The organism is Bacillus kalamii, assembly GCF_047238185.1.
In the GTDB taxonomy this organism is placed as follows: Bacteria; Bacillota; Bacilli; order Bacillales; family DSM-1321; genus Bacillus_AD.
Window position 1 is genome coordinate 2,132,357 of the sequence record NZ_JBDFMI010000001.1, and the last position, 115,343, is coordinate 2,247,699.

A 115,343-nucleotide genomic window follows, 5' to 3' on the forward strand; every position below is an offset into this window, starting at 1 on the left:
TCACCCCGCTGTCTTCTATGTAAATATAGATATGGTCGGGTTCATCCTTAAAAACAACTGCCGCTTCATATGGGCCTAAGCCTTTTCCTCTGTTCACTATTTGTATTTCTTCTATTTCTTCTTTCTTATACGATTTTAATAAATGCGACATTGTTTCACGCTTCAATTCCATCCTTTCAAGCCATAAACCCGTTTTCAAAAAGAAGATGTATCCTATCGCACCTATTATGCACAGCCCAAGAATAGCGAATAAACCAATTGCAGCTTTTACTTTGTAATCAACCTTAGGAGCGCCGGCCACAGTCCTCCCTCCTTCATTTTTAAACATGCACATTCGGAAATTTTATATAATTAAGAAAAACTTAAGGATACTCATTTATAATAAGAACTTGGTTAAATTTGTTGTTTATATTACTTAACATGCATGAAAAGCCAGTTTATACAGCTGGCTTTTTATGTTTTTATCTAAAGAATCCGCAAAGAATGATGATTCGTATTTTTTTAAAGGAAACACTTTTATGCAGTTTTTGAAGGTATTTCAACATTCTGCAAGCCTTTTCATCAAATTGCTGACATTAGCATAATCATAAAGCTGCAAATTGCTTACTCCACACAATTCCTTCATATGTTTCTTTTCTAGAATCCCCATAAATAATTCACTTTTTCCACAGAAGGGCAATACACTATATGGATCAACTCTTAAGGAGGTTTCCAAAATGTATTATCCTTACCATATTCCTTACTATCTATCTAACCCAAATTACATGCCTGCATACTATTCTACTCAGCATCAGGCCCATACACCTGCATCTCCATCAACTGTTTATGATAGAATCCTACCGCCAACTCAACCAGAAAGGCTTATGAAATCTGCTGAGAATACAAAGCTTCTTCTGGCTGATGCAGCTGTCGTAAACGAAAAACTAAGGACCTCACCGGACTTTGTAAAACAATTAGCTACCGCTGCCTCACAATCCGACCATCAAACGGTCCATTATTTAATCAATAATTTGGCCATTCAAAACAGAGCCTTGATATCCTATTCCCCAGGTGGCATTTCCATTACATTAATACCGCAAGATGAAGCGAATAGTTGCTGTTATATCGTCATGTTTTTAAACTGGAAAGATTATTTTTAAATGCAGCAGGCAGAATTCTCCCATTCTTTAGAATGGGTTTTTTATACATTTACATCTGTTGATTACAAAGAATTCTGTCAAACATCTAGGGTTATTTCTGTTTAATAAAAGGAGCTTTCTATGTTATAATTCCCACATAATGGTTATTTAAGGGGGCATCCATTTTGTTTACTGTTGAATCCATATTTATATTTATCTTTTTCTCTCTTGTCGTTTTAGGAGCTATTTCCTTTATGTTATTTGTCAGGCGATTACTGCTGCATAGTTACCAACAGAAGCAAACTTACAGAATAATGGATGACAAATTGAATCGGATATTATCCATTTTAGAAAAGAATTAATATCAGTTATTATTGCAATCATACCCTTCCCACTTGATTCCTGTAGCATTCATTTATTGAACATATAGTAAGTCAACGATAACTAATTTCCATCTTATACCACTTTTGTTGGCCGCTCCATGATTTTTATTTGCATTATCCAACACAAGGTCTTATGGACATATGATTGACTGTTTCACTTTTTAACCTCCAACATGTCTATCAAATGATTTTACAGGTTTCATTTGTTTTTTTCACATTTAAATAATGCTTGACCGCTCCGATCAAATTAGCATCATTTTTAAACTGGCACAAAGCCACATCTGGAATAAATGGAGCAATCTTCACTTTTGCAACAATCTTTTCCAAGCTTGCATTCAAGTTCTCTAATAAGCTTTCCATTGATGAAACACCGCCGCCAATGATGATTTTCTCCGGATCAAAACTATATTGAAGATTGTATATTCCTAAGGCGAGGTAATGATAAAATCGTTCAGCTTCTTCTGCTGCTATCTGATCCCCTGCCTCCGCCAATTCAAATACTTCTTTACCCGTTATCGATTTAAGAGGTATATTTTTCCTTTTTTCGTATCGTTTTGCCAAGCCGACTGCCGTACCCAAATCGCTGAATGTTTGGTCCTCAGTCAGCATCATATATCCGAATTCCCCTCCAAACAGATTGTTTCCCCGCCATAATTCACCATCAGTAATAATGGCTCCCCCTATACCCGAACCTATGACGATGAACAGAATATGCTTCATCCCTTTTCCGGCGCCCATCCATACTTCAGCCAAAGCTGCACAATTGGCATCATTTTCGATCGTTACTGGGCACTTTAACAGCTCCCTCAACTCTTCAAAAATAGAGTATTGATGAATGTATGGAACAGCACTGCTTCCTTCAATCCATTCTTTTTCTTGATTGACAGCACCTGGAGAACTAATGGCCACTCCATCAATGCTGATTTGATTTTCAAATTTACATTTTACATCGAGGATTTGCTTTTTCATATCTTCCCATTTTCCTGGCGTTTGGAAAAAACCATTTTGTGATAATCCGTCCTTTTCCCAAATAGCATATTTAACCGATGTTCCCCCAATATCAAAAACTAAAATAGCCATAGAATCCCCATCCTTTTTTAGCTTTGTGGCAAAGTCATGCCACCATTCGCCTACTTAAAGCTTACACTATCCTATGAGAAAAACGCGTCTTCATAACAGATTTACGTTTACCAAAGAAAATATGTCACTGCCATTCACCTATCCTTGCCGTACCTTTAGCGGTCTCATTTGCAGGTAAACAATCAAGCAATCTCATTTTCCGAATACAACAAAGCGTTGCATGAAAAATAGTGAACACACTCCCCAATGAAAAACAAACTAATCCCAATAACTGCTGCAATAAGCTTTTGGCACCCTTTATATCCATTTATCACATTCATTTTTCAACTTCCAGCTTATTTATCCGCAAAAACAATTTCCTTTATTGTATAATTATGGATGAAAATAACCTGTTTATAAATACATTTTTTTAAAAAGGAGACTTAATATAAATAGAACAGTCCTTTCAAACATATCCTATTGGTTATTTTGGTGCTGTATCCTTTCTTCATTTAATTATATTGGCTGGGCTGTACTTGCATTCCTTAGGACTCCGCCATTACCGGAAATATTCCCCAAATTACTTTTGCAACTCTCTTTAGGATTAGCTATTACAGTCCAATGTTAGGGCTTATTTTCGCTTTTCTAGGCAGCGAAGGAATGCCAAATTGGCGGAATATCATTGCCAATGGAGCTGCTTTTATTTATTTTTCAGGATCTTGGCTATGTATCGAAACATAGCTTACGGATCTTTTCATTTTTTCTTATAAATGAACTGTCCCATGATGAGGTATAGCCAAAGAGCTGTCAGGAATATGCCCATCATATTGGTTAGGAATGAAGTACATATTGATTGAATAAAACCTATTAATTATTTAGAGCATATTTAAATTTAGAATAATAAACATGTTCAAAAGAAACGGTAAGTGATTGAATTATTTTCGAAGGAGTTTTCAAAAATGGATATCAACGAAGAAAAAAATGTCATTTATAAAGAAACGGAACTTGGGCCATTAAAAGCAAATGTATACTACCCTTTATCGAAAGGAAAATATCCTGGCATTATTCTAATCCATGGCGGCGCCTGGTTGACTGGAGATAAAGAGATGTATAGAGAATGGGGGCCTTTTCTGGCAAAACAAGGATATCCTACAATTGCTTTCGACTATCGATTATCGACTGAAGAAAACGCATCATTTCCCGAAGTCACATATGATGTCCAAGATGCTATAGCGTTTGTTGTGAAACATGCAGATAAATGGCAGATTGACGTGGACAGAATCATTTTAATCGGCGATTCAGCCGGAGCCCACCTTGCTGCTTATGCCGCTCTGGAAAGCATCAAAGACCATTCTTGCAAAATCAGATCGGCCATTGGTATATACGGAGTGTATAATTTGCCTGAATGGCAGCAATACACCTATTCACAGAGAGAAAATGACCCAGTAGGACAATTAATGGGCACCCCCCATTCTATTAAACAATTGAAAGACGCTTCGCCGTATTACCTTTTTCAATCACTTGAAAAACCATTGGAAACTGATTTTTACATTATATGGGGAGATAATGATGATGTAGTGCCAGCAAACCAATCGGAATCCTTTTCACTTTTGCTCGAAAGCAAAGGGTTCTCCGTCCAAACACTTGTTATTCCAGATAAAGGGCACTTTTGGTTCAATCTTTTTGAAGAAATAGAAGGCGGTTCATTAGTGGATGAACCAAATCCATTAGTCATTAAAAATATCCTCCATTACTTAAAAAGGAAGGCGCCTATTTAACCATATCTCCCCAGTTCGTCGAGATGGAAAAGTGGATAGATGGTCTGGCATCATCTATCTATCTCCAAAAATCGCAATCGGGATTGGCAACTATTTATCCGCTACTAGCTGAAGAATCAATAAGCTGGTTAGGCCACCAAAGCTAAGCGGTCAGGGATTAGCAAAATAGACGTTAAGTATCCATCAAAATTTCCAAATAGTCGGTATCTGTTAATAAAGATATCCTTTTTTTATCTTTTGTATAGACAGTAATTCCGCCTTCTTGAAATACTTTTTTCCAACCATAATGATTAATGGCTTTTTTATAGCTAATCGGAATTCCGCTGTCAAAGGACGCTTTTTTCCATTCAAACCCTTTGGAAAGGTCTGTTTCTCGGACTAGGCGAGCATCCTTAGGGACAGGGAAACCATAAAATTCAGTTGCTGTTTGATAGGAAGCTAGAGAATACCCATTATAAAGAATTCCAAAGGACAAAAAAACGAACAACAAGGCAGAACTTTTTATAAGTACCTTTTTACTCACAATCAGAACCTCCTTCGAATAATAGATCCGTTCATTATTCTACTTTTTTCTTTATACTCCTCTATCTATTAAACTCCCTAAGGATATTTCCCACAGGCAATACTAATTTTCAACTAGCGCACATAATGGCCCGCTTCAAGCCATTAGGGGTGCAACTACCATATCATTTAAAACGGCCGATGAAAATATCATCTTTTCCGATTCACCGGCATTCCATTCTTTCTTATTTGATATAGTTCCTCATCGATTCTTTTCCTAGAACAAAAAACACCACTCTTATTGTAGAAACAAACAAGAGTGGTGCATCAATTGGTTATGTTCTTCGCATATAAGCGCGAACGGTTACGGGCGCAAAAATGGCTACGATCACCATTGCACCGATAAGTGAGAACACCAAATCCGAACCTACGATACCTGCATTGACCAGGTTTCTGACGGCAGTGACCAAATGGGAAATCGGATTGATTTTCACTAACCATTGCATCCAGTCCGGCATTGTATCTGCCGGCACAAAGGCATTCGATAAAAAGGTTAATGGAAACAACACAATCATTGATATTCCTTGGACACTCGATGCTGTTCTGGCAATGACTCCGAGGAAAGCAAATATCCAGCTAATTGCCCATGAACACAAAATGACAAGAAGTGCAGCAAGAACTACATAGCCGATGCCTGCTTCTGGACGGTATCCCATGATGTAACCCATTGTAAAGGTCAGAACGGTAGCAATTGTATAACGTATTGTATCTGCCAGCAGCGCCCCTGCAAGTGGAGCGATCCTCGCGATAGGCAATGATTTGAATCGATCGAAAACACCTTTGTCCATATCCTCGCGAAGTTGTACACCCGTTACAACAGAAGTTGTTATAACTGTTTGTACAAGGATTCCTGGTATGATGATCGGCAAATAGCTTTTTACGTCCCCTGAAATGGCTCCTCCAAAAATATAAGTGAACATAAGGGTAAAAATGATTGGCTGCAATGTCACATCAAACAATTGCTCCGGTGTTCGCCGGATTTTGAGAATGCCTCGGTAAGCCATGGTCAATGAATTCCGGACTGCCTGGCGAAAGCTTGTCTTCCTGGATGGCTGCATGCCTGCTGTCTGATTCATAGGTGAATTATTCATCATTCATCCTCCTCTTCTATCGGTTCCTGTTTGTTGCCCTCTCCTGTAATCGTGAGGAATACCTCATCCAATGACGGCTTTTGTACGCTCAATTCGGAAAGTTTGATTCCAGAATCCCTTAGGGCGATCAGGAGATCGGCCACTCTGTCTGCGTCCTTCATAGGAGCTGTTATTCTCCCCTCTTCCAAGGAAACAACAGCTTTTACCTTCAAAATCTGTTCAACAGTCTTCCGCGCTTTTTGCATTTCATTAGATTGTTGAATGCTTACTTGCAGTGATGAAGTCCCTACTGAAGCCTTTAATTCATTGACCGTTCCTTCAGCTACAACCCGCCCGCGATCGATCACCGCAATCCGATCTGCCAATTCATCTGCTTCCTGAAGGTATTGCGTAGTCAGCAAAACAGTGGAACCTGAATTGACCAATTGACGGATCGTCTTCCACATTTGATTGCGGGTGCGGGGATCAAGACCTGTTGTCGGCTCATCCAGAAAAATCAAAGGCGGCTGGGCAATAAGGCTTGCAGCCAAATCTAATCTGCGTCGCATCCCACCGGAAAAATTCTTTAAAGGGCGCTTTGCTGCTTCAGTCAAACTGAACTCTTCAAGCAATTCTTCCGCTTTCCGTTTTGCCTCTTTGCGCCCCAGCCCGAGCAACCGGGAAAAGATGATTAAATTTTCCGTTGCGCTGAGTGACTCATCGACCGAGGCGTACTGTCCGGTCACTCCGATCAGCTGCTTGACCATCTGCGGGTCCTTTTCCACATCATAGCCAAAAATACGTGTAGTTCCGGCATCTGCCCGCAAAAGCGTTGCAAGCATCCTGATTGTCGTTGTTTTCCCTGCCCCATTCGGGCCTAGCACTCCATAAATAGTACCTGCACGCACATTCAGATCTACACCGTCCACAGCGCGATTATCACCGAATGTTTTGACTAGCCCTCTTGCTTCAACTGCCCACTCACTTCCGGCTTTTATTTTTTCTTTTAAAGACTCGCTATTCATCGTTGTTCCTCCCACTTGTTCATACTTTTTATAGCTTATGAAAGGATCGTACATAACAAGTATGAACTAATTATGAACTGGAGAAATGAAGATTTAACGCAAGCCTTATTGATTAACCCATACACACCAAAAAAGCGATTCTCTAAGAGAAACGCTCTTCTTTATGGGAGAGGCTACGACAATCTGCCCTTCATTCTACTATAGATTGCTGTCCGTATATGTATATGCATTTTTTTTATTATTTTACAGGGCTAATAGGGGAAGCCAACTCCTCAAGGCTTTTTTCATCCTTGATAATGAAACTCCTGCCGTCCTTCTCCAAATACCCCTTCTCGCAGAAATGGGAAAGAACATGGAGTAAATGCCGATATGACACGCCAAGGTACTCACAAACCTCTGTATGCTTTTCTTGATATAAATGGCCGTTGGAGGATAAAAGAATAAAGTCCGCCAGCCGATTTTCCAAAGGATAAGCCAGGCTTTGTGTATATTTCGCTGCTATTACTGTTGCTTTATTGCTGAGAAATGTGCATAGATGCCTCAAAAATGTTGCATCTTGAAGAAGTGCCTCTTTACAGGCATAAACAGGAATGGCAAAGCAAACTACATCGTTCGCTGTTTGGATTCCTTTAGAATAGTACGATTCCTGCAAAAGTTCCACTTCCCCGATAAAGGTGCCTGGCAGGATAAAATTGATGAGGGAAACTTTGCCGTTATGATGTGTATAATATATTTTTCCCTTGCCTTCAATAAGGTAAAATAGGTATTCAGGAAACGATCCTTCACGGATGATAAACTCTCCCCGTTTGTATGCATGCACTTGTATCAAATCATCTATTGCGATTGAAAAGAAAGACTGGATGGGATAAGCCTTCAAATATGAGCTGCGCATCGGTTCAGCTAAAATCTGCATTTTTGCCTCCAAATAACAAAAAGTATGAGATATCTCATATTATTGTAGAATACCTCATGCTACTATTCAATGACTACGGAGGGATTGACATGAAAAATCAGCGATGGATGTCGCAAAACTTTTTTGCTTTTTTTATTACATGGGGGATATTCCTGCCCTATTGGACAGGATGGCTTGTAGACGCTAAAGGACTAAGCGTCGGCGAAGCGAGCCTAATTATGAGTTTCGGTTTGATTGCCCGAGGGGCTTCAACCTTATTTGCCTTTCCATGGGCATCGAATCGCTGGAGCAATAAAATGGTCATGGTCATATTGACGGCCGGGTCCCTAATTGCTGCGCTTCTATATATTCCGGCATATTCTTTCCCAACTTTATTTGCCATTACAATCGTGTTCAGTCTGTTTTACCCTGCCTTAATGCCGGCACTGGATAGTACCGCTGGCGTATTGGTTCAGCATGGGAATTTACACTACGGGAAAAGCCGCTCATATGGATCAATCGGATTTATCGTTTCGGTTCTCATTATCAGCATTTTTACTGGCTACATAGGAGATGAAGCTATTCTATGGCTAATGCTCGCAGGGCTTGCGGCTTTGCTTGCTTTACTCCTGCTAAATCCGGCACCGTCTGTTTTATTGATAAAACCTGATGCAAGCGAGAAAAAAGGAAACGCAAACAAAACGCTGTACAGTCTTTTAAAAATAAAAGGGTTTCCACTAGTACTGGTAATCGTTATCCTTCTTCAAGGAGCGCATGCATCCTATTATAACTATGGATACATTTACCTCCAAGAGCTCGGCGTGTCCAAATATTTTATTGGAATGATTATCAATATCGGTGTCCTTTTTGAGATTTTATATTTTTCCAAAGCAGACAGCGTTTTCGGAAAATGGAAACCGGCATCGTTGTTCATGCTTTCAGCGATAGGATCGACACTGCGGTGGCTGCTCGTCTTTTTTAGCCCAAATGTTTGGATTTTCATTCTTTCACAAAGCCTACACGCCCTCTCATTCGGTGTTGCTCATTATGCCTTTATCCTTTATATCACACAAAAGCTGCCGAAATCTCAGATTGCCAACGCCCAAGGAGTATATTCTGCATTAGCGTTGAGCTGGAGCACTGCAGTCCTTACTTTACTGGGAGGCGCCTTATACGGGATCGCTCCAAAATACGCCTTTCTTGGGATGATTATCTGCACGGTCCCTGCCTTTCTTTTATCCTGGAGGTTTAAAAATAAATACGCAGAGTAAAAACAAACCGCAAAGAGCCTTTTCGAAAAGGCTCTTTCTTATATGCAAAAACTCGAATTAGATGATAAGAATCTTCATGTCAAAATTGAATCATTTTCTTTCGGCATGCTCCTGAGCCAAACAACACTCGACGTCTCTTTGCGAACCGAAAAAAGTGCCTAACATAAAAAATAGCCGATCACTCAATGTACAAAACTTCTCATTTAGTGTAAAATTACACTATACTATACATTTAATTGCCCTTATTTCTATTATAAAGGAGAGTTTCTATGTATAAATGGTCCTATCTATTTATCGTTTCTGCTCTGATTTTAAGAGGAGCGGACAGTGTGCTGTATATGGAAGATTGGTATTACCCAATGGGAGTAATTATTGTGGAATGGATAGTAGTTTTTTTAACAGGGATAGGGCTTATTTTAAGTTTTACCGGAAAATTAACGGGAAATAAAATAACTGCCATATCATTAAATCTCCTCCATGTATTTTTTACACTTATCCTTTTCGCCAATGTAGCTATATTAACCTTTGGCTGTTAAGGAAACCTGTTCCTTGCTTTACATAATGTATTAAAATACGGATAAGCATCTACACATGGCTTAATCGGTTAAAAAACCATAATTTTTAAATGATAACAGCATTTAAAGGGAGTAATGCAAAGAATAATTTGAAAAATACGGTTCATTTCCGGTGCTTTCATAATGATCATCGACGTTTTTTTCTGTAAGTCCTCTGAAAACTACCATCCTATTAGATGGATCTCCTTATTTCTTGCACTTATTGTAATCCTCTTAATCCCCTCTATTCCATATGAACAAAAGAAACATCCTTACAGCGTTTTTCCTTTCCTTCAATGGGTATATGAAAACAAATACCTATTTATATGTTTTTGTGATAATAGCCAAATCTGTTTCATACACTAAGTCTGTATGCTACTAGTTTGCAATAAAGTGGAAGGGGATCAAAATGAAGGAAAAACTCTTGAAAGTATTGTTATCGTCTATCTTGCTCGTTGGTCTATACACACCATTCGCCACAAATAGTGTTGAAGCTAAAGCTGCTTCTGTACAAGAAGGGGTTGTAGATATCGTTAACGGACATTTGGCTGTCCGCAGCCAGCCTAGTGGAAACGCTTCTTCCATCGGAACGTTGAAAAGATCACAAAAAGTAAACGTTTATTCCCAAAAGAATGGGTGGGCACACATTCAATACGGATCAAAAAAAGGGTATATATCCTTGAAATACGTTAGATTCTATCGTACGACTTCTGCCGGAAGCGTCAAAAAGATTACCGATCGTGCCATCAGCACTCAAAGAAAAACATGGGAAAAGGCATATACAAAAAATGAATTATATACGATTATGTCCCCTGCTTTTACACAAGCATACATCGACGGCAATTTCAAAACCCATTATATGAAATCAGGCATACGAAATGGCCAGCAATTATATTCAATCATACCGACCGAAATCTGGGGATATGGAATCAGCACATTTGACTGGTATGGTAAATACGGTAAAAAGCCAACCTATTCTTTTTATGTGAAAAATAATGCCGAATATTTGATTGTTTCCCAATATCAACAAAATGAAGAAAGTGGAAATAACACGATGACACTTTCTTTAATCAAACAGCCAAAGTCAAACTGGAAAGTATTCGGAATTAATCGAATCTACCACTAATATAAACATACTATAAAAAAGCTCCTATGTTCTGCTCCCAAAAAGGTAGAGTTGAAATCCTTACGTTTTGGGCCATCTCAATAGGGGCTTCTTTTTTGCCGTCATAATGTGAAACAATCCATTGCGGCAATCATACATATTCCTGCACTATCACTAATACAATTTAATAAGATACTTATACCTGAAAAGAGGGATAGTATGATTTCAATAAATGGAATACCCTATCAACAACCTAACATATGGCCTATCGGCAGCATTGAGCATACGATTTTCCAACAATTGATTAAAGATCCCTCCATCCATCATTATCAAACAATAAATGATGCATTGTTTGAAATAGAATTGCGGAAGAACATCATTTTAAGCGCTCGCGCCATGAGCCGGAGCAATGCCGAATTCGAAACGCTCGAAAAATCGCGCGGCAACCCTGCCTATTGGCAAATGACAAATCGCGGCGGATTTCAGCTCAAACCAGGCGTATGGCCGTCAGCTGCTATAAGGGATATTTTTAGCAATAGCTCCCTTTATGCATTTGAGTGTGCAACAGCCATCATTATTATCTACTACTATGCTGTGTTGAATACCATTGGCGACGCCTTATTCAATCAACTATTCCCACATTTATATTTATACAGCTGGCATTCCTCCACCGAGCTTGGCGTGCATACGATCGATACAGATTATTTCATTGCAGGCGATGTTATTTATTTCAAAAATCCAGATTTCGATCCCAATGCTGCCGAATGGCGCGGAGAAAATACTGTACTGCTCGAGGATGGCACATTTTTTGGCCATGGTCTCGAAATTGGGCCGGCAGACCAAATCATACAGGCGTTAAATGACAAGAGAAAGCCAGGCAGCACGCGTAGTGCCTATATGAAAGACGCCGCTACAAGGCTCTCCTTTAATCAACTGGCCCATTTCTCGCCCTCTCAAAATTATCCTTTTTACCGCACAGAGCATTTAATCCTCCATCATAATAAAAGTTCTATCCCATTCAAGAAATATGTCTTTTACTTAAACCAGCTCTATGCCCAGCTGAATCAACAAAACCCATTGTGATAATTCAATGGGTTGTTTGTTTTCAAGTAAATTTTTTCAATCATTGGATTTATAATAGCTATTTTTGGGAAAAATGCCCTTTTAAAACGATCGGGTTGTTTGGGAATAGTCTATCATTCATATTGACGATCATCATCCCATTTGTGATTATTCCAATTTTCTGGAATGAACCGCAATCAAAAGCTGGCACAGAAATACGCTTAGCTATATTTTACCAAATTTCCCTTCTAATGATTCAACGATTAAACATGAGTGCCAGCTGAGAATTGGCGCACCTAAAAAAACCTCAACACCATCGGTATTGAGGTTCCCTCTAATGATTCAACGATCCATGGGAAAGGTGTATCTTTAGTTGTTCGAATGATTGTTCAACCAATTTATGGCTGTATGCGCTACGACAGCAACGCCCAAAGGAATGACCCCTTCATCCAGTATTAAATTCGGATTATGAAGTGGATAGTTTTTATCCCCTAACGCATTGGCCCCCGCCCACATGAACATCGTCGGTACAATATTGCTGATATAGGAAAAATCTTCTGTGCCGGACAACGGCTCTTCATTCACTTCCAAATTATTGTCTCCTACTACTTCTTTGACAAACGGTGCCATTTGATTGCATAACTCTAAATCATTGAATAATGAAGGAGTGGAAATCGTCTCAAGATTATAGCTGCCGCGCATCATTTTGACAGTAGCATCAATAATTTCCGGGATCCGCTTAAATAGATGATCTCTAATTTCAGGATTGAATGTGCGTAGAGTCGCTTCTAAAATGGCCGTATCGGGAATAATATTGGCTACCGTTCCCCCTCCCATTTTTCCGACGACAAGAACAGCCATTTCTCTCGGATCTATTTCCTTGCCGACCAATGCATTCAATTGATTATAGACAGCATTGATTATCATTAATGGATCAATCGCTTTTTGAGGTTCGGAACTATGTCCGCCCTTTCCTTGTACTTTAAGGAAAAAACCATCCAATGATGAAGCTGCAATACCTGGTTTATAACCAAATTTCCCCACTTCTAAGCTCGAATCGACGTGTAAAGCAAGAGCTGCATCCACTTTTGGATGTTCCAGTAAACCATTCTTCACCATATCCTTTGCCCCTGCGCCGATTTCCTCCGCTGGCTGGAACATGATCTTAACCGTGCCATTTATCATTTCTTCCTGCTGCTTTAATAGTTTAGCTGCTCCAAGCATGAATGTCGTATGTATATCATGGCCGCACGCATGCATAAATCCATTAGTGGATTTAAATGCAAGATCTGTTTCTTCTTCAATCGGCAATGCATCCATATCGCCTCTTAAGAGCAATGTTTTTCCATCACCGTTTCCGATCGTGACCACTAAGCCGGCCTTTCCGACCTTCTTGGGTTCTAAACCCATTTTTTTTAACTCTTCTTCCACATATGCAAGTGTATGCTCTAATTCAAAACCAATCTCGGGATTCTGGTGAAGATGTCTACGGTGCTTGACTAATTCCTCTTTTATTTCCTCTGCGAGTGATAAAGTATGATTCATATAAATGACACTCCTTATTCGATAAGATATTTGTCTAATAGGGTTTCTTCTAAACGGAAAGCGCAAATTATGAAGCGCTGCCATTTTAAAAAAATGGAGTTGAAGTAGCGTCCTATTCATAACGCCGATTATGCTCCATTTACAGAAGCAGAAAAGATCTATATGGGCTTTACAAAGGAATTATGTTGCAAATTTTATACCAACTCATTTCCATTAAATGGAGCGGCTGCTTCAATACATAGCATTCCTATAGATAATTATAATAAAATTTATTTAAAATTCTCCTATTTCAAGAGTAGCTGCCTCATCAAGAACATACAGAGGACTATATAATCGTAAAAATTTTTACCATTTTGAAAAAAGTTTTACTACATGAAAAGTTATGAAGCTCTTATAATATGTTATATTTTAACAAATCATATTCTTACGTAATCGTTCACAATGGAGGTGCATTTACAATGAAATTCAAACGCGTTACTTTTCTATTCATCTTTTTAGCTGTCCTGTCTTCCATAATGGTTGGCAATTGGATGAAACAAGGACTTCTAGGTTTAGGAGTGGCCGTCCTATTTTTAATGATTGCTGCTTTTACAACTAAAACCAAGGGAAATTAGCTATTTACAATGTGCTGAACACTTGAAACTGTGCAAGAAATCCAATATCGCTATGGTCAACCTCTTTACCTAAAAATTGAAGAACGCTTATTCAACTATAAGTAAAGCACAAAAAACCACCTGAATGTGCAACTATTGCCATTATAAAATCGTTATATGTATAACTTCAACAAATTTGCGAAAAGGTGGAATTACTATGAATAAATTCTTCGTTTTATCATTATTAACAGTTGTAATGAATATAGTCTTTTTTTTCGTATTTCGAGGTCCAAATGCCAGCATTCTTACGATGATCGGTGTGGCCAGCATTCTTTCTTTAGCCGGCATCATTTTTTCAACACTTTCCAAGAATATTTTTTCTATTATTGGCGGATTACTTCTTAATGGACTAGGATTAGCTTACGCTTTCCTTCTTTTAATGGCTGTCGGGATAGGTGGACTATAATATGTGACTGTTTATATAACATCTTTAAAGGGATTACAATCCGGAAATAAAAAACCATTGTTTTATCCGTCTCCAGAGTTCCCTAAATGAATTCACATGGGACGGCTACTAGATTTATCGCGAATAAAAGCCAGTTTGATAGTCAATTATCCCCTTGTAACTTTAGATCCTCTCATAAAATTTGTTAGGATGCCTATTACAGCATCCTAACACGACATTTGAAGCCTATTTCACCAACAAATATACGGCCGCTTAATCGTTCAATCTGTTATTGTATACAGGACAAGCAGACAATTAGATGTATATTGGATCAGGCACAACAGGATATCTCTTATAATGATTAGGAGTGACTATCCGTGTGGAATCAGGTTGTTAGTGTTCTCAACAAGTTTCACAATAAATAATCCAAAAACGACTAGAGGACAGCACCAACATGGAAACATTGTCACAAGAAGTAAAGTGGGAACCAATCAAATCTATTCAATCAACTATCCGAAAATCCGAAAAGGCCTTGGCAAAGATGACTCAGAAAGGCTCAAATACTACCTTACTAAAGAAACGGCATCCCTCCTAGAGACAGCGTTGCTTGATTTTATTATGAAAATTGAATGCCTCATAATTCCTACTTCCACTTGTGGGAACCCTTTTTTCTTTTAGTCTAACTGACTGTATTCTAGAGAATAAACAAAACCGTATAAGCAGCTTGTCTAGCAAGCACTGCTTACACGGTTCCTATTACACTCTCATAAATTTGCCATTTTATATTCCATTACCCCAGCACTCTCTTTAACGAGATGGGCGAGGTTCTAAACAACGGATACATTTTCTCTGATTGCTGCGTTTAAACTTAGTGAACGTTTTTTCAAATTCATTTCCACATGAACATTTAAACAACAACTTCTGCGAGTAACCTACGTATTCATTGGAAAGCAATTCACACTCTGAATTCTGCTTAACAAATTCACGGATTTCCTTATGAGTCCATTTTTTATTCAAATTAACACCTCCGATAGTAATTTTGATATAAATTACAGGGAGAAGTTCGGATAATGGTCTTTCCTATAGTCTTATGACATTCTATCTTCCTGATTAAGCTATTATACCATAAGAGAATTCTTATTAAGGAATGATCTTGCTACCGTTCATATACCCGCTTCACTTTGAACCACATCGCTTATTTGCCTATTTGGAAAACTCATTAAAAAATGTACAAAACGCTTGTATAAACATATCCATTTTTGATTTTCTCTGCCCATTGATACTCATACTGGGAAAAGAATGTGGAATTGAGTTTTCATGCACAAAAAATCCCCCATTTCAATTTGCCGTATGGGGGATTCCTTCCTCATTAATGAGCCATATGATACTCTCTCCTGAATCTTGCTGCCGCAATCCGTTTCGCTCTTTCTACACTTTTCGCTTTGCCTTTAACCTGAATTTCTTCATGATTGAGGTATACTTCAACATAATCTCCGTGCTCAAGAATTAAAAAATCAGCCAAGATGGCACCTATTGGCATTTGGCCAGCTTCTTCACTTCTCATTCCCTTTCCAATCTCTCCGCCATCCAATAACACTTCCCGTTTTGATTTCATTATGTCTACCTCCTTTATAGAAGGTATTCTTTCCTTTTGTATAAATACCTGTACCCATCATTGTTTATTTTAATAATGCCATTCCTTTGCATCGTCTCAACCCTTTTTAATGTCCATCATATGATCTATAATTAAAAACCAATGTCCCTTACTAATGAATACACTAAAAACACATACAATCTTCACAAGTTTCTGAGACAATCATTTTCATGATAACAGTTGAGGAGAATTTTGATTGAACTTTATACATGATTTAGTAAAAATTGTTATAGTAATAGTTTTATCGTCTACACTTATTCTTTTCATTGTGAAAGTACTATTAAAAATATAAAACGATATTGTCTTAAAAACCTACTAAATAGTAGGTTGTTTTTTTTCACAGTTATCCAGTATATTGAATCTTTAAAGATTGATATCATATAAGATGAATAGATGATGTACATAGGAGGCATACATGATTAGGCAAAATCTTCATTACCTAATAAGCGTATCCGCAATCATAATTCTTGGGATTGTTTTCATTTCTTTCAATAAAAATATTGCTCATATTAATAAACTCACTTCAGACTTATCAAACTCAATAACGTTTAATGAATATTTACATTCCACCGAAACTACTGTTAATCTTAATAAGGCCAGAATAATTATTAACTATGACACGAAAGAGCCTTATGATCATTTAGACACAGTAGAACAATTTAGTTTATTGGAATATTACACTAAACAATTGAAGTATTTTTTACGAAATACCAAAAACTCATTACTGCCCTATATTTCCGAAATACATTTGATTTCTGATAAAGGCAAATATCCATTCAAATTTATAAATGAAATAAAAAACCATAAGAGCGGTACAAATAGTAATAGCATCCTTTATATGAACGATCAGAAGATTTATACTTCAGGACTGCTTAAACACCAAATCAAAATGTATAGAAATAATCATCCTGAAGAAAAAAAAGACCTCGAAATATTAAACTATGCATATAATTTGTATAGAACACTTACCCAAAACGGTAAATATTATAATCCAACGTCTGATTCAAAAATAATCCTAAAAAATGTATCTCAAAAATTTAATATCACTTTTGAGGAATATGAATATATTTATAAAAAATATGCTCTTGGTTTTGCAGATATTTCTCTATAAAAAGGCTTCGGATCACCCATTGAAACAATCTTTGTTCCGTTGACATCCTGACGATTTTGGTAGAAGGTTTGTATAATACTGTTTCCCGCTAAGCAGAAGAGCGCACCCAATTATGTCTGATTCTCACTGCGTTAATTGTATTTCATACAATATTTACATATAATGGCATAGAAGGAGCTGACACTAATGGCATATATTTTGTTGTATGGAACCATTATTTTAATTCTGTTGGCAGTATATAGAATCGTCTTCAAGAAAAGAAGAAAAAAACTAGGTGTTCTTTATACACCATTCGATGACATAACAAGCGGCCGTAATACTCAAACTAGTAATAGGAACTTAGATGAGGATACTAAACATAGCCATACCTATCTGGAGAGATTATAAATAGGTCTTTTGCCCTTTCTGATGTGAAAGGGCAATCTTTTTTCCACCCTGGGTAAAATAGCATTTTTCTCATGAAATGCCCATGAGTCCATACAAAATATCACTTTTTATCAGTAAAGTAAATTTTTGCATTGATGTAGGGCATCCTCTCTTCTTGTCGCAATTTTCTTTCTTATAGATTATAGTCCAAATCTTTGTTATTATAATAATTCAACATTCAACACTACCCATGTTGTAGATTGAAGGTGAAAGAGCTTACCATTTCAGGTGAGCTCTTTTTCATTTTTCTTGAATATCCGCAACTTGAACCGATATATAAATAAGAGGTGATACAATGGATATCGCAGCATTGTCGATTGGAATGAAACAAGCTTCACTTAGTCAAAGCGTCAGCATTGCCCTAACAAAAAAAGCCATGGACTCAACAGAACAAACCAGTGCTGAATTAATGAAAATGATCGAAGCTACCCATCCGACTCTAGGTAATTCACTAGACTTAAAAGCTTAAATCAGAAATGCACTCAAGAAGGAGTGCATTTTCTGATTTGTTAACTAAACAGGCTCATAATGGATTTCTAGTCATTTCACAAACCCTACTTTATAATCAGCGAAGATAGGAAAACTATACTCAATTATTAATCTCTGGCTACGAAAATCCTAATTAACAGTGCCTACAAATCCCCCTGCCCTTTTCCATCATTTAGTCAAAAACCAAGCTCTTTCTAGCCTCCTAAAAAATAGCCAAAAATTATATGATGTTTTTTTCCAATCCTCTTGTTATTCTAATATAAATAATAAATAAGTAAGGGGCGTTACCTTGTTTAAAAAAACGATTCTCTCTTTAACGATTTTGCTCTTTTTATTGCTTGGTATTTCAACCATTTTTACGTTGCATAACGTGCATGCCACTACAAAACAATTAGAGAATTATACACATGCATTATTAGGAGAACAGCTAAGGAGCTTATTAAGTTTTGAGGATTGTGAGATTCAGGGACAGGAGATCATTATTAAAACTAAACTTCACGAGAATTTTTCTCAACTAGATGTAAAATCACGCTATGGGTATCTATCCTTTTATGCAAAGCATTTAAGATATAGTTTAAGAAATCAGTCAACGTACAATGTAACTCAATATTTCGATATCAAAATCATTGGGTCATATAATAATACTATATACGTCTTACATAATTATGTCCCCGACAAAAAAGTGAAAGTGAAGAGTAAAAGTTCGTTATTTATTAATGATGCTTTGGTTTATAATTCTACACAATATAAAAAAGACATTAATCGCTATAGATCGAACAACCGCGATTTTATTGATCACGATGAACAGATCCTAAGCTATGCAATAAACCTGTTTAACACAATAACAACAAACGGAAAATATTATAATCATAAAAAAGATGCTAAAATTATTTTAGACATGGTTACAGATAAATTTCAAATAACTCCTGAAGAATATGAAAAAATATACTTAAAGTACTTCTTTTTAACAGAATAAAATAATCCTATTCCCTCCTCTTTCATTCTATATACAGCTATGCTTTACAAAGATGCATTCCGCTGCAGTTAAATTTGAAGATGCGGGCATGCTTAGTGCCAATCCTAATGGCTTCTAAGTTTCCAGTAGATTCACGCCCATATATTATTTATGGGTACTTTTTGCATGTATGCCTAAGAATCATTTATATATGCTAATATTCCCCAAGAAAATTTCGCAGCCATTAACAGACAGACTTGCTTACCTAATTAATACCTATTATTAGAAAGTAAGCAAAATGATATCTTCTCTCCTATCAATTAATAACTTGTAGATTCATCAAAAAAGTTATTCTATAATAAGATGTATTTATTACCTAAGTATTATCTAAGGAGAGAACTATGTATTTTTGGAATATGAATAAACTCGTTACAGCATTACAAAAAGAGGCACTCACTAAGAAACAGAAAAACACTTACTATATAGCATTCTGGATACTTACAGCTTTGAATTTTCTTCTCATCCCAATAGCGTATGACCCTGCCCTATTAAACAAATATGATTAGAAAAAAACTTGGTTTTTTCCTACCCTTTGTCGCCTTACTAATCCCACTCTTTTTAAGAACAATGCTATGGACCTTCATTTCAATTGTAGTGTTATACTTCGTTTTGGGGATATTTGCCCCTGACTCCGCATACTTCATATCAGACGAAAGCAATATACTGGATTCCATTTGTATAGCTATTATTAACGTAGTCATTAATTTGTTGAACATCCGTTATTTTAAAAAAATCGTCAACTAGAAAAAGCTCTCTAAGGCTTTTTCTTTTTCCCCCTTGCAGCTTCCTTCTCTGCCTGAATCTGAATGTATCACTATGATAGCACTTCATCTCTTCCATTTTAACGCGCAGCTACAATTTCTATTCCACAATAACAGACAAAAGCCGCCTTAAATGACAGCTGATAATCTGAATTACATATCTGTAACTTTATGATCAATTTGCCCATACTCATACCAAATCAATGCTTTTAGTTCAATTTCTTTAATTAAATAGTCCTTACCCTTTATGTATGATTCAATGACATCAGGAAATTGACGCGCTAACGTTTCCTTTAACCTTCCATACAGTTCCCTCTCGTTTGGGTGTAATTTTAAATAGTCACGGAAAGCCAAGTGCCTTTTTATTTCATGACTCCCAACCTGATAGATATGAACATGATGTGAGCGATAGTCTCCACCTTTTTGAAAGTATCTGCGTTGAACGATCCCATTTTCACCTTTAGCTTCATATCCGATTTCTTGCATCATATTATTATATGTATCTACCTTATTAATATCTTTCACGACAGGCATTATGTCTATTATTGGTTTAGCTTTTAATCCTGGAACAGAGGTACTGCCGATATGGTGTATATCTATGATTTCATCCCCGAAAACAAGGTTCAGTTTTTCAGCCTCTTCTGAAAAGTGTTGAACCCATCTCGCATCGTACGATCTTACTTCCACCTTCCGCAATTGGCTCCCTCCCAATCATTGTTTTCATTTATTCATGCTTGCATTTAACCTTATTCTTACACTAACCAAAACTGTTTGCCTTATTACCAAAAGGCTTCAAACTAGCAGCCCGTATATTTTTTTCTATTTTCATCAATAGCTCCTCTATCCGAAGTATTGAAAATATAGTTGATAAAGAGCGAGACAAAACCCTAGTATACTTGCCTTCATTTTAGCTGGATGCTTCTTCTTACTGGAAAACAAGTAACAAATAATAAAGATAAATCCTAAAGGGATATATAGCCGAAAGACACCCGCTTCTGTATAGCTAGAATAAACGGGCGTAGTGTAAGCACTAATCAGAAAATAAAAGTAAAGGCTAAAGCGCCGAGTTTCTAATTGCTTACTCCACTTTATCAAAAAGAATAGACAGATTACTAAGTATATTGTAATAGGTAAAGGCGGTAAAACAATAGTAGCACCTTCTCCCACTTTAAATTCCATTCAGCATCTCCTCCTATGTAATTAATATACCATTATTATGGTAAAAAAAGGGTAACTTTGCCAACACCTGCACTTCAGCTTTAAAAAAAAATAATACAGAATAAAGCTAAGCAATAATTTAAATATTAAAATAAATGCATTATAATTAAGCAAAGGATGGTGTTACAACGGTATGATCATTAAACTAGATGATTTAACAGATAAAAAGAGTATTGATCTTATTAGCACACACCTAACAGGTATGGCTGAAAATTCCCCTCCCGCGAGTGTTCACGCCTTGAATATCTATGGGCTTAAGCGAGATGATATTGCTTTTTATAGTGCCTGGCAAAACAATGAGATTATGGGCTGTGGAGCCTTAAAAGAACTTACGGCCAAACATGGAGAGATAAAATCAATGCGCACAGCAAAAGAACATTTGAGAAAAGGCGTTGCCAGAGCCTTGTTACAGCATATTATTAATGAAGCCAAATTGCGCGGTTATACAAAAGTAAGCCTAGAAACAGGTTCTATGGAAGCCTTTCAACCAGCTCATCGACTATATGAAAGCTTTGGTTTTACATATTGCGATTCTTTTGATAACTATAAGGATGACCCAAACAGTCGGTTTATGACAATGAACCTATAATAGAATGTGAATTTCTAATTTTAAAGAATATCCTTCCGTACTCTACGATCAGAATGACCATTTACTCATTCTTCAAAGAAATAGTTTTAGCTCTTTTGATTTTTGGCATAAGTGGAAGGAATAAAGAAATAAAAAAACACTTACAATATCATATGTTCAATTAATATTCATATCATTTCCATTTCTATATAACCGATCGATTTTATCAAAGGGTGCTGATCATATGAAAAAATTCGCCATATGGGAAAAAAGAGAAGTATACAGTTCTGAACTTTTGGAAATATCAACTTCAAATGACGTCACTACAGTAAATAGCACCATTATCTCGCTAGAAAGTGGTTCTCCTTTAAAGATTAACTATCAAATAACGCTAAATCGTTGGTTTACTAAAAATCTTTATTTAAATATACCTCATCTTGATAAGAGCCTGTTTATTCAAACAAATCCTAAACGACAATGGTTTGACAAGGAACAGAACGAGCTGACTGAACTTTACGGGGCAATTGATATTGATCTATCTTGTACGCCTTTTACAAACACGTTACCAATTAATCGTTCGAACTGGATCATAAATCAACCTCAGATTTTCCATATGGTTTATATTAAAGTGCCTGAACTAACCCTTAAGAAAGTTAAACAAATATATACTCTTATCAAAGACGAAGATGATTATCAACTATTTAGTTATAGAAGCGCAACGTTTCAAACTACGATTATGATAGATAGAGATGGATTAGTAATTGATTATCCTAAACTCTTCCATCGAAAATACTAGAGCTTTGGCTCGGATGATCATCTGAGCCAAACCCTCCTTTTTTTGTGAAGTCCTTCAATCTTGCGGTTAGTTTTGTAACACTAAACATTTTGCTGCCTATGATTACATATAAAAAAGCCGCCATTATCTGCTTTCCAAATGTAAATATTCCTTGCCTAACATTTGTACACCCAAAATTGTTTCTATAAAGATACTTCATTGTTTGAATGGTTATACAATAAATTACAAACCTATTTCCCCTACTTAGCTAGTGTTAATTTGAATACTGAAGTCCCTTCCCATTCCCGATGGCAAAAAATGCACTTAACAGCATTTTTTTGTAATTATGTTTTAAAATTTGTAATGAAAAATTTATTTGTATTTCTATTAAAAATATATTAAATTTGCAATGCACCATACGAACAAGATTGGGTTCATATTCGAATAAAGGCGGGATTGCTTCATGATAATATTACAAAAGGACTTTAATTTTACAAACTATCGAACAATCAAAATTTATTTCCAAAAGTTCAAAAAAGATGGAAAATGTGTAGTTTGTATTCCATTTCTCTCATGGTCAGTAGAATATTCGAGTAAAGATGACATATCCCAAATCTATGAAGTTTTAACAAAGTCATTAGATTTTCATCTTTATCAAGGAAATACTGATAAATTAGCAAAGTTTATCATCTCTATGACTCAACAATGTACATGACTTTACTTACATAAGTTAATTGAAGATTTTCCAATTTTTAAAATTATGGATTTATAGATAAATAGTTGAGAGAGGATATTCATATTATATCTATTTTTCTAGAAATGATTATTTCTCTAAAAACATTCATAAACTTACTTTTCAGCTAATAGTCCAAACAAACTTTTTAAGTGCATCATATTGTAGAGTATGGACAAATACAAGCTAAAAATAAAGTTGAAAGGACGTTTATGATGAATTGTAATTGCTTAGATGATCTTTGCCAGGAATTTGCTAGAATACTTGGTGGAGTTGGTAGCTTAGATGATAATGGAGTTTGTTTGGTACAAAAGTTTAGAAATCTTGACTTTACTATTCTCGGACGTGAAACACGCTCTCCTTTAGTAAACCCTCAATTTTTTACTTTTGAAGACTTAGATGACAAAGGTAATGCATTAAACTTAGGAGAAACTGTCTTGTTAGAAGATGAAATAAACCCTTTATTAACAGAGCTCAGAAAAAGAAATTTAATTGTAACTGCTGTTCATAATCATTGGTTATTTGATTGTCCAAGAGCAATGTACATGCACTTTGAATCAGTTGAACCTCCATTACAATTTGCCAGAAAAGTAAGAGAAGCTTTTAAAGTTTTAAGAGATTGTTAATGAATAAAACGGTATGGAATTGAATCGGGAGATAAAGGAAGTAACGTTTAGACAGTTATTTATATATACTTGTTTTAGTCGAAATGACAACTAACCTTCCAAGGAAATAAACAGTTAGATAAGACTTATCTATTTGCAGAAAGCCCCTACTCAATGAGAAGGGGCTTTCTTAATTTACTTCATCTTCATATCCTGCACAAGTCTGCGTATTCGTTTTTTAAAGTATTTACCTTTTTGTAAGGCATCTATTATCAAGCGATCATCTTTAGCAGTTTCGTACAAACTCAGCTTTACTTCCGATTCAGCCAGTAATTGAATTGCCGAAGTTAGATGCGCTCGAAATGTAGATGCATTCAAAAAATGGACGTAACTAATGAAAAGGCAAGACCTCCATCTTCACCTAAACTTCTACTATTAAAGCATGATTATGTCACTGTTTAACATACTATAGATTCAATAACCAGTTGCTATTTAGAAATGCTAATTTAAATATGTACAGTATTGCTCGAATAAATATGTACAAATTTGATATGAATCTACATACTAATCTTGGGGGGATTAGTATGTACATAACAATGAATATTGATATCGATTTTGAGATTAAAAGTCTTTCAGACTTACCGAAATTCAAACAGATTATGGAGCATATGAAAATGAAAATCAATAAAAGTAAGCTAGCAAAGGAATTGGGTGTGGATCGGCGGACAATTGATAAATATCTAAATGGCTTTATCCCAAAAAGAAAAAGGGAAAAGCCCTCAAAGATTGATCCTTATTATGAAATAATAGCCGCATTGTTATCAGAAGATTCAAAACAGGTATTTTATTACCGTCGTATGCTTTGGCAGTACCTAAAAGACAATCATGGATTGGAATGTGGAGCTTCAACCTTCCGTGCGTATATAGCTCGTACACCTGAATTTAATGCCTACTTTGAAGAGGATAAACGTATTTCTTCACCCAAAGGGACAGTCCGATTTGAAACGCCACCAGGTAAGCAGGCCCAATTAGATTGGAAGGAAAACATTTTATTCGAAACCAAAGAGGGAGAAAAGATAGAAGTCAATGTGGCGGCTTTCATTTTATCAAATTCCAGATTCCGAACATTTCAATTAAGTCTTTCTAAGTCACAGAGTACCTTACTTTCTTTTTTAACAGATACTTTTGAAGCAATTGGCGGAGTTCCAGCTGAAATCCTTACGGATAATATGAAAACGGTAATGGATGAAGCGAGGACTGATTATCAACCTGGGAAAGTGAATGCGAAATTTGATCAGTTTGCGAGGGACTTTGATTTTAAAGTCAAACCATGTATTGCAGGACGACCGAGAACCAAGGGGAAAATTGAATCCACAATGAAACTCCTTGATGAAATTCATGCGTACCAAGGTCAACTGACAATGGAGGAACTTCATCTATTCATACAGGATTTAGGGAATAGAATGAATCACCAGATCCATCAAGGAACGGGGAAAATACCGATTATGGAATTCAAAAAAGAAAGGAACCACTTACTCCAGCTACCAACTGACAAAGTAAGAGATTCCTATCGCATCAAACATACACATGTAAAAGTCAATGCATCAAACATGATTTCCTACAAATCGAATCAATACTCTGTACCACCAGAATATCAAGGAAAAAAAGTAGGCTTACAGGTGTATGATGACTACTTGTGGATTTATTATAACATGAAACTGATCGCCCAACATCCAATTAGTAACGCTAAACTTAATTATCAAGAGGAACATTATAAGGCAAGCTTACTTGTTTCCACCCCTCATTATCCTGAAATCGACGATTTAGCAAAACGGAATTTAGCAACGATTGGAGAAGTGTATAAATAATGAATCCAACTACAAACTATCAACAATTATTATGGAATCTTGACTATCTAAAGTTAAAGCAAATGAGCTTACATTTAAATGAAATCGTAGACTTCAGCGTAAAGCATCAGATGTCATTTATCGACACATTAATCAAGTTGACTGCGTATGAAATAGACATACGGGAGAAAAACATGACGCAATCGATGGTGAAGGTCGCAGCTTTCCCTCATTTTAAGGAGGTGAAAGATTTCGATTTTACCTTTCAAACATCGATTAACCAACAGCAGATTCTAGACTTCCTTACATTGCGTTTTATCGAGGAGAATGAAAATATTGTGTTTTTAGGACCAAGTGGTGTCGGTAAAACCCATTTGGCCACAGCAATAGGGATTGCGGCAGCAAAGAAACGGACGAGTACCTATTTTATTAAGTGCCATGACTTGATTCAAAATTTGAGGAAAGCTCGATTAGAAAATCGGTTAGAGAGCCGTTTGAAGCATTACAGCAAATACAGACTGTTAATCATCGATGAAATCGGTTATTTACCGATTGATCACGAAGACGCTAAGTTGTTTTTCCAGCTGATTGATCGAAGATATGAAAAAAGAAGTACCATCTTAACAACCAATGTGAATTTCAAAGCGTGGGATGAAATATTTCAGGAACCTAAACTGGCCAATGCCATATTAGACCGCATTTTACATCATGCGACAGTTGTGCCTATGATAGGTGATTCATACCGATTAAAGGATCATTTAGCAAAAGAGAACGAGTAATTCTGTACATCCTTATCCAAGCGAAAGTGTACATATTTATGTTGACATTTACATGCTATTATTAGTTGCTTCATTTTGACTGCATACTCCCCACTTCTTACTTCCAAATTCACCTCCTATAAAAACGATTTCCTCATGCTTCCAATCGTATTATTTGCAAGATGAGGATTTAGTAAGGTATATTCAATTATCAATCAATAATCTTAACAACGGAGTATAAAACATGAAACGAGCAGAACTATCATCTATACTTAGATGATCAAAACCAAGCATCATTTCATTTCTTTTAAGTCTTTGTATAGGTATTTATATCGTAACAAAAGGAATGATTAATCTCATTGCTCATAAAGGTTGGGCGGACAGTCCACCTGACATTTTTTGGGGATGCTATTTCATGTTTAATGGTTTTTGATTTATAGAAAAGAAGCCATAGAATATAGCAAGCAATGAAAAGAAATAATTGAAGATGATGAATGATATCAACCCCTAACTATTTTCTCTGAGGTGCAAAATGTATCAGTTCGCACATGAAATTCGAAAAAAAAAGCGAAAAGAAAAAGTATATTCTATACTATTTTTACTATTTTCATTGATCGATTTAATAAGGAGTATAATTGATAAAAAATGTATTGAAGGATTAATTCTTCTATTATTAATCCCGGTTGTATATTATTTTTACAAACGAAAAAAAGTATGGGCATATTTATGGGTGAACACTTATGTTTGGATTGGATTAATAGTCATGGGTGTACTATTAATAGCATATATAGTGAATTTTGCGTCTAGCATATTATGACTATTTTAATTCTCTTCCCTTTTAAATGAAAGTACCATTTTAATGGTCTCAATCCTTGAACATTCCCTATACTTACCATAATGATATAAGTATAATGAAGCGTTGCCTCTTTCCAATTACTCACTTTAGCAAGCGTTCCCCTAAAACTTAAATCTGAGGAATGAGAACGTTGGCTATTGTATCACTGAAAGACTAAGTTTCTCTCTGGTCTTTCAATGCACACTTTTGCTACATCTATAGTGTTTCATTACCAATTTTGAAAATTGCTGCTTTTCACTGATAGTTGAACTACATCAATGATTTCACTATTCATCCTTTACAAATTTCAGACTGTCTTATGTACATCTAACTTGATATCTTAATTTTTTTCTAAGAGCTACCATTGATTCGTTAGCACACTGATTCACATACACAATACTTTTTCTATTTATCACTATTATCTTCAAAATCAACAATTGTGCTACCAAACTTAACTACGGATCCTTCTCGTCTATTATGAAACTCATATAATCGATCTCTTCTTTCTCCCGATAACGGGTTCCTTCATTATCAGTACCTCTCTTATTTTCACATATAATCTAAAAATAGTACTTTTGTCTTACAATACTAGAATTATATTAAATCCATTTCCTTATTTATATGGTTTTATTTTACATTGTTGTATATAATTATAAATACTATAAAAAAAAGGGGGGTACACTTATGAATATTGGAAATAAACTAAAAGGGATAATTATTCTTGCTTTACTCTTCGGAATGTTATCTCCGTTTGCAAGTCCGCTGAAAGCTCAAGCTGCATCGGTTCAACAAGGAGTAGTTGATATCACTTCGGGCAAGTTAATTGTTCGCAGTAGTCCAAATGCAAAGGCAAGCACTATTGGATCTCTCAGTAAGAGCCAAAAAGTCGCAGTGCTATCTCAAAAAAATGGATGGGCTCAAATTCAATATGGAAGTAAAAAGGGATATGTTTCATTACAGTATTTGAGATTCTACCTTTCTACTTCATCCAGTAGTGTAAAGAAAATAACGGATAGAGTAATTAGTATTCAAAGAGATACTTGGGATAGAACTCTATCAAAACAGCAGATATATTCTATACTGGCTCCAGCGTATACAAAGGCTTATATTGACGGCTATTTTAAAGTTCATATGAGAACAGATGGCAAACGGAACGGTGTGCAAATGTACCATATCAATGAAACAGATATATTTGGATATGCTATTTCAACATTTGACTGGGCTAAGCAGTACGATCCGATGCCAACCCATTCATACTATAAGAAGAACAACTCTGAATACCTCATCGTTTCACAATATAAAAATGATGAGATGGACGGAAATCACACACTGACCCTTTCACTAATTAAAGAACCAAAATCATCATGGAAAGTGTATGGAATAAATCGTGTGTACGATAAATAGTATGCAAAGAAGCCCTCTAAGGGCTTCTTTTTAGCATATAAAAAAACAGATTATCAAACTTCGACTGTATATGTAGTTCCTTAAGCTTCAAGTACTCTTCTTGCCAACCTTCGGGAGCGTATTTAAACCCCTTAACATCGAACAATGCCTTAAGCATAGACGGATACCCACAATGATGTTATATTCAACTACTGAGCAATTCTGTATTGATTCCATACATTGTAAAATGTTGATCGTAAATTAAAGGAGCATCTAGAGTAGTATGATTATTTTCCAAATAATGGTTACCTTTCTTGTTTTCACCCTAGGAATTACTGCTTTGTATTATTCAGTTCGGGCAAAAAAGCGAGATGTGAAAAAAATGGCCCAATCCGCTCAATGGCTCCTTTCTCGTTTAAATTATTGGTTAAATCGTTTAAAGGTGTAGCTACTCAGTACCTTGATAATTACCTTGCTTGGTTCTTATTTGTCGATAGCCACAGTAACACAAAACATACAATTCTTACTTTCGTCATTTGTATTTGAAATGAAGGATACTTATAATAGTTTGCGTTTATCTAAATTTAGTGTGTAACAGGTGGTGATCACAGGATGAAACTTCCTAATGGAGTAACTGGTTTTTATAATTCAGAAGCCAATAAACCCCCAAAAGTAGAAGAAAAACAGTTCAAGCAATTATGCTTCGATATTGTATCCCGTAACGGTGGAAAAGTAATATGAATTAATACACCCTCATTTCCAGCAAATTTTTATTATGCTCAAGTCGAGATTCAAGAGAATAGGATATATATCTTGCTGAATGGACATTATCCTTATCTTACTTTTGCATCCGCAGTTGAATTTGGAGGCATCAAATTCATCGATAATCCTTTTCTTTATGAACAATTTGCTGCATTCTATCAAATAATAGGTACAGTAGAGCTAAACAGCCCTTTTAATCAAAATATGGTAAAGAAAACAGACTTAAATAATGCTGAATTGGAACAACTGGCTTACTGGAAGCCCGAAACGGTAGGTCAAATAATCTTCAACTACTGGGATTAAACAATTAGGAACTCCAATTTTTACGGAGTTCCTACATTTCATTTAAAAAACAATATTTAAGTTTAACAGAGCCAATTTTTAAATAACGTGATACAATTATTTAATGTTCCTATTTTTAGAAAAGATGTGAAATAAATGGATTACAAATTAATCACACTCATAATCATCCCTATAACAATAATAGGTATAATACTGGCAGTCCTTTTACCAGATAAATACTTACCTTATATCTGTTTAGGTATTATTATATCTTTTTGGATCCTCCAATCATTAGTTAAGGTTATTTATAGAGAAAAAGAGATTTCAAAATCAAAAGCCCCTCCAATTAAGTAAGGGCTTTCACCTTTTTATGGACTATTAGAGTGAAAACTGCGCTCGGTAGCCAAAGCATCAGCTTTAGTCTCATGAACTGTTCCAAATGGATGTTGTTTAGGGGCGTATATAGAATAGAGCTTCAACGGTGTATTTCCTGTATTGGTTACATTATGCCATGTTCCAGCAGGTATCATAATCGCAAAATCATCATAAACGTTTTGTACATAGTTCAAATTATTTTTAGTTTTTCCCATTTGAACTACTCCTTGCCCTTGTTCAATACGCAAAAATTGATCAACATTAGGATGAATTTCTAAACCAATATCTTCCCCAATCTTAAGACTCATCAATGTTACTTGCAAATGTTCTCCAGTCCATATTGCAGTTCGGTAGGTATTGTTTTGTTTTGTTGCCTCATTGATATTAACCACATATGGTTGCTTTCCATAATCATTTAATTCCCTATAATCACTTTCAATCGGCTGATGATAAAACAATTGGTTGGCAACAGCATGATTATGCCAATGTCCCATATTATTTATTGGTTCATAAAAATAAATAGAATTTGGATATTGATATTGGTAAGTAGAGAAAAAAGGAGCATAATACATTTTCAAACCCCCTCCAATGCTTTTACATATCCTATGCAACGTTTTAAAGATATGACTAACATGATAATAAACCTTTAATTTGCAGATTTACTCGTGATAAAATGGTATAAATATCCATACCTTTTTTATAGGTAGAAGGGGCGGTAAATACTATGTTTTTTGCTGTGATTGATGTATATTTAATGCCCATTTTTTGTATCATTTTTTGTCTTAACTTAGTCGGTGTAATCAGAAGTCAATTGCAAAAGAAAGTACATCTAGAAACATATTTTGGCTAACATTTTCGTTTGTGTTCATATTTTGGAGCATCTCGGCTGTAGCTCTGTTTTAATGTTGATCTACCCTATTATCGGATTGGTTTAAAAGTACCCACTCTCATTATTAAGGATGTCGTACCTTATGAAATGTCCGAAATGTAAAAATAAAATATCCATTTATAAGAAAATCAAACTACAACAAAAAGATTCTTTTGATATTGAATGCCCATACTGTAGTTCAGTTTTAACAGCAACCCTTTTTTCAAAGATTCTTATATCAATACTTTTTGCAGCATTTATTTTTTCCATTCCAATGCTTGTTGACCTTAAGGCTTATCTCATTCTTCAGGTACTCATAATTATTTGCTTTTCGTTCATTTTAGTAAGAATTATTGGGCCGTTGCTGTACCGATATAGAAAAAAGTAATTGTTTAAGAGTGAATTAAGCCACTCAAATACCACATAATGTAAATATACATTTAAAAGGGGCTGTCATTATGAGTTTATCAATATGGGCAATAGTGTTGCTTCCACTCTGGTTAGGAGTTTATGTTTGCTGTATGAGAGTGAAAAAGAACTAAATTACAATTCTTGTTTCCTGAAGATAATGGCATAAATATGTTAATTCAACCTTATGTTGTATCCTTTGTTTTGAGCCGCCCAATTATTTATATTTTAAGAAGAAATAACCTGGCTCCTCTTTCAGTGCAAGTTCAGGCTAAATAACAGTAAAAGGACTGTAGAAATGATACACGGGACTATGTACAACGCATACGGAAAAGCATTCACATTGAAAAATTAGATAAAAATCCGTTACGGGCGTAACTATTAAAGAAAAAACCAAAAATAAGGGTTAAGATTTCTTGAATCATCAACGATCTTCACTATCCTTCAGACAGCTTATAAGTATTACTATATTCGCCCATATAAGAAAAAAATGAACATGATAATCTATTTAAATTCGAAGGGCTTATGAAAAGCATAATGAAATAATGATGGCCAAACTTTGGCCATCGAAATTATCCTGCCAACAACTCCCTCAATTGCCCAAAATAAAAACCCTCAATACCAGTGGTATCAAGGGTTCCCTCAATCAATACATCGTCATATATTGTTCTCTTTCCCATGGGTGGACCTGCGTGCGGAACATATCCCATTCAATCTCTTTCGCTTCAATGAAATGTTCCAGCAAGTGGTCGCCAAGCGCGGAGCAGATTACGTCGTCTTGTTTTAGGCTTTCAAGCGCTGCATATAAGGTTGCAGGCAGGTCTGTGATACCTGATTCGACGCGTTCTTCTTTTGACATGACATAGATGTTGCGGTCGATTGCTTTAGGCGGAGTCAGGTTATCTTTAATGCCGCTCAATCCGGCTGCAAGCAATACAGCCACTGCCAAATAAGGATTTGCCGCTGGATCGACGCTGCGCACTTCAACACGTGTGCTTAGGCCGCGTGATGCAGGTATACGTACGAGCGGAGAGCGGTTTTTAGCAGACCATGCTACATAACAAGGTGCTTCGTAGCCTGGAACCAAGCGCTTGTATGAGTTGACTGTCGGATTTGTCACAGCAGTGAAATGCGGCGCATGCTTGATGATGCCGGCGATGAATTGGCGTGCTGTATCGCTCAACTCTAGATTACCTTCTGTGTCGTAGAAGACATTTTCTTTGCCATTGAATAAGGAAACGTTACAGTGCATGCCTGATCCGTTGACACCGAACAATGGTTTTGGCATGAATGTCGCATGCAATCCGTGTTTGCGGGCAATTGTTTTAACGACTAATTTGAATGTTTGGATATAATCGCAGGCAGTGACGGCATCTGCATATTTAAAGTCGATTTCGTGTTGGCCTGGAGCCACTTCATGATGGGAAGCCTCGATTTCAAAACCCATTTCTTCAAGCTCAAGCACGATGTCACGTCGGCAGTTTTCCCCTAAATCTGTAGGGGCCAAGTCGAAATAACCGCCTTTATCATTCAACTCAAGTGTTGGTTCCCCTTTTTCATCAAGCTTGAATAGGAAGAATTCAGGTTCAGGGCCTACGTTGAAGTTTGTGAAGCCCATTTCTTTCATTTCGTTCAATATGCGCTTCAGGTTATTACGAGGGTCGCCAAGGAATGGGGTGCCATCTGTATTATAGATGTCGCAGATCAAGCGGGCTACTTTCCCTTTTTCAGATGTCCAAGGGAAGATTACCCATGTATCCAAGTCCGGGAACAAATACATATCTGATTCTTCAATGCGGACAAAACCTTCGATGGATGATCCGTCGAACATCATTTTATTGTCTAAAGCCTTTGTCAGCTGGCTGACTGGGATTTCCACGTTTTTAATGGTGCCCAGAATATCTGTAAATTGAAGGCGGATGTATTTAACATTCTCTTCTTTTGCCAATCTCATAATATCTTCGCGAGTAAACTTTGCCATTATTAATTCCTCCCAGAGTTCTTTCTCTATTAGTTAATGAAAAAATCTTGACATATCTCCTTGACGCAGCATGGAACGGTTCTTGCTGTTATGCAGTAAATCTGCACGTAACAATTCCCTTAGTTCTCTGTCCGTCAATTCCGGTTTCTCCTGTTGTTTCGTCTCTTGCTGCAGAAACGCTTCTTCTTTGATTGAAAATACTTTTTTAATACCCGCCATATTGACGCCTTGCTCGAGCATTTCTTTAATCTCAAGCAGTGTGTCGATGTCGTTCAATGAAAATATGCGTTTATTTCCATCTGAACGGGCCGGGGCGATTAGACCATGTTCTTCATAATAGCGTATTTGACGTGCTGACAATTCTGTGAGCTTCATAACGATACTAATCGGAAAAAGCGGCATAGATCTACGAATGTTTTTACTATCCAACTCTTTTCCCCCTCACTTATTGTTGTTAACATTGTATGCGATGTCAGATATTCTGTCAAATAAATGTTAGGTTTTCTAACATAAAATTTTTTCATTATTTCCATTTCAATAAAAATGGCGTACGGTTGTATCATTCCCTGATGTCACAAACATAAACAAAAAAGCTTGCCTCTTACTACTGAGGACAAGCTTTCATCATTATACTTCTTTATATTGTTCATTAAACGGCGCTTCGCATTTCTCATCTTCCGGAAATAAACCGTTTGAATCCGGAAAAACCAATCTTAGGATGCTTCTGTCCTGGTCTCTTACTTTTTTGAATTCAATAACTTGATCTTCAATAACATTATTCCAAAGGCCTTCACGGTACTTATAACCTTCCTTGATATTATCGATAATGGTATTCAAAATCAGCTGCGCCATGTCTTCTCCAATAGAAAGCACAATTTGGATATCATCATGATTCAGGTTTTCCTTCAAACCTCTCGTCGAAATATTCGCGAAGGGCTTTTCCAGCTCTTCATATTCATAAAACCAGCCTTGTTTATCCAGCAAGCGTTGCTGTTCATCCGTCAGAACCACTTTTTCTTCCATACTATCTCCTTTTCAAACCATTATTTTATCGTAATATGGCCTTTCTCCAATAAAGAATCCAATGCAATCAATATGGCCATTTTCACATGGGAGTATGTCAACCCGCCTTGAACGTAAGCAATATAAGGAGGGCGAAGCGGGCCATCCGCAGTCAATTCAATACTCGCTCCCTGAATGAATGTTCCAGCAGCCATGATGACATCATCCTCATAGCCCGGCATGTAGTTCGGGTATGGGGTGAAATGTGAATTGATCGGCGATGCATACTGGATTGCTTGGCAAAAAGTAACCATTAAGTCACGGTCATCAAATTGGACCGCCTGGATTAAATCCGTCCTTTCAGCATCCCAGGCCGGGAAGGTCTTCATGCCGATTTCTTCTAAAATGGCAGATGTAAACTGAGCGCCTTTCAAAGCTTGTCCAACTACGTGGGGAGCCATAAAAAAGCCTTGATACATTTCCTGCAAGGAATAAAGTGAAGCTCCTGCTTCAGCACCGATACCAGGTGAGGTCAAACGGAAAGAACACAGTTCCACAAGGTCTTCCTTACCGACGATATATCCTCCCGTTTTAGCCAGGCCGCCGCCAGGATTCTTTATTAATGAACCTGCCATTAGATCTGCTCCTACATGGCAGGGTTCAGCGCATTCCACAAATTCCCCGTAGCAATTATCTACGAAGACGACCACATCGTGCTTGATGCCTTTCACGAATTCGATCATTTCCTTGATTTCTGCAATTGTATACGAAGGGCGGGAAGCATATCCTTTCGAACGCTGAATGCCGATCATCTTTGTCTTGGGTGAAATCGCTTTTTCCACTGCTCCAAAATCTACTTTGCCCTCTTCAGTCAAATCGATCGAACGGTAATCAATCTTATACTCTTTCAAAGATCCTTTACCGCTTCCGCGGATGCCCACAATTTCTTCCAGAGTATCATACGGCTTTCCCGTTATATAGATTAATTCATCACCCGGACGGAGAACACCGAACAAGGCTGTAGAAATAGCATGCGTTCCGGAAATAATTTGGGGGCGCACCAACCCTGCTTCTCCTCCAAATACTTCCGCATACACTTTCTCAAGTGTATCTCTGCCGATATCGTCATAGCCATAACCCGTAGTAGGAATAAAGTGGGAATCGCTGACTTTATGATTTTGGAAACTTTTCAAAACCCGATACTGATTCAGGTCAACATGATGGTCCACTTTTTTATGTAAAGGCGCCAATTTTTGTTCTATCGCTTCACTAAGCGGCTGTAGCTTTGATCCATAAGTTAAATCTTGATACATAATGTAACTCCTTCTCTCTCAATCACATGTTGTTAACCTATTTTATTGTACACCGTTAGAGTCAGGAATTCATCTCTGTACCGGAAATTTATTTCCCCGCAAAAAAAAGGAGACCTCTGTCCCCTATTCCACATCTAGCTGCAGATCCTGCGAACGGATTGTCTGCAGTTCTCTTTTATCATACATATCATTAATGAGGAGTCTCATCGCTTGGGAACGGATTGATTTTTCAATCGCATTGCGAATATAGCGGCCATTTGAAAAACTGATAGGACTCCAGCTATTCTTCAAATGGATTAAATGCTGTTCAAATTGTTTTTCAGCTTCTGCACTGAACTGATACTGCTTATTTTCCAGCATGATTGCCGCTATCTCCATCAATTGCTCCACTGTATAATCCGGAAAATCCACTACAATCGGAAAACGGGAATGCAACCCTGGATTCAGCGTCAAGAAATCGAGCATTTCGCTTGAATAACCAGCCAGTATCAAAATGAATTCCTGATGCCGGTCCTCCATATGCTTTACCAATGTATCAATTGCTTCCTTGCCGAAATCTTTTTCACCCCCACGCCCTAAAGAATAGGCTTCATCAATAAATAAAATGCCGCCAATTGCTTTTTTGACAAGGTCCCTCGTCTTTTGGGCGGTATGGCCGATATATTCACCCACAAGATCCGCCCGTTCCGCTTCGATTAAATGCCCTTTTGTCAATACATTCATTTTCAGGAAAAGCTTGCCGATCAACCTTGCCACTGTCGTTTTTCCCGTCCCGGGATTTCCCCTGAACATCATATGTAATGCTTGCTTTTCCGATTTAAGCCCTTTTTCTTCTCTCTTTTTATTGACATAAATCCAGGCATATATTTGCTTTATAATTTTTTTCATTTCTTCCATTCCGACCAGGGCATCCATTTCTTTTTCAATTTGCTTCAATTCTTGATGGTGGTCCGGAATTTCATGGGACACCTTTTCAAGCAAAGGAGGCTCCTTCGTTATGCTTCTACGTTTTTGATTGGAAATGACTATATTTATTTGGGCATTATTTCTCCCTTTCATTGAGTCGCTCACATTCATACACCCCTCAATCACCACTGTTCTTCTCCATTTCCCGATCTATGTCCAACTGTACATGAACTTTTTATACAATCTTTCGACAGCATTTACGATTTCATAGGTTACAGCCTTGGGGAACGGTGCCGAACCTGACCGATTATTGGCACAAAGCGCGCATTATTGACAACTTTCAGCTATCCAATTTGTTTTTTGTCTATTTCTGCGCTTTCCCAAGAAATAACAGCCGGTCATGTATGGTTCTGCACTGCTTCTTACCCATTTTATGCACCTGCTTTTCGTTTTATGACCAGGATGCCCCGATTTAAAAGCCGGCTCTGTCCTATATGGCACACAGCTTTCTCTTATTGATCCGTTCGTTGTCCGCTCCCTCACAAGGCGATTCGAAATAAAGAAAAAAGCAGACTGGAATGTCTGCTTTCACTTTCTTTCATTATTTCATTGTAGACCAAATTTTCATTATGCTTCAAAATTTATCTGTACATTACGTTGTGGAGCAAACGTGGATATAGCATGTTTAAATACAAGCTGCTGTTTTCCTTCACTCTCAAACAATACGGTAAAGTTATCAAATCCTTTGATTTGCCCTCTGATTTGAAAGCCATTCAAAAGAAATACAGTCACATATGTCCCTTCTTTTCGTAATTGATTCAGAAATTGATCTTGGATATTAACAGATGTTTTCATTGCAACAGATCCTCCTCATTATACTCTATTGTTTATAATTCGCCTCTATTGACAACTTTCCTTCAACGTAAGCGAGTATTTCATGAACTTTTTTTGGATACGGTTCATCATCCATCTTAAACCACTCGAGATCCATTTTATTCCGGAACCACGTTAATTGCCTTTTGGCATACCGCCTTGAATTTTGCTTCAGCTGCTGAACGGCATCTTCATACGAAACCAAACCGTCAAAGTATGCGTACAGTTCCTTATATCCGATTGCCTGGATGGATTGGCAATCCCTAAAGCCCCGCTCGTACAGCCCTTTTACTTCATTTAGCAAACCGGCTTCAAGCATCAGGTCAACACGTTTATCTATTCGTTCGTATAATGTCTCACGGTCAATATTTAAGCCGATGAGAGCCGCATCATACACATATTCCTTATTCTCTTTCTGTTGCTGGTCGCTCATTTTTTCACCTGTACAATGGTAAATCTCCAGAGCGCGGATTACTCTTCTCGTATTATTCGGATGAATAGCGTGCGCGCTTTCTGAATCGATTTCAGCCAACATTTGATGCACTTTCTTAACGCCGTCCTTACGGGCTATTGATTCAAGCTCGCTCCTATAAGCCGGATCGCTAACCGATTCTGAAAAAGAATAGTTTTGTAATACTGCTTCTATGTATAAGCCGGTTCCACCTGCAATAATCGGTACATGCCCCCTCGAAGAAATATCCTCGATTGCAGCAGTGACAAGTTCCTGGAATTGGGCCACATTGAAAGGTTCATCGGGATTTTTTATGTCGATTAAATGGTGGGGGATCCCTTCCATTTCTTCATTCGTAATTTTGGCTGTGCCAATATCCATTCCCCGGTACACCTGCATGGAATCGCCACTGATGATTTCACCTGAAAAGGCTTTTGCCACATCGACGCTTAATCGGGTTTTTCCGACTGCTGTCGGCCCCATAATACAAACTAGTTTTTGTTTCCTCATTCTTTTCAACTGCCTTAATTCTATTTGCTTATATAGTATCACAAGATGGCCGCAAGAAGTTAAGTTATCCGTGGATTCTATAATATCTATTCTTTTTAAAAATAGAAATCACCAATTAAGTTATTCCCATATCATTCTTATTTAAAACTTAAAAAGAATTAATATTTTTCCATTAAACCCGCATACTAACAATCAGTCATATAAAACAAAGCAGGTGATATAGATGCAGTTCCCATTCTTCAAAAAGAAAAAACAGCAAGAAATAAAGCAAGAAATAAAACCTACTACAGAAATTGATAAAGTAACATTCGAAATAACAGATAATCTCAATAAAAACGTAGAGGAAATAAAAAAAGCCATAAATAATAGCGATGATATACTCACAAGAGATTTGAACCTGCAAGATAAACAGGCAAAGCTCATCTATTTGTATAGCCTGGCAGATAATAATGTTATCCAGACAGTATTAGATGATTTACTGAACAGCCAATATCCTTTAGATGAATCGCCAAACTTCACTTTAGAAAAAATAGAAGGGGAAAACCTTCCATCAGAAGTAATTACACATTTATTAACAGGATTCGCCTTGTTGCTTTTCGAAGGATCTGAAACCCCGTATGCGTTTATGGCTTTGCGGCCAGATGGGCGGCAAGTTTCGATTCCAACTTCAGAAAATGTCGTCAGAGGATCCCACGAAGGCTATGTGGAATCCTTACAAACAAATCTGTTTATGATACGTAAGGCGCTTGTTTCTCCCAATTTTACTGTCAAACAGCTCAAAGTGGGGAAAGAGGCAGAAAAAACGGCTGCAATATTATTCTTAAATAACGTCGCTAATGCCGACCTAATTAAGATGGTCGAAGAAAGAATTAAAAGCATCGACATCGATTCCGTATTCAGCCTATCGGTGATGGAATCCTTTATTGAGGATTATACCCTTACGCCGTTCTCGCAAACGTTGACAACCGAACGAATCGACCGTACTGTAGGAAGCCTTATGGAAGGCAGGATCGTGCTATTATTGGACGGCAATCCGTGTGCTTCTATTCTGCCTGTCACCTTTGCATCGTTTTTCCAGTCACCCGATGACTACAATCTTCGGGTCATGATTTCAACATTCAATAGATTTATCCGATTCACTTCATTTTTCACTGCTATCCTATTGCCAGCTTTTTATATTGCCATTATAGGCTTTCATTATGAAGTGATTCCACAGAGCATGATTTTCGTTGTCAAAAAATCGGTGAATAACATTCCATACAACCCTTTAATCGAAGCGGTAATTGTTGAGATTTTCATCGAACTTATCCGGGAAGCCACCTTGCGCCTGCCAACCAAAATCGGCCCTACAATCGGTATTGTCGGTGGGTTGGTGATTGGCGATGCTATTGTAAAGGCTGGATTAGTTTCAAACTTAATGGTAGTGGTAGTAGCCTTAACCGCCATTTCTTCTTTTGTTATCCCTAGTCCCGAAATGAGTTCAACCGTCCGTATTCTGCGGTTCCCTTTTATGTTTATTGCCTCTTTACTAGGCCTTTACGGAATTATGGTTGGGATTGTATTGCTTCTGGGCCATCTATGTAAATTACGACCATTCGGCGTTCCTTACTTGACACCTTTTGCACCTTTGAGATGGAAGGACCTAAAGGATACAATCATTCGAGCGCCCATCTTTATGATGAATACGCGCCCTTCTGAAACGTTAACCAAAAATAAAGTGCGCGAACGCTTTTCTAGGTGGTGGAAAAAGAAATGAACGAGAAAGATTTTTTACCTTCTGACCAATTGTCAAAATCCCAATTTTTTTTCTTTATGATTCATTCACAGGTAGGGCTTACCATTCTTGGGCTACCTCATATACTTGGTAAAACTGCTGACCACGATGGTTGGATTTCCATTATTTTAGCAGGCATATATGCGCAGCTATTATTGCTTCTTTTTTATTTCATTATTAAACAGTATCCGAATTCTACTTTTTTCGATATAACCGTCGAGGTATTCGGTTCTACGATCGGCAAATGCCTGAATATCCTGATTGTGGCCTACTATATTATGTACAGCATTCATTATGCGTATCAATGCACAACGATCTTGAAATTATGGAATTATTATAAGACACCTTTTTGGTTTATCATTTTGCTCTTGATATTTATAGGATACTATATCCTGGCAGGAGATTTATTGACAATTGGGCGTTTCTTGACTGTTTCAATTGTCGTTATAGTAACTATGCTCTATTTTATGTTCTGGGACATAAATGAGTTAAATTACCATTATATACTCCCTATAGGTGAAGCAAGTACATGGGATATTTTCAAAGCCTCCAAAGATGGATTTACAGCATTCGCAGGATTTGAGATTTTCCTATTCATCCACCCCTTTGTCCAGCCTGCTAAAAAGAGTAAAAAATCATTATTGAAGCTTGCGAACATCAGTGTCTGGCTCGTCTGCTCCCTTTATCTGCTAACGACTGTTTTAGTCTATTTATACTTTCCCAATGCGGCCAAAAACGTTGTGAATGCAGTCATTTACTTTATTGTCCCGATGCATTTCACGGTTCTCGAACGCATTGAGGTATTCTTTATTGCAGCCTGGTCTCTCTTGATGACCACCTCGTATATTTGTTTTCTTTTTGTCGGATGTTTGGGGCTGAGCAAGCTACGCAACAAAGATCACCACAACTATTATTTAAAGGCCGTTTCCTTATTTATTTTTCTTTGCGCCGTATTGGCAAATACTTTCGCAACAGAAGAATTTTTCAAAGTATTCAACGAATTAAAGGAATACTACTCCTACTTTGTTATTATTTTGGTTCCACTATTGACAGCCCTTCTTATCTTGGTGAAGAGAGTAAAACATAAAGGAATGACTGCCAATGAAACATAAGAAAATTAGTTGCATGCTGCTCATCATCCTTCTGATCACTATGTCAGGTTGCTGGGATCAAAAATTAATTAAAGATACAAGCTTCGCACTTTCAGTAGGATTTGATAAAAAAGACGGTAAACTTATCGGCACATATGGTACACCTGCAACTCCAATCTATCCCAAATCAGGGATCATAACTACAGTTGAAGGGCACACTATTCGCGATCTCTCATTAACAGTGAATGACAAAGTGGTCGAGACGATGGATACTTCCAAAATTAAAGTAGTCATGTTTGGAGAAAAAATCGCAAAAGAGGACGGCATTTTCCCATATTTAGATATTTTTGTAAGAGCGCCTTATAATCCGGTAAATCCATTTCTTTCAGTTGTAGAAGGGGAGGCCAAATCCTATATATCGGATTCAATACCGAATGAACGCATTCCTGGTGACTATTTTGAAGAAGTCATTAAATCGCATGTGAGCGACGGCCTTGTTCCTCATGTAAACATATTGAAAGCTTCCAGTATATACCGAGATAAAAGGTTTGATGTTCTTGTTCCCTATTTCACTAAGTCTAAGGATAAAACACCCATCCTTACCGGACTGGCCATTATGAATGGTGACAAATATAGCGGAAAACATTTAAATGCCACGGAAAGTGTATTATTCAATCTAATGAATAAAACCAGAAGTAAATATCAGCCGAATATAATTGTAAAAACAGTCAATAAGAAAAAACCTGAAATTGATAATTATGTATCGATCACTGTACTGAAATCAAAGAGAAATATGGATATTCATATAAAAAACGGAAAAGTAGCAGGAAAAATAAAGCTGCATTTAGATGTAGAAGTCATTGAATCGCCGACATTCAATGTGGAGAAAAAAGATCAGTTCCTTACAAAAAGAATCAATAAAGAACTGACAAAGAAAGCGAATAAAATAATAAAAACTCTTCAGAAAGCCGACAGCGACGGCCTCGGTGTGGCCCAGCATCTGCATTCATTTGAGAATGATCATTTCAAACGCCTTAAATGGAAAAACGGAGCCTATAAAGATGCCGATATCAAAGCAGAGGTCGATGTATCCATCAAAAAACATGGCCTTATCGATTAAAAGCGTGCAGTCCCCCCTTGAATAAAGGAATGGACTGCACGCTTTTCACATGATCCGTTTAAACATTTTTTCGATATCATATGTTGAATAATGAATAATAATAGGCCGTCCATGCGGGCAAGTGAATGGATCCGAACTATTTCGAAGCTGGTCCAACAATGAAATGATTTCATCATTCCGAAGGTGATGATTTGCTTTAATAGAAGCCTTACAGCTCATCAAGATCGCCGCTTCCTCCCGAAGCTTCTTAACATCCACTTTTTTCATATCAAGCAATTGATCAATGATGCTTTCCATCATTGCCTGTTCATCCCCGCTTGGGAACCATTGTGGATGGGAACGGACTATGAAGGAGTTGTGCCCGAATTCCTCAAGCATGATGCCCACTTCTTGCAATAAGTGGAGATTCTCCTGGATTTTAATTGTCTCATCGGGTGAATATTGAAGAGTGATCGGAACAAGCAGATCCTGGAGATCATTGCTGATTTCACCGACCTTTTCCCGAAAGAATTCATATTTTATCCGCTCTTGGGCAGCATGCTGATCAATCATGTACAGCCCTTTTTCATTTTGGGCAAGGATATATGTCCCATGCAACTGGCCAATCGGATAGAGTGTAGGAATGCGGCTCTCTTGTTTGACTTCTTCTATCGTCTCTTCGAACGTATCATTTTCCTCCTGGCAGTCGCAACTATCTTCTTCGTACGTATCGTTTGTTTCATTCTCCGATACGCCAAATACGGCTTCGGACTGCGGCACCTTTTGACTGCTGTCCCCCGCACCCTCCCTCGAATCCCGAAAAGGCTGGCTGTTAAGGGGTAGTCCATCCTCCGTGTCCACAGATTCCGCAATCGTTCCGGTATACTCTGGCTGTGGCGGAACATATTTAGGCACTTCGCGAATTGCTTGCTGCTGTCTATGCTCAAGTGTAAAGGACACTTGTTCCGATTTTGGCTGCTTGGCTTTCTTTTCAGCTTCATTGGAAGGTATCAATACTTTTTTCTTAAATTCCCGGATAATGGTTGAAGTAATCAACTCCATCAATTCATGCTCTTTGCTGAGGCGGACTTCTAGCTTCGCTGGATGGACATTGACATCGACAAGGATTGGATCCATTTGGATATCAAGCAATACAATCGGGTAACGCCCAATCGGCAAAAGTGTATGATAACCATCCACAATTGCTTTCGTCAATAAATAATTCTTTATATATCGACCGTTAATCATAATCGAAATATAGTTTCGTGAAGCTCTAGTGCTTTCGGGATACGAAATATAGCCCTTCATTGAAAAATCGAGCGAATCCGCCTGGACAGGAATCATTTTCTTCGCCAAATTAAAACCATAAATGGCCGCCAGCACAGCGCGTACATCACCGTTTCCATTCGTTTGGAGAATCTTCTTGCCATTATGCGATAAGGAAAACGAAATGGATGGATGCGCCAATGCCAAACGATTGACCACATCAGAAATATTACCGAGCTCTGTATGGATGGTCTTCACATATTTCAGCCGGGCCGGCGTATTGAAGAACAGATCGGAGACAGTGATTTCAGTTCCTTTTCTGGCAGAAGATGAAGTTTGCTCAATCACTTTACCTCCTTCAAGCTGAATTCGGGTACCAGGCCCATCCCCTGTCGATGTTTGGATATCCAGCCTGCTTACAGAAGCGATACTTGGAAGAGCCTCTCCCCGAAACCCAAGAGTATGGATTCTGAACAAATCCTGTTCGTTCTTAATTTTGCTTGTAGCATGGCGGTCGAATGCCTTTATTACATCTTCGCGCTCGATGCCATCTCCGTTATCAATGATTCTGATGGTTTGAAGCCCGGCTTCTTCCACCTCTATTTCAATGATCGTACTATTCGCATCAATGCTGTTTTCTGTCAATTCTTTCACAACGGAGGCGGGACGTTCCACCACTTCACCCGCAGCAATCATATTGGACAAGGCATCGCTTAGTTGAACAATTTTCGCCAATAGGTCCCCCTCCTTCCTTTGTTCTGTTTATTATGCTTTTTTCGCTTTCTTTTGCAGATCGTATAGTGCATTCATGGCATCAAGGGGAGTCATCTCCAATAGATTGAGAGACTTTAGCTTCGACAGGCATGCTTGCTCACGCTGATTCAATTTGCCTTTTCCATCACTTTCTGCGTGGCCGCTTTCAAAAAAGGAAAGCTGGCCTTCTTCCGCTTCTTTCTTTTCTTGTATATCTTCTTTTACCCTGTCAGCAATAGGTGCTTTTACCTGCACTGCATTCTCGGGATTTCCCTCGAATTGCTGAAGCAGTTCATTTGCACGCGCAATAAGAGGCTGCGGCAGTCCCGCCAATTGTGCAACATGGATACCATAACTTTTGTCTGCTGCACCTTCCTTGATTTTATGGAGAAACACAACAGCACCGTTTTGTTCCACGGCCGACACATGGACATTTTCCAAATGTGGAAGTGTCTCATCCAATGATGTCAATTCATGGTAATGAGTTGAAAATAAGGTCTTGGCACCGATGCTGCTGTGAATATGTTCAATTATGGCTTGAGCCAACGCCATTCCGTCATACGTCGAGGTTCCCCGGCCTATTTCATCAAACAAGATCAAACTATTCTGCGTCGCATGGGCGATTGCATGCTTTGCTTCAAGCATTTCAACCATAAAGGTACTTTGGCCAGAAATCAGATCATCTGCAGCACCAATGCGCGTAAAGATTTGGTCAAAAATCGGAAGCTCGGCTTTTTCAGCCGGTACAAAACAGCCAATTTGCGCAAGTACTGCCATTAGAGCTACCTGCCTCATATAAGTGCTTTTACCCGACATATTCGGACCTGTGATCAAAAGCATTTCTCTCTCTTTATTCATAAAACAATCATTCGGTACATATTGCTGCTTTTGCATGACTTTTTCAACGACTGGATGGCGGCCATCGACAATGGCGATTTTACGGTCCTTGCTGAATACCGGTTTCGCGTAATGGCGATTCTCGCTCACAGTCGCAAAACATTGCAGCACATCCAACTCACTTAGTAGCTTTGCCAATGATTGCAGTCTTGGAATATATGTTTTCACTTCTTCACGGATAGAGCTGAATATGCTGTATTCCAAATCGATCATTTTCTCTTCCGCTTCGAGTATCAAAGATTCTTTTTCTTTCAGCTCAGGGGTAATATACCTCTCCGCATTGGCTAACGTCTGCTTGCGGTCATACTGCCCATCCTTCAAAAGGTGTACGTTTGCTTTTGTCACTTCGATATAATAGCCGAAAACTCGGTTAAAGCCGACTTTCAGCGATTTTATCCCCGTTTTTTCCCGCTCCTGCTTTTCAAGTGCAGCAATCCAGCTCTTTCCGTTTACACTGGCATCACGATATTGGTCAAGCGCCTGATCATAGCCTTCCTTGATCATATTGCCTTCCTTGATGGATAAAGGAGGATTTTCAACCAATGCCTCCTCTAATAAATCGGACACTTCTTCACACGGATCAAGGTTTGACAAATATTCATTGAGGGCAGGGTCTTGGATGTTCCCTAAAATCGAAACAACATCAGGCACTTGCTGCAATGATTTTTTCAATGCAATCAAATCCCTGGCGTTCACATTTCCAAATGCCACTCTCCCTGAAAGCCGTTCGAGATCATACACCTGCTTCAATGTTTCCCGCAGTTCTTCCCTTGGAAAATAATGATCAAGAAGCAACTGTACAAGTTCTTGCCTTTTCTCGATTTTCTCCACAGACAGCAAAGGCCGGTCCACCCATTGCTTCAGCATTCTCGCACCCATGGATGTTTTTGTTTCATCCAGAAGCCATAAAAGAGAGCCATGCTTGCTTTTTGACCGAATGGTTTCCGTCAGTTCAAGGTTCCGTTTGCTGTGGTAATCAATCTTCAGATAGGCATTCGTTTCATATGTCGCCGTTTTTTGGAGATGGTCAAGGCTTCTTTTCTGTGTTTTAAATAAGTATCTCATCAGCCTGCATGTGGTGGTGATCAGCTTGTCTTGATTCAAATCATCCAAAACAGAGGAAAAACCGTCTTCTATATCGCATTCGTTTTCGGTGGAAAAGACAAGGTTGACACGCTGTGAAAGTTCTGTTTTGTATTCCTCTGGAAAATCCGAAGCAACAATCACTTCCTTTACAGAAAGGGCAGTCACTTCATTAATGACATCAGTGAATGCATCCGGGAGCAACGTTACCTTATTTTCGCCTGTGGACAAATCTGCGAATGCAAAGCCGAACGTCCCATCTTCAAAACACGTAATGCTGCTCAAATAATTATTTTCCTTTTCGTCGATGCCTCTTCCCTGCATGACCGTACCGGGAGTAATTAATTGGACAACTTCCCTTTTAACCATGCCTTTCACTTCACGGGGATCTTCAACTTGTTCACAAACAGCCACCTTATACCCTTTTTCTATCAGTGTATCAATATAGTTAGAAGCCGAGTGGAACGGCACCCCGCACATAGGGATCCTTTCATCAGTGCCGCCTGCTCTGCTTGTTAAAGTAATTTCAAGTTCCTGGGAAGCCCTAATTGCGTCCTCAAAAAACATTTCATAAAAATCGCCTAAGCGGAAAAATAGGAAAGCATCCTGATAATCTGCTTTAATTTGTAAATATTGCATAATCATTGGCGTATATGTAGCCATATTTTTTTCAAAACCTTTCAAGCAATTTCTTTTTAGAATCAGTACTCATTATAACATAAGTAGCCTACTCCCTTCTGTATAAAAGAATGGTAATAGACATGGGTTGGCCGGTTTTTGGCAACAAAAAAAACTAGGAAGGTTGCTTCCTAGTCGGAAAGGTTAAACATCATCACAATCAACAATGAACTCTGTATTGATTTCATCGAACTCATCATCGTCAACGTCATTGAACCAGTCATCATCCTCACATGCACAATCAGAGCTGACTGCTACACATATCTTCGTTTCTCCAATGACTTCCACAAAGAATTCCCTCTCTACTTCCACTTCCACCTTGTGCCCGCAAGGTGTAATGCAAGCCTCTATGCAGTTTGGCTGTTGTACCACTTTTACAATAATTTCGCGGTCATCATGACAATCGGGATCTCTATATCGCAGCTTCACAACGTCTGTATATTGGACTTTTTCTGTTTTTACAGCTGTTTTCGTATTTTTATTATACGAATACCAGATGCTTACATCAAAACTGCCGTTGATATGAACCGTTTTCCCAACTTTTTTCGCTGTATAATGATGGTTTATGATCCAACAACCAAGAATGCTAGAAGGTTGATGTTCAGGACAGATAGTTTCATTGGACTTCGTGAATTTGCGTCCTTTTGCGACCACTGCCTTCGTTATAATCTCTCTATAATGTGACATGCAGCGAACCCTCCTCATTCAGTTTCATTTCATCCTATGCGTGTTAAAAGACTAGTGTGAAAGAATTTATTTCAACAGATGGTATAGGCATTTTTTATAATTCATTCTATGCCTGCAATCAGGTATTGTGCTTATCCAATTGAAAGTCTTTTACACAACTGAAAGAGGAGCCGTCCATTCAGAGGTATTTACTCGCTTCCCGGACGGTTAAAGGTGAAAAAGAATAGGTGGCCAGCGCCTTCTTTACCCAATCAGGATTCGTTTTTGAATATTCCCTCAATGCCCAGCCGATCGCTTTTCTGATGAAAAACTCCTGATCAGCTGCGTTTTGCTCAATTGCATAGCACAGGAATTCCTCATTTGTCCCCTCTTTGCTGCGCAGCTGGCAAATGATTGAAGCTCTCCTAAGCCACATATGGTCACTGGTTGCCCATATTTTCACTTTTTCCTGAATATCAATATGATTGCGGAACAATTCACCGATTGCTCCACTGAGGGCGTCCACGGAATCCCACCACGAATGGGTCAGGATGCACCACTTCAGCTTCTCGAAATCATCTACTGTAAGGTATGGTTTCATTGAAAGAATATGGTCTACAGCCAAATAATGAATTTCTCTAAATTCCTGATCATAGCATTCTTTCACAAATGGCCAATCAATGCATGTATGCGCTTTTTTCTCTTTAAGCAATGAAGCGCTCACTTTTTTCCTTTCTGGCTTCGGAATGCCGAGGAAGGTAAACCGGTTTTTCATATAGGCAGACATTTGAATCGCTTTTTCCTGGTCTGCATGCCGATTGTACTCTTCGAATATGGACATGATTCCACTCCTGTTTTCCTTTTTTATCTATGGATGAACCTTCTTATATAATAAAACAGGCCCATCATATCTGATAGGCCTGTTTGCATATTAAGAACAGCTTGTATGTTGGCTATTACGGACTTGCGAACCCGTCTCGCCGCGCAATAGATCGCCATCGGTTGATTCTATGATGAGGTCTGTTACTTTATTGGATATAGCTGAAGATACCATTTGCAGCAATTCATTGACATCTCCTTGAGACTCTTTGAATTCTTGGACAACAGGAATGCTATCAATTTCAGCTTCAATTGCATTGATTTTTTCTTTCACCTGATTATAAGCACGTTCTTTGCCATAATGCTCAAAATTAATTGATTGCTTTTGAAGATTTTTCAGGCTGGCGATCAATTCAGCCACCTTTTTATTCTCATGGATTTGAGCTTCCGCACGTTTAAAGAAATCAACTTCTTCTGTGTCTGCAATCATTTTTGCAAGTTCTTCCGCCTTCTTGATTAGATCATCCTTCGTATAAATCGCCACTATTATCTCACCTCTACAGTTTCTTCCACCATTTCTCCGTTTAGTGACCATGTTTTCGTGTCCGTGATTTTCACTTTGACGATTGTGCCGATTGCGGATTTAGGGCCGATGAAATTAACCAGCTTGCTTTTCGTTGTATAACCGGCCAAGACATCCGGATTTTTCTTACTTTCACCCTCAACCAGCACTTCAACAGTTTGGCCAAGATACGCCTTCATTTTTTCCGCACTAATTTCATTGACAAGTGCATTCAGGCGTTGAAGACGTTCTCTCTTCACGCTCATCGGGACATTGTCTTTCATTTTAGCGGCCGGTGTTCCTTCACGTGGTGAGTAAATGTACGTATATGCTGCATCATACCCTACTTGGCGATATAAGGAAAGGGTTTCTTCAAATTGTTCTTCTGTTTCGTTTGGGTAACCTACAATAAGATCAGTAGTAAGAGACAAGTTCGGAATGGCTGCCCGTATTTTATCAACCAATTCAAGATACTGCTCGCGGTTATATTTTCGCGCCATGATTTTCAAAATGGGCGAACTGCCTGATTGGACCGGCAAATGGATATGGTCAACAAGGTTTCCGCCTTTGGCCAGCACTTCAATCAAGTGATCGTCGAAATCGCGCGGATGGCTTGTTGTGAAACGGATCCTCGGAATATCGATTTTGCGGATTTCATCCATCAAATCCCCTAGCCGATAATCCATATCTTCAAAATCCTTGCCGTAGGCATTCACATTTTGACCCAGAAGGGTAACTTCCTGATATCCTTGGGCTGCAAGATGACGGACTTCATCAATAATTTCTTTTGGATGCCTGCTCCGCTCTTTACCTCGTGTAAATGGCACAATGCAATACGTACAGAATTTATCGCAGCCATACATTATATTGACCCACGCTTTGATTTTGCCTTTGCGGACCTTCGGAAGATTCTCAATGACATCTCCCTCTTTGGACCAGACCTCAATAACCATTTCCTTGGACATATAAGCCTCGTGGAGAATATTAGGCAATCTGTGAATATTATGGGTTCCAAAAATCATATCTACGAATTGATGCTTTTTCAGGATGCGGTTAACTACAGATTCCTCCTGCGACATACAACCGCATACACCGATTAACAGATCCGGCTTTTCGAGTTTAAGGGGCTTCAGATGACCCAGCTCCCCAAACACTTTGTTTTCTGCATTTTCACGGATTGCACACGTATTTAAGAGTATAACGTTGGCTTCGTTTACATCGCTTGTCGATTCATATCCCAATGCCATAAAGATGCCAGCCATAACCTCTGTATCATGTTCATTCATCTGGCACCCGTAAGTGCGGATCATGAATTTACGGCCCTTGCCCATATTCTTGAATTCTTCGGGAATAGTGAAGTCACTGTGATATTGCACCGCTTCTTTTCCTCTTTTTTTCGCTTCCTTTAAAGAAGGAGCTTCGTACACTTTCTCGAAATATTTGCTATAGTCCTTTTCTTGTTTCGCATTTGATTTGCTTTCCTGTGTCAATAATTGAGATTCTTTGCGCTGATTTTCGTTCATTGCACAATCTCCTTTCTATACAATTTGTAGCTGGTTCCGGGCAAATCCATCATCTATATAAATACTGTCATTTTCATAAAACAGTTTACACATTACACTAGTATAAAGGTTTTGAGAGTATTTAACAATACATGCAACCCTGGGCTGCACGGTTAAAAACCCCCTCAGAGAAAGAGGGGGCGAGCCATCGAACGCATAATAGATGGATTACTTCAGAATATTCAACTCTTTGCCCGCCTGGCCGAATGCATCAAGGGCGGCCTGGAGCTCTTCCATAGAATGTTCCGCTGTCACAATCGTCCGTATTCTTGCCTGCCCTTTAGCAACCGTTGGAAAAGCAATTCCCTGTGCAAACACACCATGCCTCTTCAGAGCATCCGATAATGAGTGGCAGAGCGCAGCATCCCCGACCATAACAGGTGTAATGGGGGTTTCACTGTGGCCTGTATCAAAGCCAAGCTGTTTCAAGCCTTCTTTAAAGAATCGGGTATTATCCCATAACTTTTCGATTAACTGGGGTTCCTCCAGCAATACATCGATTGCTTCCATGCAGGCCATTGTTACTGCAGGGGGATGGGATGTGCTGAATAAGAAAGGGCGGCCCTTCTGAATTAAATAGTCGCATAGCGTTTTAGAGCTAGCCACATACCCTCCTAGAACACCAATTGCTTTACTTAAAGTACCGACCTGGATGTGTACACGGCCGTCCAGCCCAAAATGATTGACTGTCCCTCGTCCATTTTTACCCAGTACGCCAGACGCGTGCGCATCATCTACCATCACTAAGGCGTCATATTTTTCAGCCAACTCAACAATGGCGGGCAAAGGAGCGATATTTCCGTCCATTGAGAACACACCGTCTGTTACAATAAGCCTTTTTCTATAGTTCTGAGTTTCCTTCAACGCTTCTTCCAAATCTGCCATATCTACATGCTTATAGACCTTTCTCCCTGCTTTTGTCAAACGGATACCATCAATGATGGAGGCATGATTCAATTCATCGGAAATAACTACGTCTTCAGGCGATAGAATGGCGGAGAGCACTCCTTGATTGGTGGTAAAACCGGACTGGAACACTAGTGATGCTTCAGTATGCTTGAACTTGGCCAACTTCCGCTCCAATTCTTCATGCATAGATAAAGTACCGGCGATCGTGCGGACGGAACCTGTCCCTGCGCCGTATTTTTGCACGGCAGTTAAAGCTGCCTGGCGCAAACGCGGGTGGGACGTTAAACCAAGATAATTATTGGAAGACAATTGTATATACTCTTTTCCGTCTATCTTTATTGTGGAACCTTGCTGTGTTTCGATTGGAACCAATTCCCTGTATGTTCCCGCTTCTTTCATTTCATCCAATTCTTTTTGCAAGTATTCAAAGCCCTTCATTTCTCTCATCTCCCTTTTTTATCGGTTCGCCTTTCAAGGGTGCAATACGACTTTTCCGCATTTCCCTGCAATCATCAGGTCGAAGCCCTTTTCAAATTCTTCTAATGAAAAGTGATGCGTTATAATATTGGCTGCATCCACTTTCCCGGTATTCAATAAATCTGATACTTGCTGCCATGTTTTGAATATTTGCCGGCCCGTTATGCCGTAAATAGTGATTCCTTTAAAAACAACATGATTCGTCAAATCAATGGCGACAGGCTGTGTCGGTAAGCTTAAAATCGAGTATCTTCCCCCATTTGCAATCATGTCAAAACCTTGATTAATGGCAGCGGGATGACCGCTCATTTCACAAACGACATCCACCCCGACACTATTTGTCAGCCTATTCACAACTTCCACAGGATTTTCTTCAGCACTGTTTATTATGGAATCTGCTCCATTCCGCTTGGCAAGGTCCAGACGGTATTCATTAATATCAATGGCAATTACCTGAGACGCGCCAGCCGCCTTCGCAACAGATACGGCCATTAAACCAATTGGTCCGCAACCAATGATGGCTACACTTTTTCCAAGCACTTCTCCAGAAAGGACTGTATGGACAGCATTTCCCATAGGTTCCTGAATAGATGCTGTATCATATGGCATGTCGGCAGGATTTTTCCATATGTTACTCTCAGGCAGTGCCACAAATTCCGCAAAACACCCCTGCATATCAACCCCGATAATTTTAGTATTCTGGCATACATGCTGTTTTCCTTCAAGGCACTGCGGGCATTTTCCGCATACAATATGGGTTTCCGCGGAAACATGGTCTCCAATAGACACAGAAGTAACTTTAGCGCCTACCTCTACCACCTCTCCAGAAAATTCATGGCCAAAAATATAAGGTGGGTTCACACGGCTCTTTGCCCAATCATCCCATGTATAGATGTGTACATCCGTTCCGCAAATTGAGGTGGCCTTTACTTTAATCAACACATCATGTTCGGTGACAGTTGGGATATCCCTCATCTCCAAGCGCGCACCGTATCCCCTTTCAGCCTTAACCAAACATTTCATTTTTCCATTCATGATGCACATCCCCTTACCCATCTAAAGTTTATTATATTCAATAAATTAGTAATATTCTATCACATGGATTTTTTATTGAAAACAATCAGTCCACCCCATAAAGACATATGGAAACGCTGCAAACATTTATTTTTCCGATATTTCTTAAAATTGGCCACCTTTATAAATAATGGGTAATTTACACATTTTGAATGCTGCTGGGTACAAGCCTTTTCAACTTGTCTTCTTTCCGCATATGTTACAGAGAACTAACAATAAAGGAGATGTTGATGAATGGGTTTCGAAAATTTTGAATCATTCGGCAATGACAATAATGAAGAAGTAAGAGGCGAAAGCTTCGGCAACTGCCATAATCGTTCTATTCCTATCCGCGCCAATTTAAACCGTGAAGATTTTTGCAGAGCTGTCCGCCGTTGCGAAAGACGCCGCCCTTGCCGCGAAGAGTCAAGCTCTAGCTCTAGCTCCAGCTCCAGCTCAAGTTCATTCTGTGAAAGTTCTTCTTTTGAGAGCTCTTCCAGCTCCAGCTGCCACCGCCACCACCATAACGATAATCGGTGCTGCAGAAGAAGAAGACGTTGCCACCGCTGTAATAACTGGTGCTGGAATTTCGGTTTTGGTTGTGGATGCAACAGATTGTTTTAATCAGGAAATAACGGCTCCCTTCCACTAACTTGTTCCACATGCAAAGAGCCTCAGGCATTCCCTGAGGCTCTTGTTGCAATTGCTATTACATAAATTCGGATAAAAGCTTGTCAAAACTAGCTTGTTTCATATGAAGATCACTCTCTGCCAGAGGAGTTTCCGCATAACCCGGAACCAAATCCTGATAGGAAGGGCGACTTGAATCCTGATAGACAATTCCTGTCACTAGGCTGTTATACTCCATTAGAGTTTGCATCGCTTTTTCACGATTTGTGGAATCATAACCTTCTATATTCGATAGTTTTGTCAAATTTTCCTTAAACCAATCGTACGTATTGATCTTATTATAAGTCACACAAGGGCTGAATACATTAATAAAAGAGAAGCCATTATGCTGAATGCCTGCTTCTATAATGCTCATTAAGTCTTTCAAATCCGTGGAGAAACTTTGGGCGACAAATGAAGCACCGGATGCTATAGCCATTTCCAATGGAGAAAGTGCCGGTTCTATAGATCCTTGAGGCGTTGATTTCGTCTGGAATCCCGTACCGGACCGCGGCGATGTTTGCCCTTTTGTCAAACCGTATATTTGATTGTCCATCACAATATACGTAATATCAATATTTCTGCGGATAGCATGGACTGTATGCCCCATGCCAATGGCAAATCCATCTCCGTCTCCACCTGACGCAATAACCTTTAAATCGCGGTTAGCCATTTTAACCCCTTGGGCAATCGGAAGGGATCGGCCGTGGATTCCATGGAAACCATATGACTTGATATAACCGGAAATACGGCCGGAACATCCAATTCCTGAAATGACAGCCAAATTCTCAGGTTCCAGCCCCAAGTTTGCAGCGGAGCGTTGGATGGCAGCCTGTACAGAGAAATCCCCGCAGCCTGGACACCAGTTTGGTTTCACATTATTTCTGAAATCCTTAAATGTCGCCATTTTAGAACAACTCCTTACATGCAGCATATATTTCTTGTGGCAGGAACGGATTGCCGTCATATTTCAGGATGCTTTTAATCCGATCTATATGACCGACATTCATTTTGATAATTTTCGCCAATTGGCCGGTAGCATTATTTTCAATGACAACCGTCTTTTTCGCCGATGCAATCAATGGCAGCAATTCATCCGCTGGGAATGGATGGATCAGTCTGATATGGGCATGGTTGACTTTCAAACCGTCTTTTTCGAGGCGCTCCATACTTTCTTCAATGGCTCCCCTTGTTGAAATAAAACCAATCATCAACAAATCCGCGTCTTCATATTTTGCGTTTTTATGCACTGGGACCGGGAAATGAAGATTATTCAGCTTTCTCATCCGCTTATCCATTTGAGCCACACGGTTTACGGACGTTTCCGAAGGCTTTCCTGTTTCATCATGCTCTACTCCCGTCACATGATGGATTCCGTTTTTCATTCCCGGCAGAACGCGAGGGGAAATGCCGTCTTCGGACACTTCATACCGTTTAAAGTATGCATCATTTTCAGGAAGCTCCTCCTGCACCAGTTTACCGCGGCGAATCTCCACTTTTTCTAATTCCAACGGCTGTACCGTCTGTTTGCCAAGTGATAATTGCAAGTCGGACAAAACAATAACCGGCACCTGATATTCTTCTGCTAAATTAAACGCCTCTGCTGTGTCGTAAAAAGCTTCCTCGACAGTGCTTGGAGCCATAACAATTTTAGGAATTTCACCGTGGGTTCCATAAATCATAGCCATCAAATCAGATTGCTCTTGCTTTGTAGGCAGGCCTGTTGATGGCCCCCCCCTTTGAGTATCGACTACTACGAGCGGAGTCTCCGTGATGCCTGAAAGGCCGATGGCTTCCATCTTCAGTGATAGCCCCGGTCCTGCAGAAGCCGTCAGCGTCCGCACACCTGCATAGTTCGCGCCTATTGCCATCGTTACAGCAGCAATTTCATCCTCTGTCTGGATGACAGTTCCGCCAAACGCAGGCAGCTTCTTAATAAGGTATTCCATGATTTCGGAAGCAGGCGTGATCGGATAGGCCGCCATGAATCGGCATCCCCCTGCCAAAGCACCAAGAGCGATGGCATCGTTGCCGATCATAAACAGACGCTTATTCCCATCACCTGCAGCTAATTGAAGCTCGCTCGGGCGGTCCTGCAATTGTTCTTTCATATATTCAAAGCCCGCTTTTATCGCTTCGATATTCTTTTGTACGATTTGTTCGCCTTTTCTGCTGAATATTTCATGGACGACCTCATCGAAAATAGCAATATCAAGACCAAGGATGGCACAAGAAGCCCCAACTGCCACCATGTTCTTCATAAGTGACGTCCCAAGCCCAGTTGCAAGCTCTGTAAATGGGATACTATACATAGATGCTTTGCAATCCTCAGGATTTGACGGCTTGAATTTACTGTCCGCTATAATGATGCCTTTCGTATGTAATTCCTTATAGTTTACATCGATTGTCTCTTGGTCGAATGCCACCAATATATCCAAGTCGTCAGAAACAGAGCGGGTTTGAACAGTGCTTACCCGGATTTTATTATTTGTATGCCCTCCCTTTATTCTGGAAGAAAAATGGCGGTACCCATATAAATAATAGCCAAGTCTATTTAAAGCGATGCAGAATATTTCTCCTGTGCTTTCTATTCCTTCCCCTTGCTGCCCTCCAACTTTCCAAGAAAGTTGATTGATCATTAGCTTACACCCCTTTAATTACGCTTTAAATATCATCATATCCATACTTCTTTAAACAAGCAGAATATACTCTGCCGATTAAAATAATTTAAATATTTTGACATATTTATACATTTTAATATTCTGAATGTACTAAACGATTACAATTCTAGCCAAAAGACTGAAAAAAATCAATAGTATGCGAAAAAATTACGAAACCGTACACGTATTCCCCTTCTTAGTTTTGCTAATCAAGAAATATCCGCTCATAATTCCCTGATGCAAAACCCATTACCTGATCTTCGGAATAATATCGAAGCAAATGATCCAATAAATCCGGATAGCAACTAAAATTCGATAGACGTGAAACATGGCGGTCAATCCCATCAAAGTCAGAACCGAAACCTATGTGCTTCTCTCCGCCCAATGAGCATATATGCTCAATATGTCTGACGATATCATCCATCGTCGCCCCTTCGGCTTCACTAAGAAATTGCGGGACAAAGGTGATTCCAATCAATGAATCCCGCTCAATCATCGCTTCAATTTGGCTATCATATAAATTTCTCGTTGTCTCACATAAAGATCTGCAATTGGAATGGGAGGCAAACAAACGGCCGCCCAAATCCAGGCAATCCCAAAATGCAGCTTCGCTCAAATGCGAAACATCCAAAAGCATATCCGTTTCTTTCATATAATGGACCAATTTTCGGCCTTGAAGGGTTAAGCCTCCATTTCTTGGTTCCAGAGCGCCATCAGCGAATACATTGGCATAATTCCACGTAATGCCGGCTGCAGTTACTCCAAGAGACTGCAATAGCCGTAGCTGGCCTAGATCTTCATCAAGACAGTCGCAGCCCTCTAGAGAAAGGATGACACCGATTTCATCATCCTTTAAAGCCTTGTAATCTTCTTTATTCACGACTAATTTAATGGATGGCATGGACAAAATGTTATCCTGCAGTTTATAAACCATGGAAACCGCTGCCTTAAAACGAGAGGCGGGAGGGATATGTTCCGGTACATATATGGCGAAGTATTGCAATTTGGACCGCCCTTTCACTAAAGAAGGAAAAGAAACATCCAATGAATGCTCCTCAGTAAAAGATGCTTTTGGATCCAACAGTAATTTCATCAATACATCACAGTGCATATCAATAATTCTCACGATTCCCATCCTTTCTTGTAAACGAATAGACAATAAGCTATAAAGGCATATCGTTAGGTAAAGCTTACCGCTTCGCCAGGAAGAAAATCAAGTCTAGAGTGATATTCAGGCCCTATTCATCAGTTCCTTACAGGATCCAACAACAAGTACTCCTGTTCTTTCTTCTATAAAAAAAGCCTGTATGCGATTCATGCACCAGGCCCACTTTTTTCTGCTCTTTATCTTGGTTCTACAATAAGCTTAATGGCAGTCCGTTCTTCACCATCGATCATTATGTCTGTAAAAGCAGGAATACATATCAAGTCCACTCCGCTGGGTGCAACAAATCCTCGAGCAATAGCTACTGCCTTAACAGCTTGGTTTAACGCGCCGGCACCAATCGCTTGAATTTCAGCCGCCCCGCGTTCACGAAGAACACCGGCAAGCGCGCCTGCAACAGAATTGGGATTAGATTTTGCTGAAACTTTTAATATTTCCATTCCTTGCTCCTCCTTGTATCATTCCTTATTCACCATAATTGAAACAGTATTATTCAATACACTTTCTTTGCTACTATATTCCGCCTTTGTCCAAGTTATGACCGTAAAAAAAGAAACCCTGAATTGATTAACAGGGTTTCTTTCTAGTAAAAAATGAATAAAACAGCAAAAACAATTGGGCTGCAGTCTATAAAAGTATGTTTTTGTTCTATTACTGAGCATACTTCCAAATACTATCGGCTATTCAAAGAATGGGTGATCTTCATTAATAAGCACAGGCTGGATTTTCTTTGCCTGGCCAGTTGCATCATCAATATCAATGATAACGGCGCTCAATTGAGCCCGGCCATCCTTCGGAACTGTAAACCGGGCAGGAAGGCTGTCAAAGAATTTCTGGATGATCGGCTCCCTTGTCATTCCTAAAATGCCATCATAAGGGCCTGTCATGCCGACATCTGTCATATAGGCAGTGCCTTTAGGCAAAATTCTGTAATCCGCTGTCTGGACATGCGTATGCGTACCTATCACTGCCGAAACTTTCCCATCCAGGAACCAGCCTAATGCCTGCTTCTCACTGGTCGCCTCGGCATGGATATCAACAAATATAATCGGCGTTATCTTTCTTGCTTCCTCTACAAGCTGCTCAGCCTTTTTGAATGGACAATCCAACGGCGGCATAAAGGTGCGTCCCTGAAGGTTAATAACTGCCACCTGAAGGGCATTCCACCTTACATAAGTGATCCCCTGGCCAGGTACACCTTCCGGAAAGTTTGCTGGTCTCACTAAATTCTTGGCATCATCAATAAAATCGTAAATGTCTTTATGATCCCATGCATGGTTTCCCAATGTAACCGCATTGGCTCCCCATTCCAACAATTGGCGATAGATTTTTTCAGTTATGCCGCGTCCTGCCGCTGCATTTTCTCCATTCACTATTACAAATTGCGGTTTATATTTTTCTTTTAACTTCGGTAAATACTGCTGGACCATATCTCTGCCAGGTGATCCAACAACATCTCCAACAAATAATAATTTCATTTCAAAACCCTTTCTTCATAACCTGATTGTACTCGATAAAAGTATACCATACTGACAAACCATCCGAAAAAGGTACGGTTTGTCATTCGGCACTGCCTGCCCATTTAAAAAGCGGGCATCCATGGATGCCCGCCTGCTGTACAGCGCTTTTATTTCGCATATTCGACTGCTCTTGTCTCGCGAATAACTGTAACCTTAATGTGCCCTGGATAATCCAGTTCTTTTTCTATCCGTTTACGTATATCACGGGCTAAACGATGCGCTTCCAAATCATCGATTTGTTCAGGTTTCACCATGATGCGCACTTCACGTCCAGCTTGGATGGCAAAAGATTTCTCGACACCATCATACGATTCAGAGATTTCTTCCAGTTTCTCTAGACGGCGGATATAATTCTCAAGCGTTTCACTGCGTGCTCCAGGTCTAGCGGCAGATAATGCATCTGCTGCAGCCACAAGGACAGCAATGACTGATGTCGGTTCTGTGTCTCCATGATGTGATGCGATCGCATTGATTACGACTGGATGCTCTTTATATTTCGTAGCAAGCTCCACACCGATTTCAACGTGGCTTCCTTCCACTTCATGATCGATTGCTTTACCGATATCGTGTAGTAGGCCTGCACGTCTAGCCAATGTTTCATCCTCACCAAGTTCAGCCGCTAACAGGCCAGATAGGAAGGCGACCTCCATCGAATGCTTAAGCACGTTTTGGCCGTAACTTGTACGGAATTTCAGACGTCCGAGGATCTTGATCAAATCCGGATGCAATCCATGAACACCTACTTCAAAAGTTGTTTGTTCACCGATTTCGCGGATATGCTCGTCCACTTCACGTCTTGCTTTATCCACCATTTCTTCAATACGAGCCGGATGGATACGGCCATCTTGTACTAATTTTTCAAGTGCAAGTCTTGCAGTTTCCCGTCTGATCGGATCAAATCCGGAAAGAATAACTGCTTCAGGTGTATCATCAATGATCAAGTCGATACCCGTCAATGTTTCCAATGTACGGATATTGCGGCCTTCACGTCCGATAATACGCCCTTTCATCTCATCATTTGGAAGTGTGACAACAGATACAGTTGTTTCAGCAACATGGTCAGCTGCACAACGTTGAATTGCAAGAGAAAGTACTTCTTTTGCTTTCTTATCCGATTCTTCCTTCGCACGCGTTTCATTTTCTTTAATCATAATTGCAATATCATGTGAAAGGTCTTTTTCTACACGATCTAATATGATCGCTTTCGCTTCTTCCCTAGTCAAACTAGAGATCCGTTCAAGCTCTGTTTGCTGCAAACGAACCATATCGTCCACTTTGCTTTCTTTCTCTTCAATATGCTGTTGTCTTTGGTTAAGAGAATAATCTCTTTTTTCCAAAAGGTTTTCACGCTTATCTAACGTTTCATCCTTACGATCAAGATTCTCTTCTTTTTGCAATAATCGATTTTCTTGTTTTTGTAATTCAGATCTTCGTTCACGAATTTCACTTTCAGTATCAGTTCGAAGCTTATGGATTTCATCTTTCGCTTCAATAAGGGCTTCTTTTTTCAGAGCTTCACTTTCTCTCTTCCCATCTTCAATGATACGTTCAGCTTCATTCTTTGCCCCAGCTATTTTGTTTTCGGAAATGGATTTCCGGACAAAATAACCAACAACTGCACCGAGGAACAGAGCAAGCAAAATGGAGATGATGATAATAATGAGTGCCATCTTTTCACCTCCTCTTGCTATGAATTTATTTTTAATTTTTTGTTATGTCGGCATGTATGCTAAAACTCCATAAACATACAGCACATAGGCTTTTTTTACAAATGGTTAAATTTGAAAAAATGTAAAATATACATATTAATTGTATAGGCGTGCTTTTTTATTGTCAAGGGTTTGTACTGGCATTACGATTGAATTTTAAGACGCTGAATGATTCTCTGTTTATTGGGCATTCTATTCATTTATACATTTTTCCGTCCGTTGGGATTTACGGACGCAAAGGAAGGCTTAACAATTGCTGTTAAGCCTTCCCTTTATTTCTTATTCCTCATCAAAATCCAATTGCTCCTGATCATCCGCCTCTGGTTCTTCAACAGCAATATGTTCTCCGTCCAAATTATAATAATCACGGATTTTTTTCATGATTTCAAGGCGCAACGCTTCATTATCCTTCAAGAATAGCTTGGCATTCTCACGGCCTTGCCCCAAACGTTCCTCGTTATAGGAGTACCATGCACCGCTCTTAAGAACAATATCCAGTTCAGAGCCCATATCAATGATTTCCCCTTCTCGGGAAATGCCTTCTCCGTACATGATATCCACTTCAGCTACACGGAAAGGAGGAGCCACCTTGTTCTTCACTACTTTAATTTTCGTTTTATTACCGACAATATCAGTTCCTTGTTTCAATTGCTCTGCACGGCGAACTTCTAATCGAACAGTTGAATAGAACTTCAGTGCACGGCCTCCTGGAGTCGTTTCTGGGTTTCCAAACATGACGCCCACTTTTTCACGAATCTGGTTAATAAAGATAGCAATCGTTTTCGATTTATTGATCGCGCCTGACAATTTACGCAAGGCCTGAGACATTAAACGAGCTTGAAGACCGACATGGCTGTCTCCCATTTCCCCTTCAATTTCTGCTTTTGGAACCAATGCAGCAACTGAGTCGATAACGATGATATCGATCGCTCCACTTCGCACTAAGGCTTCAGCAATTTCTAATGCCTGTTCGCCTGTATCCGGCTGCGAAAGCAACAATTCATCAATATTGACACCTAGTTTTTGCGCATATACAGGATCCAACGCATGCTCAGCATCTATAAATGCTGCTTGGCCTCCGTTTGCCTGAACTTCTGCTATGGCGTGCAGCGCCACTGTGGTTTTACCTGAACTTTCGGGACCATATACTTCAATAATACGTCCACGCGGATAACCGCCAACCCCAAGTGCCACATCCAACGCTAATGATCCACTTGGAATCGTAGAGATTTTACGGTCTGATTGTTCTCCTAGTTTCATGATTGATCCTTTACCAAATTGTTTCTCGATTTGTTTTAAAGCCATTTCCAAGGCTGCTTGACGATCACTCACTCGAGTTCCTCCTTCAAATTAAAAGACTCTTGAATTTATAGTTAAAGCATGTTGCTTAAGTGTTTCTATCAGTTAAATAACTATCTTTACTATATCCTTTTTCGGGCTATTTGACAAGCAAAAAGCGAACATTTATTCGATTTTTTTGTTACTGTTTATGACTTAAAATAGTGGAAAACCATACTCAAACAATTCTTTTGAACCCTATTCCAAGACTGTTTGGCTGTATTCCACTATTTTTTAAAAATCATAACTTCCTTCTTTTGGGTTGGCGGAAAGCTTTGCCGACCATCCAAAAGAAGAAAAAAGATAGAAAAGGAACTCCCGGCGGAAGTTCCTTTTCTATTAATCTTGCAACACCTTTAGTAATAGCGAGCAGCCTTTTTTCACGCTTCTGATCCTGATTTGTTCCCTGCTGCTATTTCCCATCTGGACAAGAAAAGCTTCCGTTGCCCGATTCGGTGAAGCAACACCGATATACACCGTTCCGGACGGCTTTCCTTCGAGTCCATCAGGGCCGGCTACACCTGTAAATGATATGGCATAATCACTATTGAACAGCGCCTTTGCACCGTCTGCCATCTCAATGGCGCACTGTTCGCTCACTACGCCGTGCAATTTAATCGTTTGTTCAGATACGCCGAGCACCTTTGCCTTCACTTCATTGGAATAGGATACCAGACCGCCTCGAAAAACATTGCTTGCTCCCGGTATGGAAGTAATCTGTTCCTGGAACATTCCGCCAGTCAGACTTTCTGCACCAGTTACAGTCGCATTTTGCTTTTTCAGGCTATTGACGACTTCCTCCACTAACGAGGTGTCATCGAATCCGTAGCAGAACTGGCCAACCCTTCCAAGTATTTCGTCCTGGACAGACTGGATCATCTCACTGGCAGCAGAGGCGGAGGAATGCTTAGCAGTTATCCGCAAAGTGACCTCTCCGTCCGAAGCAAGCGGAGCTATCGTTGGGTTGCTTTGGTTTTCCAATAAATCTTCCAATTCCGTTTCCAACTGGGCTTCACCTATACCATAAAATCTGAGAACCCGGGAAAATATTTGGTCTGATTGGTTCATTAAGCCACGGATGACAGTTGCCCCATATTGCATAAACATTGGCTGCATTTCTTTAGGGGGCCCCGGAAGAAGCATGTAAACATGGCCGGCTCCCTGATAAAACATGCCTGGAGCCATGCCATGGTCATTTGATAAAACAGATGAACCTTCAAGGACTAACGCTTGCTTCTTATTATTTTCGGTTGCAGTCCTGCCTGTCCGATTAAAATAAGCATAGATGCTCTTAAGAGCATCTTCATCTGTAACAAGCGGACAGTTCAAATGCTTTGCGATCGTTTCTTTAGTTAAATCATCCTTGGTCGGCCCAAGCCCGCCTGTAAAAACAATAAAATCAGAGCGTTGTTCGGCCGTTTCGATGGCATTCAACAAACGTCCGGCATTATCGCCTGCAACCGTATGATAATACACATTAACCCCTAATTCAGCCAATTGCTTAGATAGAAATTGGGCGTTGGTGTTGGCGATTTGCCCAAGCAATAATTCCGAGCCGACCGCAATAATCTCCGCATTCATTATGAATCTCCCCAGTCGTTATTTAGAATTTTTAAAAACGTCTTTATTCAATGCGAAATAATCCCATCCTGACCAAATGGTGAAGAACATGGATACCCACAATGCAACTGTCGCAAATGGGAAATCAATGAATGCAAACGGCCAATTGTGCAGAAGGAGAGCAGAGACTGCTATGATTTGAGTCCACGTTTTAATTTTCCCTAGCATATTTGCAGCAACCACTTCACCCGTTCCGGCCAGTATTAAGCGTAAACCAGTTACGGCAAATTCACGGCTGATGATAATAATGACGATCCATGAAGCCGCATAGTTTAATTCGACAAGTACAATCAATGCAGCCGAAACAAGCAATTTATCAGCCAGTGGATCTAAGAATTTACCTAAATTCGTAACTAAATTATATTTTCTTGCATAATATCCATCGACCCAGTCTGTGATGGAAGCAATGATAAATATCAATGCACCCACTAAATGGGTGACAGGCATTGTAACATCGGCAAAAGAAATGTCTCCCCAATTGAAATCGACAAGCATGATAATGACAAAAACCGGTATTAAACATATTCTCGATACCGTGATCTTATTTGGAATATTCAATGTAAAACCCTCCAGATGAACCATCTATAAATTTATTATGGACTATAAAGCAGACATGCGGACAAGAGCCGCACATGATTATGTAGAAGAACCCGACGCTTGCCGGGCTCGCTTGCAGCAAAAAGGTTATTCTGCCTTTTGGAATTGTATGCTGATATTTTGATTAACCCGTTCTTGCGGAGAAATGGCATAGGACAGCTTTTCGCCGTTCACGTAAATATCCGTTGCCGTTGTATTTCCGATAATCAACTCGGCTCCCTCGTCGCCGGTGAGATCGATTTCTTGGCTTTCTCCGTCACTAATCATTCCAGAGTAGTATGTTTTTCCGGCAGTGTTCTTAACACTGACCCACGTCTCCCCTGTGGAGGTCAGCTTAAGTTTGAATTCTTTAGCATTAGCCAGTTGGTAAGTGCTTTGCTTGCCAGAAAATTCGGTTGCCTTCAGTTCTTGTTTTGTATCTGTATCTTCTTTCTTCTTATCCTCATCTTTATCTTTATCTTTATCTTTATCTTTAGAGCTATCTTTCTTATTATTCGATACAGCAGGCTCTTTGTCTTTGCCTTTTGAATCAGCTGCATCATGTGATTCGACCACTTTCACAGTATCATTTTGGTCGGGCGTTGATTTATCGTCGCCATTACCGCCGACAAATTTCGTTAAAACCCACCAGATCAGCACTGCTGCTCCCAATAGAAAGACCACAACCAATATTTTAGGAAGGGCATCCAATAGTTTGGATTGTGTTTGCGGCATTGTCTTTTTTGTCTGGACGCGGGATAGCTGCTCCGGTATTTCGTCATTTTGGACAGTCGGGACTTCACTTCCGTATTGGTCAAAAAGCTCCTCTGGGTCCAAACCAACCGCTTCTGCATATTGCTTAATGAATGCCCGTACATAAAATTTGCCTGGCATCATCTGATAGTCGCCATTTTCGATGCCGACTAAATATCTTTTTTGTATCTTCGTCAATTTCTGCAAATCATCAAGGCTCAACCCTTTTTCTGTTCTTGCAGTTTTTAACGCATTACCTAATTCCGTCACAAATAAACACCTTCTATACTTTAGAAATCAAAGGAACCGAATTCGGATTCCCCAAATAATTGGTTTTGATTGACTGGCTGATATGTAATCTCTTCTTCAGGGTTGTTCCGCAGTTCAATAATATAGTCGAAATCATCTAAACTATATTCCGAATTTTGCACAAAGGCATCCGGATGCTCTATCACTTTAACAGAATTCAATCGCATAATCTCCCTTACAAGCTGCCAATGCTTTTCATTCGCCCTTCTTGTAGATACAATTCCATCTATTATGAATAGATTGTTCTCATTGTACTCATCCTGGATTAATTGGCTGCGGATTGTTTGCTTAAGCAACGTGGAAGAGACAAAAAGCCATCTTTTATTGGCACAGACGCTTGCAGCCACAATCGATTCAGTTTTGCCTACACGCGGCATTCCTCGAATCCCGATCATCTTATGGCCTTCTTTCTTAAACAATTCAGCCATGAAGTCAACGAGCAAACCAAGTTCATCGCGCACAAAACGAAACGTCTTTTTATCGTCTGCATCTCTTTGTATGTAACGGCCGTGCCTTACAGCCAAGCGATCCCTCAGCTTGGGCTCGCGTATTTTAATTACTTTTATCGTATCCATTGTGGAAAGGATTGATTCGAGGCGTTCAATGTTTTTGCTATCCTTCGCTTTTAGCAATAATCCTCTACGCCCTTCATCTACTCCATTAATGGTGACAATATTAATCGAAAGCATACCGAGCAATGACGAGATATCGCCAAGCAGCCCTGGACGGTTCTTCTGAATTTCATACTCAAAGTACCATTCTTTACGATCCATTTGAACAATCCCCCTGTCTTTCCAGACAATCCCCTTTTGTATTACATAACTTCTATAATAATAAATGATTCTTCTTGATTATTAAAGGAAAAACGTTAGAAAAATAAATTGTAATAGATATTTTTAAGTTTATTCACAGTTCCTATAAATCTCGTTTTTTTTAATAAGGCTTAATCAGGTTTTCTCTACTCATTTACTCAATTTTCCCTGTTTTCAAACATTTATCTTCTAGAATGCTTCATAAAAAAAACGCATCACTAGCAGATGCGTTTTTCCTTTCAGCCGCAAACGGCAAGGCATTTATTTTTTTTCCACAAGTTTTACCATAACATTGGCTATGGCATGCTTTTCTTCATCGGATGCAACAGACCAGAGATCTGCGAGTACTTTTTCTTGGTCATTTTTTGGGGTTACCTGATTAGCCAGATAATCTCCGATTTCAAAAGCCATGTCTGAAATGACCCCTTGCGATAAACCGTCTGATTCCGCTGTTTGTAGCCGTTCACCCAGAAAACTTTTCCATTGATCCCAATTATCTAAAATGGACATATATATCACCCTTTCTTACTTATACTTTGTGTCCAGGGCGGCCATTCTATTCGTGGAATCATCCGGAAAAAAATGTTATATAAACCATCCCCCATTTACTTTCAACACGTGCCCAGTCGTATAGGAAGCCCGATCAGAAAGCAAAAATAAGACACTCTCGGCAATTTCATCAGCTTGAGCTAACCTTCCCAAAGGAATATCTTCAGAAAGCTCTTTTTTTTCTTCATCTGTAAAGGAAGCCATCATCGCTGTATCGACTGCTCCTGGGGAAACGGCATTCACCCGTATTCCCATCGGAGCCACCTCTTTGCTTAAGGCTTTGACAAATGCATTTTGCGCACCCTTCAGCATACTGTAAAGGACTTCACAAGAAGCACCCGTGTCACCCCATATGGACGTCACTGCAACGATGGAAGCCTGATCAGCTTTCATCAATTTCGGCATAAGCTTTTGTACCAAGATGAATGGGCTCATTACATGCAATTGGGTCATCTGATGAAGTTCCGCCATAGATACATCTGTTATTAGTCCGTAATGCGACTTCCCGCTGTTAAGCACAATGCCATGCAAGGATAGAATTTGTCTGCTCAACTCTGCTGCTCCTTCTTCACTGCCTAAGTCGGCGCAAACAGGAATTGCTTCCACATTGTATTTTGCAATCTCGCCAATCAGAGTATCGATTGCCCCCCGATTCGTATGATAATGCAAATACAGCGAATAACCTTCTTCCGCCAGCTTCAAGGCCGTAGCACTCCCTATTGCCCCGCTGGCCCCTGTTATTAAAACGAATTTACTTGACATCATGCGTCCTTCTTTCCACTATGTTTATGCATAAAGAAAAAAGGCTTGCACAGCAAACCTTTTTTCTGTTCTCTATTTATTATTCGGTAAAACCTGACAGGTCGTCAACCTATTTTCACTAATCAGAGAAGCAGCAGCCCCTTTTAGGTCATCCAATGTGATGCTTTCTAAAATAGGGACTATTTCAAACAGGCTGCTTCCATGGAAAGCATATCCAGTAAATGAATTCGCAATGTATTCAGGTGAATTCAAAGACCGCAAAAAGGATCCGATTTTCTTTTTCTTAGTTCTGGCCAAAGCATCTTCAGTCAGCTTATCCCCATCCTTATTAATCAATAAAAAGGACATGATCCGGTCGGCCAATTCATCCGGATGCTGTGTATCGCCTCCGATTAATGCAAAGCCAAACTGGGTTTCCTGTGTATATTCGTACGAAAAAGAACCATCGATCAATCCTTCGCTGTACAGTTCATTGTACATCGCCGAGCTCTTTCCGAAGAGCATATCAAGCAGCACATTGATGGTCAACTCATGTTTTAACAATTGATCCCCTTGTTGGTACCTTTCTCCGCCTTTGATCCCCACAAGGCATTTAGGGGTCTGTACATTCATCTTCAGCACCTGCTTTTTAGCCGCAGCTTCATCAGGCTCTTCTTCCATTTTCCGGACGATTTCCTCCTGCTTCGGAAACTTTTTCTGCTGCTGATTGCTTCGGATTACATCCATCGTTTCCTTTGGATCAACCTGCCCTACAATGAACAGCAGCATATTGCTTGGATGATAGAAGGTTTGGTAGCACTCATATAGCAGCTCTGCTGTAATATGTGATATGCTCTCGATCGTTCCGGCTATATCAATTTGGACCGGATTATTTTTATACATATTCTGGATGGCCCCGAAATAAAGGCGCCAATCAGGATTGTCATTATACATATTGATTTCCTGGCCGATAATCCCTTTTTCTTTTTCCACCGTTTCTTTTGTGAAATATGGTTCCTGTACAAAATCAATCAATGTCTTTAAATTCTTTTCGAATTGGGATGTACATGAAAACAGATAAGCAGTTCGGGTAAAGGAAGTAAATGCATTAGCGGATGCACCCTGCTTGGAAAATTGCTGAAAGACATCTCCATCTTCTTTTTCAAATAACTTATGCTCCAGGAAATGGGCAATTCCATCGGGAACTTTTTTTACACTATCCTGGCCAAGCGGCTTAAACCAATTGTCGACAGAACCATATTTGGTCGTAAATGTGGCATACGTCTTATTGAATCCTTTTTTCGGAAGAATATAGACATCCAAACCATTCTCTTGCTTCTCATAAAACAAATTTTCATCTATTTGCGGATACGCGATTTCCTTCATCCTTCCTGCACCTCCGTTCCAGTTAGGAAATATATAGTATCTAATTGAATCTTCCCGCCAATTGCGATCACTTCATCTTTTGTTACTTGTCTTATTTGCTCCAACCATTCATCAATGGTTACATGAATCGGCGATATGACATTATGGTAAAGAATTTCCACTAGGCCAAGCGCATTATCAATTGTTTCGAGCAATTGATTTTCTATGACTGCTTTTGTTTGCGATATCATTTCATCAGAAAAGTCGCCCTTTTTCATGCTATCCATTTGTTCTTCAATAATAGCCAGCGTTTTCTTATAATTTTCGTTCTGAATTCCTGAAACTACAATCAATAAGCCTTTATGGCTTTCGAGGCGTGAAGCAGCATAGTATGCAAGGCTATTCTTTTCCCTAACCTCCATAAATAATTTGGAATGGGAAAATCCGCCGAATATGCCGTTGAATACTTGCAGGGCAAAATACTCTTTTTCTCCATAAATGATGCCCGTACGGTATCCAATATTCAGTTTTCCTTGCATGACGTCCTGTCTTTCAATAACTTCATTGCCTCTCACCACATCGGGCATAACGGCCGATGTTTGTTTTTCCGGTTCCCTTGGCTCCAAAGTGATCAGCTTATTGCAGATTCTTTGGACTTCGTCTGGCTCTACATCTCCAACAACGAAAAGATCAATCTCATCATGCTTCAATGCATACTGGTAATAGTCATAAAGAGATGCTGCCGATATATCATCCACTTCCTCATACTTGCCGTTCACTTCTAAACTGTAAGGCTCATTTTTGCACATCTCTTCAACTAAACGGTTGGACGAGTATTTCATCTTATCATCATTAAGCGATTGTATCCGTTGCTTTAAAGTCCGTTTCTCTTGATCCACATCTTTCCCGCTGAATGCCCCATTAGATGCATTCGGATGAAGAAGAAGGCCAGCCATTAAATGCAGCCCTTTTTCCAGCAATGGCGCCGAATCGGAAAGAAATTTTTCATTAGCGATGTCCAGTGTAAATGTCATGATATGATATTCGCCTTTTTTGCCGACACTGACAAATAAAGAGGCGCCATACAATTCTTCCAGATATGCGCGCAATTGTGCAGATGTTCCGAACTTCTCGGTACTGCTTTGAAGAACATAAGGCAATAACGCCCGTTCCGTTACTGTTTTCTCCTCCAATGGAGCCTTCAGTTTCAAAACAATCGTATTGGTTTTGTACTTTTCTGTTGGTACTACATGCAGTTTATATCCTGGCTCTTCCATACAGATTTCATTATTTTGGGACATGGTAAAACCCCCTGACTTATATGTAAAAAATGCATTCTATCCTTATTGTACCTTAAGATTCATAATAATAAACGTCATCCTTATAGACACTTATCGAATAAAGGGCAGGAAAGGAACGCATCATTACAGTATATTCGCCAGCCCTTCATTTTATCCTGCATTTTTCTCCTAATGGCGAATGGCCTTACTAATATAGAAAGAACCCGGCAAATAGATGCCGGGCTCAAAATAGTTCTTATCTGTTTCCTTTGATATATGGTTCCCCTGATGCTTTCGGAGCATCTGCACGTCCAATGAAACCTGCAAGTGCAATGATCGTCAATACATAAGGCGCAATCAGCAAGTATACAGAAGGGATGTCCTTGAAGAACGGCAAGGATGCTCCCACGATACTTAAACTTTGTGCAAGGCCAAAGAATAGGGCTGCTCCAAGAGCGCCTAGCGGATGCCACTTACCGAAAATCATAGCTGCAAGAGCCATGAAACCTTGGCCGTTGATTGTAGAATGGCTGAAATCACCTGTAACTGTAATTGCATGGATAGCTCCACCGATACCGGCAAGACCACCAGAAATCACAACAGACATATAACGGATTCTTGTTACGTTGACGCCCATTGTATCAGCAGCCATCGGATGTTCACCTACTGCACGGATGCGCAAGCCGAATGGTGTCTTAAATAAGACATACCATGCGATAAAAGGAATGATGATCGCAATGTATGAAATATAGTAAACATCGCTAAAGAAAATTCCGCCAATAAAAGGAATCTTGCTCAATACCGGAATATCCACTTTATTGAACGAAGTTGAAATGATATCTGTTTGTCCTTTATCGTAAAATAGTTTGACAAGGAATAAACACAAGCCGGTCGCCAAGAAGTTGATTGCCACACCACTTACTACCTGATTGGCACGAAAAGTGATAGAAGCCAAACCATGAAGCAATGAAAAAAGCATACCTACTACCATTGCAACCAAGATGGAAATCCATGGTGTCCATTCGCCGAATGTATCAGCAAACGTTAAGTTGAAAACGATGGAAGAGAATGCCCCGAACACCATTAATCCTTCAAGACCGATGTTAACTACCCCAGAACGTTCTGAGAATACCCCACCAAGTGCAGTGAATATTAAAGGCGCAGCCAAAGCAATCATAGAAGGCACAATAATTTGTAAGATTTCTGTAATACTCACTTATTTATCCCCCTTACGATTCTTGCGCTCTAACAGCACTCGAATAAAATAGCTTGATGCTACAAAGAAAATGATGAATGCGATAACGATATCGACCAATTCATTCGGAACCCCTGCTTCAAACGGCATATTCAAGGCACCCATTTTCAAAGCACCGAATAAAACAGCCGCCAGCACTACACCTATCGCTACGTTGCCGCCTAGAAGGGCAACAGCAATTCCGTCGAAGCCGATTCCAGTAAATGCGCCTTTTACTTCAACAAAGCCGAATGTACCTAGACCTTCCATTGCACCAGCAAGACCTGCAAACATCCCTGAAATGGCCATAGATAACATAATATTCTTATTGACGCTCATACCAGCATAGCGGGAAGCTTCCTGGTTAAAGCCTACCGAACGAAGTTCATAACCTGTTTTTGTTTTTTCAATGATGAACCACATGATAATAGCTGCAATAATGGCAATGATTATTCCCCAATGCAAACGGGAGAAATCAGTTAGGTTCTCAAGGAATGGAGATCGTAAAGAAGCTGAATTTGCGACCATTTCTGTTTTATCTTTGTTGTCCGTCAAAACGGTTTTGATTAACGCGTTTGTGACATGAAGCGCCACATAATTAAGCATGATGGTAACGATTACTTCGTGCACACGCAGTTTGGCTTTAAGGAATCCGGCAATGAATGCCCAAAATCCGCCAGCGACAGCCGCAGCAATAATAGCCAAAGGCAAATGGATGATCTTAGGCAGATCGAATGCCGTACCGACCCAAACAGCCGCAAACCAACCGACAATAACTTGTCCTTCAACACCGATATTGAACAATCCTGTTCTGAAGGCAAATGCAACAGCAAGGCCAGCCAGTGCAAGCGGGATGAATTGTCTGAATGTCTCCCCTACATAATAGACTTCACCAAAGGCACCATTAACTAGTGCAACATACCCTTTTATTGGGTTATAGCCAGTGATCAGCATGACGATCGCACCTGCCACTAACCCGAGAATAACTGCTATAACGGGTACCAAAATATTAATGGCACGTTTATTAGACATGACTTGTTTCCCCCGTTTCCATACGTTTGCTTCCTGCCATCAATAAACCAAGCTCTTGTTCAGTCGTTTCCTTCGGCTTGACGATGGCCACTACTTCACCTTCATACATAACCGCAATCCGGTCGCTCACATTCATGATCTCATCCAATTCAAACGAAACAAGCAGGACCGCTTTACCATTATCCCTTTGCTCGATCAAACGTTTATGGATGAACTCAATAGCCCCTACGTCCAAACCGCGGGTTGGCTGTGCAGCAATCAATAATTCTGGATTTCTATCAATCTCTCTGCCAATGATTGCTTTTTGCTGGTTACCGCCTGACAAAGCGCGGGCAAGCGTTTGAATACTAGGTGTTCTTACATCATACTCTTCAATTAGTGCAGAAGCTTTTTTGTTGATGGCTGAACGGTTCAGTACACCTTTATTAGAGAATGGTTTCTGGTAATAGGTTTGAAGAACCATATTTTCACTCATTGTAAAATCTAGGACTAACCCATGTTTATGTCGGTCTTGAGGAATATGGCCTACAGCAGATTCTGTTACTTTTCTTGGAGGCAAATTGGTTATATCCTTGCCGTTCAGTTTAATGCTTCCGCTTTCCGCCTTCATTAATCCAGTAATGGCCTCGATCAATTCAGATTGTCCATTGCCATCGACACCTGCGATACCGACGATTTCACCAGCACGCACGTTCAAACTCAGGTTATTGACCGCGGTAACATGGCGGCTGTCTTTGACCGTTAGTTTTTCAATCTGCAGCACGTCTTGTTTCGGCTGTGGTTCAGCCTTCTCTGTTTTGAAAACAACTTCACGGCCAACCATTAAACTCGCAAGTTCGTCCGTATTTGTATCCGCAACATTTACAGTTCCGATCCCTTTCCCTTTTCGGATGATCGTTACTCTGTCGCACACTTCCATAATTTCTTTCAGCTTATGGGTGATAAGGATGATCGATTTGCCTTCAGCGATCAATTTTTTCATAATTGAAATCAGCTCTTTGATTTCCTGAGGAGTAAGGACAGCAGTTGGTTCATCAAAAATGAGAATCTCCGCTCCTCGGTACAACGTTTTTAAAATTTCTACACGTTGTTGCATCCCTACAGAAATATCGGCAATTTTTGCATCCGGGTCAACACTTAATCCATATTGCTCCGAAATTTTTCTTACTTCTTTAGAGGCTTCTTTCAATGAAATTTTCCCTAAATGTGTTGGCTCTTTTCCGAGGATAATGTTCTCTGTGACAGTCAATGGGTCTACAAGCATGAAATGTTGGTGAACCATCCCGATTCCTAGATCGTTGGCGATATTAGGGTTCGTAATGTTTACAGGCTTTCCATTAACTCGAATTTCCCCTTTTTCAGGCTGATAAAGGCCGAAAAGGACATTCATCAAAGTGGATTTACCGGCACCGTTTTCACCAAGCAAAGCGTGGATTTCTCCTTTTTTCACTTGTAAAGTAATGTCATCATTAGCTATAATCCCTGGAAATTCCTTTGTTATATTGAGCATTTCTATAACATGTTCCACTCGTTTTCTCACTCCCTTATATCTTGAGTGAACAATCTTAATCTGTTCACCATTTAAATGAAAGGCTTTAATTCGGTTTATAACTCTGTACAAACTCTTAACCTTTAATTCTTCACTATTGCTTTAAGTGCAGGCGGACTGCGATACCCGGCCGCCATGCCATTGCACCATCCTTTTACGATCCATTAATTGCGAATGCTCCCGTAAAAAAGACCGAATAAAAAGCTCTGTTTAAAAGAACGGCTGTTTTTGACGATAAGGTTGACATCAAGTTACAACGGCGATCTTTCATAAACAAAGCTCAATAGGAAAAGGCAAAGGAAAGAATGTAAGAAGTCCTACCTCCTACAACCTTTCATTTACTTTCTCGTATTCAATACTTGTACATAAACCAAATGAGTTATATAATATGGAACTTGGCTGACTTGTGCTGGTTATCCAATCTTTTAAAGGTGGAGGAACACTGCCGGAGCAGCATCCCCCCATTCAATCATTAGAATTTCATTTCTTTTAATTCTTTACGAGTTGAAGGGACTTTCACATCGCCTTTTTTGATTTTTTCTGTCCACTCAGCGATTGCTTTTTGAGTGTCTTCAGAAAGGTTGTCGCCTGTAGTTGCAACGTTAATTGCATTGTCATCTAAACCGTATTGGATTTGTTGTCCGCCAGGGAATTTACCGTCCTTAGCTTTTTGAGCCAAATCTTCAACAGCGATATCTACACGTTTAACCATAGAAGTAAGTGTTACAGTCATATCTTTTCCATCTACTGACACTTTACCTTCATCCGCTTGGTCACGGTCAACACCGATTACCCATACGTTTTTGTTTGGATCAGCTTTTTTCAATTCTTTAGCAGCTGTAAATACTCCGTTACCAGTACCGCCGGCAGCGTGGTAAATTACATCGATGCCTTGAGAGTACATAGAGTTAGCGATTTGCTTACCGATATCGGCTTTACCGAAATCACCTGCATATTGTACTTTAACATCAGCTTTAGGATTTACAGATTTAACACCGGCAACGAAACCAACTTCGAATTTATTGATCAACTCTCCGTCAACCCCGCCGATGAAACCAATTTTGTTTGACTTAGAAGTAAGGGCAGCCGCTACACCTACTAAGAAAGAACCATCTTGTTCTTTGAAAGTGATGCTCGCTACGTTATCGCCTTCAACAACAGAATCTACAATAGCAAAGTTGTTGTCAGGGCGCTGCTTAGCAGTTTCACCGATTGCATCAGCCAATTTATATCCAATACCATAAATCAGGTCGAATTTATTACGAACAAGTGTATTAACGTTTGGTGAGTAATCAGACTCAGCTTTAGACTGAAGGTAATCATATCCACCTTTACCTTTTTTCAAGCCGTTATCTTTACCGAACTTTTCAATACCTTCCCATGCGGATTGGTTGAATGATTTATCATCCACACCACCAGTATCAGTTACCATCGCTAATGAGAATCCGCTCTTTTTGTCATTGTCAGAGCCTTTGCTATCATTGTCATCTTTGCTTCCGCAAGCTCCAAGTAAAGTACCGGCAGCTAATACAAGAGATAGCGCTAAACCAATTTTACGCTTCTTCAAAGGTAAAACCTCCTAAATAGATGTTGTCGATTAGTAGAATAGTCATATTCTCTTCCGCAAAACATGGAAGCTGAACTTATTCGACTTGAAATAATTGACTGAATACAGGATCGGACGGTCGTTTTGGTCATAGTGCATCTGCTTCAAAACCAATAAAGCGGTTTCAGGATCACATTGCAGCAAAGGCGAAATCTTCTCATGGTATCCAAGCGGCTCGATGTAAGAAACTGCGTATGTAATGTTGATAGCCGAATGGCTCTCCAAAATATTGAAGATTGATTCTTCCTGATAGGAAAAATCATGAGGTAAATGTTTTTTCAAAATTTTGTCCAAACAATAGACCACAGGCTCATCGTTTGCAGTCCGAAGCCGTTCGATAACGACAAGAGGCTCGTCTTCCTTGCAATTGAACGATTTCACCACTTCATCGGATGGCATCTGCGTGCCAGAGCTCAAAAAGATCGTACCTGGTTTCATTCCGGCCTGCTTGATCATGCTCGTTACACTGGTCAGCTGCTCAATGCCTGAACTGAATAGAGGTTTGGAATTTATGAATGTGCCGACTCCGTGTCTGCGGATGATCACATTCTCTTCTTCCAGAATCCGGAGTGCTTCGCGCAATGTGGCTCTGCTTACTCCCAATTGCCTTGCCAATTCAAATTCAGACGGCAATTTTTCTTTTTCTGTGTATACTTCATCCTCGATGTCTTTTTTTATTTTCTCTATGACTTGAAGATAAAGGTGACGATGATCTTGCTTTATAGACATGAAGAAACCCCCAAAACAATTACACCTAAGACATCAGACCTCAGATGTGTTTTCTCTCTACTAATCGTTAATAGATTATCACTTTTTAAATGAGAAATAAATAGCCAACTTTTTTTTTTTGAGGAAATCAAAAAAAAACTGTGAATTAAGTTAGAACAAACCCTTGAAGGATCTATATTAGTATAACTTAATTCACAATTATGCCATTCCTAAAATTTTTTTCTTCAGGAATGTTTGACATCTTGATCATATTCATCTTTACTGACTAACACAGTCCGCGGTTTACTCCCTTCATAAGGTCCTACTATTCCGCGGGCTTCCATTTCATCAATCAGCCGCGCCGCACGCGAATAGCCGATCCTGAAGCGCCGTTGAAGCATAGATACGGATGCGGTCCCCATTTCTGTCACTAGCTGGACTGCCGAATCATAGACTTTGTCCTCTACCTCTCCCGCCACTTCTGTAGGCTCATCCGGTATCATATCTTCTTGGTATTGGGCTTTCTGTTGCGAAATGACATAATTCACTACATCTTCCACCTCTTGGTCGGAAAGGAAAGCCCCTTGGACACGGACTGGTTTGGAAGCGCCGACCGGAAGGAAAAGCATGTCTCCCCTACCAAGCAGCTTTTCCGCTCCCCCCATATCCAGGATTGTGCGTGAATCCGTCATCGAGGACACACTGAAGGCAATCCTTGATGGAATGTTGGCTTTGATGACTCCGGTTATAACGTCTACCGAAGGTCGCTGTGTAGCAATGATCAAATGAATACCCGCAGCTCTGGCCATCTGTGCAAGCCTTGTGATCGCATCCTCGACATCAGAGGATGCTACCATCATCAAATCGGCAAGCTCGTCCACAATGACTACGATAAATGGAAGCAGCGGCTGTTTTTCATCATTTTCATTATTTTGCATCTTCACATAATCATTGTAGCCCTCAATATTCCTTGTTCCTGTGTGGGCGAATAATTCATATCTTCTCTCCATTTCGTTGACGACCTTTTTCAATGCCTGCGATGCCTTTTTGGCATCCGTCACTACTGGCGCAAGCAAATGGGGGATACCGTTATACATATTGAGTTCCACCATTTTCGGATCAATCATCATCAATTTCACTTCGTGCGGTTTCGCCTTGGTTAAAATGCTGGTGATAATGCCGTTGATACAAACAGATTTACCGGATCCGGTAGCGCCTGCAACCAATAAATGCGGCATTTTATTCAATTCTGCCATAACAGCTTCTCCAGCTACATCCCTTCCCAATGCGATCAAAAGGCGTGAATCATTGGACATCGATTCATTTGATTCAAGTACCTCTCTTAGCGAAACCATTGCCACCTCGGAATTAGGCACTTCAATGCCGATAGCCGATTTTCCTGGAATAGGCGCCTCGATTCGGATGCCTTTAGCTGCCAGTGCCAATGCTATGTCATCCGATAACGAAACAATTTTACTAACCTTCACGCCTACCGCTGGATGGACCTCATATTTGGTCACTGCCGGGCCTAAATGTACCTGGGTCACTTTTGCATTCACACCGAAACTGGTAAATGTGCGCTCCAGCTTGGCTGCATTTTCATGAATCCGTTTGTATTCCCTAGTCTGATCGGATTTTTTGGCAGAATGAAGCAAAGATAGTGACGGAAGCTGATATTCAGAGTTCTCCATTTCGGAAAAATTCATTGGGACGTGAACATCGCCTTGGTCTTCTTCTTTTTGATTCTTGGCCATTTCATTGTCCTGCGTTATTTCTGCATCTCCATTTTCTTGCGGTCCACTAGCAGGCTGGCCGTAAGCACGTTCCGAAAAAGTACTGATAAGAGTAGGTGTTTCTTCAACAATTGGAGCTTCCTCTGGTTGTGTTTCCGGCATGTCTGTGCCGGCACGGGCTGATCGTGCTGTACGGTTTTTCTCCTTCTTATCCTTTTGCTTCCATTCTTTCAGATCATCTTTTAATCCCGACCATTGACCCGCTGCAAAAGATCGGATCCCAAGGAACATTTTATTGAGTGTATCCCCTAATGTTCTTCCGGTCAGCAAAATGATTCCAACGATAATGCATAAAAATGCAGCAATCTTTGCCCCGGTGGCAGCAAAAAGGAAATTAAATGCAGCAAACATCACAGCACCGATCATTCCTCCTCCGAGATCGTGGTATGAACCTACGCCTTTTCCGGTTACATCCATCCAAAAGAGCTCCCATGTATTCTGAATGACACTCGGCTTAGCAAAAGCCCCCCCTTCCGCCAATATGTTGAAAAGAGTCACGTGGCTTAATAACAATATGCTTCCCACAATTAGATAAATACCAATTAATTGCCTTCTTAATAGATTCGGGATAGACCTCTTCCATATAAGGAAGACCCCCAAAATGATGATCCCCACCAACAGGAGCACGCTCCACTCTCCCATGAAGAATCGCGCAGCCAGGGACAGCGCCTTTCCGAATGCGCCGAGCTGGGCAATGGCTATGATGGATAGACCGACCATTAATAATCCAGTGATCTCATATTTAAGGGTTCTTTTTAATTGCGTTGAACTTTTACTAGTTTTCCTTCTTTTTCTCTTTGCCATTTCCTCACCCAAACTTTCTGTTCCAAAGCATTTTACAACTCTTTCTTCTTGTAAAACCTTCGAGAGAAAAGCAGCCAAATTGGCTGCTTATTTTGTATGTTCATTATTTTTGCATATGCGTAATTATACCATAGTGCCGCTTATTATTGAATGAGTTCCATATATCTCATATCAATTTCTGCCCCGGGCTGTATGTCCATATGCAGGTAATCATTCGGATCAGTGCTATGGATCTGAATGACCTTATATTTAAAATCAGAAGCTTTCTCAACAGTCACCATGATGCCCTTGTAATATACATTCGCTGGTTGGTGTGCAATGTCCTGCTTTGTTGCAAGAACCCATTCAGTTGGAAGAATTGTATACAATGTCATTGCAGCTGCGCCCCTTCTGTCCCTTCGCTTTTCCTTTCATCGATCAGGCCATTCAATTTTTTCATTGCTTGGCCTACACCGCCCACTGCATCGATTATTCCGCAGGAAACAGCATCATTACCGACCACATTCGTACCAATATCCCTTGTCAGATTTCCCTTGGCAAACATCAATTCTTTAAATTCTTCTTCGCTCACTTTACTATGTTTCGTCACAAATTGTATAACACGGTCCTGCATTTTATCCAAATATTCAAATGTCTGGGGAACCCCGATAACTAAACCTGTCAATCGAATAGGATGGATGGTCATCGTTGCTGTTTCAGCAATAAAGCTATAATCGCATGATACAGCAATCGGCACGCCTATCGAGTGCCCTCCGCCAAGGACAATGGACACTGTCGGCTTCGATAGCGATGCAAGCATTTCCGCCAATGCCAATCCGGCCTCCACGTCGCCTCCTACAGTATTCAAAATAACCAATAATCCTTCTATCTTAGGATTTTGTTCAATAGCGACGATTTGTGGAATGACGTGTTCGTACTTGGTTGTTTTGTTCTGGGGAGGGAGTTGCATATGCCCTTCTATTTGTCCTATGATTGTAAGGCAATGTATTTTAGAATCTGACATTTGAGGAACATTTGTCTGTCCGAGCTGCTGGATTTTATCCAACAGTGTGGAACCCTTCTCTTCCGGCTTCTCATTATTGGAGGGAATTTGTTGTTCATTGTCCATCATTTCTGCCCCTTTCTGCTGTAATACCATTAGTATGAACGGAGAAGTTTCTATTCATTCCGGCATGCAGAAATCACTACAACAAGAATAGGAGTTTTATTCTATGGAACAGCATAAACTGAAACAATTGACTAAATCTATTTGGTATTTGCCTGCGGATAGTTCTACAGACCGCCCTGTTTTAGGCTACATATGCGGTAAGCAACGTTCGTTGGCAATCGATGCAGGCAATTCAATAGAGCACGCACATTTATTCTTAAATGAATTGATTGGCAAACAACTGGCTGAACCCGCTTTTGTCGCATTAACACATTGGCACTGGGACCATATATTTGGCTTGCCTGCTTGGAAAGCCCCGAGTATAGCCAATGAGATGACAAAGGACAAGATGGAAGAAATAATGGAGTTCGGCTGGAGCGATGAAGAGCTAGACCAAAGGGTAGAACAGGGGATAGAGATCCCTTTTTGTGCAGATATGATTAAAAAAGAATATGGGCAGAATCGCCATATTCATATCGTGCCCCCTACCATCACTTACACAAAACAAGCAACTGTGGAACTGGGGGAAATAACAGCCGAAATGCTGCATGTTGGAGGCGACCATTCACCTGATTCAGCCATTATCTTTATACCCCAAGAAAAAACCTTATTTCTGGGTGATTGCCTCTATGCCAATATGTATGCCGAAAAATACAATTATACACGTTCCGCATTAAAACCTTTACTGAAGCAAATCCTTTCATTCGATGCCGACCATTATATCTTGTCGCATCAAGATCCATTTTGTAAAACGGACTTCCAGGAATATGCTGGCCTCTTATTGGATTTATGTGAATATACCCTATTCTATAAGGGAAATGAAAAAGAGATACGAGGCCGGTTAACCTTGGAAAACGGGCGTCCCCTGAATGACCTGGAAGAAGAATTACTTGCTTATTTTGTTGCTGGCTATTGATTTCTTATAAACAAACAAAACCCGCTCACAATTATGTGTGCGGGTTTTGTATATGTTAAATTTCCATAATGATAGGCAAGATCATCGGGCGCCGTTTCGTTACTTCGTACAGATGTGAATTCAATGCATCTCGGACATCCTGTTTCAACGAGGACCAATCAAAATTTTGGCTGCTAACATTCTTTTCTACCGCTTCTTTCACTAGAGCCACAGATTGGTCGATAAGCTTTTCTGACTCACGGACATAAACAAATCCTCTAGTAATGATTTCAGGTCCTGAAACAATCGCTTTCGTTGCTTTATCAAGTGTTACAACGACAATCAGAATGCCGTCCTGAGATAACAAACGGCGGTCTCTTAATACGATGTTTCCAACATCCCCAATTCCACTTCCATCGATAAGGATATTCCCGGATGTGATTTTACCGGTGACACCAATGCGGCCTTTCACGATTTCTACTGTTTCTCCATTCTCCGCAATCACAATGGAATCGGCTGGGATATTGCTTTCCCGTGCCACTTTTTCATGTGCCTTCAACATCCGATATTCACCATGGATCGGCATAACATATTTCGGCTTTAATAAATTGATCATTAGCTTTAATTCATCCTGATAGCCATGGCCTTGAACATATACGATTTTATTCTTATTGACCACATGCACATTCGCTCTATGCAGAAGATCAATTGCTTTTGTCAACAGCAGTTCTCCGCCGCGCACAGGAGAGGCAGCTACTAAGACGGTATCTTCCGGCCGGACTGAAAGCTGCTTATGGTTTCTGCGGGCCATTTTTTCCATGGCAGCTATCGGTTCGCCTTTTGCGCCTGAAATCACAACAGCAATCTCATTGTCGCTGTATTTATTCATTTCAGCTAAAGGGACCACCAAATCTTCTTCAAAATGGATGCTTTCCGTATGGACACATATATCAAAAATTTGTTTCAGTTCTTGGCCAATAAAAACAACTTTGCGGTTGCTTTTTGCTGCGGCATTCAATGTATGCTGAATCGTATTGATATTGGAAGCGAAAGTTGTAACAATCACTCTCCCAGCGGATGCCTGGAACACATCAGTCATATTCCGTTCAACAATGGCTTCAGAAGTTGTATAACCCGGCTTTTCAGCCCCAGTACTATCTGATAGCAGAAGAAGGACCCCTTCCTCGCCAATTTGGGCGATTTTCCCTAAATCGGCGCTATATAAGCCAAATGCTGCTTGATCAAATTTAAAATCTCCCGTATAAACTATACACCCGTCCTCCGTATGGAGACAGATGCCTAACGAGCCCGGAATACTATGGTTTGTCCGGAAAAAGGAAACGGATGTCTCTCCAAAATGAAGGATTGACTGTTGATCGATCTGGACAAATTCTACTTTTTTCTTACATTTTACTTCTTTCATTTTTAATTTAATCAGTTCAATCGTTAGTTTTGTCCCATAGATAGGAACATTTATATAATTGAGGATATAAGGCAATGCACCAATGTGGTCTTCATGCCCATGGCTGATAAAAATCCCTTGAAACCGGTCTTTATTTTCCAGCAGATAGGACGTATCAGGGATGACTACATCTATGCCGAGCATTTCATCTTCAGGAAACATAAGTCCTGCATCCAAAACAAATAATTGTTCCCCAACCTCGACAGCATACATATTTTTACCGAGTTCACCTTGCCCGCCAAGGGCAGTGACCTTCACTTTATTCTCTTTATTCACGAATATTTCCTCCTATATGAAAGCACTTCCGCTCAATTAAATTATGTCTATTATACCTTACTTATTTTTTATATATCAACCATTTACATAATATGCTGTCTTCTCGATATATTCCGAACTAGCTAAATATAGATTATGTATGGATTATTTTTAATTAAACATGCCTTTTCCTTTTAACTATGGACCTTTGTTTCGGACTGGCATTTCCCGATTCCAATGAAAATCCATAGTCCTTCCATTCCATATGGCGGCATCAGACCTGCTTTTATATAATCCGTTCCTCCTTATTCCACAATATACGGAGATTTTTAGAAGGCCTCATGCCTATTTCTCACAGCATAATGAAAAAACAGGCCGATCAGCCAAATTGATCGACCTGCAAACCTTATTTTTTCAATAATCGGCTTAACTCGCTTCGTTCTTCCGCAGTTAAAGCCACCAATGGAAGCCGTACAGGCCCGACATCCATGCCCTGCAATTGCAGCGCTGTTTTTACAGGAGACGGGCTAGGCGCCATAAACATTCCATTCATGATTGGGCACAGCTTCTGATGCAATGAAGCCGCCTTTTGGAGATCCCCGGAATAGAAAGCTTCAACCATCTCCTGCATTTCATTTCCCACTACATGGGAAGCAACCGAAACAACTCCAGCCGCACCGATAGAGAGCATCGGCAAAGTCAAATAATCGTCTCCGCTGTACAATAGGAAATCATCCGGTGTATTGGCAATTATTTCTGTAGCAGAAGCAAAGTCTGAAGTAGCTTCTTTGATGGCCACCACATTGTTGATTTTTGACAACTGTATTACCGTTTCGGGAGCTATCTTTGCAACAGAACGCCCAGGTACATTGTATAGCATAACCGGAAGGCCCGTACTTTCGGCAATCGCTTTAAAATGCTCATATAGGCCCTGCTGGTTTGGCTTATTGTAATAAGGGGCTACCAGCAGTACTGCATCTACTCCAGCCTGTTCAGCCTTCTTCGTTAATTCAATGGATGCGTAGGTGTTATTGCTGCCGGTTCCTGCAATGACAGGAATACGCTTATCTACGACTTTCACAACATGCCGAAAAAGGGCCAATTTTTCTTCAGTAGTCAAGGTTGGCGATTCACCAGTTGTCCCTGCGACTACAAGAGAATCTGTTCCATTTTCGATCAGATAGTTAATAAGTTGTGTAGTTTTTGGAAAATCGATATTTCCTTTGTAATCAAAAGGCGTCACCATAGCAGTTGACACTTTTCCGAAAGAAATCATGCTTTCACTCCTAATTGAATGGTATTGATGATCAATGAACCCGTGATTGATCTACTTCTATATGCAATTCGAACGCGTCATGCAATGCGTTGACTGCCGATGCTAAATGTTCCTCTTTGACCAATACCCAAATCGTTGTATGGCTATCAGCAGCCTGAAGGATATTAATGCCCTTCTCAGACAGTGCCGTCACTATTTTGGCCGTAACACCGGGAACGCCGGCGATCCCCGCTCCGACTACTGACACCTTCGCGCAATTTCGGATGATCGACGGCTCATAGCCGATTTCTTCCAGCACCTGAACCGCTCTATCAGTCATCTCTTCATTGACGGTGTATACAACCCCAGTCAATGAAATGTTTATAAAGTCCACTGAAATGGAAGCATTGGCCATTGCCTTAAATACTTCTGTCTGAAGGTTATATTGGTCCTTCTTCGCATTGACCCGAATTTGTGTGATTTTAGCGAGATGGGCAATCCCGGTAACGAGCTGGTCTTGAACATCGCTCCCCCTGCTTTCGCGATGGAGGGAAGTGACAAGAGTACCCAATCCGTCACTGTATGTGGAGCGGATTCGAATAGGCACTTTTGCGGCCATGGCAATCTCGACTGCACGGGGATGGATGACTTTTGCACCCTGGTATGCCATATTGCACACTTCATTATAGGTGACAATCGACAAAGGGCGCGCTTTTTCTGCAATACGCGGATCGGCGGTCATGATGCCTTCCACATCTGTAAAAATGTCTACCCATTCAGCTTGGACAGCCGCTCCGATTGCAGCAGCGGATGTATCGCTGCCTCCTCGGCCTATTGTCGTTATATCTCCGTTTCTTGCTACTCCCTGAAAGCCTGCAACCACGACTACATCATATGTTTCCAGTTCTTTCAATAACCGGTCGCATTTCATTTCGATGATTTTTGCATTCGTATGTTCATTATTTGTGCGGAAGCCTGCTTGGGCTCCCGTGAAGGCAGTCGCTTTGATATGGTGATTTATCAGCATATTGGCAAATACAACCGAAGAAATTGTCTCTCCAACAGAAAGAATTAAATCCTGTTCTCTTTTGTTGATATTCATACGCTGTCCCCCCACAAGGGAAAGCAGCGTATCAGTTGCATACGGATCGCCTTTTCTTCCCATTGCAGAAACAACAACTACCACTTTATATCCTTCATTAACCGCTTTTTCTATATGCTTTCTAGCATGAGCCCTGCTTTCTTCATCCCTTACGGATGTTCCGCCGAACTTCTGGACAATTATCTTCATGTACACACCCCAAATGGACTCAGCCCTCCAATGGATGCAAAGGCTGAGATTATCTATACGTTCATCAGTTGACTGAAACTAAGTTTAATTTTAATAGACTTTCTGCGATTTGAACAGAGTTCCAAGCAGCGCCCTTTAATAGATTATCAGAAACAATCCACATATGGAAGCCGCGGCTATTGTCCAAGTCTTTCCGTATACGGCCTACAAACACATCATTCTTCCCTACGCAATCAGCAGGCATCGGATAGACCTGATCTTCCGGAGCATCCTGAAGGACAATGCCAGGTGCGTCTTTCAATACATTTTTCAGTTCCTCTACAGAAACGCCGTCACGCTCAACTTCGATATACACGGATTCGGAATGACCTGTTTCCACGGGGATGCGGACACATGTTGCCGCAACGGGAAGATCAGCACTATGCATGATTTTCTTCGTTTCATTGATCATTTTCATTTCTTCGAAAGTATACCCATTTTCCTCGAATTTATCTATTTGAGGAATTGCATTAAAAGCGATTTGATAATGTTTTTTATCGGATTTAACAGGAAGAACGGATGGTTCAATCTGTTCACCGTTTAATAAAGCTTGAGATTGTTCTTTCAGCTCGGCAATGGCTGCCGCGCCAGAGCCTGATACTGCCTGGTAAGTGGAAACGATGATTTTCTCCAAACCGAATTGCTTACGGATTGGTTCAAGAGCTGCAACCATCTGGATTGTAGAACAATTCGGATTTGCAATTATCCCTTGATGCTCCTTCAAATCTTCTTCGTTCACCTCAGGAACGACCAACGGGACATTTTCATCCATACGGTATGCACTCGTATTATCAACGACGATTGCCCCCCGCTCGACTGCTTCTGGCGCCAATTTAAGCGAAATAGATCCCCCGGCGCTGAATAGCGCAATATCCACTCCAGTAAATGAGTCAGGCTTAGCCTCCTGGACGGTTATTTCTTCATCCTTGAACTGTACAACCGTTCCTGCAGAACGTGAAGAAGATAAAAGAGTCAGTTGCCCGATCGGCAGATCCCTTTGAGACAATGTGGCAATCATTTGTTGCCCTACTGCTCCTGTTGCTCCTACGACTGCTACATGTAAACCTTGTTTCTCTTCCACCATCTATACCCCATTCCTATCCATAACATTTTTGCTATCTTGATTACTGATCCAAATAATTGCATAGTTGATGAAACCGAATGTGCCATCTCCTACATTGTACGTTTAAATCCGCTCTACATAAATAGCAAATGCCTATATATTTATTATTTTAACTAAAAGATTTATTTGATTTTATCATATTATGCATGAAAAGAAAGGAATAAATATTTTAATTTTTCAAAAAATGGCGGTTTTTTATAGGATAACCATTACTTACCGGATCGCTCGATGACAACTGGCTGCAATTGTTTGCCATCAATTGCCGCTTCAATCGTGTCACGGATTAACGTCATATCCGAAACCATCGACTTGGGCTTATTGTGAGGATCATCCTGCCCATAAGGGATAAAATAGATATCTTTTGCTGCCATCAGCTTCATCAGGTTGACACCGTTCAATCCGAGCGCGTCATTGGTTGAAATGCCAAGAACCACTGGCCGGTAATTGCGCAATGTAGCTTTGGCGGCCATTAAGACCGGGCTATCTGTCAGTGCATTGGCAAACTTGCTCATTGAGTTGCCGGTTAGAGGCGCAATGACCATGCAGTCCAGAGGCATTTTAGGGCCCAATGGCTCTGCTTTTACTATACTGTCTATCACCTTGTGCCCGGTGATGGTCTCAAATCGTTTTACCCAGTCTTCACCGTCGCCGAATCTCGTGTTTGTATGCTGGACAGTGGCAGTCACGATAGGAATGACTTCCGCCCCTTCATTGACCAACCGCTCGATTTCCGGAAACACAGCATCATACGTACAATGCGATCCGGTGACACCAAATCCGATCCGTCTTCCTTTTAAACTCATTTCCCTTTCCCCTTTCTTTTTTGAACATCCTCCTGGAGCAATTGATTCAATACATTTGCTAAAATTCGGCCTGCGGTCTTAGGGGCAACTATTCCGGGCAAGCCGGGCGCCAATAATGCTTTTATGCCTCTCTTCTCTGCATAACGGAAATCCGTACCGCCAGGCTTGGAAGCCAAATCTATGATAAGTGTATGGGCAGGCATGGATGCAATTACTCGGGCGCTCACAATTGGAACTGGTATTGTATTAATGCATATGTCTATGTCTTTCACTCGATCGGCCAAATTCCCCAGTAGAAACGGTTTCATTCCCATTTCAGTTATTCTGGCAATATGTTCTGATTTTCTGACACCAACCTGCACATCCGCACCCAATGCCTGGAACGTCCGGGAAACGCTCATTCCCGTTCTTCCGAAACCAAGGACCATTACCTTACTTCCATGGATGGTGAAATCCGTATGCTGGATTGCCATCATGATCGTGCCTTCCACTGTTGGGATACTGTTATATATAGCAACATCATCACGTTCAAAAAGTTTAACGAGTTTGCGGCCCGCTTCTTTCGTTATACCGTCAAGGTATTCATTGCTGATTCCTGAATAGACAACGCAATGGTTTGTTGATTTCTTCAGATGTTCAGCTTTCAGGATTACGTTTTCATTAGAAAAAATGGTCTCTACTTTCCCTTCTGCATTCGTTGCCGAAACCGGAAGAATGATGCCGTCTATTTCCGAAAAATCAATTTCATCTATTTTTTCCTTTGTTGCCCCTGAAAAAGCATGGTCAAGCTGTTCGAAACCGATTAATGAAACCTTTGCGTCCTGTTCTATCAACTTTTTAATCACTTCCAACTGGCGGGCATCTCCGCCAATTATCGCAATTTGCATACCGGTAAGCATATTACATCACCTGCTTCTTAAGGAAATATTGGGATACTTCTTTTCATTTTCCCTACCCATCATATGAAGCATCGCCTAAATAGGTGTTTGTCAATATATATACGCCTGTCATCTAAAGGGTCCAGCAAACCAAAACGATTTTTTTGTAGATTGGATACAGCCAATGCTTCAGCCTCCTTCACGAAAATAGAGGCCCATCCATATACGATTCAACAGGGACGCTCCTGACCGGCGACCGGTGCTAAAGCTGAATCTTTTCTTGTTCACAACAAAAGAAGACGCCTCTTTGAATTAAGAGACGCCTGATTTTTTAATTGGCCGAATCCTCATATTGAGTTTCGGGAATATCGATAATGATCATATCGGCACCGATTTTTTTTATATGCCTCCATGGCACACGAATTTCGTTGCCATTTTTTTTAAAGCCGAACCATTTTACAGAGGGAATAATTAGAGCCACAATTTGTCCATTTTCATTGATTTCCAAATCGGTTTGACCTAATACTCCCAGCCGTTCGGCCCGTTTGACATCGACAATTTCCTTGCCGCTCAGTTCACTCAGCCGCAATCCCATCACCTCTTTTTATGTTCCTATTACATTCATATAGAAATAGGCGTGGTGTTAGAAGTGATTATCTAAAAATTATCAGTTGTTCTTTTTCCAATCTTCGACAGGTGATATAAAAGCCATTGCATGCTCATCTGTAAATACTTTATTAGTGATCTCGGAAACACTTTCCTGTGTGACAGCATCAATCAATTCAACCATCTCATCAAGCGACCGGTGCTTGCCCAGCATCAATTCATTTTTCCCATTCCGGCTCATGCGGCTATTTGTGCTTTCGAGGCTCAACATTAAATTGCCCTTTAATTGCTCTTTACTGTTTTTCAGTTCCTTTTCCGTAATGCCATCTGCTTTGAATGTATCGATCGTCTGCTGTATTGTTTCAAAAAGCACATCCATTTGCTGGGCTCCTGTCCCCCCATAGACGGTCACCATGCCGCTGTCCTGATATCCGGAATGATAGGAGTAAACAGAATATGCTAATCCTCGTTGTTCCCGCACTTCCTGAAAAAGCCTGCTGCTCATGCTGCCGCCGAGAATGTTATTCATGACGATTAAACTGTAAGCGTTCGGCGAACCGATCGGCAGCCCGTTATACCCTAAGCAAAGATGCGCCTGCTCTGTCTCTTTTTTTCGCTGCAATGTATTGTAATGGAATACAGGAGCCACTACTGCACTTTCCTTCTGCTGTGTAGCTTCGTAGTGGCCGAACAATGCTTCCACTTCTTTAATGAATGATTCATCGACATTGCCGGCAACGGAAATGACCAAGCGGTCCGGCGTATACATATTATTCACATACTGTTTCAACGTATCACTTGTGAATGTCGACAACGTAGCCTCTGTCCCAAGGATTGGATAAGCAAGCGGATGGTTTTCGTAAATGGCTTTACTCAATAGATCGTGGACGATGTCATCAGGTGTATCCTCATACATCTTGATTTCTTCCAGTACAACATTCTTTTCCTTTTTCAATTCTTCTTCATCAAAAACAGAGTGGAAAAACATGTCGCTTAGTACATTTAAGGCAAAGCTTGCATGATTATCAAGCACTTTTGCATAATAGCATGTATATTCTTTTGAAGTAAAAGCATTCACTTGGCCGCCAATGCTGTCAAACGCCTCTGCAATTTCTTTTGCGTTACGTGTTTCGGTTCCCTTAAAGAACATATGTTCAAGAAAATGAGAAATTCCGTTATTTGCTTCATTTTCATTAATGGAACCTGCTTTAATCCATAAACCAATAGCAACAGAACGGACTGTCGGTATATTTTCTAAAACGATCCTCGCACCATTGCTGCATGTGTATTTTTTAATCAATGTAGTTCCTCCCTGTTTCCTGCTGTGTTTTTCTATATTATTTTTCATCGGATGATCCTTTCCTCCGACAATGCATCAGAAACTGTGCTGATCTCATACTGTTGCTTCTTGATATTCTTAATAAGCGAGTCAAGAGATTTAGCTGTAGGATCGGTCGGATGCATAAGGATGAAAGCTCCGTTATGAAGTTTGCTCAGTACCCGTTCCGTCAAAACGGCCGGAGACGGTTTTTGCCAATCGATGGTATCCACACTCCACATAATTGTATCCATTCCTAGCTCATCGGCGATAGTAACAGTGTCACTTCTAAACGCGCCGCTTGGAGGCGCAAATAAAGTACACTCTTTTCCGGTGACTGCTTTAATGACCGCATTGGTCTCTTTTAATTCTTTACGTGTAAGGCCGGATGATAAATTCTCAAGATTAGGATGTGTATACGAGTGGTTCCCGACTTCGTGCCCTGCCTCTACAATCATCTTTGCAATCTCTGGATTATTTTTTGTCCAGCGCCCTTCCAAGAAGAAAGTAGCTTTTACATGGTTGTTTTTCAAGGTGGATAATATGGATGGAATATATTCGTTTCCCCAAGCCACGTTGATTAAGAGCGACGCAACCGGTTTCTCAGGATGCGCTCTGTAAATCGGTTCAGCCTTCAATTGTGAAAGATGGACGTTCGGGCGGACTTGTTTATAAATCAGCTTTTTTTCATCAAAGAAGCCTTTCTTCCTCATTACGGCATAGGAAGCCTTAATATCGACCTTGAGGCCATTATATCCCGGTACTGTCTTCCACACAGAATCTATCATAGCATCTTTTGGCGCAACTTCATATTTCTTAGCTTTAGTGCGGATTTCCTGTAGCAATCCATCTTGCTTGGCACTTGCTGAAACGGCTTCGTATTTCATTGTTGTGAGATATGTACTGATTGCTGGCGTTTGCATTGACAACAAGGAAATGCCACTAATCGCACAAATAATGGCCGCATGCTTAACATGTCCCTTCATCCATTGGACCTCCCTCATAAAATGCACTCTTGTCCGATTATCTGCTTGCATCTGCCTCTTTTCCCTATTTAGCCTTAAAGCAGATCGGCTTTGAATAATCGAATCAAAACGTGTTTGTTTTATCTTTTGTCATTTTGGCAAATCCAAAACATCCTTTGTACAGTTTTATGAAAACAAGCCTGCCGATAGAAGCGCCTGCATTAAAATAAGATGATCCTAAACAGAAAAAAACCGTGGTTCTGCACCACGGTTTTAATAGGAGCGAACATTAGCTCATTTGTTCTGCTTCTTTTTGTTCTTTCAAAACAGCTTTATGGGATAGATTTACTCTACCTTGCTTATCGATCTCTGTCACTTTGACAAGTAAGTCATCACCGATGCTAACAACGTCTTCCACTTTCCCTACACGCTCAAGCGCTAATTCAGAAATGTGAACCAATCCGTCTTTACCGCTAAAGATTTCTACAAACGCGCCGAATTTTTCAATGCGCTTCACTTTGCCAAGATACGTTTTACCGACTTCGACTTCACGCACTAAATCTTCGATGATTTGTTTTGCTCTGCGGTTATTTTCTTCAACAGTAGAAGAAATAAAGATGGTTCCATCTTGTTCAATGTCAATCTTGACAGAAGTCTCTTCAATGATCTTATTGATTTGTTTGCCGCTTGGCCCAATGACGTCGCGGATTTTATCCGGATTGATTGTCATCGTCAAAATCTTCGGTGCATATTTAGACAGCTCTTCACGAGGTTTCCCAAGAGTAGCCAGCATGGAATCAAGGATATGCATTCTTCCTTTTTTCGCTTGCTGTAATGCTTCCTCTAAAATCTCTCTTGAAAGGCCGTCGATCTTAATGTCCATTTGCAGGGCAGTAACACCTTTTGCCGTACCAGCCACTTTGAAATCCATATCGCCAAGATGGTCTTCCATCCCTTGGATATCCGTTAAGATTGTATAGTGCTGATCCTTTTTAACTAGGCCCATTGCAATACCTGCGACAGGGGCTTTGATCGGTACACCTGCATCCATCATTGCTAGCGTGCTTGCACAGATGCTCGCCTGTGAAGTGGAACCGTTCGATTCCAACACCTCAGAAACAAGGCGGACCGTATATGGGAAATCTTTTTCAGAAGGAATAACCGGTTCAAGGGCACGTTCACCCAATGCACCATGGCCAATTTCGCGTCGGCCAGGGCCGCGCATGAATCCTGTTTCCCCTACGCTGTATGGAGGGAAATTATAATGGTGCATAAAGCGTTTTGATTCTTCCACACCAAGTCCGTCCAAAATTTGGACATCCCCAAGGGCGCCAAGAGTACAAATTGATAAGGCTTGAGTTTGTCCACGGGTAAACAAACCAGATCCGTGCGTACGGGCAAGAAGGCCAGTCTCAGAAGATAACGGACGGATTTCATCCGGTTTACGTCCATCTGGGCGGACCTTTTCTTCTGTGATCAAGCGGCGCACTTCATTTTTCACAAGCTTATTCAGGATTTCCTTCACTTGTTTTAAATCAGCATCTTCCGCTTCCTGTTCCTCGTAGTGTGCAACTACTCTTTCTTTCACTGCTGAAATAGCCTCTTCACGTGCATGTTTCTCCTGCACTTGTACTGCTTTATTGATATCCTCTTCACACATGGCAGTCACTTCTGCCAAAAGCTCTGAATCAATTTCATACAAGGCGATTTCGCGGTTTTCTTTGCCGACTTCTGCGACAATTTCTTCCTGGAACGCAATTAGACGTTTAATTTCATCATGTCCGAACATGATTGCTTCAAGCATGACTTCTTCAGGCACTTCATTAGCGCCAGCCTCAACCATATTGATTGCATCTTTCGTACCCGCAACCGTTAAATTGATATCGCTTGCTTCCATTTGTTCAACAGTTGGATTGATGATGAATTTATCATCGATACGCCCAACGATCACACCTGCAATTGGGCCTTCAAATGGAATATCTGAGATAGAAAGAGCCAATGAAGATCCAAACATAGCTGCCATTTCTGAAGAGCAGTCCTGATCGACACTCATTACAGTGCTCACTACCTGGACTTCGTTACGGAAACCGTCTGCGAACAATGGACGGATAGGACGGTCGATTAAGCGGCTAGCCAAGATCGCCTTTTCACTAGGGCGCCCTTCCCGTTTAATGAATCCTCCTGGAATTTTACCTACTGCATATAATCTTTCTTCATAGTTCACAGTCAGCGGAAAGAAATCCACTGTCTTGGGATCTTTTGATGCTACAGCGGTACTTAATACTGCTGTATCGTTGTATCGAATTAATGCTGCACCGCTTGCCTGTTTAGCTAATTGACCAATTTCCACAGTCAGCGTTCGTCCAGCCCAATCGATGGAAAATGTCTTTTTTGTTTGATCCATTTTTTCAAAACCCCTCTCTACAATCTATAAACGAGAATATGAATACGTTATACGAATTTCTTCACACTTTCATATATGTAAAAGCTCTTGTTTACTTAATCACACTATTTTTATTATGCACGAAAAAATGTATCATTAACAGTATTAAAATAAATATGTATGCACATTTTTTCTATTTTGACCAATTATTTAATTTTTAAGCCGCTTTTAGAACTATTTTCTGTATTTACAAGAAAAAAGCGGGAAAAATCCCGCTTTTTGTAAGGTGGGGAATGCCCCACTGGCGTTAAAGGCCTTTTACAGAGCCTTTAGAATTATCGACGTAAACCAAGTTTGTTGATTAGTTCGCGGTAACGAGCAACATCTTTGTTACGTAGGTAAGTTTGAAGGTTACGACGTTTACCAACCATTTTCAAAAGACCGCGACGTGAGTGGTGATCTTTCTTATGGATACGTAAGTGCTCGTTAAGAGCGTTGATTTCTGCAGTCAAAACAGCGATTTGAACTTCTGGAGATCCAGTATCGTTTGCATGCGTTTTGTATTCTGCGATGATTTCGTTTTTGCGTTCTTGTGTAATTGCCATTCTTTTTCACCTCATAAATTTTTTAAAAATCCCCTGGTGCTGAGCATAGCGTTGGTGATTCGACTAGCCAAGACATCGGTTCATTTTTTAATACGTCCTTTATCATACTCGTAAATGCATGAAAAATCAAGGCGGAGATCATATTTTATTAAAATATTGTTTGGTATTCTCTGTATCCGCCGTTATTTGGTCGATCAATGCATCAACAGAAGTGAATTTGATTTCTCCTCTTAGGCGCTTATGCCATTCAATTGTTATTTTATCATCATAAATGGTCTGGTCGAAATCAATAATATATACCTCTACGAATGGGATATCTGGATGCTCATCATGGAAGGTTGGCTTATAGCCGACACTGCATACCCCCCGGTGCCAAATGCCATCCACCAAGACCCGAACCGCGTATATGCCTATGGAAGGAATGATTACATTGTCCCCAATCTCCGTGTTCGCTGTTGGGAATCCCAATTCTCTTCCCCGCTTTTCTCCGTGTACGACAATTCCTGTTGTTGTATAATAGCGGCCGGTCAATTGCTTAAATGCATCCATCTGCCCTTCGCTCAATGCCTTGCGGATACGGGTGCTGCTTACTTTCTCATCTTCCATATCAATCCGTCCGATTGTTGTTTGCGTAAAGGCGCCGTGTGCATGTTCAGGAAGTGTTTCCATTGTTCCTTTCCCGAATTTACCATAGGAATAATCAAAGCCAGCTGTTACATGCTTGACGTTCAAACCTATTAAAAACTCATCGACAAAAGCCTGTGGGCTAACAGAAGCAAACGCTTCTGTAAAATTGCAAATGAATAGGTAATCCACCCCGAGATTTTCAATTAAAGACACTTTATCCTGCAACGAAGTAATATAGTGTACAGCCTGTCCCTTTTTCAGAACAGCAAGAGGATGAGGATTAAATGTCATAACAGCTGATTTCCAGCCATTCTCCTTTGCTGTGGCGATTGCTGATCGAATCACTTGCTGATGGCCAAGGTGAACACCGTCAAAAAAGCCAAGAGCAATCGATAAAGGCGGAAAATCATATTTATTATACGTATGAGGATGTTCTAATTTAATTACGTTCAATGCCCTCTCCTCTTTCCAAAAGAACCAATCTTTTCATTTATATGGTTGTCCGCAGCACTTTAACCGGTTTCATGCAATTGCATTTATGTTCATGCACTTTATACACAGCAAGCGCAGCTCCTTTATATAGTATAACAAATGGTTCGCCAGGTTGGGTAGAAACTGCTTCCGGCTTTTCAAGAACAGCTCCGTTGATGACCTTGCTGGCAGCTTCTTCTGATACAACCAGGCTAGGCAGATGCTCCAACCCCCTCTCAAGAGGCTTCAGAAGGTCCTGGGCTTGTCCTCTTTCAGCAGTTTCCGCAACCTGCTCCAACGTATAGCATTCATCCAGATCGAAGCCTGCCGACTGGATCCTTCTCAAATAGGACATATGGGCCGGATACCCTAACGCTTCCCCTATCATGACAGCAAGTGTACGTATATAGGTCCCTTTTGAACAAGATACACGGAAACGGAACTGGATCGTTTCTCCAGTGAATACTTCACGGTCATCGAGCAGCTCAATTGAATATATAGTGACCGTCCTTGTCGGCCGCTCTACTTCAATCCCTGCCCTGGCATATTCATAAAGCTTTTTCCCATTTACTTTAACGGCAGAATACATCGGCGGCGTTTGTTCAATTTGCCCGGTGAACGATTGCAGTACAGCTAATATATCTGCACGGCTGATGGTTTTCATGCCAGGAGCGGATTCCACTGTATCACCGGAACGGTCTTCTGTTGTTGTCGAGAAGCCTATTGTCACTTCACCTTCATAGCTTTTTCCTGCATCTGTCAAATACTCGGCAACTTTGGTCGCCCTTCCTATGCATATTGGCAGTACTCCCGTCACATCAGGATCCAGAGTCCCAGTATGGCCAACTTTTTTTGTGCGGAGAATTTTCCGCAATTTAAACACACAATCATGCGACGTCATACCTGCCGGCTTCAACAAAGGCAAAATGCCTTCCATTTGAATCCACCTCTTCCTATTGCATTCTTATCGATTTTGCTTTAAAAAAAGCTGGCTTCGGAAGCATGCATACACAATGCTCGGAAGCCAGCCTTTTACATGAAGATCTCCTTATAAAGGTTTTCTCCACCTAGACCGATCCTTGTTGGATCGATATTACTCTTCGTTTTGTTTATCGTCTGTTTCAGCATGGATTTGGTGAATTAAATTTTCGATTTTATTACCATAATCTATTGATGAATCCCATTCAAATGTAATTTCAGGCGTGATTCGCAGACGGATTCGCTTGCCGATTTCAGATCGGATAAATCCTTTTGCCTTTGAAAGGCCGATTAAAGTGGCTTGCTTTTGTTCTTCGTTGCCAAGCACCGAAACGTACACAGTTGCTTGCTGAAGATCGCCGGTCACTCTTACATCTGTCACAGTCACAAAGCCGATTCTTGGGTCTTTTAATTTGCGCCCAATAATATCGGTCAATTCTTTTTTCATCTGTTCTCCAACACGATTTGCACGAAGGCTCATACTATCACCTCGTCTATATTATACCCATTGAAATTCCGTTATGGTCCTCTCCATTTCAGGAAAGGAATCCACAAATTTCAATGCCTGCTGCAATTCTTTTTCTGCGGCCGCATGCGAAGCACCCACCGTCACTATGACAATTTTTGTCCTCTGCCACAGATCCTGGTAATCAACTTCCGCCACGGCCACATTGTACTTTTGCGAAAGCCTTCTTAGAATTCGTTGCATGACCCCCCGTTTATCCTTGAGCGAGTGGGCATCATATATGATGGCTTCAAATTCTACTGAGACAATCACTTGCGTTCGATTTCTTCCATTACATATGCTTCAATAATATCGCCTTCTTTAACATCATTGAAGTTCTTGATTGTAATACCGCACTCATAGCCCTGGGCCACTTCTTTCGCATCGTCCTTGAAACGTTTCAATGCATCGATTTCGCCCTCATAAATGACAACGCCATCGCGGATTAGACGGACGCCGCTGTCACGTGTGATTTTACCGTCTATCACATATGAACCAGCAATAGTTCCGACTTTGGACACTTTGAATGTCGTGCGGACTTCCGCTTGTCCGATGATTTTCTCTTCAAATTCAGGATCTAGCATTCCCTTCATTGCAGATTCGATTTCATCGATTACTTTATAGATGATGCTGTGCAGGCGCACATCCACTTTTTCCGATTCGGCAGCACGCTTCGCATTAACATCCGGACGGACATTGAAACCGATAACGATCGCATTGGAAGCAGTCGCAAGCATAATGTCATGTTCATTGATGGCACCTACGCCGCTGTGGATGATTTTAACTTTTACGCCTTCCACATCGATTTTTTGTAGAGATGCAGCCAATGCTTCGGCAGAGCCTTGAACATCTGCTTTAACGACTAGATTGATTTCCTTCACATCGCCTTGTTTCATTTGTTCGAACAAATTATCAAGCGTAACGACTGCTTTTTCATTCCGTTGTGATTGAACTTGCTGTTGAGCTCGTTCTTCTCCCACGTGGCGGGCCGTTTTTTCATCTTTAAAGACTACAAATAAATCCCCAGCCTGAGGCACTTCATTTAAACCAGTAATCTCAACCGGTGTGGATGGTGCAGCATCTTTTACGCGGCGTCCAAGGTCATTGACCATTGCACGTACACGGCCGAAAGATGAACCGACAACGATTGGATCGCCGATTCGCAATGTACCGTTTTGGACAAGCAATGTCGCGACAGGTCCACGGCCTTTATCAAGCTGCGCCTCAATAACAGAACCGGTAGCCAATTTATTCGGGTTCGCTTTATATTCTTCCACTTCACTTACAAGCAGGATCATTTCAAGCAATTCATCGATTCCTTGGCCCTTTTTAGCAGAGATTGGCACAAAGATTGTGTCTCCTCCCCATGCTTCTGGAACAAGGCCGTGTTCTGTCAATTCCTGCATAACACGGTCAGGGTTGGCCGCTTCTTTATCCATTTTATTGACAGCGATAATGATTGGCACTTCAGCTGCTTTTGCATGGTTGATCGCTTCGATTGTCTGAGGCATAACACCGTCATCGGCTGCCACAACAATGATCGTAATATCCGTTATTTTCGCTCCGCGCGCACGCATCGTTGTAAATGCAGCATGTCCCGGTGTATCAAGGAATGTGATTTTTTTATTATTGACCGTTACTTGATATGCACCGATATGCTGAGTGATTCCGCCGGCTTCGCCTTCGGTTACTTTCGTATTGCGGATACTGTCAAGCAATGTGGTTTTACCATGGTCGACGTGTCCCATGATTGTAACGACTGGCGGACGTTCTTCCGTATTTTCAGCGGCATTTTCTTCACTTGCCGTATACGCTTCAAGGTCTGTCATATCGATTTTGATTTCCTCTTCAACCTCTACACCATAATCGCCGCAGATCAATTCGATTGCATCTTTTTCAAGGCTTTGGTTGATTGTGGCCATTACACCTAGCATAAATAACTTTTTGATGATTTCTGAAGGCTCACGGTGCAATTTTTTAGCCAATTCACCAACCGTCAAAGAATCTGTGAATGTAATCTTCTTAGGAAGCTCCCTCTCTTTTCTAGGAGTATGCATTTGCGGTGTTTTGTTTGTATTATGCTGCTTTTTGCCATTGCGCTTCTTGTTTTTGTTGAAAGGTGTTTGGTTGCCGCCCGGCTTTTTGTTGTTCCCTGTGCCAGGTTTCACCGTTGCTTTTTTCTTTAATTTCTGTTTATTGACGCTGTTCTCGTCATGGCGGTCTTCATATTTGTTTTCAATGGCAACCTTTTCATCCCTTGATTGGTTATCTGCGGATGCATTGTTCACATTTTTCTTTTCATATTTTTGGTCTAGTTTTTGTACAGCGGGATCTTCCATAGTTGACATATGATTGGTTACCTCTATATTCATTTCTTTTAGCTTTTCAATAATCTCTTTGCTTGAAACATTATGTTTTTTTGCGTATTCATACACACGTATTTTTGTCATACGTTCACCCCCGTATAAATTAATGCAGCAATGTTTTCAACTTGTTGGCGAAACCATCGTCAAGCACGGCGATAACCACGCGATGATCTTTGCCAATTGCGTGACCAAGTTGATCTCTACTTTCCACTTTCATTAGAGGCACATTGTAGTAATTGCATTTATCGGTTATCTTTTTTTCCGTATTGGAGGAAGCGTCTTTTGACAAAAGAACCAATTTGGCTTTTCCACTGCGAACTTCCTTTACAACAAGTTCTTCACCGGATATGATTTTTCTGGCTCTGTTGGCTAAGCCCAACAGAGAGGCCCATTGAGGTTGATTCATTTGTTTACAGCTTCTCCTTTTGTACTAGATCGAGCAGGTCTTCATACAGCCCTGGTTCGATTTTCGCTTCAAGATGGCGGGCTAGCGCATCCTTCTTCTGTGCTGCCAAAATCGCCTCGCGATCAAGGGACACATAGGCACCACGCCCAGATTTTTTACCGGTCAGGTCTATAGAAACGTCGCCTTCTTTGGAGCGTACAATGCGCACCATTTCTTTCTTCGGCTTCATCTCCCCGGTTACCACGCATTTTCGCATTGGAATCTTTTTGCGAGTCGACATCTTATTCACCTCTATCAATCAAGATTTTCTTCATGGTCATGATTGTATAAGTCATCGTAACTCTCTTCAATGCTTGCTTGGCTTAAGAAAGCCTCTTCTTCTTCTGCTGCTTCTTGATGCTCAACAGGGTAAATGCCTGCTTCACGTGCATCCGTTTCACTCTTAATATCGATTTTCCAGTTTGTCAATTTAGCTGCTAGGCGAGCATTTTGGCCCCGTTTGCCGATGGCTAACGATAACTGGTAATCAGGAACAATTACAGTTGTCGCCTTTTCTTCTTTATTGACAAGGACTTCCAATACTTTGGATGGGCTTAGAGCATTCGCAACGAACTCAACCGGATCCTCTGACCACTCTACGATATCGATTTTTTCACCTTTAAGTTCGTTCACGATTACTTGGACACGCTGCCCTTTTTGACCGACGCAAGCGCCGACAGGATCAACATTTTCAACATCAGTATGAACAGAGATTTTTGAACGATCCCCTGCCTCGCGGGCAACGGATTTAATTTCAACCGTTCCATCAAAAATTTCAGGAACTTCTGTTTCGAACAGGCGCTTCAATAAGCCAGGATGTGTTCTGCTGACAAAGATTTGCGGCCCTTTTGACGTTTTTTCCACTTTTGTGATAAACACTTTGATGCGGTCATGGGGCTTGTATTGTTCATTCGGCATTTGTTCGCTTGCAGGAAGCAAAGCTTCGATTTTGCCGAGGCTTACATAAATATATCTGTTATCGACACGTTGGACGATTCCATTCATAATGTCTTCTTCACGATCGATGAACTCTGAGTAAATAATTCCTCTTTCAGCTTCACGGACACGTTGTGTAACAACCTGCTTGGCAGTCTGTGCAGCGATCCGGCCGAAGTCCTTCGGTGTCACTTCCATTTCGACTACATCTTCAACCACATAATTAGGGTTGATTCTTCTAGCATCCTCTAAAGAAATTTCGAGGCGTGAATCAAATACTTGGTCCACTACTTCTTTACGTGCAAGCACACGCATAGTGCCTGTGCCTAAATTTAAATCCACACGGACATTCTGCGCTTGGTTGAAGTTACGCTTATATGCAGACACCAATGCAGCTTCAATTGCCTCTATTATAACATCTCTGGAAATACCCTTTTCCTTCTCCAAAAGAAGAAGAGCATCCAATAATTCACTACTCATTGTTAAATCCCCCTGACTCGGTATATTTCTTGTGTATTATGAAAAAGTGACAGCAAGCCTTGCCTTAGCAACCTTTTCAGTCGGTATAGAAATTTCTTTCGTTCTTGTTTTGATCTTTATTGAAAGAGTAATCTCTTTTTCGTTGTATGAAAGCAAAGTCCCTTCGAATTCCTTGCTGCCTTCTATCGGTTCATACGTCTTGACATTTACGTGCTTACCGATCGAATTAAGGAAATCTTTTTCTTTTTTCAATGGACGCTCGGCTCCCGGAGATGAAACTTCAAGGAAATAATTCTGCTCGATCGGATCGACTTCATCAAGCTTTTCACTTAGTTTTTCACTGACGATGCCGCATTCCTCAATATCAACACCTGATTCCTTATCGATAAATACACGCAAGAACCAATTTTTCCCTTCTTTTACAAACTCAATATCTACCAATTCAAGTTTTTCTTGTTCTAGGATATCTGTCAACAGCCCTTCGACGATATCTGTAACCTTTTTGCTCATACCATCCCTCCTATTCCAAATACTTTTTCATTTTCATTGTTGTAAGTGATTGAGCTAAATAAGCATGAACGTATTTTTTACTGATGATATAGGCTGAAATATGTACAAAGAACGTATATTCTTTATGCTTTCACAGAAGCTGGATTCATACTCTGGATCATTTCATCATGGTAAAAATAGGGCGATACAATACGAAAGAGTGGGTTTCCCCACTCTCCGTTTGTTTCTCGTCATCAATCATTCTTCTTAAAATATACCATAAAGCCTTTATTTATGCAAATAGGCGGCAATTAGGCCCCTCTGCTTTGTCAAGTTTTTGCATCTATTTAAAACAGAGACAATTGGTTCTGGTCGGGAAGTGCATCGAGGCAGCCCTGTTTCTCCAGATATTCAAGAATTGTTTTTGAAACCTTGCCTCGTTTTTGAAGATCCTCCTTGGACAGGAATTCTCCATCTTTACGGGCATTCACTATATTGATGGCGGCGTTCGTTCCGAGACCGGGAATTGAGTTGAAAGGCGGAATCAAAGAATCGCCTTCAATCAGGAATTCGGACGCCTGGGATTTATAAAGGTCAACCTTTTGGAAGGAGTAACCCCGCTCACACATTTCCAGCGCAAGCTCTAATACTGTCAGAGTATTTTTTTCCTTTGGAGAAGCGTCGAGGCCTTTGGCATTAATCTCCTCCAGCTTTGCACGGATTGCCATTGACCCTCTAGTCATCGCCTCAATATCGAAATCTTCAGCACGGACTGTGAAATACGCCGCATAATACAGTAAGGCATGATGGACCTTGAAGTATGCAATCCGCACTGCCATTAGAACGTATGCGGCAGCATGCGCTTTAGGGAACATATATTTGATTTTCTTACAGGAATCAATATACCATTCAGGCACTTCATTTTTCCGCATTTCTTCCTCGAATTCATCTGATAGCCCTTTCCCTTTACGGACGGATTCCATAATTTTGAAGGCAAGTGAAGGGTCGAGGCCTTGATAGATCAAGTACACCATAATATCATCACGGCACCCAATTACTTCACTCAACGTACAGATTTTATTCGCGATCAATTCCTGCGCATTGGATAGCCAAACGTCCGTACCGTGCGACAATCCTGAAATTTGCACTAGCTCCGAGAATGTTGTCGGCTTCGTATCTTCAAGCATCTGGCGGACAAAGCGCGTACCAAATTCCGGTATGCCAAGTGTACCGGTCTTGCACATGATTTGATCCTCTGTAACGCCCAGCGATTCCGGACCGCTGAATATTTTCATGACTTCCGGATCATCTGTCGGAATCGTCTTCGGATCGATTCCGCTTAAATCTTGAAGCATCCGTATCACAGTCGGATCATCGTGGCCTAGTATATCTAGTTTCAGTACATTATCATGAATGGAATGGAAATCAAAGTGCGTGGTCCTCCATTCAGAGGTTTGGCTGTCGGCTGGATATTGGATAGGCGAAAAGTCGAATATGTCCATATAATCCGGCACTACGATAATTCCGCCGGGATGCTGCCCAGTCGTCCGCTTAACGCCTGTACAGCCTGCGACAAGGCGGTCCACTTCCGCATTGCGTATGTGAAGATTGTGGTCGCTTGCATACCCTTTAACATATCCATATGCCGTTTTTTCGGCAACTGTTCCGATTGTACCTGCACGATATACATAATCCTCACCGAACAACACTTTTGTGTAATTATGCGCTTGCGGCTGGTATTCACCGGAAAAGTTCAAATCGATATCGGGGACCTTATCCCCTTTAAAGCCAAGGAATGTTTCAAATGGAATATCGTGCCCGTCCTTCGTGTAAGCCGTTCCGCATTGCGGACAATCTTTATCCGGCAAATCAAAGCCGGAACCGACCGACCCGTCATCGAAGAATTCTGAATGCTTGCACTCAGGGCATACATAATGCGGAGGCAATGGATTCACTTCTGTAATCTCCGTCATAGTCGCTACAAGGGAAGAGCCGACCGATCCACGCGAACCTACCAGATAGCCATCATTCAACGATTTTTTTACCAATTTATGCGATATCAAATAGATAACAGCGAAACCATGGCCAATGATGCTTTTTAGCTCCTTCTCCAAACGCGCTGTCACAATTTCAGGAAGGTCATCGCCATATATACTTCTGGCCATATCATAGCTCATATTGCGTATTTCATCTTCGGCCCCTTCAATTTTAGGCGTGTAAAGATCATCCTTGATCGGCTTGATTTCATCGATCAAGTCAGCGATTTTGTTCGGATTATTGATAACAATCTCTTTAGCAGTGTCCTCTCCAAGAAACTTGAAGCAGTCGAGCATTTCATTGGTTGTCCGGAAATGGACATCCGGCAATTTATGCCGGTTTAGGGGATTTGCTCCGCCTTGTGAATTGACCAGTATCTTTCTGTAAATCTTGTCATTCGGATTCAGGTAATGGACATTCCCTGTTGCCACGACAGGTTTATTCATTTTTTTGCCAAGCTTGACGATATTGCCGATGATTGCCTCAAGCGACCGTTCATCACGGACATATTCCATTTCGATTAAGTGGGCGTATACTTCCTTCGGCATCACTTCGAAATAATCATAGAACTCTGCAATTTTCTCCACTTCGTCAGGGGATTTTTGCATCATCCCTTCAAATACTTCCCCTTTATCGCACGCAGAACCAATAATCAGGCCTTCACGGTATTTCGAAAGGACTGAACGCGGAATGCGCGGTACACGATAAAAATAATTGATATGGGCAAATGAAATTAATTTAAAGAGGTTTTTCAGCCCCTCTTCTGTCTTCGCCAAAATGGTGCAGTGGTATGGGCGGGAACGCTGATAGGCTTTTCCCTCTCCCATATGTTCATTAAAATCATCATGATAGGCAATTTCTTTTTCAGCAGCATCCTTCAGCATTTTAATCAGAAGGTGCCCAGTGGCCTCGGCATCATAAATAGCTCGGTGATGCTGGGTCAGATCGATATCAAATTTTTTCGCTAATGTATTCAGCCGATGGCTTTTCATTTCTGGATAGAGAAAACGGCCCAACTCCAACGTATCGATGACTGGGTTGGCGGCACGTTCATAGCCAATCTTTTTATAGCCCACATTCAAAAAGCCCATATCGAAACTAGCATTGTGGGCAACCAAGATATCATCTTCGGCCCATTCTTTGAAACGTTTCAGGACAGTGCCTATTTCCGGAGCATCCCTCACCATATCATCCGTAATGCCTGTCAGTTCAATGGTTGTTGCCGACAGTGGGTGGTGCGGATTAGCAAAAGCCTCGAACGTATCGATAATCTCACCATTTTTCACCTTAACAGCTGCAAGTTCAATAATCGTATCATATACAGCCGATAACCCTGTGGTTTCTACATCGAATACAACATACGTGCTGTCATCCAACAGGCGGTGTGTCGGATTATAAGCGATCGGCACTCCATCATCAACCAAGTTTGCTTCGACGCCATACAATATTTTAATATCATTCTTCTTGCCCGCTGCAAATGCTTCAGGGAATGATTGGGCACCCGCATGATCGGTTATGGCAATTGCTTTATGACCCCATCTTTTCGCTTGGGAAACCAAATCAGATACAGAACTGACCGCATCCATTTGGCTCATCGGCGTATGAAGATGCAATTCCACCCGTTTTTCAGCACTGCTATCGATCCGCTGCGGCGCTTTCATTTCATTGATATCATTAGCCATCATAACAAGGTCGCGGATAAAAGTATCATTTTGGATGCTTCCTTGCGCACGGAGCCACATTCCTTTTTTCACTGCATTCAGCATTGCAGCATCTTCTTTATCGCGTGAAAATACCTTGACCATGATAGAGCTCGTATAATCCGTCATTTTAAAGGTGAGCAGTGTTCTTCCGCTCCGCAGCTCTTTCGTTTCTGCAAAGAAGACGTATCCTTCCACGGCAATGCGGCGTTCTTCATCAATAATCTCTTCCATCCGTTTAAAATCAGCATCATCCTTGATTGTATAACCAATTTTAAGCGGACCTTCCCATTCAGGTGCATTCGCTGACTCGCTTTCCTTCTTCTGCATCTCAACAACAGCCGCTTGCGCCTTTTCAGCATCTTCCTTCTGCTTTTGGGCCAGAAACTGTGTATATTCTTCGGTTTGTTCTTTTATTTCTACATCTAAATGAAGTTGAGGGAAACCGTAATTTTGGTAGACGGATGATATCCAGCCAGAATATTTATTTTTGAGCTGCCCTGCTTCGGCATGGTTTCTTGCATGGACAATCAGTTTTGTGCCAGAGATCTTGGGAACCTGTTCGTTTAATAGACCTAATAAGGCGGGAGATGCACCTTCGAGTTCTTTTATGCAGTGGTTCCAATATTCCTGGATCCGTTCTGGGGAAACATCCTGATTTCTCGCATCCATCGTATATGAAACATTGGCTATATGTGAAAACGATTTTGTCAATTGTGCTGAAAATACAGTCTGCACATCGCAAGGCAGAATCTGGTCCACCAAAAAGTGGAAATGCCATCTTTTTGATGAGCGTTCGATGCTAAGCTTGGCAATCTCAGCCTGCTCAAAATACTTTACAAAATGATCTTCGGTTAATTGCAGCTGCTGGAGTAAGAGTTGAAATCTCTCTCTACCTTCCTGCATGTTATGATCCAACTAAACTCCCCCTCTTTCTTACGTTCTTCTCTATGATTAAATGTCTGGCGACCGAACAGAAATACCATTTTTATTTTTCTATAACAGTGGTTATTATAACACATTATCCGTACTTTTAATGAACAGGGCAAACCCTTTTCCTTTCCAAAAAGCGGGATGTTTCCAGAACTTTATCCATAAAGAATCCTTTATTTGCTCTCCGTTGCCTATTACTGGCCCGCTCGCTTGGCGCCATCTTTCTGCAGGGCTTTGCCCCTTTGCTACACTCAAAACAGGCTTAACTTGCATAAAAAAAGTCGGCATAATGCAACAAGATTATGCCAACTTTCTTTCTACAGAATGATTAACCTAAAATGCGCTCAATAACAGAAGAAAGCTCATCAATATGGACCTCTTCTAACTCTCCTGTTTTGCGGTCTTTCACTTCCACGATATTTTCTGCCGCTTTTTTCCCAACTGTAATCCGGACCGGAAGGCCGATCAGTTCAGAATCAGTAAATTTCACCCCTGGGCGTTCATTCCGGTCATCCATTAATACGTCGTAGCCTTCGCTTTGCAATCGGGCATATAGCATATCAGCCAGTTTGGTTTGTTCCTCATTTTTCACATTGACAGGAATGACATGTATATGGAACGGCGCCAATTGTTTTGGCCAAACAAGCCCTTGCTCATCATTATATTGCTCTGCTGCTGCAGCTAATGTTCTTGAAACACCAATTCCGTAGCAGCCCATGATCATCGGCTGGCTTCTTCCATTTTCATCCAAGAATGTAGCTCCCATTGCTTCACTATATCTTGTGCCCAACTTGAAGACATGTCCCACTTCAATGCCCTTCGCAAAACGAATCGTTCCATTGCCGCAAGGGGATTTGTCTCCTTCTTGGATAAAGCGAAGATCGGCAAATGTATCTACGGTAAAATCACGGCCGCTATTCACATTCACATAATGATATCCCGGCTCATTTGCTCCGCATACTCCGTTCACGATGCTCTCAACTGCATGGTCAGCGATGATCTTTACGTCTTTTACGTTTACAGGTCCTAACGAGCCTGTTTCACATTTTAATACTTGCACTGTTTCTTCCGGAAGCGCAAGTTCTACGACAGATGCATTTAGCAAATTCTTTACTTTTATGTCATTCACTTCATGGTCGCCCCGTACAAGGACCAATACGAACTCTTCGTCCACTTTAAACAGCATAGATTTGATGCAAGAAGTCGCTTCTGCATTCAAGAACGCCGAAACATCTTCGATCGTTTTTTGGTCTGGAGTCGCCACTTTTTCCATTGCCTTCATCGCTTCATCGCTTTTTTCATACGATGCTACGACAGGCGCCATTTCAATATTGGCAGCAAAATCGGAAGAATCGCTATACGCAATTGTATCTTCGCCAATTTCGGAAAGAACCATGAATTCATGTGTATCCTTCCCGCCCATTGCGCCGCTGTCAGCGATAACCGCACGAAAATCCAATCCGCAGCGGGTAAAGATGTTGCTGTACGCTTGGAAGATATCATCGTATACGACATCAAGGCTTTCCTGATTGCTATGGAAGGAATAAGCATCCTTCATAATAAATTCGCGTCCACGAAGAAGACCGAATCGAGGGCGTTTTTCATCACGGAACTTAGTCTGAATTTGATACATGGTCAACGGGAGCTTCTTATAGGAATTCAACTCATCTCTTACAAGACTTGTAATCACTTCTTCATGAGTTGGCCCCAAGGCAAATTCCCGATTGTTTCTGTCTTTCATACGCATCAATTCAGGTCCGTATGAATACCAGCGCTTAGATTCCTGCCATAACTCCGCTTGTTGCAATGAAGGCATCAGCATTTCGTTCGCGCCGGTATTATCCATCTCTTCACGGACAATCTGTTCAATTTTTTTCAGAACCTTTTGCGCCAATGGCAGGTAACTGTATACACCGCTCGACGTTTGGCGTATATAACCGGCTCTGAGCAAAACTTTATGGCTTTTCACTTCCGCATCAGCCGGCACTTCTCTTAAAGTGGGGATAAACATCTTCGATTGTTTCATAATGCACCTCTTCTACTAGCATCTATAATAAGAATAATAGTTGTATTTTATTTTACGTATGTAAAAAAGCAGAAACAAAGCTTACATTCACTTCTGCTTCTGCTTTTAACATTTTACCATACAAGGCCAAGAATTAAAGGAAAAATCTTTGAATGTCGTTCCAAGTTACTACAAGCATCAGAAGCATCAACAACGCAAACCCGATGAAGTGGACCATGCCTTCTTTTTGGCGGTCAAGCGGCTTCCCTCTCAGCGCCTCGACACCGAAGAACAATAGCCGTCCACCGTCTAGCGCAGGTATAGGCAGCAGATTCATGATTCCGAGATTGATACTAAGAACACCCGCCCATCGCATAAGTGTCAAAATGCCGGACTTGGCCACTTCCTCAGTTGAGACATAAATGCCAACAGGACCGGATAGATCATTGATGGAAAATTGTCCTGTAAGGATTGTGCCGAGCATTTTAAAAATTCTGATTACCCAATCATACGTTTCTGTGAATCCGTATGTCAAAATATGCGAAAAAGATTTTTCTGTAGGCTGATATACACCTATCACGCCAACTTTTTTATTGTCTCTTTCAACCTCTTTTGGTGTAACGGGAATCTCCAATGACTTACCGTCCCGGTCAACCAAGAATGTGATTTCTTTTCCTGGATGCTTTTGAATTTCAGTCTGGACATCCATCCAAGAAGATGTTTCCGCTCCATCGATTGACTGGACAACATCGCCTGTTTTTAATCCTGACGAAATCGCAGCTCCATCAGGTGTTAATTTACCGATTTTCGCATCATCTACAACAACACCCTGGACAGCTGCCAACACGGTAAAGATGACAATAGCGAAAATAAAGTTCATCATCGGGCCGGCAAAAATAGCCATTGTCCGCTGGCCTAGTTTTTTTGAAGCAAACTGCCGATCATAAGGCGCAATTTGATTCTCTACCCCATCTTCAACAATCATCGCCTTCCGGTCAATCTGGAAGGTTTGCATCGTTTGGTCATCTTCTTCCTCGTAGCCTCTAATGAACAATTTCTGTTCAAGGTCGATTTCTTCCACTTCAAGCACTTTGATATCCCGGTACTTATCCTTGTTGTTCAGTATGATTTTCTGAACAAGGCCCTCGCTGTTTAATTTCAATCCTACCCGGTATCCGGGTTTGATATCGATCATTTCAGCATCTTCTCCAGCCATGCGGACAAAACCGCCGATCGGCAGCAATCGGATCGTATAAACGGTCTCATTCTTCATGAATGAGAGTATTTTCGGTCCGAAACCAATAGCGAATTCACGGCATAGAATCCCTGCCCTTTTCGCAAAAATTAAATGGCCTAATTCATGGACAAAAACTAACGCACCGAAAATTATGATAAACGATAGAACAGTTTGTATTGTTTGCACGTATCCACCACCTCTATTTTACTATTGATTGAATATACGATCTTGTTTGTTTGTCGACTGCAAGGATCGTTTCCAGATCCGGGTTAATGATTGTCGAGTGATCTTCCAATGCCAGGTTAATGAATTCTTCAATTTGAAGAAATGAGATGCGGCCTTTCAGGAATAAGGCAACTGCTTCTTCGTTGGCTGCGTTCAATACTGTCGGCATTGTGCCGCCCGCCTTTCCCGCATCATACGCATATTGCAGGCAAGGAAATCTTTCAAAACTCATTTCCTTGAAATGCAATGCACCCATCTTTGCTAAATCTAGTCTTTCCTTCGATGCATGTTTTAAACGATCGGGATACATTAATGCATATCCGATCGGAACTCTCATATCCGCCGTTCCCAACTGGCCGATAATGCTGCCATCATGGAATTCAACCATGGAATGGATGGTGCTTTCCTTATGCAAAAGAACGGAAATACGGTCGTATGGAAGGTTGAATAGCCAATGGGCTTCAATCACTTCAAGCCCTTTGTTCATCATGGAAGCTGAATCAATGGTAATTTTTGCCCCCATTGACCAATTAGGATGATTCAAGGCTTGTTCGACTGTTACATCCTTTAATTGGTCACGGGAATAATCCCTGAAGCTTCCGCCGGATGCAGTAATGATCAATCTTTCGATATTTTTATGCTGCTCGCCTTGCAACGCTTGAAAAATCGCGGAATGTTCACTATCCACCGGCAGAATTCTTACACCGTATTTCTCTGCTTCCGCCATAACAAGATGCCCTGCTGTCACAAGGGTTTCTTTATTGGCCAATGCAATATCTTTTTCTTGCCGTATGGCCATTAAAGTGGGATATAACCCTACGCTCCCTAAAATCGCCGTCACTACAATGTCGCTTTCCGGATAGACGGCCACCTCGACCAATCCCTCTTCCCCATATGAAAAATGTGTATGAGGGAACTCCTGCTTCAACGAAGCATAATCCTCTTTTTCTATGACAGAAACTAGCTTAGGAGAAAATTCCTTAATGAATTCTTTAGTTAATTCTATGTTCCTGCCGGCAGAAAAAGCCGTCAATTCAAATAAATCTCTGTTTTCTCTTATAATCTCTACTGTTTGAGTCCCGACTGAACCAGTCGCGCCTAACAGACTGATTTTTTTCATTTTTATGTGCCCCCAATCTCTCGCGCCAACTTAACCCTAAGCATTTTCCTATCATTGCCATAATTGCAATAGATATAAAATAGGAAACACAAATAACCAACTATCGGAACGGTCCAATATGCCGCCGTGGCCCGGCAATAGTTTTCCTGAATCCTTCACGCCATAATGCCGTTTGAATGCAGATTGCACCAAATCGCCTATTTGCCCAAAAATGGCAATGACGATTCCCAACATAAGCATTCTGCCTACAGACATATCAATATCTGTGAAGAAAGCAAAAATTAAAGCAACCGCCATACCAGCAACCACGCCGCCAAGCGCTCCTTCAATTGTCTTATTCGGGGATATTTCCGGCCATAATTTATTCTTCCCTATTGCACGCCCTACGAAATAAGCGCCAGAGTCAGTCGCCCATAGAGTGAACAGTACAAAGAATATATGGACCAGCCCAATATCTCTTGTAGCCATTATATAATAAAATCCCATTGCCGTATAAAGAACTGCAACTACTGTAAAACCGACATCGTCAAATGTGAATGCATTCTTTGAAAAAACGGTATATGCCAGTAGAAGAAGCAAACCGACTAGAATAATGGTCATTTTGTTTAGATCCATATCATATAGGACATCCATGGATAATTCAGGAATCAATACTAACCATAGCATCACAAAGGATAGTATGCTTGGAACCGATAAAACCCGCATTTTGTGCATTTTCAATAATTCATACAACCCAACAGTCGCCATAAGATAAATCAAAATAGTAAACAGCCATCCTCCGTACACGACTACCGGAAGAAATACAGCTGCGGCAATTATGGCGGTAATTATTCTTTGTTTCATAATCTGTCTAATCCTCACCTTCTGTTTCGCTAACCATTCAAATTGCCTTCTTCAGACAACCATCCCAGTTTGATAACCTTTACAAGCCCCCATATCGCCGCGATCTTCGCTGGTATTCCTTAATGGCTTCCAGGAAGTCCTTTTCACTGAAATCAGGCCATAATACATGTGTAAACCAGAATTCAGAATAAGCGAGCTGCCATAGCATGAAATTGCTTAACCGTATTTCTCCACTTGTCCGTATCAATAAGTCGGGGTCTGGGAGCCCTTTCGTCATTAAATGGGATGAGAAAAGATCTTCATTCAATTCTTCGGCAGATATATTGCCTTCTCTGCTATCCATGGCAATTTGCCGGACAGCCTGCAATATTTCCGCCCTTCCCCCATAGTTGAAGGCCAGATTCAAGACAAGTCCGGTATTATGCGAAGTATCATCCATCGCTTTTTGGACTGCTGCCTTGGTATTGGCAGGCAAACTATCAACATCGCCCATAATTTTCACTTGTACATTTTCCTCAATAAGCTCTGGCAAATATTTATTTAAAAATTCGATCGGGGCTTTCATTAAATAATCGACTTCTGATACAGGACGCTTCCAATTTTCTGTGGAAAATGCATATAAAGTAAGGAATTCAACTCCCAAAGTGTTTGCGAAGCGTGTCATCCTTTGTACAACTTTTATCCCTTCATGATGCCCTGCTATCCTTGGCAATGCCCGTTTTTTTGCCCAGCGTCCGTTGCCATCCATTATAATGGCAACATGCCGGGGAACCCCGGCTTTCTTTATTTGTTCTATGCTATCACTTTCTATATTAGCAGAAGCATTTTTCTTAAACCAACGCTTCCATATACCCTTCATAATAAAAGTCCTCCAATAGGTTCCATCTAAGTAAAGTATGTTGAATCCACTTAATAATATCAGAAAATCTGAAAATATCCTATCGGTATTGTTAAATAGATATGTATGCCCGCAAAACAACTGCAGGATGAGCTCTAGAAGAATCTCTTTTCATTAATGCTTCCATAAGCTTAAAAAGCCCCTGTTCAGGGGCTTTTGGAACGGCCGATTAAACAGCCATGATTTCTTTTTCTTTCTCTTTAGCCACTTCATCAATTTTGACGATGTGGGAATCTGTCAACTTTTGAATATCATCTGAGTAGCCACGGAGTTCATCCTCAGTGATTTCATTGTTCTTTTCTAATTTTTTCAAATCATCATTGCCGTCTCGGCGAATGTTTCTGATGCCCACTTTTGCTTCTTCCGCCTCTTTCTTGACTTGCTTCACAAGCTCCTTACGGCGTTCCTCAGTCAATGCAGGAATAGCGATTCGGATAATAGAACCGTCATTTGCTGGGTTCAAGCCAAGATCTGACTTCAGGATTGCTTTTTCGATTTCTCCTAAAACCGTTTTATCATAAGGTTGAATCACCAATAATCTCGCCTCTGGCACAGAAATGCCGGCCAATTGATTAATAGGAGTCGGTGCCCCGTAATAATCAACAGATACTCGGTCAAGAATAGCTGCGTTTGCTCTGCCTGCACGGATAGTCGACAATTCTCTCGCCAAAGCTTGTACAGCCTTTTCCATTCTGTCTTTTGTATGAGAAATTACTTGTTTCGCCATTTTATTTCCCCCTCACTATAGTTCCGATTTCTTCACCTGTCACCACTCGCTTAATGTTGCCCTGTTCAGTGATAGAGAAGACAATCAATGGTATATCGTTGTCCATGCATAAAGAGGAAGCCGTTGAGTCCATAACTTCCAAACCATCCTTTAGTACATCTAAATACGATAGTTTATCATATTTCGTCGCATTCTCATCTTTGCGAGGATCAGCATTGTATACGCCGTCCACATTGTTTTTGGCCATTAGGATAACATCCGCTTCAATTTCCGCAGCTCTCAATGCCGCAGTTGTATCTGTAGAGAAATACGGGTTACCTGTGCCTGCCGCAAAAATCACAACTCGTTTCTTTTCAAGATGGCGTACAGCTCTTCTTCTGATGTAAGGCTCAGCTACTTGGCGCATTTCGATGGACGTTTGAACACGCGTTTCAATGCCGAGGTTTTCAAGGCTGTCCTGCAATGCCAATGAATTCATGACAGTAGCAAGCATCCCCATGTAATCCGCCGTTGTGCGGTCCATTCCTAATTCGCTTCCGATCTTGCCTCTCCAGATGTTTCCGCCTCCTACGACAACGGCCACCTCTACATCCAATTCAGCAATTTCTTTCACTTGTTGCGCAATTGACTTAATGACAGCAGGATTAATGCCAAAGCCGTCATCGCCTGCTAACGCTTCTCCACTTAACTTCAATACAACTCGTTTATATTTGGCGCTGCTCATTTGAACCTCCAGCTTCATATCATCCAACGGGTTTATCCGGCGATGGATGGTAATTTAGTATTTGTTACTTTAAAAAAAGGGAACACTAAGTGTCCCCTATTGATTGCTTTATTAAAGAGTAATGAAATTAGTCTTTTTTAACTTGGCTCATTACTTCTTCAGCAAAGTTATCTTGACGCTTCTCAATGCCTTCTCCAACTTCGTAACGGATAAAGCTAGTCAGTTTTCCGCCAGTTGACTCAATGAATTGGCCCACTTTTACGTCTGGGTTCTTAACGAAAGATTGGTCAAGAACACAGATTTCTTCGAAGAATTTACCAAGGCGACCTTCAACCATTTTAGCAACGATTTTTTCCGGCTTGCCTTCATTAAGAGCTTGTTCAGTCAATACTTTGCGCTCTCTATCGATTTCTTCTTGAGAAACTTGGTCATGGGATACATAAAGAGGTTTAAGAGCTGCGATATGCATTGCAACATCTTTAGCTGCGCCTTCATCAGTAGATCCTTCAAGGACAGTCAATACACCGATGCGTCCGCCCATGTGCAGGTATGCGCCAAATGCATCAGCATCTGTTTTTGTTTCTACAGTGAAACGGCGAAGAGTAAGCTTTTCACCAATTTTTGCGATTGCAGCATTGATATGCTCAGCAACGACAGTACCATTGTCCATCGTTTGTTCCATAGCTTCTTCGACTGTTGCCGGTTTGTGAGCTAGGATATGCTCGGCCAATTCTTTAACAAGAACTTGGAAACCTTCGTTTTTAGCAACGAAATCAGTTTCTGAGTTCACTTCAAGGATAACAGCTTCGTTTCCTTTTACAAGAATGTTAGTTAATCCTTCTGCAGCGATGCGATCGCCTTTTTTAGCAGCTTTAGCGATACCTTTTTCACGAAGGTAGTCGATTGCTTGATCCATATCACCGTTTGTTTCAGTTAGTGCTTTTTTGCAATCCATCATGCCAGCACCAGTTTTTTCACGAAGTTCTTTTACCATTTGAGCAGTAATAGCCATTATGGGGTTTCCTCCTTTTTGATATGTACATGTATATTAACCGTTGCGGTTCCGTACAAGATACTCTTCTTAATTTTTCCAACCAGCGTTCGTTTCATACGCCATTGTTCGCTTGAAAAAAGGTGATAAAAGGCCTTATCCTCTTATCACCTTTTCCATGAGCTTAAAACTTAAACTTCTTCTGTAGCTTCTGGAGCTTCAGAAAGATCTTCGCCTTGCTTCACTTCAAGAATTGCATCAGCAATCTTAGCAGTCAGCAATTTGACAGCGCGGATTGCGTCATCGTTCGCAGGGATTACATAATCGATTTCATCCGGATCACAGTTTGTATCAACGATACCTACTAGAGGGATGTTCAATTTATGAGCTTCTGCAACAGCGATGCGCTCTTTACGTGGGTCGATTACGAAAATCGCATCAGGAAGACCCTTCATGTCTTTGATTCCGCCTAAGAATTTTTCTAAACGCTCTTGCTCTTTTTTAAGATTGATAACTTCTTTTTTAGGAAGTACTTCGAATGTACCGTTTTCTTCCATTTTTTCGATATCTTTAAGACGCGTAATACGTTTTTGAATTGTTTCAAAGTTTGTTAAAGTACCGCCCAACCAACGTTGGTTTACATAGTATTGACCAGCGCGGATCGCTTCTTCTTTAACTGAATCTTGTGCTTGTTTTTTTGTACCAACAAAAAGAACAGTACCGCCGTTAG

Annotated in this window: 107 protein-coding genes and 1 pseudogene (2 of these 108 running past the window's edge); 28 read left to right on the forward strand and 80 right to left on the reverse strand. The window is 40.5% G+C overall.

Going from position 1 to position 115,343, the window contains the following annotated elements; genetic code table 11:
- Positions 1-301, reverse strand: the 5' portion of a protein-coding gene (locus tag ABC357_RS10630; RefSeq protein ID WP_412887480.1) for a DUF3139 domain-containing protein. Its footprint begins 56 nt before the window's first position; 301 of the gene's 357 nt are visible here — the first part of the coding sequence; its start codon is at positions 299-301; its stop codon lies beyond the left edge, outside the window.
- A 415-nt stretch (positions 302-716) separates the two neighbouring features.
- On the opposite strand from ABC357_RS10630, the gene ABC357_RS10635 reads away from it, so the two are divergent.
- Together ABC357_RS10635 and ABC357_RS10640 are read left to right on the forward strand one after the other, a co-directional pair.
- A complete protein-coding gene (locus tag ABC357_RS10635) occupies positions 717-1,139 on the forward strand; it encodes a YuzC family spore coat inner layer protein (RefSeq protein WP_412887481.1) in 423 nt (140 codons plus the stop codon).
- 164 nt (positions 1,140-1,303) lie between these two features.
- Entirely contained in the window at positions 1,304-1,480 is a 177-nt protein-coding gene (locus ABC357_RS10640; RefSeq protein ID WP_412887482.1) for a DUF4083 family protein, read from the forward strand.
- Positions 1,481-1,681: 201 nt separating this feature from the next.
- On the opposite strand, the gene ABC357_RS10645 is transcribed toward ABC357_RS10640, so the two are convergent.
- Complete coding sequence (locus ABC357_RS10645; RefSeq protein ID WP_412887483.1) at positions 1,682-2,581, reverse strand: ROK family protein; 900 nt, start codon at positions 2,579-2,581, stop codon at positions 1,682-1,684.
- A gap of 938 nt (positions 2,582-3,519) precedes the next feature.
- Between ABC357_RS10645 and ABC357_RS10650 the strand changes: the two genes are divergently transcribed.
- Complete coding sequence (locus ABC357_RS10650) at positions 3,520-4,338, forward strand: alpha/beta fold hydrolase (RefSeq protein ID WP_412887484.1); 819 nt, start codon at positions 3,520-3,522, stop codon at positions 4,336-4,338.
- Between the two features lie 172 nt (positions 4,339-4,510).
- Here the strand turns inward: ABC357_RS10650 and ABC357_RS10655 are convergent, their stop codons facing one another.
- From ABC357_RS10655 to yeiL, 4 genes are all read right to left on the reverse strand, one after another.
- Positions 4,511-4,861 carry a hypothetical protein gene (locus ABC357_RS10655; protein ID WP_412887485.1) on the reverse strand — a complete coding sequence of 117 codons (351 nt, stop codon included), beginning with the start codon at positions 4,859-4,861 and terminating at the stop codon, positions 4,511-4,513.
- A 313-nt stretch (positions 4,862-5,174) separates the two neighbouring features.
- The gene (locus ABC357_RS10660) at positions 5,175-5,990 is read right to left on the reverse strand and encodes an ABC transporter permease (RefSeq protein WP_412887486.1); all 816 of its coding nucleotides are present in this window, start codon (positions 5,988-5,990) and stop codon (positions 5,175-5,177) included.
- Positions 5,990-6,994 (reverse strand): ATP-binding cassette domain-containing protein, encoded by a 1,005-nt coding sequence (locus ABC357_RS10665; protein ID WP_412887487.1) that lies wholly within the window; start codon positions 6,992-6,994, stop codon positions 5,990-5,992. Before ABC357_RS10665 ends, ABC357_RS10660 begins: the two co-directional genes overlap by 1 nt.
- Positions 6,995-7,232: 238 nt before the next feature.
- Positions 7,233-7,907, reverse strand: a complete 675-nt coding sequence (gene yeiL / locus ABC357_RS10670; RefSeq protein WP_412887488.1) for a transcriptional regulator YeiL — start codon at positions 7,905-7,907, stop codon at positions 7,233-7,235.
- A gap of 89 nt (positions 7,908-7,996) precedes the next feature.
- On the opposite strand from yeiL, the gene ABC357_RS10675 reads away from it, so the two are divergent.
- The 4 genes from ABC357_RS10675 to ABC357_RS10690 all read left to right on the forward strand — a co-directional run bounded on the left by ABC357_RS10675 (position 7,997) and on the right by ABC357_RS10690 (position 11,899).
- The gene (locus ABC357_RS10675; protein WP_412887489.1) at positions 7,997-9,157 is read left to right on the forward strand and encodes an MFS transporter; all 1,161 of its coding nucleotides are present in this window, start codon (positions 7,997-7,999) and stop codon (positions 9,155-9,157) included.
- A 269-nt stretch (positions 9,158-9,426) separates the two neighbouring features.
- Entirely contained in the window at positions 9,427-9,693 is a 267-nt protein-coding gene (locus ABC357_RS10680) for a hypothetical protein (RefSeq protein WP_412887490.1), read from the forward strand.
- A 427-nt stretch (positions 9,694-10,120) separates the two neighbouring features.
- Positions 10,121-10,837 (forward strand): SH3 domain-containing protein, encoded by a 717-nt coding sequence (locus tag ABC357_RS10685; protein WP_412887491.1) that lies wholly within the window; start codon positions 10,121-10,123, stop codon positions 10,835-10,837.
- Positions 10,838-11,035: 198 nt separating this feature from the next.
- Positions 11,036-11,899 carry a protein-glutamine gamma-glutamyltransferase gene (locus tag ABC357_RS10690; protein ID WP_412887492.1) on the forward strand — a complete coding sequence of 288 codons (864 nt, stop codon included), beginning with the start codon at positions 11,036-11,038 and terminating at the stop codon, positions 11,897-11,899.
- Between the two features lie 348 nt (positions 11,900-12,247).
- Here the strand turns inward: ABC357_RS10690 and ABC357_RS10695 are convergent, their stop codons facing one another.
- On the reverse strand, positions 12,248-13,423 hold the full coding sequence (locus ABC357_RS10695) for a M20 metallopeptidase family protein (protein WP_412887493.1): 1,176 nt from the start codon (positions 13,421-13,423) through the stop codon (positions 12,248-12,250).
- A 458-nt stretch (positions 13,424-13,881) separates the two neighbouring features.
- Between ABC357_RS10695 and ABC357_RS10700 the strand changes: the two genes are divergently transcribed.
- Both ABC357_RS10700 and ABC357_RS10705 read left to right on the forward strand, forming a co-directional pair.
- Positions 13,882-14,037 (forward strand): hypothetical protein, encoded by a 156-nt coding sequence (locus ABC357_RS10700; RefSeq protein ID WP_412887494.1) that lies wholly within the window; start codon positions 13,882-13,884, stop codon positions 14,035-14,037.
- Positions 14,038-14,233: 196 nt separating this feature from the next.
- Positions 14,234-14,482, forward strand: a complete 249-nt coding sequence (locus ABC357_RS10705; protein ID WP_412887495.1) for a hypothetical protein — start codon at positions 14,234-14,236, stop codon at positions 14,480-14,482.
- 786 nt (positions 14,483-15,268) lie between these two features.
- Here ABC357_RS10705 and ABC357_RS10710 read toward each other — a convergent pair.
- Positions 15,269-15,478 carry a hypothetical protein gene (locus ABC357_RS10710; protein WP_412887496.1) on the reverse strand — a complete coding sequence of 70 codons (210 nt, stop codon included), beginning with the start codon at positions 15,476-15,478 and terminating at the stop codon, positions 15,269-15,271.
- Positions 15,479-15,830: 352 nt separating this feature from the next.
- On the reverse strand, positions 15,831-16,076 hold the full coding sequence (locus ABC357_RS10715) for a hypothetical protein (protein ID WP_412887497.1): 246 nt from the start codon (positions 16,074-16,076) through the stop codon (positions 15,831-15,833).
- Positions 16,077-16,530: 454 nt separating this feature from the next.
- Here ABC357_RS10715 and ABC357_RS10720 point away from each other — a divergent pair, with 454 nt between their 5' ends.
- The 4 genes from ABC357_RS10720 (at position 16,531) to ABC357_RS10735 (ending at position 19,117) form a co-directional block, all read left to right on the forward strand.
- Positions 16,531-17,226 carry a hypothetical protein gene (locus ABC357_RS10720; RefSeq protein ID WP_412887498.1) on the forward strand — a complete coding sequence of 232 codons (696 nt, stop codon included), beginning with the start codon at positions 16,531-16,533 and terminating at the stop codon, positions 17,224-17,226.
- A gap of 186 nt (positions 17,227-17,412) precedes the next feature.
- On the forward strand, positions 17,413-17,613 hold the full coding sequence (locus tag ABC357_RS10725) for a hypothetical protein (RefSeq protein ID WP_412887499.1): 201 nt from the start codon (positions 17,413-17,415) through the stop codon (positions 17,611-17,613).
- A gap of 334 nt (positions 17,614-17,947) precedes the next feature.
- A complete protein-coding gene (locus tag ABC357_RS10730; protein WP_412887500.1) occupies positions 17,948-18,121 on the forward strand; it encodes a YjfB family protein in 174 nt (57 codons plus the stop codon).
- A 309-nt stretch (positions 18,122-18,430) separates the two neighbouring features.
- Positions 18,431-19,117, forward strand: coding sequence for a hypothetical protein (locus ABC357_RS10735; protein ID WP_412887501.1), 687 nt, complete (start codon positions 18,431-18,433; stop codon positions 19,115-19,117).
- 953 nt (positions 19,118-20,070) lie between these two features.
- Here ABC357_RS10735 and ABC357_RS10740 read toward each other — a convergent pair.
- Together ABC357_RS10740 and ABC357_RS10745 are read right to left on the reverse strand one after the other, a co-directional pair.
- On the reverse strand, positions 20,071-20,613 hold the full coding sequence (locus ABC357_RS10740; RefSeq protein ID WP_412887502.1) for a GrpB family protein: 543 nt from the start codon (positions 20,611-20,613) through the stop codon (positions 20,071-20,073).
- Positions 20,614-20,757: 144 nt separating this feature from the next.
- Complete coding sequence (locus tag ABC357_RS10745) at positions 20,758-21,096, reverse strand: hypothetical protein (RefSeq protein ID WP_412887503.1); 339 nt, start codon at positions 21,094-21,096, stop codon at positions 20,758-20,760.
- A gap of 172 nt (positions 21,097-21,268) precedes the next feature.
- Between ABC357_RS10745 and ABC357_RS10750 the strand changes: the two genes are divergently transcribed.
- The 10 genes and pseudogenes from ABC357_RS10750 to ABC357_RS10795 all read left to right on the forward strand — a co-directional run bounded on the left by ABC357_RS10750 (position 21,269) and on the right by ABC357_RS10795 (position 29,704).
- The gene (locus ABC357_RS10750; RefSeq protein ID WP_412887504.1) at positions 21,269-21,724 is read left to right on the forward strand and encodes a GNAT family N-acetyltransferase; all 456 of its coding nucleotides are present in this window, start codon (positions 21,269-21,271) and stop codon (positions 21,722-21,724) included.
- Positions 21,725-21,947: 223 nt separating this feature from the next.
- Positions 21,948-22,499, forward strand: coding sequence for a putative glycolipid-binding domain-containing protein (locus ABC357_RS10755; RefSeq protein ID WP_412887505.1), 552 nt, complete (start codon positions 21,948-21,950; stop codon positions 22,497-22,499).
- Between the two features lie 442 nt (positions 22,500-22,941).
- Positions 22,942-23,193 (forward strand): YueH family protein, encoded by a 252-nt coding sequence (locus ABC357_RS10760; RefSeq protein WP_412887506.1) that lies wholly within the window; start codon positions 22,942-22,944, stop codon positions 23,191-23,193.
- Between the two features lie 233 nt (positions 23,194-23,426).
- Positions 23,427-23,837: a DUF1259 domain-containing protein gene (locus ABC357_RS10765; RefSeq protein WP_412888635.1), complete on the forward strand. Its 411-nt coding sequence runs from the start codon at positions 23,427-23,429 to the stop codon at positions 23,835-23,837.
- Positions 23,838-24,400: 563 nt separating this feature from the next.
- The gene (gene istA / locus ABC357_RS10770) at positions 24,401-25,684 is read left to right on the forward strand and encodes an IS21 family transposase (protein WP_412885845.1); all 1,284 of its coding nucleotides are present in this window, start codon (positions 24,401-24,403) and stop codon (positions 25,682-25,684) included.
- The gene (gene istB, locus ABC357_RS10775; RefSeq protein WP_412885551.1) at positions 25,684-26,442 is read left to right on the forward strand and encodes an IS21-like element helper ATPase IstB; all 759 of its coding nucleotides are present in this window, start codon (positions 25,684-25,686) and stop codon (positions 26,440-26,442) included. Before istA ends, istB begins: the two co-directional genes overlap by 1 nt.
- Before the next feature lie 1,498 nt (positions 26,443-27,940).
- The gene (locus ABC357_RS10780; protein ID WP_412887507.1) at positions 27,941-28,660 is read left to right on the forward strand and encodes an SH3 domain-containing protein; all 720 of its coding nucleotides are present in this window, start codon (positions 27,941-27,943) and stop codon (positions 28,658-28,660) included.
- Between the two features lie 382 nt (positions 28,661-29,042).
- A pseudogene (locus ABC357_RS10785) lies at positions 29,043-29,234 on the forward strand (IS1595 family transposase); the annotation flags it as partial.
- A 17-nt stretch (positions 29,235-29,251) separates the two neighbouring features.
- Entirely contained in the window at positions 29,252-29,380 is a 129-nt protein-coding gene (locus tag ABC357_RS10790; protein ID WP_412887508.1) for a hypothetical protein, read from the forward strand.
- Positions 29,381-29,452: 72 nt separating this feature from the next.
- A complete protein-coding gene (locus ABC357_RS10795; RefSeq protein WP_412887509.1) occupies positions 29,453-29,704 on the forward strand; it encodes a hypothetical protein in 252 nt (83 codons plus the stop codon).
- A gap of 347 nt (positions 29,705-30,051) precedes the next feature.
- Here ABC357_RS10795 and ABC357_RS10800 read toward each other — a convergent pair whose 3' ends face one another.
- From ABC357_RS10800 to miaA, 8 genes are all read right to left on the reverse strand, one after another.
- Complete coding sequence (locus ABC357_RS10800; protein ID WP_412887510.1) at positions 30,052-30,630, reverse strand: cupin domain-containing protein; 579 nt, start codon at positions 30,628-30,630, stop codon at positions 30,052-30,054.
- Positions 30,631-31,980: 1,350 nt separating this feature from the next.
- Positions 31,981-33,315 (reverse strand): type I glutamate--ammonia ligase, encoded by a 1,335-nt coding sequence (glnA, locus tag ABC357_RS10805; RefSeq protein WP_412887511.1) that lies wholly within the window; start codon positions 33,313-33,315, stop codon positions 31,981-31,983.
- A gap of 33 nt (positions 33,316-33,348) precedes the next feature.
- Positions 33,349-33,717 carry a MerR family transcriptional regulator gene (locus tag ABC357_RS10810; protein WP_412888636.1) on the reverse strand — a complete coding sequence of 123 codons (369 nt, stop codon included), beginning with the start codon at positions 33,715-33,717 and terminating at the stop codon, positions 33,349-33,351.
- A 225-nt stretch (positions 33,718-33,942) separates the two neighbouring features.
- Positions 33,943-34,338 carry a DUF4262 domain-containing protein gene (locus tag ABC357_RS10815; protein ID WP_412887512.1) on the reverse strand — a complete coding sequence of 132 codons (396 nt, stop codon included), beginning with the start codon at positions 34,336-34,338 and terminating at the stop codon, positions 33,943-33,945.
- Positions 34,339-34,358: 20 nt separating this feature from the next.
- The gene (locus ABC357_RS10820) at positions 34,359-35,630 is read right to left on the reverse strand and encodes a methionine gamma-lyase family protein (protein ID WP_412887513.1); all 1,272 of its coding nucleotides are present in this window, start codon (positions 35,628-35,630) and stop codon (positions 34,359-34,361) included.
- A 123-nt stretch (positions 35,631-35,753) separates the two neighbouring features.
- Positions 35,754-36,701 carry a stage V sporulation protein K gene (spoVK, locus tag ABC357_RS10825; protein WP_412887514.1) on the reverse strand — a complete coding sequence of 316 codons (948 nt, stop codon included), beginning with the start codon at positions 36,699-36,701 and terminating at the stop codon, positions 35,754-35,756.
- 462 nt (positions 36,702-37,163) lie between these two features.
- On the reverse strand, positions 37,164-37,391 hold the full coding sequence (gene hfq / locus ABC357_RS10830) for an RNA chaperone Hfq (protein ID WP_050614864.1): 228 nt from the start codon (positions 37,389-37,391) through the stop codon (positions 37,164-37,166).
- Positions 37,392-37,416: 25 nt separating this feature from the next.
- Entirely contained in the window at positions 37,417-38,379 is a 963-nt protein-coding gene (gene miaA, locus ABC357_RS10835) for a tRNA (adenosine(37)-N6)-dimethylallyltransferase MiaA (protein ID WP_412887515.1), read from the reverse strand.
- 214 nt (positions 38,380-38,593) lie between these two features.
- On the opposite strand from miaA, the gene ABC357_RS10840 reads away from it, so the two are divergent.
- From ABC357_RS10840 to ABC357_RS10850, 3 genes are read left to right on the forward strand one after another with little or no spacing between them, the layout of a single operon-like run.
- Positions 38,594-40,126, forward strand: a complete 1,533-nt coding sequence (locus ABC357_RS10840) for a spore germination protein (protein ID WP_412887516.1) — start codon at positions 38,594-38,596, stop codon at positions 40,124-40,126.
- Positions 40,123-41,256, forward strand: coding sequence for a GerAB/ArcD/ProY family transporter (locus ABC357_RS10845; protein ID WP_412887517.1), 1,134 nt, complete (start codon positions 40,123-40,125; stop codon positions 41,254-41,256). Before ABC357_RS10840 ends, ABC357_RS10845 begins: the two co-directional genes overlap by 4 nt.
- The gene (locus ABC357_RS10850; protein WP_412887518.1) at positions 41,246-42,355 is read left to right on the forward strand and encodes a Ger(x)C family spore germination protein; all 1,110 of its coding nucleotides are present in this window, start codon (positions 41,246-41,248) and stop codon (positions 42,353-42,355) included. Before ABC357_RS10845 ends, ABC357_RS10850 begins: the two co-directional genes overlap by 11 nt.
- A 45-nt stretch (positions 42,356-42,400) precedes the next feature.
- On the opposite strand, the gene mutL is transcribed toward ABC357_RS10850, so the two are convergent.
- The 8 genes from mutL to tdh all read right to left on the reverse strand — a co-directional run bounded on the left by mutL (position 42,401) and on the right by tdh (position 53,041).
- A complete protein-coding gene (gene mutL, locus ABC357_RS10855; protein WP_412887519.1) occupies positions 42,401-44,335 on the reverse strand; it encodes a DNA mismatch repair endonuclease MutL in 1,935 nt (644 codons plus the stop codon).
- A gap of 30 nt (positions 44,336-44,365) precedes the next feature.
- On the reverse strand, positions 44,366-46,996 hold the full coding sequence (gene mutS, locus ABC357_RS10860) for a DNA mismatch repair protein MutS (protein WP_412887520.1): 2,631 nt from the start codon (positions 46,994-46,996) through the stop codon (positions 44,366-44,368).
- A 159-nt stretch (positions 46,997-47,155) separates the two neighbouring features.
- Positions 47,156-47,698, reverse strand: a complete 543-nt coding sequence (gene cotE / locus ABC357_RS10865) for an outer spore coat protein CotE (protein WP_412887521.1) — start codon at positions 47,696-47,698, stop codon at positions 47,156-47,158.
- A gap of 178 nt (positions 47,699-47,876) precedes the next feature.
- Entirely contained in the window at positions 47,877-48,518 is a 642-nt protein-coding gene (locus ABC357_RS10870) for a DNA alkylation repair protein (protein ID WP_412887522.1), read from the reverse strand.
- 90 nt (positions 48,519-48,608) lie between these two features.
- Complete coding sequence (locus tag ABC357_RS10875; RefSeq protein WP_412887523.1) at positions 48,609-49,040, reverse strand: YlbF/YmcA family competence regulator; 432 nt, start codon at positions 49,038-49,040, stop codon at positions 48,609-48,611.
- A 2-nt stretch (positions 49,041-49,042) separates the two neighbouring features.
- On the reverse strand, positions 49,043-50,581 hold the full coding sequence (gene miaB, locus ABC357_RS10880; protein ID WP_412887524.1) for a tRNA (N6-isopentenyl adenosine(37)-C2)-methylthiotransferase MiaB: 1,539 nt from the start codon (positions 50,579-50,581) through the stop codon (positions 49,043-49,045).
- A gap of 207 nt (positions 50,582-50,788) precedes the next feature.
- Positions 50,789-51,967 carry a glycine C-acetyltransferase gene (locus tag ABC357_RS10885; protein ID WP_412887525.1) on the reverse strand — a complete coding sequence of 393 codons (1,179 nt, stop codon included), beginning with the start codon at positions 51,965-51,967 and terminating at the stop codon, positions 50,789-50,791.
- Between the two features lie 33 nt (positions 51,968-52,000).
- The gene (tdh, locus tag ABC357_RS10890; RefSeq protein WP_412887526.1) at positions 52,001-53,041 is read right to left on the reverse strand and encodes an L-threonine 3-dehydrogenase; all 1,041 of its coding nucleotides are present in this window, start codon (positions 53,039-53,041) and stop codon (positions 52,001-52,003) included.
- Between the two features lie 502 nt (positions 53,042-53,543).
- Here tdh and ABC357_RS10895 point away from each other — a divergent pair.
- Positions 53,544-53,711 carry a hypothetical protein gene (locus ABC357_RS10895; protein ID WP_412887527.1) on the forward strand — a complete coding sequence of 56 codons (168 nt, stop codon included), beginning with the start codon at positions 53,544-53,546 and terminating at the stop codon, positions 53,709-53,711.
- Positions 53,712-53,768: 57 nt separating this feature from the next.
- Here ABC357_RS10895 and ABC357_RS10900 read toward each other — a convergent pair whose 3' ends face one another.
- The 23 genes from ABC357_RS10900 to ABC357_RS11010 all read right to left on the reverse strand — a co-directional run bounded on the left by ABC357_RS10900 (position 53,769) and on the right by ABC357_RS11010 (position 79,962).
- Positions 53,769-54,635 carry a 2-oxoacid:ferredoxin oxidoreductase subunit beta gene (locus ABC357_RS10900; RefSeq protein WP_412887528.1) on the reverse strand — a complete coding sequence of 289 codons (867 nt, stop codon included), beginning with the start codon at positions 54,633-54,635 and terminating at the stop codon, positions 53,769-53,771.
- 1 nt (position 54,636) lies between these two features.
- Complete coding sequence (locus ABC357_RS10905; protein WP_412887529.1) at positions 54,637-56,367, reverse strand: 2-oxoacid:acceptor oxidoreductase subunit alpha; 1,731 nt, start codon at positions 56,365-56,367, stop codon at positions 54,637-54,639.
- A gap of 226 nt (positions 56,368-56,593) precedes the next feature.
- Positions 56,594-57,514 carry a dipeptidase gene (locus ABC357_RS10910; RefSeq protein WP_412887530.1) on the reverse strand — a complete coding sequence of 307 codons (921 nt, stop codon included), beginning with the start codon at positions 57,512-57,514 and terminating at the stop codon, positions 56,594-56,596.
- 218 nt (positions 57,515-57,732) lie between these two features.
- A complete protein-coding gene (gene spoVS, locus ABC357_RS10915) occupies positions 57,733-57,993 on the reverse strand; it encodes a stage V sporulation protein SpoVS (protein ID WP_019242228.1) in 261 nt (86 codons plus the stop codon).
- Positions 57,994-58,233: 240 nt separating this feature from the next.
- The gene (locus ABC357_RS10920) at positions 58,234-59,031 is read right to left on the reverse strand and encodes a TIGR00282 family metallophosphoesterase (RefSeq protein WP_412887531.1); all 798 of its coding nucleotides are present in this window, start codon (positions 59,029-59,031) and stop codon (positions 58,234-58,236) included.
- 149 nt (positions 59,032-59,180) lie between these two features.
- Positions 59,181-60,743, reverse strand: a complete 1,563-nt coding sequence (gene rny / locus ABC357_RS10925) for a ribonuclease Y (protein WP_412887532.1) — start codon at positions 60,741-60,743, stop codon at positions 59,181-59,183.
- A 318-nt stretch (positions 60,744-61,061) separates the two neighbouring features.
- The gene (recA, locus tag ABC357_RS10930; RefSeq protein WP_412887533.1) at positions 61,062-62,114 is read right to left on the reverse strand and encodes a recombinase RecA; all 1,053 of its coding nucleotides are present in this window, start codon (positions 62,112-62,114) and stop codon (positions 61,062-61,064) included.
- A gap of 345 nt (positions 62,115-62,459) precedes the next feature.
- On the reverse strand, positions 62,460-63,701 hold the full coding sequence (locus ABC357_RS10935; protein WP_412887534.1) for a competence/damage-inducible protein A: 1,242 nt from the start codon (positions 63,699-63,701) through the stop codon (positions 62,460-62,462).
- 18 nt (positions 63,702-63,719) lie between these two features.
- Positions 63,720-64,298, reverse strand: a complete 579-nt coding sequence (gene pgsA, locus ABC357_RS10940; protein ID WP_412887535.1) for a CDP-diacylglycerol--glycerol-3-phosphate 3-phosphatidyltransferase — start codon at positions 64,296-64,298, stop codon at positions 63,720-63,722.
- Between the two features lie 126 nt (positions 64,299-64,424).
- Positions 64,425-65,339, reverse strand: a complete 915-nt coding sequence (locus tag ABC357_RS10945; protein WP_412887536.1) for a helix-turn-helix domain-containing protein — start codon at positions 65,337-65,339, stop codon at positions 64,425-64,427.
- A gap of 20 nt (positions 65,340-65,359) precedes the next feature.
- Positions 65,360-66,151 (reverse strand): DUF3388 domain-containing protein, encoded by a 792-nt coding sequence (locus ABC357_RS10950; RefSeq protein ID WP_412887537.1) that lies wholly within the window; start codon positions 66,149-66,151, stop codon positions 65,360-65,362.
- Positions 66,152-66,451: 300 nt separating this feature from the next.
- Positions 66,452-66,700: a DUF3243 domain-containing protein gene (locus ABC357_RS10955; RefSeq protein WP_412887538.1), complete on the reverse strand. Its 249-nt coding sequence runs from the start codon at positions 66,698-66,700 to the stop codon at positions 66,452-66,454.
- 75 nt (positions 66,701-66,775) lie between these two features.
- The gene (gene ymfI / locus ABC357_RS10960; protein ID WP_412888637.1) at positions 66,776-67,501 is read right to left on the reverse strand and encodes an elongation factor P 5-aminopentanone reductase; all 726 of its coding nucleotides are present in this window, start codon (positions 67,499-67,501) and stop codon (positions 66,776-66,778) included.
- A gap of 72 nt (positions 67,502-67,573) precedes the next feature.
- Entirely contained in the window at positions 67,574-68,866 is a 1,293-nt protein-coding gene (yfmH, locus tag ABC357_RS10965; RefSeq protein ID WP_412887539.1) for an EF-P 5-aminopentanol modification-associated protein YfmH, read from the reverse strand.
- A complete protein-coding gene (gene yfmF / locus ABC357_RS10970; RefSeq protein WP_412887540.1) occupies positions 68,863-70,146 on the reverse strand; it encodes an EF-P 5-aminopentanol modification-associated protein YfmF in 1,284 nt (427 codons plus the stop codon). Before yfmF ends, yfmH begins: the two co-directional genes overlap by 4 nt.
- Before the next feature lie 235 nt (positions 70,147-70,381).
- Positions 70,382-71,302 carry an ABC transporter permease gene (locus ABC357_RS10975; protein WP_412888638.1) on the reverse strand — a complete coding sequence of 307 codons (921 nt, stop codon included), beginning with the start codon at positions 71,300-71,302 and terminating at the stop codon, positions 70,382-70,384.
- Between the two features lie 39 nt (positions 71,303-71,341).
- Positions 71,342-72,391, reverse strand: a complete 1,050-nt coding sequence (locus ABC357_RS10980) for an ABC transporter permease (RefSeq protein ID WP_412887541.1) — start codon at positions 72,389-72,391, stop codon at positions 71,342-71,344.
- Entirely contained in the window at positions 72,384-73,919 is a 1,536-nt protein-coding gene (locus tag ABC357_RS10985) for an ABC transporter ATP-binding protein (RefSeq protein ID WP_412887542.1), read from the reverse strand. Before ABC357_RS10985 ends, ABC357_RS10980 begins: the two co-directional genes overlap by 8 nt.
- A 493-nt stretch (positions 73,920-74,412) precedes the next feature.
- A complete protein-coding gene (locus ABC357_RS10990; protein ID WP_412887543.1) occupies positions 74,413-75,507 on the reverse strand; it encodes a BMP family lipoprotein in 1,095 nt (364 codons plus the stop codon).
- Between the two features lie 42 nt (positions 75,508-75,549).
- On the reverse strand, positions 75,550-76,275 hold the full coding sequence (locus tag ABC357_RS10995; protein ID WP_412887544.1) for a GntR family transcriptional regulator: 726 nt from the start codon (positions 76,273-76,275) through the stop codon (positions 75,550-75,552).
- A gap of 224 nt (positions 76,276-76,499) precedes the next feature.
- Entirely contained in the window at positions 76,500-78,851 is a 2,352-nt protein-coding gene (locus ABC357_RS11000; protein ID WP_412887545.1) for a DNA translocase FtsK, read from the reverse strand.
- A 143-nt stretch (positions 78,852-78,994) separates the two neighbouring features.
- On the reverse strand, positions 78,995-79,225 hold the full coding sequence (locus tag ABC357_RS11005; RefSeq protein WP_412887546.1) for a YlzJ-like family protein: 231 nt from the start codon (positions 79,223-79,225) through the stop codon (positions 78,995-78,997).
- The gene (locus ABC357_RS11010; RefSeq protein ID WP_412887547.1) at positions 79,222-79,962 is read right to left on the reverse strand and encodes a ClpP family protease; all 741 of its coding nucleotides are present in this window, start codon (positions 79,960-79,962) and stop codon (positions 79,222-79,224) included. The genes ABC357_RS11005 and ABC357_RS11010 overlap by 4 nt, the downstream gene beginning before the upstream one ends.
- 100 nt (positions 79,963-80,062) lie before the next feature.
- Between ABC357_RS11010 and ABC357_RS11015 the strand changes: the two genes are divergently transcribed.
- On the forward strand, positions 80,063-80,914 hold the full coding sequence (locus tag ABC357_RS11015; protein WP_412887548.1) for an MBL fold metallo-hydrolase: 852 nt from the start codon (positions 80,063-80,065) through the stop codon (positions 80,912-80,914).
- Positions 80,915-80,969: 55 nt separating this feature from the next.
- On the opposite strand, the gene ABC357_RS11020 is transcribed toward ABC357_RS11015, so the two are convergent.
- From ABC357_RS11020 to rpsB, 30 genes are all read right to left on the reverse strand, one after another.
- On the reverse strand, positions 80,970-82,637 hold the full coding sequence (locus ABC357_RS11020; RefSeq protein ID WP_412888639.1) for a ribonuclease J: 1,668 nt from the start codon (positions 82,635-82,637) through the stop codon (positions 80,970-80,972).
- Between the two features lie 379 nt (positions 82,638-83,016).
- Entirely contained in the window at positions 83,017-83,886 is an 870-nt protein-coding gene (dapA, locus tag ABC357_RS11025; protein ID WP_412887549.1) for a 4-hydroxy-tetrahydrodipicolinate synthase, read from the reverse strand.
- A 31-nt stretch (positions 83,887-83,917) separates the two neighbouring features.
- Complete coding sequence (gene dapG, locus ABC357_RS11030; RefSeq protein WP_412887550.1) at positions 83,918-85,156, reverse strand: aspartate kinase; 1,239 nt, start codon at positions 85,154-85,156, stop codon at positions 83,918-83,920.
- A 64-nt stretch (positions 85,157-85,220) separates the two neighbouring features.
- Positions 85,221-86,279 carry an aspartate-semialdehyde dehydrogenase gene (gene asd, locus ABC357_RS11035; protein WP_412887551.1) on the reverse strand — a complete coding sequence of 353 codons (1,059 nt, stop codon included), beginning with the start codon at positions 86,277-86,279 and terminating at the stop codon, positions 85,221-85,223.
- A 248-nt stretch (positions 86,280-86,527) separates the two neighbouring features.
- Positions 86,528-87,121 carry a dipicolinate synthase subunit B gene (gene dpaB, locus ABC357_RS11040; protein WP_412887552.1) on the reverse strand — a complete coding sequence of 198 codons (594 nt, stop codon included), beginning with the start codon at positions 87,119-87,121 and terminating at the stop codon, positions 86,528-86,530.
- Positions 87,118-88,020 (reverse strand): dipicolinic acid synthetase subunit A, encoded by a 903-nt coding sequence (gene dpaA / locus ABC357_RS11045; protein ID WP_412887553.1) that lies wholly within the window; start codon positions 88,018-88,020, stop codon positions 87,118-87,120. Before dpaA ends, dpaB begins: the two co-directional genes overlap by 4 nt.
- A 310-nt stretch (positions 88,021-88,330) precedes the next feature.
- Positions 88,331-88,588 (reverse strand): YlmC/YmxH family sporulation protein, encoded by a 258-nt coding sequence (locus tag ABC357_RS11050; protein WP_412887554.1) that lies wholly within the window; start codon positions 88,586-88,588, stop codon positions 88,331-88,333.
- A 78-nt stretch (positions 88,589-88,666) separates the two neighbouring features.
- A complete protein-coding gene (locus ABC357_RS11055) occupies positions 88,667-89,905 on the reverse strand; it encodes a M16 family metallopeptidase (protein ID WP_412887555.1) in 1,239 nt (412 codons plus the stop codon).
- Positions 89,906-89,949: 44 nt separating this feature from the next.
- On the reverse strand, positions 89,950-90,909 hold the full coding sequence (locus ABC357_RS11060; protein ID WP_412887556.1) for a polysaccharide deacetylase family protein: 960 nt from the start codon (positions 90,907-90,909) through the stop codon (positions 89,950-89,952).
- A 268-nt stretch (positions 90,910-91,177) separates the two neighbouring features.
- Complete coding sequence (gene pnp / locus ABC357_RS11065) at positions 91,178-93,292, reverse strand: polyribonucleotide nucleotidyltransferase (protein ID WP_412887557.1); 2,115 nt, start codon at positions 93,290-93,292, stop codon at positions 91,178-91,180.
- A 314-nt stretch (positions 93,293-93,606) separates the two neighbouring features.
- Complete coding sequence (rpsO, locus tag ABC357_RS11070; RefSeq protein WP_412887558.1) at positions 93,607-93,876, reverse strand: 30S ribosomal protein S15; 270 nt, start codon at positions 93,874-93,876, stop codon at positions 93,607-93,609.
- 138 nt (positions 93,877-94,014) lie between these two features.
- Positions 94,015-94,956: a bifunctional riboflavin kinase/FAD synthetase gene (locus tag ABC357_RS11075; protein ID WP_412887559.1), complete on the reverse strand. Its 942-nt coding sequence runs from the start codon at positions 94,954-94,956 to the stop codon at positions 94,015-94,017.
- A 37-nt stretch (positions 94,957-94,993) separates the two neighbouring features.
- Positions 94,994-95,911: a tRNA pseudouridine(55) synthase TruB gene (gene truB / locus ABC357_RS11080; RefSeq protein ID WP_412887560.1), complete on the reverse strand. Its 918-nt coding sequence runs from the start codon at positions 95,909-95,911 to the stop codon at positions 94,994-94,996.
- A gap of 156 nt (positions 95,912-96,067) precedes the next feature.
- The gene (rbfA, locus tag ABC357_RS11085) at positions 96,068-96,433 is read right to left on the reverse strand and encodes a 30S ribosome-binding factor RbfA (RefSeq protein ID WP_412887561.1); all 366 of its coding nucleotides are present in this window, start codon (positions 96,431-96,433) and stop codon (positions 96,068-96,070) included.
- Between the two features lie 18 nt (positions 96,434-96,451).
- Positions 96,452-96,730: a DUF503 domain-containing protein gene (locus ABC357_RS11090; protein WP_412887562.1), complete on the reverse strand. Its 279-nt coding sequence runs from the start codon at positions 96,728-96,730 to the stop codon at positions 96,452-96,454.
- Positions 96,727-98,907 (reverse strand): translation initiation factor IF-2, encoded by a 2,181-nt coding sequence (infB, locus tag ABC357_RS11095; RefSeq protein ID WP_412887563.1) that lies wholly within the window; start codon positions 98,905-98,907, stop codon positions 96,727-96,729. The genes ABC357_RS11090 and infB overlap by 4 nt, the downstream gene beginning before the upstream one ends.
- Before the next feature lie 19 nt (positions 98,908-98,926).
- Entirely contained in the window at positions 98,927-99,229 is a 303-nt protein-coding gene (locus ABC357_RS11100) for a YlxQ family RNA-binding protein (RefSeq protein WP_412887564.1), read from the reverse strand.
- Positions 99,230-99,233: 4 nt separating this feature from the next.
- Positions 99,234-99,509 carry an RNase P modulator RnpM gene (gene rnpM, locus ABC357_RS11105; protein ID WP_412887565.1) on the reverse strand — a complete coding sequence of 92 codons (276 nt, stop codon included), beginning with the start codon at positions 99,507-99,509 and terminating at the stop codon, positions 99,234-99,236.
- Positions 99,510-99,523: 14 nt separating this feature from the next.
- Positions 99,524-100,684: a transcription termination factor NusA gene (nusA, locus tag ABC357_RS11110; protein WP_412887566.1), complete on the reverse strand. Its 1,161-nt coding sequence runs from the start codon at positions 100,682-100,684 to the stop codon at positions 99,524-99,526.
- Between the two features lie 36 nt (positions 100,685-100,720).
- Positions 100,721-101,194 carry a ribosome maturation factor RimP gene (gene rimP, locus ABC357_RS11115; protein ID WP_412887567.1) on the reverse strand — a complete coding sequence of 158 codons (474 nt, stop codon included), beginning with the start codon at positions 101,192-101,194 and terminating at the stop codon, positions 100,721-100,723.
- Positions 101,195-101,520: 326 nt separating this feature from the next.
- Positions 101,521-105,816, reverse strand: a complete 4,296-nt coding sequence (locus ABC357_RS11120) for a PolC-type DNA polymerase III (protein WP_412888640.1) — start codon at positions 105,814-105,816, stop codon at positions 101,521-101,523.
- Between the two features lie 355 nt (positions 105,817-106,171).
- Positions 106,172-107,869 carry a proline--tRNA ligase gene (locus ABC357_RS11125; protein WP_412887568.1) on the reverse strand — a complete coding sequence of 566 codons (1,698 nt, stop codon included), beginning with the start codon at positions 107,867-107,869 and terminating at the stop codon, positions 106,172-106,174.
- A gap of 133 nt (positions 107,870-108,002) precedes the next feature.
- Positions 108,003-109,262: an RIP metalloprotease RseP gene (gene rseP / locus ABC357_RS11130; RefSeq protein ID WP_412888641.1), complete on the reverse strand. Its 1,260-nt coding sequence runs from the start codon at positions 109,260-109,262 to the stop codon at positions 108,003-108,005.
- Positions 109,263-109,284: 22 nt separating this feature from the next.
- Entirely contained in the window at positions 109,285-110,430 is a 1,146-nt protein-coding gene (gene dxr / locus ABC357_RS11135) for a 1-deoxy-D-xylulose-5-phosphate reductoisomerase (RefSeq protein WP_412887569.1), read from the reverse strand.
- 51 nt (positions 110,431-110,481) lie between these two features.
- On the reverse strand, positions 110,482-111,273 hold the full coding sequence (locus ABC357_RS11140) for a phosphatidate cytidylyltransferase (RefSeq protein ID WP_412887570.1): 792 nt from the start codon (positions 111,271-111,273) through the stop codon (positions 110,482-110,484).
- 79 nt (positions 111,274-111,352) lie between these two features.
- Complete coding sequence (gene uppS, locus ABC357_RS11145) at positions 111,353-112,132, reverse strand: undecaprenyl pyrophosphate synthase (RefSeq protein WP_412887571.1); 780 nt, start codon at positions 112,130-112,132, stop codon at positions 111,353-111,355.
- Positions 112,133-112,340: 208 nt separating this feature from the next.
- On the reverse strand, positions 112,341-112,898 hold the full coding sequence (frr, locus tag ABC357_RS11150; RefSeq protein ID WP_412887572.1) for a ribosome recycling factor: 558 nt from the start codon (positions 112,896-112,898) through the stop codon (positions 112,341-112,343).
- 1 nt (position 112,899) lies between these two features.
- Entirely contained in the window at positions 112,900-113,622 is a 723-nt protein-coding gene (gene pyrH / locus ABC357_RS11155) for a UMP kinase (RefSeq protein ID WP_412887573.1), read from the reverse strand.
- Between the two features lie 127 nt (positions 113,623-113,749).
- Entirely contained in the window at positions 113,750-114,634 is an 885-nt protein-coding gene (gene tsf, locus ABC357_RS11160; RefSeq protein WP_412887574.1) for a translation elongation factor Ts, read from the reverse strand.
- A 170-nt stretch (positions 114,635-114,804) separates the two neighbouring features.
- Positions 114,805-115,343: the 3' portion of a 30S ribosomal protein S2 gene (gene rpsB, locus ABC357_RS11165; RefSeq protein WP_412887575.1), read on the reverse strand. The gene runs 184 nt beyond the window's last position; only the last 539 of its 723 coding nucleotides appear in the window; its start codon lies beyond the right edge, outside the window — the gene reads right to left on this strand; the stop codon is at positions 114,805-114,807.

Coding starts and splice junctions, on each gene's coding strand:
- ABC357_RS10635 (WP_412887481.1), top strand. CDS start 717: ATGTATTATCCTTACCATATTCCTTACTATCTATCTAACCCAAATTAC.
- ABC357_RS10645 (WP_412887483.1), bottom strand. CDS start 2,581: ATGGCTATTTTAGTTTTTGATATTGGGGGAACATCGGTTAAATATGCT.
- ABC357_RS10650 (WP_412887484.1), top strand. CDS start 3,520: ATGGATATCAACGAAGAAAAAAATGTCATTTATAAAGAAACGGAACTT.
- ABC357_RS10660 (WP_412887486.1), bottom strand. CDS start 5,990: ATGAATAATTCACCTATGAATCAGACAGCAGGCATGCAGCCATCCAGG.
- ABC357_RS10665 (WP_412887487.1), bottom strand. CDS start 6,994: ATGAATAGCGAGTCTTTAAAAGAAAAAATAAAAGCCGGAAGTGAGTGG.
- yeiL (WP_412887488.1), bottom strand. CDS start 7,907: ATGCAGATTTTAGCTGAACCGATGCGCAGCTCATATTTGAAGGCTTAT.
- ABC357_RS10675 (WP_412887489.1), top strand. CDS start 7,997: ATGAAAAATCAGCGATGGATGTCGCAAAACTTTTTTGCTTTTTTTATT.
- ABC357_RS10680 (WP_412887490.1), top strand. CDS start 9,427: ATGTATAAATGGTCCTATCTATTTATCGTTTCTGCTCTGATTTTAAGA.
- ABC357_RS10685 (WP_412887491.1), top strand. CDS start 10,121: ATGAAGGAAAAACTCTTGAAAGTATTGTTATCGTCTATCTTGCTCGTT.
- ABC357_RS10690 (WP_412887492.1), top strand. CDS start 11,036: ATGATTTCAATAAATGGAATACCCTATCAACAACCTAACATATGGCCT.
- ABC357_RS10695 (WP_412887493.1), bottom strand. CDS start 13,423: ATGAATCATACTTTATCACTCGCAGAGGAAATAAAAGAGGAATTAGTC.
- ABC357_RS10700 (WP_412887494.1), top strand. CDS start 13,882: ATGAAATTCAAACGCGTTACTTTTCTATTCATCTTTTTAGCTGTCCTG.
- ABC357_RS10705 (WP_412887495.1), top strand. CDS start 14,234: ATGAATAAATTCTTCGTTTTATCATTATTAACAGTTGTAATGAATATA.
- ABC357_RS10715 (WP_412887497.1), bottom strand. CDS start 16,076: ATGAAATCAAAACGGGAAGTGTTATTGGATGGCGGAGAGATTGGAAAG.
- ABC357_RS10720 (WP_412887498.1), top strand. CDS start 16,531: ATGATTAGGCAAAATCTTCATTACCTAATAAGCGTATCCGCAATCATA.
- ABC357_RS10725 (WP_412887499.1), top strand. CDS start 17,413: ATGGCATATATTTTGTTGTATGGAACCATTATTTTAATTCTGTTGGCA.
- ABC357_RS10730 (WP_412887500.1), top strand. CDS start 17,948: ATGGATATCGCAGCATTGTCGATTGGAATGAAACAAGCTTCACTTAGT.
- ABC357_RS10745 (WP_412887503.1), bottom strand. CDS start 21,096: ATGGAATTTAAAGTGGGAGAAGGTGCTACTATTGTTTTACCGCCTTTA.
- ABC357_RS10750 (WP_412887504.1), top strand. CDS start 21,269: ATGATCATTAAACTAGATGATTTAACAGATAAAAAGAGTATTGATCTT.
- ABC357_RS10755 (WP_412887505.1), top strand. CDS start 21,948: ATGAAAAAATTCGCCATATGGGAAAAAAGAGAAGTATACAGTTCTGAA.
- ABC357_RS10760 (WP_412887506.1), top strand. CDS start 22,942: ATGATAATATTACAAAAGGACTTTAATTTTACAAACTATCGAACAATC.
- ABC357_RS10765 (WP_412888635.1), top strand. CDS start 23,427: ATGAATTGTAATTGCTTAGATGATCTTTGCCAGGAATTTGCTAGAATA.
- istA (WP_412885845.1), top strand. CDS start 24,401: ATGTACATAACAATGAATATTGATATCGATTTTGAGATTAAAAGTCTT.
- istB (WP_412885551.1), top strand. CDS start 25,684: ATGAATCCAACTACAAACTATCAACAATTATTATGGAATCTTGACTAT.
- ABC357_RS10780 (WP_412887507.1), top strand. CDS start 27,941: ATGAATATTGGAAATAAACTAAAAGGGATAATTATTCTTGCTTTACTC.
- ABC357_RS10790 (WP_412887508.1), top strand. CDS start 29,252: ATGAAACTTCCTAATGGAGTAACTGGTTTTTATAATTCAGAAGCCAAT.
- ABC357_RS10800 (WP_412887510.1), bottom strand. CDS start 30,630: ATGTATTATGCTCCTTTTTTCTCTACTTACCAATATCAATATCCAAAT.
- glnA (WP_412887511.1), bottom strand. CDS start 33,315: ATGGCAAAGTTTACTCGCGAAGATATTATGAGATTGGCAAAAGAAGAG.
- ABC357_RS10810 (WP_412888636.1), bottom strand. CDS start 33,717: ATGCCGCTTTTTCCGATTAGTATCGTTATGAAGCTCACAGAATTGTCA.
- ABC357_RS10815 (WP_412887512.1), bottom strand. CDS start 34,338: ATGGAAGAAAAAGTGGTTCTGACGGATGAACAGCAACGCTTGCTGGAT.
- ABC357_RS10820 (WP_412887513.1), bottom strand. CDS start 35,630: ATGTATCAAGATTTAACTTATGGATCAAAGCTACAGCCGCTTAGTGAA.
- hfq (WP_050614864.1), bottom strand. CDS start 37,391: ATGAAAACATCTGTTAATATCCAAGATCAATTTCTGAATCAATTACGA.
- ABC357_RS10840 (WP_412887516.1), top strand. CDS start 38,594: ATGCAGTTCCCATTCTTCAAAAAGAAAAAACAGCAAGAAATAAAGCAA.
- ABC357_RS10845 (WP_412887517.1), top strand. CDS start 40,123: ATGAACGAGAAAGATTTTTTACCTTCTGACCAATTGTCAAAATCCCAA.
- ABC357_RS10850 (WP_412887518.1), top strand. CDS start 41,246: ATGAAACATAAGAAAATTAGTTGCATGCTGCTCATCATCCTTCTGATC.
- mutS (WP_412887520.1), bottom strand. CDS start 46,996: ATGGCTACATATACGCCAATGATTATGCAATATTTACAAATTAAAGCA.
- cotE (WP_412887521.1), bottom strand. CDS start 47,698: ATGTCACATTATAGAGAGATTATAACGAAGGCAGTGGTCGCAAAAGGA.
- ABC357_RS10870 (WP_412887522.1), bottom strand. CDS start 48,518: ATGTCCATATTCGAAGAGTACAATCGGCATGCAGACCAGGAAAAAGCG.
- miaB (WP_412887524.1), bottom strand. CDS start 50,581: ATGAACGAAAATCAGCGCAAAGAATCTCAATTATTGACACAGGAAAGC.
- ABC357_RS10885 (WP_412887525.1), bottom strand. CDS start 51,967: ATGAAGGGCTTTGAATACTTGCAAAAAGAATTGGATGAAATGAAAGAA.
- tdh (WP_412887526.1), bottom strand. CDS start 53,041: ATGAATGGAAAAATGAAATGTTTGGTTAAGGCTGAAAGGGGATACGGT.
- ABC357_RS10900 (WP_412887528.1), bottom strand. CDS start 54,635: ATGGCGACATTTAAGGATTTCAGAAATAATGTGAAACCAAACTGGTGT.
- ABC357_RS10905 (WP_412887529.1), bottom strand. CDS start 56,367: ATGATCAATCAACTTTCTTGGAAAGTTGGAGGGCAGCAAGGGGAAGGA.
- spoVS (WP_019242228.1), bottom strand. CDS start 57,993: ATGGAAATATTAAAAGTTTCAGCAAAATCTAATCCCAATTCTGTTGCA.
- ABC357_RS10920 (WP_412887531.1), bottom strand. CDS start 59,031: ATGAAATTATTATTTGTTGGAGATGTTGTTGGATCACCTGGCAGAGAT.
- rny (WP_412887532.1), bottom strand. CDS start 60,743: ATGGCACTCATTATTATCATCATCTCCATTTTGCTTGCTCTGTTCCTC.
- ABC357_RS10935 (WP_412887534.1), bottom strand. CDS start 63,701: ATGAATGCGGAGATTATTGCGGTCGGCTCGGAATTATTGCTTGGGCAA.
- ABC357_RS10950 (WP_412887537.1), bottom strand. CDS start 66,151: ATGGATCGTAAAGAATGGTACTTTGAGTATGAAATTCAGAAGAACCGT.
- ABC357_RS10955 (WP_412887538.1), bottom strand. CDS start 66,700: ATGTCCATTTTAGATAATTGGGATCAATGGAAAAGTTTTCTGGGTGAA.
- ymfI (WP_412888637.1), bottom strand. CDS start 67,501: ATGTCAAGTAAATTCGTTTTAATAACAGGGGCCAGCGGGGCAATAGGG.
- yfmH (WP_412887539.1), bottom strand. CDS start 68,866: ATGAAGGAAATCGCGTATCCGCAAATAGATGAAAATTTGTTTTATGAG.
- yfmF (WP_412887540.1), bottom strand. CDS start 70,146: ATGTCCCAAAATAATGAAATCTGTATGGAAGAGCCAGGATATAAACTG.
- ABC357_RS10975 (WP_412888638.1), bottom strand. CDS start 71,302: ATGATTGCTTTGGCTGCGCCTTTAATATTCACTGCACTTGGTGGGGTA.
- ABC357_RS10980 (WP_412887541.1), bottom strand. CDS start 72,391: ATGTCTAATAAACGTGCCATTAATATTTTGGTACCCGTTATAGCAGTT.
- ABC357_RS10995 (WP_412887544.1), bottom strand. CDS start 76,275: ATGTCTATAAAGCAAGATCATCGTCACCTTTATCTTCAAGTCATAGAG.
- ABC357_RS11000 (WP_412887545.1), bottom strand. CDS start 78,851: ATGGCAAAGAGAAAAAGAAGGAAAACTAGTAAAAGTTCAACGCAATTA.
- ABC357_RS11005 (WP_412887546.1), bottom strand. CDS start 79,225: ATGACATTGTATACAATTCTTCCAACTGAATGGGTTCTTGCAACAAAG.
- ABC357_RS11010 (WP_412887547.1), bottom strand. CDS start 79,962: ATGATGGACAATGAACAACAAATTCCCTCCAATAATGAGAAGCCGGAA.
- ABC357_RS11015 (WP_412887548.1), top strand. CDS start 80,063: ATGGAACAGCATAAACTGAAACAATTGACTAAATCTATTTGGTATTTG.
- dapA (WP_412887549.1), bottom strand. CDS start 83,886: ATGATTTCTTTCGGAAAAGTGTCAACTGCTATGGTGACGCCTTTTGAT.
- dapG (WP_412887550.1), bottom strand. CDS start 85,156: ATGAAGATAATTGTCCAGAAGTTCGGCGGAACATCCGTAAGGGATGAA.
- asd (WP_412887551.1), bottom strand. CDS start 86,279: ATGGTGGAAGAGAAACAAGGTTTACATGTAGCAGTCGTAGGAGCAACA.
- dpaB (WP_412887552.1), bottom strand. CDS start 87,121: ATGAGTTTAAAAGGAAGACGGATCGGATTTGGTGTCACCGGATCGCAT.
- dpaA (WP_412887553.1), bottom strand. CDS start 88,020: ATGCTTACCGGTATGCAAATTGCGATAATTGGCGGAGATGCCCGCCAG.
- ABC357_RS11060 (WP_412887556.1), bottom strand. CDS start 90,909: ATGAAGGGACATGTTAAGCATGCGGCCATTATTTGTGCGATTAGTGGC.
- pnp (WP_412887557.1), bottom strand. CDS start 93,292: ATGGATCAAACAAAAAAGACATTTTCCATCGATTGGGCTGGACGAACG.
- rpsO (WP_412887558.1), bottom strand. CDS start 93,876: ATGGCAATTACACAAGAACGCAAAAACGAAATCATCGCAGAATACAAA.
- truB (WP_412887560.1), bottom strand. CDS start 95,911: ATGGAAGGCATTTTGCCTTTGTTGAAGCCGGCAGGTATGACGTCGCAT.
- rbfA (WP_412887561.1), bottom strand. CDS start 96,433: ATGAGCCTTCGTGCAAATCGTGTTGGAGAACAGATGAAAAAAGAATTG.
- infB (WP_412887563.1), bottom strand. CDS start 98,907: ATGACAAAAATACGTGTGTATGAATACGCAAAAAAACATAATGTTTCA.
- ABC357_RS11100 (WP_412887564.1), bottom strand. CDS start 99,229: ATGAATCAACCTCAATGGGCCTCTCTGTTGGGCTTAGCCAACAGAGCC.
- rnpM (WP_412887565.1), bottom strand. CDS start 99,509: ATGTCGACTCGCAAAAAGATTCCAATGCGAAAATGCGTGGTAACCGGG.
- nusA (WP_412887566.1), bottom strand. CDS start 100,684: ATGAGTAGTGAATTATTGGATGCTCTTCTTCTTTTGGAGAAGGAAAAG.
- rimP (WP_412887567.1), bottom strand. CDS start 101,194: ATGAGCAAAAAGGTTACAGATATCGTCGAAGGGCTGTTGACAGATATC.
- ABC357_RS11120 (WP_412888640.1), bottom strand. CDS start 105,816: ATGCAGGAAGGTAGAGAGAGATTTCAACTCTTACTCCAGCAGCTGCAA.
- ABC357_RS11125 (WP_412887568.1), bottom strand. CDS start 107,869: ATGAAACAATCGAAGATGTTTATCCCCACTTTAAGAGAAGTGCCGGCT.
- dxr (WP_412887569.1), bottom strand. CDS start 110,430: ATGAAAAAAATCAGTCTGTTAGGCGCGACTGGTTCAGTCGGGACTCAA.
- ABC357_RS11140 (WP_412887570.1), bottom strand. CDS start 111,273: ATGAAACAAAGAATAATTACCGCCATAATTGCCGCAGCTGTATTTCTT.
- uppS (WP_412887571.1), bottom strand. CDS start 112,132: ATGAAGGGTATATGGAAGCGTTGGTTTAAGAAAAATGCTTCTGCTAAT.
- frr (WP_412887572.1), bottom strand. CDS start 112,898: ATGGCGAAACAAGTAATTTCTCATACAAAAGACAGAATGGAAAAGGCT.
- pyrH (WP_412887573.1), bottom strand. CDS start 113,622: ATGAGCAGCGCCAAATATAAACGAGTTGTATTGAAGTTAAGTGGAGAA.
- tsf (WP_412887574.1), bottom strand. CDS start 114,634: ATGGCTATTACTGCTCAAATGGTAAAAGAACTTCGTGAAAAAACTGGT.